We start from the raw sequence: 115,343 nt of genomic DNA on the forward strand, positions 1-115,343 counted from the left end.
CCAACCTTCCGGGGTGTTTTCCAGTTTGGGCAGGGTATGACAACTGCCGCTACTGCTTCTCAACTGCCCGTTATTATCATTGGGGCCGGTATGGCCGGCCTGACCTGTGCCTGTTACCTGCACCGCGCCGGCCGGCCCGTGCTGGTGCTGGATGCCGCTGATGCGGTGGGCGGCCGCATCCGGACCGACGTTACGCCGGAGGGCTTCCGCCTCGACCGGGGCTTTCAGGTGCTGCAAACCAAGTACCCCGAGGTGCAGCACCTCATGGACTACGGGGCCCTGCAGCTGCGCGCGTTCCGCTCCGGGGCCGTCATCCGCCTGCCCGATGGCCAGCAGACTACCCTGGTAAACCCGTTGCAACAGCCTACGGCAGCGTTTTCGGCGCTAACCTCGCGGGTGGGTACCCTGCCCGACAAGCTGCGGCTGGCCAGCCTGGTGCAGCACGTGCGCGGCTTCAGCAGCGGCCAACTCATCAGCCGCAATAGCACCAATCAGCTTGACACGCTAACCTTTCTGCGGCAGTACGGCTGGAGCGAGCAAATCATCCAGAACTTCTTCCGGCCCTTTTTTGGGGGCGTGTACCTAGACCGAGGCCTGGGCACGGCCGCCAATTTCTTCGAATTCGTGTTCAAGCAGTTCGTGGAAGGCGAGGCCGCCCTACCGGCCTTGGGCATGCAGCAAATTCCTGAGCAGCTGGCAGCCCGCCTACCCCAGGGCAGCGTCCGGCTTCAGGCACCCGTCAGCAGCATCGAAGGCACTACGGTACGCTTAGCCGATGGCACCACCCGGGTAGGGGCCGCCGTGGTAGTAGCCGTTGATGGAGAATCTGCGGGCCGCCTGCTACCGCCCGCAACCAATACGCCGGCCCTGCAGTGGCGCCGCACTACTTGCACCTACTTTGCGGCCCCCGCTTCGGCCACCCGCCCCGATAAGTTGCTGCGACTCAATGCTTCCCCCACCGGGCTGGCGCATAACGTGGCCTTCCCCTCCGACGTAGCCCCGCAGTATGCCCCGGCTGGCCAGCAGTTGGTTTCCGTGAGTACGCACGGCGAGCATGGCCTTACCGAAGCGGAGCTTACCGCACGCCTGCGCCAGGAGCTAACGGCCTGGTTCGGACCCACGGCTGCGGAGTGGACGCATTTGCGCACGTATTTTATTCCCTACGGTTTGCCGGTGTACGGGCCGGGCCAGCCGGCTCGTCAGACGCTAAAGCTCAACGAGACGCTGTACCGGTGCGGCGACCATACCGCCTACCCCTCACTGAATTCGGCTATGGCCTCGGGCCGGGAAGTAGCCGAAGCCATCCTGAGTGCCTAGTCTCTGCACCTGGGTTGCTGAACTGCCAGTGCCGCTACTCCTGTCCTCCATGAGGGTAAAGTAGCGGCGCTGGCAGCTTCGTATGCGCAGGCCTACACGTTGAGCACGAGCTGGGCCGGGCAGTGGTCGGAATGTACTACGTCGGGAAGCAGATGAGCCTCTTGGATACGGGGCTGTAACTCCCGGTCTACTAACAGGTGGTCGAGGCGCCAACCTACGTTACGGGCACGGGCCCCGGCCCGATACGTCCACCAGGAATAGTGGCCGGTAGCGTCGCCGTGGTGGTGGCGGAAGGAATCGGTGTAGCCATCGGCCAGCAAGTCCTGGAACCACTGCCGCTCTTCCGGCGTGAAGCCGGGGCTTTGCTGGTTGGCCTTGGGGTTGTGCAGGTCGATGTCGCGCTGGCAGCAGTTAAAGTCGCCGCCGATAACCAGGGGCGGTGTGCCGGCCGCCTGCAGTTCCCGCACGTAGCGCCGGAAAAAGTGCAGCCACTCTACCTTGAATGCCTGCCGCTCCGGGCCACTGGTACCCGAGGGCATGTACACGTTCAGCACGGAACACCCCGGAAAGTCGAGGCGTAGCACCCGGCCCTCGTCGTCATACAGCGCAGTGCCACAGCCTTCTACCACGGCCAGCGGCTTCTGCTTCGAGAAGGTAGCCACGCCACTATAGCCGGGCTTGCGGGCCGGATGCAGGTAGGCATGGTAGCCCAAGGCTTCCAGGCCCGACACATCAAGCGGCTCCCGCCCGGCCTTGATTTCCTGCAGGCACAGCACATCGGGGCTGGCCTCGCGCACCCACTCTACCAGCCCCTTGCTCAGGGCCGAGCGCAGGCCGTTCACGTTATAGGAAATGATGTTCATCTTATCGGATAGGCCCCCCGGCGAGGAAGCACGACGTTCCGCGCCATTACGGGTAGTTAGGTTGGATGAACAGTCAAGGCTGCTGAATTGCTCAAAGCCCGTCCAGCTTAGCCGGACGGGCTTTGAGCTACCCTGCCGCCCGTTCCTGGCTACTCATCTTCCTGGGAGTCAAAGTATTCTAGAATGTGCCACTTTAGCATCCGTTCCTGCTCCTTGAGGTTGGCAAACGGTACGGCATGCACCAGCCGGTAGTGGGGCCAGCCTTCCTCATCCACGTGGTCTAGCTCGTAGTAGCCGGAGAGGCTGAACAGGCGGCAGGTAGCAATGTGCATCAGGTCCTGCTTCTGTTCTTTGGTAAACGGGCCGGCACCCTGTCCCAGTTCCTGCACGCCAATGAGTAGCAGCAGGGCATTCAGATCGGGCTTTTTGCCGAACCGCTCCCGCAGTTGGTTCATCAGCTCCCACCAGCGCTGCTCGAACTGGGCTTCGGTTTCCTGGGGGTCCAGCATGGCTAGGCGTCGTGGGAGTGGGGCGGGGCCAGGGCAGTGGCTTCCTCTTTCAACACCTCCCAGTACTCCACGGCGCGGCGGAAATGCGGAATCACAATGCTTCCCCCAATGAGGTTGGCAATGGCGAAAACCTCATAGATTTCCTCGTCGTTGATGCCTTCTTCGTAGCACTTGCCCAGATGGTACTTGATGCAGTCGTCGCAGCGTAGCACCATGGAGCAGGCCAGGCCCAGCATCTCCTTGGTTTTTACGTTCAGGGCGCCCTCCTGGTAGGTGTTGGTATCGAGGTTGAAGAAGCGCTTAATCACCTTATTATCGGCCGCCATGATCTTCTCGTTCATGCGCTGGCGGTAGTCGTTAAATTCTGAGACGAGGCTCATAAGTAGGCAAAGGGTGAAATGAAAAATACGCCGCTCTCCCGCACGGCAGCGGGCTCTTCCCGACGCCATGCCAGCGTTGGGGGCCGGATGCATTTCGGGGATTCGCGTTTAAACCTTAAAATTAGGGAGAAGTTCGCCAGCGCCCTACCTATGGCCGGGGCGCCAGCTACCCCCTACCGCACTCTGCTATTTTTATTCCTTCTATACATGCCGCTTCCTACCCTACTCGCCGACTTTGTTGGGCTTGTGTTTCCGCAGGTTTGCCTAGCCTGCCAGGACCCGCTAAGCCGGGGCGAAGACCACCTTTGCACAGCTTGCCGGGCCCAACTACCATACACGGATTATCACCGCCTGCCCGCCAAGGACAACCCCTTGGCCCGCCGGTTCTGGGGCAAGCTTCCAGTTGAGCACGCCTTCAGCTACCTGCGTTTTCAGAAGCACGGCCGCGTGCAGCACCTGCTGCACCAGCTTAAATACCGCGGCCAGCAGGACGTTGGGCGGGTACTGGGCCGCTGGTACGGGCAGGAGCTAGCCGAGGCCGGCTTTGCTACCGCCTTCGACCTGATCCTGCCTGTTCCGCTCCACGCCCGCAAACTAGCCCAGCGCGGCTACAACCAAGCCGACAGCTTCGCCGAAGGCCTGGCCACCGGCCTGGGCCTCCCCTGGCAAGCCGACGGCCTGCGCCGCATCACCCGCACCGACTCGCAAACCCGCAAAAACCGCCTGGAACGCTGGCAAAACGTAGCCGAAGTTTTTGAGGTGGCCCAACCAGAACAGGTGGCCGGCCGACGGATTCTGGTAGTAGACGACGTGCTAACCACAGGCGCTACCCTGGAAGCCTGCGCCGCCGTACTGCTCGCCGCCGGCGCCGCTACCGTCAGCGTCGCCACCATTGCCACCGCTGATCGGTAGGGCGTCACTTCCCATGATTTGTGAGAAGCTATAAAACAGAAAAAGCCGCTTCGTACGAAGCGGCTTTTCCTTGTTTAGGCCGAGGCCAGAAATGTTACTTGTTCGAGCCAGCGTTGATCATGGCGCACCGGAAACCGATGGTAGCCGTGGCGGAATCTTCCGCCATGAAACGACGCGTACCGGGCGAGAGCCAGTAGGCTACATCGCGCCACGAACCGCCTTTGTACACGCGCACGTGGTCGTCGATGAGAGACTGGTAACCCTTTTTGTCGTACTTCTCCGAAGGGTCCAGGAAGCCGTTGCGGCGGAAGGGGTTCAGATCTTCCACGTCCTCGTAGGAAAGCGGACGGTAGATGTCCTGCACCCACTCGTTTACGTTGCCCGACATGTTGTACAGGCCGTAGTCGTTGGGCGGGTAGTTATAGATGTACTCCGTAATCATGGCGCCATCGTTGAGCGAGCCGGCAATACCGGCGTAGTCACCGCGGCCCCGCTTGAAGTTGGCCAGGAACTGACCCATGCCTTTGCCGTATGGGTTCCGCACCTGACGGCCATCCCAGGGGTAGATGCGCTTGTTTTCCTGGTTTTCGTTGCCCGTTTCCTGGGTACCGATAAGGGCCTGCGCGGCGTATTCCCACTCAGCCTCGGTGGGCAGACGGTAGTTCGGCAGGGTGTTACCGTTTTCGATGGCAATTTTGGTTTTGCCGCCGTCCTCGGAAGTGCCTTCGGCGGCGTCGCCGGCGTCACCACCTTTCTTTTTCTTACGACCGAACAACCCGCCGCCTTTGCTGCTGCCGGAGTCGCCTTCGTCGCCTTCACCCGCCAACCGCTCGTTCACTTTCGCCGTGCGCCAAGTGCAGTAGTCGTTGGCCTGCAGCCAGCTTACGCCTACTACCGGGAAGTAGCGGAAGCCGGGGTAGCGCAGGTAGTAGTCCACGTAGGGGTCGTTGAACGACAGCTCGCGGGCCCACACCGTGGTGTCGGGCAAGGCCGACTGATAGAACTCCTCAGCTGAGTCTTTGCGCACGAAGTGCAGGTATTCCAACCAGTGAATGTTGGCCACTTCGGCCTCGTCCATGTAGAAGGAAGCCAGAGTCACGGTCCGCTCGATGTTGTCGTGGGTCATGGCCACATCCTCTTCGGCGGAGCCCAACACAGTACGACCACCTTCGATGAATACCAGACCGGGACCTTCCGGGATGCCCTGGTAATCAGACACTCTCATGCCCTCCTCGGTGTTGTACTCAATGCCCGTGGTAGAGCTGTACTTACCGGGTTTGGTGGCGGTGGGAGGCCCACCTTTACAGGCGGCCAGCGCGCAGGCTCCCACTACAGCAAAGCGCAGGTACTTGGAAAAATTCATGATCAAGTTGAAACTACCTGTGAGAAAAGCGTTTAGACAAGGCAAGTCGGCTGCAATAATACAAAAAATCAAAAGGCGGGGCAAGGAATTGACGGGTAATTCCGTCGTTTCAGCCGGCGCCAAGCGGCTTCCAGCGAATCAAACTCCCGAAGGGCCAGAGAAATTTCATGGGCGCCACCTAAATCACGGCTGAACTGACTGAGGCTCACATCGTAGCTATAACCGAGCCGAAAACTTCCCACTGCTACCCCCGCTACCGCCGTCAGGACCTGCTGGGGCTTGGGTGCCCCGGGCAGCGGCACCCCGCGGTACACGGCCCCCAGAGTGAGGGGCGTCGCGGTAAAATACAGTCCAGCCTCGGCTCGCTGGGAGCCACCCTGCCGGGCATAGCTCACGGTGGGCGAGAGGCTGACTTCCTTATTTTCTCCTTTAATAGTAGTGCGCACAAAATACTGCTTGTAGCCCGCCTGCAGGTTAAGCCGCAGGGGCAGCGTCGTTTGGGTGACAAACGCCAGGTCCGGCTGGTTCAGGTGGTGAGCTGCCGCGCCCAGCCAGAACCGGTTGGTGTAGAGCAGCCCGCCCACGCTGGCAGTAACGTAGTGAACCGGCTTATAGTCTGCTACTTCCAAACTAAAATCGCGCGTTACACCTTCATCCGACAGCTGGTCGCCAAACACCAGGTTGCCGTAGCTGACCCGCTGCAACCCGTAGCTGACCGAAGCGCCGCCACTGAGGCTGAGCTGCTCATTCAGGCGCAGGTGATGGGCATACACGCCGCCGGCCTGAAATCGGGTGTAGCCGATGCCCCCGGTACGGTCGTAGTTGACCAGCAAACCGGCCGCACTCCGCTGGTTCTGGAAGCGGTAGTCGGCCGCCAGCTGGCTGCTTTGGAAGGTGCCGGCCAGGGTCGGGAACTGGTTGCGGTAGCTAAGCGTGAGGCTGTAATCATCGAGCAGGCCGGCGTAGGCCGGGTTAAGCTGCATCCGGTTGGCGTAGGGCTGGGCAAAATACAAGTCCTGGGCCTGCGCCGTGAGGCAAGCGCCGAGCACCAATCCGGTAGCCAAAGCGCACCGCCTCACCGGGGCGCGCTGCATAGTAGCCAAGTACGACGGGCGGAGCATGCTCATAAGTATGATGCCTAACGGTGAGAAACAGGCTTTTGGTACGCGTTGGGCGCTGACTACGGGCCTAAAATGGGATTTTCTTTCCTGACTTCTGGCACCAACGCGACGGACCACGGCGTTACCAAACTTAACCTCAGCGTTTTTTTAGGGCCTCTTCCCGCGGCCGGCGGGGTTTCGCACTACTTTTGCCTACTTCGTGCTGATTGGATTTTGGGGCCGCCAGCCCTTTTCGTCGCTTCTCTTTTTCCTCTACCGTTATGCGCAAATTCTTTGTCGGGCTGCTGGTATTTTTGGTGGTGCTGATAGCCGGCCTGGCCCTGGCCCCGCTCCTGTTTAAGGATAGAATAAAAGCGGCCTTCGACCAGCAGCTGGCCCAGCGGGTGAAGGCCACCGTGCTCTACGACCCGGCCAACGTGGACGTGACCCTGCTCAGCTCCTTCCCCGACCTATCGTTGCGCCTGGACCAGCTGCGCGTCATCGGCCAGGATTCCTTTGCCCGCGATACGCTGGCCTACCTGCCCCAAGTGCGGGTAGGGCTGGATTTGATGAGCGTTATCGGGGGTAGCCAGATCAAAATCAAGAACGTGACCCTGGAGCTGCCCGACCTGAGTTTGCGGGTGCTCAAGAGCGGCCGCGCCAACTGGGACGTGTACGTGTCAGACTCGGCGGCGGCCTCCAAAGGCCAGGACACGACGGCCGTAAGCCTGGCCATTCACGGTTGGCAGATCAATAACGGCCGCCTGCGCTACGAGGACCTGACGATTCCGTTCGGGATGCAGCTGCGGGGCGTGAACCACTCCGGCTCCGGCGACTTCGAGCAGAACGTGTTTGACATGGTGAGCCAGACGACGGCCGAAAGCTTCTCCATGCAGTACGACGGCACTGAGTACGTGACCAACAAAAAGCTGGACGCCGACGTGACCCTGGCCATGAACCTGGAAAAGATGCTGTTCACCTTTAAAGACAACCAGGTGAAGCTGAACGACTTTCCGGCCTCGTTCCAGGGTACCATTGGCCTGCCCAACGATACGGACATCACCTATGATTTGACCTTCAAAGCCCTCGAAACCGACTTTAAAAACATTCTGAGTTTGGTGCCCGGCGCCTACACGGCCCAGTTCAAGGACATAGAGGCCACGGGCAAGGTAGCGTTTGACGGCTACTTCAAGGGCGTGCAGAACGAGGTGAAGATGCCCGGCTACGGCCTGAACCTGCAAGTGAAAGAGGGCAGCTTCCACTACCCCCAGCTGCCCCAGCGGGCCCGCAACATCAACGTGGACATGGTGGTGGACAACCCCTCGGGCTTCACGAACAACGTGAAAGTGAACGTAAAGCAGTTTCACCTGGACCTGGGTAGCAACCCGATTGACGGCAACGTGGCCATCGACGGGCTGGAGCCCATGAAGGTGGACGGCCGCGTGAAGGCCAACGTGGACCTGGCCGAAATGATGAAGGTGTACCCGGTGCAGGACCTCTTGCTGCGGGGCAAGCTGTTTGTTGATGGTACGGCCCGCGGCATCTACTCCCAAACCCAGATGCCGGTAGTACAGGCCAAGATGAACCTGACCAACGGCTACGTCAAGAGCAAGCAGTTTCCGGCCCCCATCGAAAACCTGACCCTCACCGGCACCGTCACGAACCCCACCGGCCAGCTCAACGACACCCACGTGGACATTCCGCAGTTCCGGATGCTGCTGGACGGGGAGCCGCTGCAGGGCCGCGTGGCTACCCAAGGCGTGGACAAGCTGCGCTTTGATACCGACGTGCATGGCGTGGTGGACCTGACCAAGCTCACCAAAATCTTCCCGCTCCAGGGCATGACCGTGACGGGCCGCCTCAGCGGCAACGTGGCGGCCAAAGGCAACATGGCCGACATTGAGGCCGGCCGCTACCAGACGGTCGTGGCCTCGGGCACGGTTAACGCCCAGAACATCACCTACAAGAGCACCGACCTCCCCCAGGGCATGAAGGTAAACCGGGCCACGGCTACCTTCAACAACGACAAGATTGTGCTGCAGAACATGGCCGGCTCGGTGGGCTCCTCCGACATTGCCGCCGCGGGCACCATCAGCAACTACATGGGCTACCTGTTCGTGCCCGGCCAGCCCCTGCGCGGCAACCTGACGGTCAGCAGCAACCGCTTCAACGTGAACGAGTGGATGGTAGACGAGGTATCAGCCAAGCCCACGGTAGCGGCTACCGGCCCGGCGCCGGCCAAGGCCGAAGGCGTGCTGCAGATTCCGAAGGAGTTTGACCTGGTGCTCAACACCACCGTGCAGCAGGTAGTGTATGACAACCTCAAGCTCGACAACGTGAAAGGCATTGTAACGGTGCGCGACCAAGCGGCCATCCTCAACGGCCTGACATTTAATACCTTGGGTGGCGCCTTTGCGACCAGCGGCAGCTACAGCAGCAAGGACCTGGCCCATCCCAAGTTTAACCTGGGTCTGAACATCAAGAACCTGAACTTCCAGAACGCCTTCAAGGCCTTTAACTCGGTGAAGGCCATGGTGCCGCTGGCCAGCAGCCTGGAGGGCGTGTTTTCCACCAACTTCAACGTGAGTGGGGAAATGGGTCCCGACATGATGCCCAGGTACAGCACGCTCACGGGCAAGGGCCTGTTTGAAGTAGTGCGCGCCGCCGTGGCCAACTCCTCGGTACTGGATAAAATCAGCAGCCTGACTCAGTTTCAGGAATTGAAGAAGTTTGCGGTGGACAACAAGGACGTAGCGGCCGAAATCATCAACGGCAACTTTGTGGTAAAGCCCTTCGACCTGACCGTGGGCCAGATCAAGATGACGGTGGGCGGCTCGAACAACATCAGCAGCGGCGGCCTGGAGTACGTCACGGCCCTGAACGTGCCCACCGGCAAACTCGGCAACCAGCTCAACTCCCAGCTCACCCGCCTTACCGGCGTTTCCAACCTGCAGGGCACCGACCGGGTAACGCTGGGCCTAAATATAGGCGGCACCGTCACGAATCCGCAGGTAAAGCTAACTACGGGCAGCGTAAAGGCCCAGGCCAAAGACCTGGTTAGCAACATTGTGCAAGCCAAAGTAGACGACGCCAAGCTGAAGATGCAGGCCCAGGTCAAGGTAGCCCAGGACAGCTTGCAGCGGGAGTTGCAGCGCAAGCAGCAGGAGTTCACTCAGAAGGCCCAGCTGGAACTAGAGAAAAAGCGCCTCGAAGCCCAGGCCAAGCTCCAGGACAAAGCCAAGCAAGGCCTGAACAACATCCTTTTCGGTAAGCCCAAGCCCCAGCCGGCCAAGCCTGCCGAGCAGCCCAAACCCGCCGAACCAGTGCCGGCCGATACAGCTAAAGCCAGTGACTAAGCTGAGCCGACCACCTACCTTACCGAAGCCTGCTCCACTTGGTGGGGCAGGCTTCGGTTGTTTTAGTAGAGTATAGAAGGTCAGCCGCAAACGCCAGGCAGCGCTTACAGGGCCTTTTAGCACAAATTTCAGATTGTAGAACTTATTTTATTCGAGCAAAGGCAAAAGTTGGCTAACTTCTTGCCCGAACGCCGCCGTCAGGGCTACGTAGTAGGCTGACTTTCCTGTTTTTGTTTCCCACAACCACTCATTTATGCAACTCGCTCGTTTACTACCCCTTGCCCTGCTGGCACCCTTGGCCCTGGCCAGCTGCAGCAACGACAACGACTCTTCGGACTCCGCTAACGCGGCCAAGCTGGAAGTGCGGCTGATGGACGCCCCCGGCGACTTCCGCACCGTAGTGCTGGACGTGCAGAAAATTGAGGTTCACCTGAAGGAGGAGAAAGACCCAGCCGTATATCAGCTGCTACCCTTCAAAGCCCAGACGATTAACGTGCTGGACTACGTAAACGGGAAGTCGGCTCTGCTGGTCAGTACTGATTTCACCCCCGGCGACTTGTCGGAAATCCGGCTGCTGCTTGGCCCCGACAGCTACGTGATTGGCCGCGACGGGCAGCGCTACGACTTGAAAACGCCCAGCGGCCAGACGTCCGGGGTGAAGCTCAAGCTGGATAAAGCCTCCCTGCAGGCCCGCCAGACCTTCCAGCTCCTCTTGGATTTCGACGTGGCCAAGTCCATTGTGGAGCGCGGCAACTGGAAGCCCGGCAACGACAAAAAGGAGCGTTACCTGCTGAAGCCCGTGATTCGGGTAGTGGCTCAGGACATTGCGGGCGGCTTGCGCGGCACCGTAACGCCCGCCGCGGCCCTGCCCCAAGTACTGGCTATTCGTTCGTCCATCACCGTGCCCGATACGTTCAGCACGGCCGCCGATGCCTCCGGTGCATTTCAGCTCAGCGGCATTCCGGCGGGCACGTACCGGGTGGAGTTTTTCCCGACAACTACTGCGCCTACCGGCCAGCCAGCCTACCGCGTGATTACCCGCACGGGCATCACTGTTACCAACAACCAGGTAAGCGAGCTGGGCCAGACCACGCTCAACTAAGTTGACCTGACAGCACTACCACCCTAAAAAAGCCCTGACTGCTTAGTCAGGGCTTTTTTTAATGCGGGTCAGTGTTCACAACTTCACGCAGGCAGCCCCGTGGGAGACTCCACCCAAGCTACTTGTGGCGGAGGAAGTGACGCTGTGCCGCCGAGCTCCGGTTTTCGCCTAGATGTGCTGCTGCTCCCAGGCCGGTGCGCTAAGGCACCAAGTAAGCCTCCGGAAGCTGGAATACCAGATACACCAACCAGGTAGCTCCGCCAGATTACTCCAGCCCCTGTACCAGCTGAAGCAGCTCCTGCTGCGTGTGCTGAGTTTTATCCTTGGCGTACCAGCCGTGCAGCTTTTCGGCAAACTCCTCGTGGGTAGCGCCGGCCGCTTTCATTGTCTGAAACAGCTCCTGCGCCGCCGCCGGTCGGGGTCCCCACTGGGCCACCTCGTGCAGGGTGTCAGCCCGCAGCACAATCAGCTTGGGAATGGAGCGGCCCCCGTTGGTCAGGTACTGGTCCATGAGGTCCAGGTTTTCGTCGCGCAGCAGGTAGTGGGTAGTGATGCGGCCCTGGCTGGCCTGGGCTATCTTTTCCAGCACAGGCACAATCTGGGCCGCGTCGCCGCACCAGCCTTCGGTCAGGACCAGCCACACGTAGCGCTGCTGCAACCCCTGAATGGCGGCAAGCAGCTCGGGTTGTACTTGCGCCTGCTTGTCGAGGCGCTCCATGCGTTGGATGTTAAGCTGGGCGTACGCAGTCAGGGCCTCCGACTGGGTAGTGCCGGTGGTTTTGCCTTCCGCCATCAGCGTGGTAATCAGCTGTCGGTAAGCACTATAAGAGTAAGCGCGAGCCAGCTGTTCGGGGCTCAGCACTGGCGAAGAGGAGGCGGAAGTTGTCATGGAAACTAAGGGGTAGGAAAGCAGATAGTAGTACAACGAAAAACCCTTCCGCACGGCCAATAACCGGCTGCGGAAGGGTTTAACAAGCAGGCGCAAGAGGAAGTTACAAACTGGGCACATCGGCCGCCTGGGCCTTGGCCGACAGCTCGCGGCAGTAGGTAATGAAGTCGGTGTTAATGGGCTCCAGGCCGGCGGCGCGTAACTCCTTGGCTACTTGAGCGCGGTGATAGTTGCCGTGCACGGGCACGTGGGTCAGGATGTCGGAAACCTGGCTGGTGTAGCCTTCCCCAATGGAGTTGGTATAGGTAATGAGGCGCTGCATTTCCGCGTCATCGGCCTGAATGCCATACTGATGGAAACGTTCGGAGGTTTGCTCGTGCCAGTGGTGTAGGGTAGCCAGGTCGTGCTCCTGCCACACTTTCACGGGGCTGGGCGTGTTGGTCATGCGGCCGAGCCAGATGGCCTGGGCGTTCAGCACGTGGCTGAACAAGCGCAAGGCGCCGGCGGGAATGGTCGCGCCTTCGGCCACGAGGCCGTCGAGGTGGCGCAGCAGGGTTTCATTGGCCCACACGGTGTAGGCGCCCAGCTTTTCAATAGTGTTAATCATGGGTAAAAAAGAAGGTAATGGAGTAACGAGGTAAGGAAGTGACGAGGTTAAGAAGTCTGATGCCTGGTCACCTCACCGCTTCCTTGCCTCTTGTACTTTTAGCGGGGGTCTTGCCACACCAGCCGCTCCTCGGTTCGGTTTTTCACAAAGTCGGGACACTTGCCGTCGCCTTTGCCCGTGAGGCCGCCGTCGGGGTGGCAGAGCAGCTTTCCATCGGCGGCGTAGAGGTTGGTGAACTGGTCGCAGCAGGGGCTGCTTTCGTAGTACACCGTGGCCCCGTCGAGCTGGTAGCTGTAAATGTGAATGGGCGGATTCTGCTTTTCGGCGTTGCTGTGCTGTTGAATCCGGTCGGCCAGCCACTTCGGGCGCTTGGTGGCGTCAAACACGGCATCAGGGCGCGGCGTAGGCTCAATGGTGTTGGCGCTGGTAGGCGCGGGGGTCGATACGCTGCCGGCCAGCCCGGTTTGGGGGGCGTCGGTGGGCGTGGTGACGGCCACATTGCGCTGGCAGCCCGCACTGTGGAGCAGAACGGCCAGGGTAGGAATCAGAAGCAGGGAAGAGCGCATGAGCAAGGCAAGAGGTAGAACTTCCCCGCACCCGAGGGCTAAAGGGGCGGCAAATATGCACACAAAGCTTGGTTACGCAGGCAACCGCCAGTGGTTCTACTCCCCTTGCTTACCGGCCGAACAAGGCCCAGACCCGCGGCCCGAAAATCAACAGCCCCACGGCCAGGGCGGCCAGAGCCATAACCAGCACGGCACCGGCGGCCACGTCCTTGGCCCGGCCGGCCAGCGGGTGGTAGTCCGGCGACACTAGGTTCACCACTGCTTCAATAGCCGTATTCACCAGTTCAGCGCACCACACGGCGCCCACGGCTAGCGCCACGGCCGCCCACTCCCACCGTTCCAGCCCAAAGTACAGCCCCAGCCCAACGGTTACTACCGTGGCCACGGCGTGAAACCACAGGTGCACCTCGGTTTGCAAGGCTGCCCACACGCCCCGGAAGGCATAGCCGAAGCTGGCGGCCCGCTGGCGCACTAGGGCCGGTAAACGGCGCGGAGGCTGGGGCGTGGGCTCAACCACGGGCGTCGAACTGCTGAAACACGGTGTGACGCAATTGGTCCCACTCGGGCTTCAGAATGCTGAAGTACACAGAGTCGCGGCGAAGGCCACCCTGGGTTTTCATGTGACTGCGCAGGATGCCTTCTTCGGTAGCGCCCATGCGGCGCATGGCCTCGCGGCTTTGCCAGTTGCGGGCGTCAGTTTTTAGCTCTACCCGCTCGCAGCCCAGCTCCCCGAAAGCGTATTTCAGCAGCAAATGCTTGACGGCGCGGTTGAGACCCGTACGCTGGTAGGCGCGGCCCAGCCAGGTCCAGCCAATTTCCAGCCGACAATCATCGAGGGCAATGTTGCCGTAGCTGGTGCTACCCGCCACCCGGCCGCTCTGCCGGTCTACAATGGCGAACGGGTAGCGGCGGCCCGCCTCCCGCTCGCGCACGGCCTGGGTCAGGTAAGCGGCCAGTTCCACGCTGTTCTGGGGCATGGGCGTGGTGGTAAACTGCCACACGGCCGGGTCAAAGGCAACCTCCTTCAAGTCGTCGAAGTCGGTCAGTTCGAGGGGGCGCAGGCGGACGCGGCTATTTTCCAGGGTGATGCAGCGGGCGAAATCCATGGGCAGGTTGGCGGGGAAGAGGTACCAAAGATAAAGTACAGATTACTCTGCTGCCTTCCATCATTACGCTGATTACTACGTGGCCTTAATAGCCTAGTCCGCGCAGCAATACGTCATAGTCAGCCGCGGAAAGGTGGCCGCCGCTGGCCTGGGGGTGGCCGTGGGCGAAATTAGCCGGGGGTGTAGCGCCCACCCGGGCAAACGCGGCCCGCAGCATATTCGGAATATGCAGGTTGCCCGCAGCCCGCCCCGATATAGCTACCATGCCGTTGGGCAGGTAGCCCAGGTTGGCGCACAGCACTACCCTATCCGAGAGGCGGGTAATCCATTGCTGAGCAATGAGGGGGTGAATCTGGCAGGGCGAGTTGATAGTGACAATGGCGACAGGCGCGGCATCGGGGCCCTTGGGCGGAAACTTCGGGGGTAACTTGCGGGCCGCAGCCAGGGCGGCGGCTACTTCGGCCCGGTAGCCGGCCAGCACCTCATCCTGGGCCAGACCGCGCGGGTTATCGTCGCGCAGGAGGTAGCGCAGGGGCCGGTCCAGGTCGAACTCCCCGGCCCGGCGGGCGGCGTTGCACATGGCCACGGCCTCCTTGAGCCACTTGGCGGTGTATTGCTTTTTCACGGCCGCCAGCGGGGCCCAGGCGGCCTGGTCGCCGAGGTCGGACAGGATGCCAATGGCCGCTACCCACTGCAAGTCCGTTACATCGGCTTCGGCGGCCAGCAGCTCGTAGGCCAGCCAGGCCGAGCAGGGCACGGGGTCCAGACCGTAGCCGGTCAGTACGGTGCCACCGGCCGGGGGCTGCCCTTCCGGAATGTGGTGGTCGACGTAGAGCACGGGCACGCCGTGCGCCTCCAGCGTGCCGTGGGCGTGCACGCCCAAATCGGTAACTATCAGCGCATCCGGCTGCCGGGCCAGCAGCCGCTCGTGGGCGCCGGGCGTCAGAAAGGCGTTTTCGCCCTTGCCGGAAGGTAGTACCTCTACCTGCCACGTAGGGTTAATCCGGTTCAAACCGCGCCCGAACAGCGCCCCGGCCGCCAGCCCATCGGCATCGAAATGGCAGAACACCACCACGCGGCCACCGGCCGGAATCTGGTCCAAAAAGGCGCGAAACGGCGCCACAAACTGCGGATACGCGGGCATAAAAACGGGCAGCCCGCATAGTAGCCGGCTGCCCGTTGTTCGTAAAGCCGGCCGCTTAGGTTGTAGCGCAAAGTCAAGGCTAAGACTAGAAAACTAGCTCCCTCCTCAGATGAGGAGGGGTTGGGGGTGGTTGACCTGTCGTTGACCTGTCGTTGAACGAATACTAGTTCTAGTTTCTAACTCTAGTCTTTCAACCACCCCCAACCCCTCCTCATCTGAGGAGGGGGCTAGTTTTCTAGTCTTAATTCTTACTTCTTGATTTCGCCGACCATGTCCTCGGGCTTGAGCCACTCGTTGAACTGCTCCTCGGTGAGGTAGCCGAGTTGGAGGGCGGTTTCTTTCAGGGTTGAGCCGTTTTTGTGGGCGGTCTGGGCAATTTCGGCGGCTTTGTAGTAGCCGATGTGGGGGTTCAGGGCCGTTACCAGCATCAGGCTGCTGTCCACGTGCTTCTTAATGTTGACTTCCAGGGGCTCGATGCCGGCGGCGCACTTGTCGTTGAACGACACGCACACGTCGCCGATGAGGCGGGCCGAGTGCAGAAAGTTGTAGATCATCAGGGGCTTGAACACGTTCAGCTCGAAGTGGCCGTTCATGCCGCCGATGTTGATGGCCACGTCGTTGCCCATTACCTGCGCCGCAACCATGGTCATGGCCTCCGACTGGGTGGGGTTCACCTTGCCGGGCATGATGCTGGAGCCAGGCTCGTTGTCGGGGATGTGCAGCTCGCCGATGCCAGCGCGCGGGCCCGACGCCAGCAGACGGATGTCGTTGGCAATCTTCATCAGCGAAGCAGCCACCGTTTTCAGGGCGCCGTGGGCCTCCACGATGGCGTCGTGAGCGGCCAGGGCCTCAAACTTGTTTTCGGCCGTGATAAAAGGCAGGCCGGTGAGGTCGGCAATGTGCTTAGCTACGTTTTCGGAGTAGCCGGGAGGCGTATTGATGCCCGTGCCCACGGCGGTGCCGCCCAAAGCCAGCTCCGAGAGGTGAGCCAGGGTGTTGTTGATGGCACGCAGGCCGTGGTCGAGCTGCGAGACGTAGCCGCTGAACTCCTGCCCTACCGTGAGGGGGGTAGCATCCATGAGGTGGGTGCGGCCGATTTTCACGATGTGCATGAACTGCTCCGACTTCTGGCGCAGCGTGTCGCGCAGCTTCTCGATGCCGGGTATCGTCTTCTCTACCAGGATCTTGTAGGCCGCAATGTGCATGGCCGTCGGGAAGGTATCGTTCGAGCTCTGCGACTTGTTCACGTCGTCGTTGGGGGCCAGGAACTTCTTCTCGTCGGAAAGCTGACCGCCGTTCAGGACGTGGCCGCGGTAGGCCACTACCTCGTTCACGTTCATGTTGCTCTGGGTGCCCGAGCCGGTTTGCCACACCACTAGCGGAAACTCCTGGTCGAGCTTGCCTTCCAGTATTTCGTCGCAGACGCGGCCAATCAGCTCGGCCTTCTCGGCCGACAGAATGCCGGCGTCGCGGTTGGTGAGGGCGGCGGCTTTCTTCAGGTACGCAAAGGCACGGATGATTTCCTTGGGCATCTTGTTGATGTCCTGGGCAATCTGGAAGTTATCGATGGAGCGCTGGGTCTGGGCGCCGAAGTAGGCGTCGGCCGGCACCTGCACGGTGCCCATGGTGTCTTTCTCGGTGCGAAACTGAGTCATGCTTCTAGTGGGTGAGAAGAGAATAAGGTAACAAGAAAGCGCGCGGCAAGCCGGCACGGCGCAAAAGTACGCAACGGCGTACGGCCCCGCACCGCTACCCCAAAATTCTGCCCCAGGTTCACCCGGCTGCCCGCCCGCTGCCTACGTATAGGCTAGCTCAAGCATCTTACTAGCTACTCTACGTCATGAAAAAGACCTTTGAATCTGAATCCGACGCCCTGTCCGTACAGCCCGAAACGCCCACCACAGCCCAGCCTTCCGCGGTAACCCCACCCGCCCAGGAAAACACGTCCCCCACGCCGCCTTCCGCCCACAACGGCACCAACAGCTCCGATAACGAAACGCCCGTGCCCGTAGCCGGCAACGGTGCCCCCGACTACAGCCAGGTGGAAGTAAAAACCGAGCCCGACCTGCCCCGCGAAGTAACGCCCGGCGGCAGCGCCACCGAACCCGAAAGCGGCGGCGGCTACAGCGGGTAGCGGGGAGATAGTGAGTAGTGAAATGGTGAGTTTGCCATTCCACCACCACTAGTAGTAGCCCCAGCGGGGCGGCACCATTCGTTGAACGAGTGGTGCCGCCCCGCTGGGGCTTTATTGTTTTTCGTACTTATGAACCGCTCGGCCGGGGCTACCGTTAGGTTTGCCTGAACGGCAAACTCACTTAGGGTATGTGAACAATAAGCTCCAGGACCGTCATGCAGAGGCGCAGCCGAAGCATCTCGCTCGAATCGTTGGGTAGTACTGCTGACTTCAGCACGCGAGATGCTTCGCTGCGCTCTGCAGGACGTTCTTTCTTGCTCATTGTCCGGATCAGCTCGACCAGCTCCGTGAACTGCCAGGTGTCTGCATGACATCCTATTTTGCTTACTGCCCCCTGGAGCAGGTTGGGGAATTGTTATGCTGAGCGTACCAAAGCACAACCATTCCCCAACCCGCTCTAAATCACTCAACCGCTCATTCACCATCTCACTCAATTTTAAACGGCACGGTGATTTCAACGGTGCGGGCGGTGCGGCGGCCGTTCTGGATGGCGGGAAACCAGGCGGGGCCTTCCTGCAGCAGGCGGATGGCTTCGGCGTCGCACTCCTCGGAGAGCTTCTTGACCACTTTGATGTCTGACAGCTTCCCATCAATGCCCACCACAAAGCGCAGTTTTACGTTGCCTTCCTGCCGGGCTTCCAGGGCTTTTTCGGGGTAGTCGAGACTGTCGCGCAGGTACTTTTTGAGGCCCGCGTAGCCCCCGGCGGGCATGGCCCCTACCGACATGGGCGCGGGCGGCGCGTCGCGGCGCACAACCACTACCTCACTAAGGGCTTTGGTATCGGGGGTGAGGGCCAAGGCCAGAGTAGAATCGGTGGGACGCAGAGAGCGGGTTTGGGCCGTGTAACCGATGGAGCTAACGCTGAGCTGCTTAGTGGTAGCCGGCACTTGAAGGGAGAAGGCCCCCTCAGCGTTAGTACTGGTACCGTTCTGAGTACCAGGCACCAACACCGTAGCGCCCGGCAGTGGTACCCCAGCAGCATCCGTTACCCGGCCTTGCACGGTGCGCAGGTCTGGTGAGGGTGGAGCCGCCGCCACGGCACGGGCAGCTCTGGCCTTAGCCTTCGTTGCAACACCAACTTCTTCAGCGCCAGACCCTTTCCATGCTTGACTTACTGAGTCTGATGCTGCTGCCGTTGAAGCTGCAACCTCGCCATTGGGTGGTTCAATACCCCCGTATGCCACTGCAGGACTTTCATCACTAGGAACTGGCTCATTGGCCGCCACCTGGCGCGCCGAAGGAGAAGGATGCCTTGCCAACACCCGCAACCGATGCAACGGCGCCGCTGGCGCAGCCGGTCTGACAGCAGCCAAATCGGGTGCCGCCGGCGCGGGCGTAACGGCGGCTACTTCCGGAATAGGCCCCGCCGTAGCCGCTGACTTCGGTGTTACCAGCATGGGGGCGGAAGGGGCAATGGGAGCCGTAGCAAGCGCTTCCTGCTGGCCAACTTCCGGCCGCGAGGCCGTATTCAGGGGCGCCGGGCGCAGCAGGGCAAACCACATCACGGCGGCCCCGAGGGTGAGCAAGAGTACTGCCGCCGCCGCCAGCTGTTGCCAGGCCCAGCCCAGGGCCGGCTTGGGCTTCGATTCCGTAGCGAGTTCATGGACGCGGGCGTTTAGGCGCTGGCGCAAGTCGGTTATACTCGCATCCGTCACGGCGGCGGGCTGCAATGCCAAGCCCTCGAGTAAGTCGGCGCAACGGGGGCAAGTAAGGGTGTGCGCTTCCACGCCGTGCTGCTCGGCGGGCTCCAGCATTCCGGCCACGTAGCGGCGCAGCACTTCCAGCGGCAGGTGCCGGGAAGCGGTGAGCTCAGAAGCAGAATCAGGGAGATGCATTGGAAGCAGCGGTAGTTTCGAGGTAGCGGCGCAGGTTGCGCTTGCCGTTTTGGAGGTGGCTTTTCACCGCGTTCAAATCGAAGCCGGTGAGGTCAGCAATGTCGCGGTAGCATTTCTTTTTGAGGTAGAACAGCTCCAGGCATTGTCGTTGGCCGGGGGGCAACTCGGCCAGGGCGTGTTCCAGCTGCTGGAGTTGCTGCTCGTGAAGGTCGGCTTCGGCGGGGTCATCATCTGCCAGATGCCGGGCCACCGCCGATTCCATACCGGCGGCGTCGGGAAAGTGCACCACCAGCGCCCCGCCCGCCGCGGGTCCGGCGCGCTGCCGGGCCCGCAGCACCATCAGGCAGTGGTTGCGGGCCGTGGCGTGCAGCCAGGGCGCGAAGTTCTCCACCTCGTGCTGGCGCAGCTTACTTACCAACTGCTCAAAGAGTTGCATGACGGCATCCTTGGCGTCTTCCTCGTCGCGGAGGTAGCGCCGGCAGATGGCCAGCACCTGGGTCATGTGCCGGTCGTAGAGCGCGCCCAGGTCGTGCACGTCGCCCGCGGCGTGGTAGCGCCGGAGCAGCTCCGCATCGGAGAGCTCGGCAGCAGGCGCAGGACGGCGGGAGCGACGAAAGAACATACCAGGGCCAGGAGCAAGAACCGAAAGCTACGCTTTCGGGCCGGAAAAGCCTGGGCCGTCAGCCTAGAACCACTACCCGGAAGTCCGAAATGAAACCTCAGAAAAATATTTTGTAGCGCCCATGTGGAATCCGGGGGTGAGGTGCATCTACCAAATAAGCTACTACCCTAACGCCTCCAATTATGTCGCCTCGCCATTCTTCCCAGTAAGCGCAATGCTGGTCCTGCTGGATAGCCGGCTTGCGCAGACCCCACCTCTTACTTCCGCTAACTACGCTTCTCGAACTACCTATTCCCTCCCTCCGAAGCCGGCTTTACCTTCACTCACTGGAGGCCGGGGCAGTGCTGGTTGCAGCCTCACTACCCCGTGCATGCACCGCCGGGGCAGCTTCGGCTTTATCCTGATTCTGCGTGTTTTATTCCTACCCGCGCTATTCTTCGTGTACATAAAAAAGGCCCCACCGAACTTCGGTGGGGCCTTTGTGGGGGAATAGGTAGTTGGAGAGAGAATTAGAACGAGTAGTTCACCGACGCCTTAATCACGCGGTTCTGAGCGTCGAAATTGTTGTTTTTGTCCAGGGACGAGAGGCCGTAGTCGTAGCCGGCGCTCAGGCCCAGGCCATTCTGGAACTGGTAGCCCAGGCCGCCCGTCACGGAGAAGTCCACAGGACGGAACTGGTCTTTGATGTCAAAGTCTCTGTTAAAGGCCGAGAAGCCCAGGGCGCTGGCATTCACGCGAGCCTTGCCCGAGAGCAGCACGGAGGCCTGCGGACCGGCGTACACGTAGAACCCATCGGTGAGGTAGGCCTTGGCCAGCAGCGGAATATCGAGGTAGGCCATGCGGGCCGTGGCTTTCACCTTGGCATTCAGGAAGTCGAACTGCTCCAGCGGAATACGGCCGGTCAGGGCGGTTCCTTTCTCGGAGTAGGCCACGCCGGGCTCAATGGCAAAGCGCGGGCCCAGGGGCAGGGAAGCGTAGAGGCCGGCATGGAAGCCCGTCTTCATTTCCTTGGTCACGGCCCCGTTGGTGTACTCCGCCAGGTCCATCACGCTGCTTACCGCATCACCCGACCAGTCGGCGACGTTTACCCCGGCGCGGATACCGAATTTCACCCCATCCGTGGCCGAAGAAGTGGAGTAGGAAGGCGTAGACCGCACCGAACGGGCCTGGGCTTTGCCGGTGTAAGCGGGCACACGGTGGGGCTGAATCTGAGCTTCAGCAGCCGTCGCAAAAGCAGTAACAAAAAGGGTAGCCGCAGCCAGGCGGCCGAAAAGTCGCTTCGTATTCATGGCAGGAAGAGTTGGAAGGAAGGGCCGGCTACCGAGGGTGCGCAACAGGTGGCTGCCGGCTTCGGAAGGGTAGTATCACAAAACCGTGCCAAGTTTTCGTTTCAGCACCGAAAGGCTTTTTTCTGCACGTAAACCACGTTTTTCGATTAAGAAAAGGCACCGCTACTTCCTTTGGTAGCCACGCTATACTCCCCAGCTAGTTTTCTTTTTATCCTGTCATTCCGAGCAGCGCGAGGAATCTGGGTTGCCCTTCAGTGAGTACCCTAGGTTCCTCTCGCCGCTCAGAAGGATAGTTCCAACTTTTGCCTTATCTGCGCCCCCTTAGCGGACTTTCGGCAAGTAATTGCCTTTGGCGGTGAAGGCAGCAGGAGTGGTTCAAAAAAGAACGTCACTCCGAGCAGCGCGAGGAATCTCGCGTGCTAAAGTTGCAGTAGTAATCAGACATCAGCACGCGAGATGCTTCGCTGCGCTCTGCATGATGTTCTTTTTGGGTTGATGACCACGTAACCAGCACATTCGAGGCAGTACACTGCTGACAGACTGGGCCGCAACCGAACGTTTGTTCGTACATCTTTTCAAGTAAATAATTTGGAATTGCCACTGATGCGTTTCACCTTGCCTGCGTAAAGCACCTGATTCTCATGCTTCAGCACACCGGCCGCTTCTTTTTTAGCTACTATTTCTACTACGCCACCACGTAGTCGAGCGGCCCTCCTGTAGCTTTCCCCACCGAAATGTTCAGCGCCTCTCGACAACCTCGGGAGGCGCTTTTTTTACGCTTACGCTCCGACTTTTCATGCTTACCTCGGCTTTTCTTTACTGCGGCTACTATTACTTCTTTTTTACGAAGAAGCCGGGCCCGATTTGCCGAAGCTGACCGAAGCGCAGCCCCCACAGCAAACCAAGGCCCCGCACCCCGGAGGCCTTTTTTAGTACCCTTTCAGTTCCCATATCATGCTCCCAGCCATTGCCATTCAGGGTTTCGAAGGCAGTTTCCACCAGATAGCCGCCCGGCGCTACTTTAGCCCGGAGGTGGAGGTAGTGCCCTGCGCCACGTTTGGGGAGGTGGTGAACTCGGTAGTGCGGGGCACGGCCGGAGCGGCCATTATGGCCATTGAAAACTCCATTGCCGGCAGCATTCTGCCCAACTACACCCTGCTGCGGAAGTCGGGCCTGCGGGTAATGGGCGAAACTTACCTGCACATCCGGCAGCACCTGATGGCCCTGCCGGGGCAGCAAGTGGAGGATATTACGGAGGTACACTCCCACCCCATGGCCCTGCTGCAGTGCGCCGACTACCTGAGCCGCCACAAGCACTGGCGCCTGCTGGAAACCGAGGATACGGCCCTGAGCGCCCAGCGCATCCGGGAAGGTCTGCGGACCGGCGTGGCGGCCGTGGCGGGCAAACTGGCGGCGGAGCTGTTTGGGCTGGATATTCTGGAGGCCGACATTCACTCCGAAAAGAAAAACTACACCCGCTTTCTGGTGGTAGCCCGCCCCGAAAACGCCCAAGAGGTGGCCCACCCCAACAAGGCCTCGCTCTACTTCCACACCAACCACACCCAGGGCAGCCTGGCGCGGGTGCTGGTGCGCATTGCCGACCTGGGCATCAACCTGTCCAAGCTGCAGTCGTGCCCCAAGCCGGGCAGCACCTGGCACTACTATTTCCACGCCGACCTTGAATTCGACCACCCCGAGCAGCTGCAAGCCGCCCTCCAGGCCATTGCCCCGCTCACGGAAGGCCTGGAAGTGCTGGGCGTTTACCACAAAGGCAACACGCACTGACTTAGCCACACATCTTACACGAACGTCATGCTGAGCGAAGTCGAAGCATCTCGCTCGTTACTAAACAAATCGTACTCCCTGCGTCAGCACGCGAGATCCTTCGACTTCGCTCAGGATGACGTTCAGATCAAACCCAGCCTACCCCATGCACGTTTCCGTCGCCAGCCGCCTTCAGCACACCCAGGAGTACTACTTCTCGCAGAAGCTGCGCGAAATTGAGGGCCTGAACAAAGCCGGCAAGCAGATCATCAACCTGGGCATTGGCTCGCCCGACATGCCGCCCCACCCCCGCGTGGTAGCGGCCCTCACGCGGGCAGCCGAGCAGCCGAACACCCACGCCTACCAGAGCTACAAGGGCGTGCCGGCCCTGCGCCAAGCCATGGCCGGCTGGTACCAGCGGCAGTACGGCGTAGCGCTGGACCCGGAAGCGGAAATCCTACCCCTGCTCGGCTCCAAGGAAGGCATCATCCACGTGAGCATGACCTTTCTGGAAGCCGGCGACGAGGTGCTGATTCCGAACCCCGGCTACCCCGCCTACCGGGCCGCGGCCCACCTCAGCGGCGCTACCCCCATCGACTATGACTTAACCGCCGAAAGCCACTGGCTGCCCGACCTGGACGCCCTGGCCCGGCGCGACCTGAGCCGGGTGAAGCTCATGTGGGTTAACTACCCCCACATGCCCACCGGCACCGCCGCCGATGCTGCCTTCTTCACCAAGCTAGTAGCCTTTGCTACCGCCCACAACATCCTGCTAGTCCACGACAACCCCTACAGCTTTATCCTGAACACCGAGCCGCCCCAAAGCCTGCTGGCCGTGCCCGGAGCGCGGGAAGTGGTGCTGGAGCTGAACTCTCTGAGTAAGTCGCACAACATGGCGGGCTGGCGCGTGGGCCTGCTGGCCGGCCGGGCCGACTTGCTCCAGGAAGTGCTGCGCTTCAAGAGCAACCTCGACTCGGGTATGTTTCTGCCGGTGCAGCTGGCCGCCGTGGAGGCCCTGAACCTGGATGCTACCTGGTACCAGGAGCTAAACACTCATTACGCGGCCCGTCGGGAGTTGGTATTCGAGCTGCTCGATACCATTGGCTGCCGCTACAGCCGAAATCAGGTGGGTCTGTTCGTGTGGGCCGCCGTGCCGGCGAGCTATGCTGATGGCTACGCCCTCAGCGACGAGCTGCTGTACAACGCCAATGTGTTCATCACGCCGGGCGGCATCTTCGGCAGCAACGGCAACGGGTTTATTCGGGTGAGTTTGTGCCAGACCACGGCGGTACTCCACGCCGCGCTAGGCCGCATCCGGACATCCCGGGAAACGCCTGCTACCCTACCTGCCTAGTTGAAGAGCAAGGCTGGCCCTGGGAAAATTGAGCCATTGGCTTCAAACCGAAAACTCACCATCTCACTACCTCACCATTTACCAATGGTCGTCACAATAATAGGAATTGGCTTGATTGGCGGCTCCCTTGCCCTTAGCCTCAAGGAAACCGGCCTCGCCCACCACATCATCGGGGTCGACCGTAGCCTCGAAAATCAGCGCCAGGCAGTAGCCTTGGGCCTGGTGGATGAGGTGGAGAATGACCTGACCGCTGCCGTTACCCGCGCCGACCTGGTAGTGGTAGCCGTGCCCATGGACGCCATGCTCAGCGTGCTGCCCCAGGTGCTCGACGCGGCCACCGACCGCCAGGTGGTTATTGATGTGGGCTCGACTAAGGCTACCCTACTGGCGGCCGTGGACGGCCACCCCCACCGTGCCCGTTTTGTGGCCGTGCACCCCATGGCCGGCACTGAGTACTCGGGTCCGTCGGCCGCCGTGCCGGGTTTGTTCAAGGGCAAAACCCTGGTTATCTGCGACGCGGCCCGTAGCGCTGAGGATGCCGTGGCGAGGGTAGAGGCCGTGTTTGGCCGCTTGGCCATGCAGCTCGTGTACATGGATGGCACCGCTCACGACCTGCACACGGCTTACATTTCGCATATCTCCCACATCACCTCTTTTGCCCTCGCTCTCACGGTGTTAGAGAAAGAGAAGGAGGAACAGCAGATCTTTGCCCTGGCCAGCGGCGGCTTTGAGTCGACGGTGCGCCTGGCCAAAAGCTCCCCCGATATGTGGGTGCCCATCTTTCGCCAGAACCGCGTGAACGTGCTCGACGTGCTGGACGAGCACATCCACCAGCTGCAGCACCTGCGCGAGCTGATTCATCAGGAGGACTACTCGGCTGTGTATCAGCAAATAGAGCAGGCGAATTTGATTAAGAAGATTTTGAAGTAACGCCCGCCGACAACGAAGTAGAGACGCACTATTTTGCGTCCCGGCGGCAGGACGGGCGACCCAGTTGTCATTCCGACGCAGGAGGAATCTGGATCAAATCGCTGAATGAGGACCCAGATTCCTCCTGCGTCGGAATGACAACCTAAACAACCTCAGCTGGCGACGAGACGCAACATGTTGCGTCTCTACCTCGCTCCGGTGCTCCGGCAACTTGCAGCCTACCCTAACCCTCAGAAAACGAAACCTCACTATACTCATGGAACAGCTTCTCACCTCTCCCGCCGACGCGGCTCAACACCCAAAATTCCTGGCCAAGAAGCCGCTCATCATTTCCGGTCCGTGCTCGGCCGAGACGGAGGAACAGCTCATTGCCACCTGCACCCAACTGGCCGCTACCGGCAAGGTAGATATGCTGCGGGCCGGCATCTGGAAGCCGCGCACCAAGCCCGGCCTGTTCGAGGGCATTGGCACCAAGGGCCTGCCCTGGCTGCAGCGCGCCAAGCAGCTGACGGGCCTGCCGACCACCGTGGAAGTGGCTACCCCCAAACACGTAGAGGATGCCCTGGCTTTCGACGTGGATGTGCTCTGGATTGGGGCCCGCACCACTGTTAACCCCTTCTCGGTGCAGGCCGTGGCCGATGCCTTGCGGGGCGTGGACATTCCGGTGTTCATCAAGAACCCCGTGCACCCCGATTTGGAGCTGTGGATGGGCGCGGTGGAGCGCCTGGCCAAGGTAGGCAACCAGAAAATCGGGCTGATTCACCGGGGCTTCGCCAGCTACGGCAACACGGAGTTCCGCAACGCGCCCATGTGGCACTTGCCCATCGAGATGAAGCGCCGCCTGCCCGATTTGCCCATCATCTGCGACCCGAGCCACATCTGCGGCAACCGCACGGGCCTGGCCAGCGTGGCTCAGAAAAGCATCGACCTGGACTTCGACGGGCTGATGCTGGAGTCGCACATTGACCCCGACAACGCCTGGAGCGACGCCAAGCAGCAGGTAACGCCCCAGCGCCTCGCCGAGCTGCTCGACGGCCTGACCTGGCGCCACGAAACCACCGACCAGCAGGAGTTCCTGACTGTGCTTAGCAAGCTGCGCGAGCAAATCAACCAGCTTGATGATGAGATTCTGCACCTGCTGGGCCGCCGCATGCAGGTAGCCGAAAGCATCGGACAGTACAAGAAGGACAACGACATCACCATTCTGCAAACCAACCGCTGGAACGAGATTCTGGAGCGCGGCATCCAGAAGGGCAACCAGCTCGGCCTCACCCGTGACTTCATCCTCAAGTACTTCGACGCCGTGCACCTGGAGTCCATCAACCGCCAGAACCGCGTGATGAACCGCGAGAACCTGGAGTAGAAGGTGATGGGATAATGAGGTGATGAGGTGAAACCAGAACGTCATGTCGAGCTTGTCGAGACATCTCGCTCGAATCGTTGGGTTAGTATTGTAACATCAGCACGCGAGATGTCTCGACAAGCTCGACATGACGTTTTGGTTTTGCTGCTTTCCACACCTTATAGCACTTTATCCTGGCAAACCCTTGGCGCTACCAGCCGTCAAGGGTTTGCCGCGTTAGTGGGGGCAGCATATTGGTCAGGGCGGATAGCTTCGCCGTACTCGCCATGACGGCGGCAGGTTTACTTCGTTCTTGCTATCATTAAGAAACCAACTAAACCCGCCCTATGCCCATCCCTACCCTCGCCCGCGCCACCAGCCTACTGCTGGCCGCTACTCTGCTTATAACCAGCTGTCAGCAGAAACCCGATGCGGCTTCGGCCCCTGGCAGCACCGCCCCGGATGCTACCCCCTCGGCTTACCTGAGACCCTTCGAATCAGGAGTCCGCAATGGGGGCGTGAAGATGATTCCCATTAAGACGCCTAAGGGCACCTTTAACGTGTGGACGAAGCGGTTTGGGACGGGCAAGATTAAGGTGCTGCTGCTCCACGGTGGCCCGGCCATGACCCACGAATACTTCGAGTGCTTTGAAAGCTTCTTCCCGCAGGAAGGCATTGAGTTCTACGAGTACGACCAGCTCGGCTCCTACTACTCCGACCAACCCAAGGACGACGATTTGTGGCGCACCGAGCGGTTCGTGGACGAGGTTGAGCAGGTGCGGCAGGCCCTGGGCATTGATAAGTTTTACGTGCTGGGCCACTCCTGGGGCGGCATTCTGGCCCTGGAGTACGCCCTCAAGCACCAGGACCACTTGGCGGGCCTCGTCATTTCCAACATGGTAGCCAGCATTCCGCGCTACGACGCCTACAACAAAACCCTGCGGGCCCAGCTGCGCCCTACCCTGCTGGATTCGCTGGAGAAGTTCGAGGCCGTGAAGGACTACCACAACCCCACTTACGAAGGGCTGGTGTTCAAGAACTACTACTCCCGGCACCTGCTACGCCTGCCCGAAATGCCCGACCCGGTGGCCCGCTCCTTCAAGCACGTCAACCAGCACGTGTACGAGCTGATGCAGGGACCCAACGAGTTTAAAACCGCCGGCCGCCTCCTCACCTGGGACCGGTGGAACGACCTGGGCCAGATTACCGTGCCTACCCTCATGATTGGCGGTCAGTACGACACCATGAACCCCAAGGAAATGGAGGAAATGAGCCGCAAGGTGAAACAGGGCAACTACCTGCTGTGCCCCCAAGGCAGCCACATGAGCATGTGGGACGATCAGCAAACCTATTTCCGCGGCCTCATCCGCTTCCTGAAATCCGTAAACGACGGCACGTTTAAAGCCGGCACCACGCTGTAAATCAACCCCCTTGTTATTTCAACGCCGAAGGAATCTGGGTTAACTCAGCAGCTGAAATAATTCATTTAAACTCTTCAGGAAGTCGAAAGAACGTCATGCAGAGCCGGAGGCGAAGCATCTCGCGTGCTGAAGTTGTGGTAGTAAACCAACGATTCGGGCAAGATGCTCCGCCTCCGGCTCTGCATGACGGACGTTATCTGGTCTTTGGTTGCTTCTTTTAACAGAATCAATGAATTAACCCAGATTCCTCCGGCGCTGGAATGACAGGAAGATTACTGTGTTTTCGCGGCGGTGGCGGTTTTCATTCGCTCCTCAATTTGGCTGAGCAGGAAGGCGGCGTCCTCTTTGTGGGCATCGTCGGGAAATAGCTCCACGGCGCGGCGGGCGTGGTTGCGGGCTTTGTCGAATTCCTTGAGTTCCAGGTACACGAAGGCCAGGTTCAGGTGGGCCGTCGGGTAGTTTTTGCGCAGCTGAATGGAGCGCTCAAACGGGGCCAGGCTTTCCTTGAACTGCCCCAGGCGCTGGTAGGAGTAGCCCAGGGCGAAATACGAGAGGTAGTCGCCCTGGCCGTGGTCGTGGGCCTGCTGGTAGTGCTTGATGGTGCGCTGAAATACCTCATCCTCGCTGAGCTCCGGTTCGGCGCAGTCGCACTGCTGCACCGTGAAGTAGTAGTCGCCGAGGGCCCGGTCGAGCTTGTAGTTGTCGGGGTACTGCTGCTGCAGCTTTTCCAGCACCCGGCGCACCGGAAAGGAGTAGCGCACCGAGTCCTGGCCCAGCTGGCGCAGGCTGTCGGGCGAGAGGTCCAGCAGCTTTAAGTCGCGGAAGTTAAAGCGTTTCAGCTCGTCGGTAGCCGTGTAGTAGCGCAGGGCAACTTCCGTTTTTTGCAGGGCCACCGCGGGGTCAGTGTTCATCTGGTCCAGAAACTTGAGCAGCTTCCAGGCCGATTCGTAGCGCCGCTCCAGCACCAGCTGGTTTACCCGCTGCAGGGCCGTTGCCTGGGCCGCGGCTTCCGTGGCGGCCGTAGTTTGGCCCAGGCCCTCGTACGGAGCCAGCAAGCAGGACAGCAACAGCAATACAAACAAACGCATACGACGGCAACGGTAGAACGGGCCCCAAAGATGCCGGATTTTGCGAGGATGCGGCCGGTCCGGGCAGGCTAGGGCAGCAGTAACCCTACAACGCTGGCAGCCGCTGTTTTGGTACGGCCGGCGGAGCGGGCGCGGAGCCGAACCAGCCGTTGGGGCCACCCTGAAAAGTCTGATACCGGCTGGTTTTGGCTTGGCTTCTGCGCCCAGAATGCTCAGGTTGCTTTCGGGCGGGCCCAAGCCCAACAACTTCCGGCCCGCACTGGCAGTACACTTCCCAACCCACTCAAAACCGCTTTCTTGCGCCCATGCTCTTTTATACTGTGATGAAGCCCCTCGTGCAGGTGGCCCTGCGCGTGTTTTTCCGGAAACTAGAGGTGCGCCACCCCGAACGGCTTCGCATGCCGGGCCCCCTGCTCATCACCAGTAACCACCCCAATACCCTCATGGATCCACTGGTAGCGGCCGTAAACCGGCGGCAGCCCGTTGCTTTCCTGGCCAAGAGCACCTTTTTCAAAAACCCTATTTCGCGGGCCATCATGGAATCGGGCAACTCCATCCCGATTTACCGCCGCCAGGACTTGGACACCGGGGCCGAAACCCTGACGCCCGCCCAACTGGAGGCCCAGAACGAAAAGGCCTTCGGCCGCTGCTACGACTACTTTGACCGGGGCGGTACCATCATGATTTTCCCCGAAGGCACCAGCGTCTCGGAGCGGCGGCTGCGGCCCCTGAAAACCGGTGCCGCCCGCATAGCCCTGGGCGCCGAGGCCCGGCACGACTTCCGGCTGGGTCTGCACATCCTGCCGCTGGGTATCAACTACTTCGATCCGCAGCGCTTCCGCTCCGACGTGTTCATGGACCTGGCCGAGCCCATCCGGGTGGCCGACTACGCCGAGCACTACCGCCAGGACCCGGAAGGCGCCGCCGACGTGCTGACCGAGGAAATTCGCCGCCGCATGGAGTCCCGGCTAGTTATCACCCGCACCGATGAGGAAGATGAGCTGGTAACGCAGGTGGAGCGCACCTTCGGCCAGCACCTCATCCAGGATGACGAGGAAACCCTCTACGACAACTTCCAACTTAGCCAGACGCTGCTTAAAGCCGTGCGCTACTTCGAGGAGCTGGATGCCGGCCGCCTGGGCGACTTGCGCGAAAAGCTGCAGGCCTACCACCAGCAGCTGCGGGAGCTACGCCTCACCGACGACGCCCTGGAAACCCGCAACAACGAAAGCAGCCGCCTGCAACGCGCCATTTCGGCCGGGCTGCGGCTGGTGCTGGGCGCCCCGCTCTACCTCTACGGGGCAGTCAATAACTACCTGCCCTACATTATTCCGTCGGTTATTGCCCGGCGGGCCACCAAGGACGTGGAGTTCGTGGCGCCCATTATGCTGGTAACGGGCATGCTCACGTTCACGCTGTTCTACCTGATTCAGTGCGCGTTGGTGCACCATTTCACCCAGAGCTGGGGCTGGACGCTGCTGTACTTTATCAGCCTGCCGCTCTCCGGCTTCTACGCCCTCAGCTACTGGGGCAACTTAGAGGAAAGGCTCCGGCGCCTGCGGGTTCTGCGCCTGTTTCGGCAGAATCGGCCGGTTATTGAGAAACTGCTGCGCCAGCGCACCGAGCTGCTGCGCCTGCTGCGCGAAGCCCGCACTACCTACCTGGCCCAGCGGTGAGTTGGTGAAATGGTGAGTTGGTGAAATGGTGATTGAGTGAAGTAGACAGCGAATCAAAAGGTCGTCATGCAGAGCGCAGTGAAGCATCTCGCCCGTTGACGTTGCCATACTTTTCACACAGCTAGCCAAGCGAGATGCTTCGCCTTCGGCTCTGCATGACGACCTTTTTTGACTTAGAAGTTCTCACTGCCTACTCAGCCTAGTGAGCCTCACGTATAAACCCACATACACCAGACACTTAAACCGCCTGTCATTCGGAGCGCAGCGAAGGACCTTATTACGTCAGCACGAACCGTCACAACGACTCGTTCTAGCGTGATAAGGTCCTTCGCACTGCTCCGAATGACAGGCGGTTTGTTTAGAGCGGGAGGGGTAGCTGCGCCGGGCGGTTCGGTACTGCCGCACCCCAGTTGCTACCACTCGCCGCTGCAGGCACCCGCGTGAGCAACGGTGCGGGCGGCTAGAAGTCTACCTTCACGCCCAGGCTCAAGGTTAGGATGTCGGCGGGCGACAGGCCTTTGGTGTTCTGCACGTAGCTAATCAGATACAAGTCATTGGTTCCCAGCTCGTAGTAGCCGGACAGATTGCGCTTGCGGCCGGCGGCGGTGGGCGGCAGGGCGTAACTCAGCCGGCTGCCCAGCAAAGGACCGACGCGGGTATCCGTGGAAAACCAGTAGTAGCCGGGGCTGTATTGGTTGGGCTCCTCGTCGTTGATGGTACCGTGGGTGTAGCTGAAGTACACGCCCACTGAAAGCGGCTTCACGCTCCACTTCTCCCCTACCGGCAACGTCCAGGGCGAGTACAGCAGCTTGGCCGAAGCCAGCGAAAGGGTGGAGCCGGCGTACTTTTTAGGCACGTAACCCAGCAGAATGTCCAGGTCCAGCCGGTCGCGCAGGGAGTAGCCCACGCCGGCCGCCACCATGCCCAGCCCGCCGCCCGTTTGCACCACCGCGTGGCGGGGCCGGTACCAGGGCAGGCCGTCGGCGGAGCGGGCGGTGGTTTGGGTTAGGCCGGGAGCAGTACCCGTAGTGTCGGGGGAAGAAGCCCGGCCGTGGGAGCCCGCTAGCGCGGCCAGCGGCGCAGCCGCCAGGGCGGCCAGTAGTAGTCGCTGTACCATTAGAAAGTCACTTTTTTCAGCCGAAACTGCTTGTCGCCCCACACCGTCACAATCAGGTACTGCCGCTTCTCGAAGCCGTAGGAGTTGATGTAGGTAACGCCATCATTAAACGGCTCGCCAATGCTGAAATCGTGGCGGTGGCCGTTCATCTCGAAAGCTAGGCGCGGGTCGTTGCGCAGGGCCGTCACGTAGGCCTCACGCACGGCCGGGTCGAAGTCCTCATCCTGCGGTGGAATGTGGGAAATGATGACGTGGCGCCGCGTGGAGGTATCCCGCAACTCCTTGTTTACCCAGGACATGTCCGGAATCTTGCCGTCGAAGTTGTACTCGCGGCCGTTGGTGTCCGCGAGAATGAACTTGGTATCAGCGTACGTAAAGGAGTAGTTCAGGGGCCCGAAGATTTTCTCGTAGGCTTTGCGGCCGTTGCCCACGGAGTCGTGGTTGCCGATTACGGTGAGATAAGGCACTTTTAGCTTGTGCAGGTGGTCATCAACCCAGCGCATTTCGCGGCCAAAGCCGAAGTCGGAAATGTCGCCGGCCACTAGCATAAACTGAATGCCGGCCTGCTGATTTACGCTCTTGACCAGGTCCTCGGCCTCGTCGTAGAAGCGCTGGGAGTCGCCGGTAAACACAAAGCGCAGCGTGTCGCCAGCGGGCAGCGGGGTCTGGGCCAAACGAGCCAGGTTCTTGGCCGTGAGGTCCTGCTGATCGTCCGACGAGCGGTAATCGTTGGGGCTGAACTCCAGCAGCTCGCAGCCGCCGAGCAGCAGCGCGGCCGCAGCGGGCAGGAGCGTACGAATGGGAAAGTTTCGGAGAATTGAGCGCATACGCCTCGACACAAAAACGACAAAAAACCTGACTATCCGGCGGAATAGTCGTGGCGCTATATACAGCCGAAGCCCACGGTTGGTTAAGCCCGAAAAGGCGTTGTGCGCTACCTCACAGACCTTTTCAGGCCGGCCGTTTCCTATCCAAACCCCTACTACAGCGCTCAGGAGGCCAAAACAGATTCCAAAGGCGCTCGGAAGAAAAAAGCGAGTTTCCGGAAAAAAAGAGTTGTTCCCATTCCTAGAAATCAGGTCTACTCATCTAAATACTGGTGCACAAACTTGATGGCCATGCTGCCCTCACCCACGGCCGAAGCCACGCGGGCCATGGCGCCGGCCCGACTGTCGCCGGCGGCAAATACGCCGGGCACGCAGGTTTCCAGCAGGTAGGGCTCCCGCCGCGGATGCTTCCAGGAGGTAGCGTAGCGCGGGTCCGTTACCAGGTCGCGGCCCGTGAGCACGAAGCCTTTGCCGTCGCAGACGATGGTATGACACACCCACTCCGTGCTGGGCTTGGCCCCGATGAACACGAACAGGGCCCGGGCCGGGTGCCGCTCCAGCTGCCCCTGCCGCCGGATGACAACTTCCTCCAGATGGTCGGCCCCGCACACTTCCGCTACCTCCGTGAAGGGTAGCAGCTCAATGTTGGGGGTTTGTCCGATCTGCTCAATCAGGTAGGCCGACATGGACGCGGCCAGACTCTCGCCCCGAATCACGATGAACACACGGCGGGCGTAGGTGGCCAGGTACATGGCCGCCTGCCCCGCCGAGTTGCCGCCGCCCACAATGTACACGTCCTGCTCCTGGCAGGTGCGGGCCTCGGTGCGGGCGGCCCCGTAGTACACGCCGGCCCCGCTGAGCCGGTCCATGCCGGGCGCCGACAAGGTGCGGTAGCTGACGCCGGTAGTCAGCACCACGGCGCGGGTTTGTACCTTGCTACCGTCGCTCAGGGTCAGCACTTTGTAGCCATCCTGCACGCAAAGGTCCGTTACTTCCTGGGGGGCCAGAATCTCGGCTCCGAGGCGCACGGCCTGGCTCCAGGCGCGGTGGGCCAGCTCGCTACCACTCAGGCCGGTCGGGAAGCCCAGGTAGTTTTCGATGCGGGAGCTGGTGCCGGCCTGGCCGCCGGGGGCCTGGCGCTCAATTACCAGCGTTTTCAGCCCCTCAGAGGCCCCGTACACGCCCGCCGCCAGCCCGGCCGGCCCGGCCCCAATCACCACCACATCATACAGCTCCTGAGAAGCCTGCACCGTGAGGCCCACCCGCAGGGCTACTTCCGTGGCCGAGGGGTTGGCCAGGGCCGTGCCGTCTTCCAGCACCACCACCGGCAAATCACTGGGGCTGAATCCTTTCTGGGCTAGCAAGGCCTGAGCTTCGGAGTCGGTTTCAAAGTCGAGCCACTGGTAGCCAATGAGGTAGCCGGCCAGAAAGTCCTTGAGGTCGTGGGAGCGGGGCGACCATTGAAACCCGATGAGGCGCACGCCGCGGAAGGGGGGCCGGTAGGAGGCTTCCCACGCCCGGAGCAAGTCGTGCAGGGTGGGGTAAAGCAGCTGCTGGGGCGGGTCCCAGGGCTTCAGCAGGTAGTGGTCGAGGCGGGCCGAGTTGATGGCCCGGATGGCAGCTTCCGTATCGGCGTAGGCCGTGAGCAGCACGCGTTTGGCATCGGGGTAAAACTCCCGCGACTGGCTGAGCACCTCCACGCCCTCCAGGCCCGGCATGCGCTGGTCGGCCAGAATCAGGGCCAGCGGCTCCTCCCGGTCCTTGAGTTCCCGGATGGTGGCCAGGGCCTCTTCCCCGGAGCTGGCCCGCAGCACCCGGTAGTCGCGCCGGAACTCCTGGCGCAAGTCCCGGTCAATGGCACTCAGCACCTGCGGGTCATCGTCAATGCAGAGCAGAACAGGCTTTTTCATGAAGGCAAAGGACTAGAAAGGCAGGTAGATAACGTAGGGTGTAAGTCAGCTTCAAAGAAAGCCTAATGCTGTTCGGTAGGCGCCAGCACCGGCAGCCACGCCCCAAACTCGGTGTGGCCGGGCCTCGACTGCACTTCCAGGCGGCCGCCGTGCTGCTCCACGATGCGCAGGGCAATGTCGAGGCCGAGGCCGGTTCCTTCGCCGGCGGGCTTGGTAGTGAAGAAGGGCTCCATGATGCGGGGCAGCACTTCCGGCGGAATTCCAGGCCCATTATCGATGATGAACACCCGCACAAAGTCGCCCTCCTGGCGGGTACGCACCGTAATTTCGCCGCCCGGCGGCAGGGCGTCAATGGCGTTGTCAAGCAGATTGGTCCAGACTTGATTCAGGCTGCTGACCTGCCCCTTAATCAGGGGTAGCGCAGGCGCGTAGTCGCGCAGGAGCCGCACTTTTTCCTCGCGCAGGCAGTAGCTCAGCATGTTGATGGTGCTGTCGAGGCCGGCGTGCACGTCCAGGGGCGCAAAGTTGCCGCCGCGGTCCATGTGGCTGTACGTCTTCACGTTGGAAACCAGGGTAGTGATGCGCGTGCCGGCTTCCTGCACGTCCAGCACCAGCCGGCGGGTAGTGAGTTGACCTTCCAGCCAGCTTAGGGCGGCCGGGCGCGCGGCGGCGGGCAGGGCGGCCACTACCGGTTCCAGGGAAGTTCGGGTCAGGCCGGCATCCAGCAGGCCGCCGGCTTGTTGGTAGCCGTCGGGCACGCCCTGGGTTTCCAGCCACTCGGCCAGCTCGTCTTCTTCGTCGGCCCGGGTTAGGGCGGAGCCGGCGGGCGGAGTGGCCGAAACCGGGGCCGTGGCCAGGGCCGCCAGGGCCGCCAGCGCCTCGGGGGCGGGGCCGTGTCGGACAAACTCCAGCAGCAGGGCGGGCTTGGCTTGCAGCAGGTTGCTAAGGGTTTCGGCGGCCCGCATGATGGCCGCGGCGGGGTTGTTCAGCTCGTGGGCCAGGCCGGCCGAGAGTTTGCCCAGGGCGCGCAGCTTGTCGTCGCGCTCCTGGGTACGGGCTTCCAGCCGGGCCCGGTCGCTCATCAGGCCCACCAGCCGCTGCACCAGCTCGGGGCTCACGTGCTCCAGCTCCGGAAACAGGTTGCGGTGCAGCAGAAATAGGGTCGTTTCGCCGACAGCCACCCCGTGCCCGCTAATTACCCGCAGCCGGGAGTAAGGTAGCACCCCGCTGATCTGGCCCGCTTCAATGCGGAAAGCCGGCTCCCGACCCCCGTTGCGCACGGTGTAGAACTGCAGCCCGCCGGCCAGCACGCCCATCATGTACTCGGCCTCGTCCCCGGGCTTTATAATGGTTTCGTTAGGAGCATAGGTGCGCTGTTCGCCGTGGCTGGCCAGCCACGCCAGGGTAGCCGGCGGCAGATCGGCAAAGGCAACCAGGGGCGCAAGATCTTGGGGCAGCATACGGGAGCAGGAAAACAAACGAACAGGATAGCTACTGAAAGATAGGGGCGCTGGAACAGAAATGCGCGGCCACCACCAGGGCTGGTAAGTATATACCGGGGTCTATAAAAGATGTTTCTTGCCAAACTTTTTGGCTTCTAGCTGCATTCTTTAGTTTTCCCCTAGCTCTCACTTCAGTGGCATGGCCAAAGTCAAAACCCTATTTTTCTGTCAGAACTGCGGCGCCCAATCGGCTAAGTGGATTGGCCGCTGCCCCAGCTGCGGGGAGTGGAACACCTACGTAGAGGAGGTTATTGAGAAGACCGACACCAACCCGGCGGCCAACGCCTGGAAGGCCTCTACCTCGGTGGGTTCTACGACCAAAGCCGCCAAGCCTAAACCCCTGGGCGACATCATTTACGAGGAAGAATCGCGCCTGAACACCCACGATGCAGAGCTGAATCGCGTGCTGGGCGGGGGCCTGGTACCCGGTTCGCTGGTGCTGATCGGGGGCGAGCCAGGCATCGGCAAAAGCACCCTGATGCTCCAGATTGCCATGCAGTTGCGCAACCTGCGCATCCTCTACGTGTCGGGCGAGGAGAGCGAGCAGCAGATCAAGATGCGGGCCGAGCGCCTCGGCCAGCAGCACCCGGGCCTCTACATCCTCACCGAAACCAACACCCAGAACATCTTCCGCCAGATCGACCAGCTCCAGCCCAACGTGGTGGTAGTCGATTCCATCCAGACCCTGCACAGCACCATTGTGGAGGCGGGCCCCGGCTCGGTCAGCCAGGTGCGCGAGTGCACCACGGAGCTGTTGAAGTACGCTAAAGACACCGGCGTGCCCGTGCTGCTCATCGGCCACATTACCAAGGACGGCTCCATTGCCGGCCCCAAAATTCTGGAGCACATGGTTGATACCGTGCTGCAGTTCGAGGGCGACCGGCACCTGACCTACCGCATCCTGCGCACCATCAAAAACCGCTTCGGTTCCACGGCCGAGCTGGGCATTTACGAGATGCAGGGCGCCGGGCTGCGGCAGGTAAGCAACCCCTCCGAGATTCTGCTGAGTCAGCGCACGGAGCAGCTCAGCGGCATTGCCATCGGGGCTACGTTGGAGGGCAACCGCCCCCTGCTGGTAGAGGTGCAGGCCCTGGTGACTCCCGCTACCTACGGCACGCCCCAGCGCTCCTCCACGGGCTTCGACAGCAAGCGGTTACAGATGCTGCTGGCGGTACTGGAGAAGCGTAGCGGCCTGCGCCTGGGCCAGCACGACGTGTTCCTGAACATTGCCGGCGGTTTACGCCTCGAAGACCCCGCATTGGACTTAGCCGTGTGCGCGGCCGTGGTCAGTTCCCTGAATGATGTGCCCATTCGCAACGAAATTTGCCTGGCGGCGGAGGTAGGCCTGAGCGGCGAGATTCGGGCCGTGAGCCGGTTGGATCAGCGCCTGAGTGAATCGGAAAAACTGGGCTTCGCCGAAATGTACATTTCGCAGTTCAACGCCAAGGGCCTGGACCTGGCCCGCTATGGTATTCGGGTGCACCCGGCGGGCAGGCTGGATGAGGTGCTTACGGGCCTTTTCGGCTAGCTACTGCTCTGCCACCAGAACCCTGCTCCCTAACCTGCTCATTCTGAAGCCCGGCCACGAAAGTTGCTAAAACCATACTGCTGCGGCCGGGCTTCCCGGAGTGTGCAAAACTTTGGGGTTGGGTAGGCGGTTACGAAAAAAGTAACCGAGCGGATTGGACTTTCTCAACCTTTCCGCCGTATCTTCGGTATAGAAATTGACTTTTACCGCGAAATACCTGACACGGGAACCTGAAATCGGCTTCCGTGTTGAGCGTTTTTAGCAGTCTGTTCCTGATGTAGCCTCCTCCGATGCCCAATAGATCTACTTTCGCCGCCGCCCTGCTGTGGGCAGCCGTGCTGGCCACCCCCCTGCTAGGCCGGGCCCAAGGCACCGTGGTTCTGACCGGTAAGGTCAGCGGACGTACGGCCGACACGGTGGCCGTGTCGGTGCGCGAGAACCCGCTCGACGTGAAAGAGCAGATTACCTATGCGCGGCTCGATGACAAGGGCGAGTTCCGGCTGGCCCTGACGGTGAACGGTCCAACCCGCGCCGACCTCGTGTACGGCGACGATGTAACGGACCTGTTCCTGGAGCCCGGCAACCAGCTGGAAGTGCGCTTCAAAGGTTCGGATTTGGCCAGCACCGTGCGCTACAAGGGCCGGGGCGCGGAAGCCAATACCTTCCTGTCGGAGATGGACGAGAAGTTTGTGGAAAATGATGGTTTTCAGGTACTTCCCGACAACATCATGCTTTACGAACCTGGCTTCCTGTCCTTTCTGGACTACCGCCGCAAGGAGGAGCAAAAGTTTGTGGAAGGCGGAACAGAGGGCTTGAGCCCGGCTTTTAAGGAGTACCTCAAGGCCGAAATTGCCTACAGCTACGCCAATGACCGTCTGACCTTTCAGGACTTACGCGAGCAGGTGGTGGCTACCGAAAGTCGGCTGAAGATGTCGCCTACGTACTACGATTTTCTCAACGATAAGGCGCTGATTAACAATCCAGCGGCCGCGCAGAGCGAGCAGTACCAGGAGTTTCTGCTGAACTACGTGCATTACTTGGCTACCAGCAACGGCAAGCTCCGCTCCGACCCTGATTTCTACCAAGTGTGCTACGATTTGGCCAAGAAGCAGCTTGACGGGCCCGTTAAGCCCATCATCATGGGGCGGGTATTGAAGGAGTCCTTCCGTTTTGGGCACGTGAAACAGTCGGCAGCTATGCTGGAGGATTTCCGCTCCGTCGACGCTAAAAACCAGTACTACCCCTTGCTGCGCCAGGATTTCGATACGCATAAGGCCTTTGCCATTGGAGCCCCGGCCCCCGACTTCCGTCTGATTTCGGCTAAAGGCGACACGGTAAGCTTGAAGCAGTTTGCCGGTAAGCTGGTATACCTCAACTTTTGGCGCACTACCAGCGGCCTAGCCCTGCGCGACTTACCCTACGCGGCAGAGTTGGCTAAGAAGTTTGAAGGCAAGAACATCGTGTTCCTGAACGTAGCACTAGACGAAAACGAGGGAGCCTGGAAGCAGTTGGTAGTCAGCAAGAAGCTGCCGGGGGTACATGTGCGTACGACGGGCGGGCTGCGCTCGGCCATTGCCCGCGCCTACGCCGTGCAGGACGTGCCCAGCTACTTCCTGCTGGCCGAGGATGGTACCTTCCTCAACACCAAGCCCAAGCGCCTGAGCAGCCGCGCCGCCGTGGACGAAATCAAGGAGTCTTTCGGCAAGGCCAATACCTACAGCAGCACGCTACCGGCGGGCAAGTAAGTACCAATCTTGTAGCCAGCATACAGCAGGGCCGCCCTAATCTCATTCGGGCGGCTCTGCTGTATTACGTACGGTTACCACTAGTTAAGCAGTCCGGAAGCCCGTAGCCTGCTTGATTGTGCGCTCATTGCCAGTAGCGGGGTCGGCGTAGCTGTGCTCTCCTACTTCCACCGACACCTTTTTACCTAGTAGCTGCTTGGTGTCCAAATCCTTGCCTGCCTCGGGCTGGATGCCTACTGCGGAATACAGCGAAAGGAGAATGGGCATGGCATTGGGCGAGGTATAAAAACGCTGGGTGATGAAACCTTCCTCGTTTTCCATTCGCGCTGCAAAGAAGGGCACGTTCTGGTGCTCACTGGTGCCTTCCTGGATGTCGGTGATTTCAACCGTATGGCGGCCGTCGGGGAGGAAGCCTTTTTCCTGTCCTGCTTCAACTGGTATTTTCATGGCGAGTAGCAAAGTGATGATGCACCTTTAACGCAGGCCAATATTTTTAGGTTGTGCAACTAATTGTATTAGCAATATTCGATATTCAACCAAGCTAGCCCGACCTACCACTGAACCCGCATCCTCTGGTTTATCAGCTAGTTACTCTAGGGCATCGGCCCTAAAACTAGCCTGCACTGAGATGACATCGGCGCGAGGCTCAGGGGTACGGCGCTAACCTGGTGATGGGGCGATGGTCCACTTATTTTCGCTGCCGACAGTCAGATTTAAACCTTAGTTGTTCTGTCTCTGCTTCCGGCTCAGCCCGGAGGCTGTACCTTTACTTCTCGCATGGCTTCCCTACTCACCGACGGACTCAACTTCTTTTCCAAAGCTACCCCCGGCCGCGTCTGGAACGGGGCGCAGGTGGTAGGAGGCTATATCTTGAGCAAGCTTACGGGCAAGGCCCGGCACTGGGGGCTGCCGGTGGCCCTGAGCTTTGAGCCGACAACCAGCTGCAACCTGCGCTGCCCGGAATGCCCCAGCGGCCTGCGCTCCTTCACGCGGCCCACCGGCATGCTCCCCGACGAGCTGTTTCGCAAAACCATTGATGAGGTAGCCTCCCGGCTCTGGTACCTGATTTTCTACTTCCAGGGCGAGCCGTACCTGCATCCTAACTTCCTGGACCTGGTGCAATATGCCTCGGGCAAGGGCATTTACACCGCTACCAGCACCAACGCCCACTACCTCAACGACACCAACGCCCGCCGCACGGTAGAATCGGGGCTGGACCGGCTGATTATCTCCCTCGACGGCACCACCCAGGACGTGTACCAGCAGTACCGCGTGGGCGGCAAGCTGGATAAAGTGCTGGAAGGCACCAAGAACCTGATTAAGTGGCGGCGGGAGTTGAAGTCGCAGACGCCGCGGGTGGTATTCCAGTTTCTGGTGGTGCGCCCCAATGAGCACCAGATTGAGGAGGCCAAACAGCTGGCCCGGGAGTTGGGGGTAGATGATGTGTGGTTTAAAACTGCCCAGATCTACGACTACCACCACGGCTCCCCCCTGATTCCGACCATCGACTACTACTCGCGCTACGAGAACAACACCGCCGATGGCACCTGGAGCATCAAGAACAAGCTCGTCAACCATTGCTGGAAGATGTGGCATAGCTGCGTCATCACCTGGGATGGACTGGTAGTGCCCTGCTGCTTCGACAAAGATGCCGAGTACCGCCTCGGCGACCTGAAAAACCAGACCTTCCGCCAGCTCTGGCACGGCCCCAAGTACCAACGCTTCCGCGCCTCCCTGCTCAAAGGCCGCGACCAGATTGAGATGTGCCGCAACTGCACCGAAGGCACCAAGGTGTGGGGGTAAAAGGAGGATAAGAGGGCCGAAGGGTATGAGTTTAGCTAGGGTGATTACCTACTTCTACCAAGACCGTCATTCCGAGCTTGTCGAGGAATGACGATTCTGTCTTACTATCCGCATTCCCTGGATAGCTGTAGAAGCCTATCTTGCTGACAGCTTTTGCCCTTCTACCTTGTTCCTATGTTCTCGGCTACCCGCATTGCTACTATCCGGAAAAGTAAAGGCCTTTCGCAGGAAGTGCTGGCCGAACAGTCGGGGGTGAGTTTGCGCACGATTCAGCGGGTAGAGCAGGGCGACACCGTGCCGCGCGGCTACACGCTGCAAGCCCTGGCCACGGCCTTGGAGGTGCCGCTGGATGCCTTCCGGAAGGAGCCCGCGGAACTGGTTCTAGCCCCCGACACCACGACGCCTAACGCCGCGCTACATCTGCCCACGGAGGCTGCCGCTCCGCCAGTGCTTGTAGCTCAACCAGCGGCAAGTGTCAGCCGAAAGTTGCGGTCCGACCCCGACTTTCTACAGCTGTTAAACCTAAGTGCCCTGAGTTTTTTGGTGGTGCCGCTCCTGAATCTGGTAGTGCCCTGGTGGCTTTGGCGGACCCGGCGCCACTCGGTTGAGCATGTGGCCACAGTAGGGCGGCAAGTACTAGGCTTTCAGATTTTATGGCAGGTCGGCAGTTTCTTCGCCTTCCTGCTGGTGCTGGTAGTGCACCTGACTGTAGCTCCTCACTACCGGCCGGTGCTACCCGGCGTGTACGTGGCTATGGTAGCCATTACCTACGGCCTGAACGTGCTGATTATTGGCTACAACAGCTGGCAGCTACGCCAGGGCCACCTGGATTTGTACCGGATTCGGCTATAAAGCAACCATCATATACATTTGATTTATAGCAATTTGCAACAAATGGCGGGTAAATGACGGGTAGATGACGCACGGGCCCGGGAGGGAAAGCAGGCACCTTTGGCCCATCAACTCACCTCCACTTTGTGCGCCATGAAAATCTTCCGCAACGTCCTGCTCGCCGTACTTGCTCTGCTCCTGGTTAGTGGTATTGGGGGCTACTTCTACATGCGCCAGAAGTTTGAGCCAGCAGCCAATCAGCTTTCCGTTACGGGGCTGCCCACCACCAGTGCCTTCGTCTGGTACGCTGGCTCGGCCCGCCCTACGGTGCCCCATGCTTCGCTGCTGGTACCCGTAACGCTGCCCGGCTGCCCCCGCACGTGCTACCTTCAGTTTGATACCGGCGCGCCTACTTCCCTGCTTTACGCCAACTCCCTGACCGCGCTTCGGCGGCAGTACCCGGCCACGGCCCAACGGCTGCTACCCCAGGCCGACACCCTCCACGACGTCGAGTTTACCTTAGGCCAAGCCACCGTACAGGCACGCCACCTGCGGGCCCTGCAGTACGGTGCCACTGAGATGCCGGCCGACAGCACCGCCCCTTTTATTATTGGTACGCTGGGGGCTGATGTGCTCGAGGGCCGGGTGATGGTCCTGGATTACGCCCGGCAGCGCTTTAGCCTCAGCACGGAAGCGCCCGACAGCCTCCTGCCCCGCACCGAGTTTGTGCCCCTGGATTATGCCAGCCGCCGCGTGCTCCTGACGGCTCAGGTGCAAGGCAAAACCGAGAAGTTGCTCTTTGATTCCGGCAGCAGCGCCTTTGCCTTACTGACCAGCCAGTCCATCTGGCAGCAACTGGCCCGTCCGCAGGCGCCCGTCCAGACGGCCGCGTCCAACTCCATGGGCCGGCAGTTGACTACCTACACAACCGCTACGGCAGCCGAGGTGCAGCTGAGCAAGGCCGCCATTCCCCTGGGCACGGTAACCTACGTGGAAGGTACCAGCCTGATGCAAAACCTGCTAATGCGCTTTTCCGGCATGGGCGGCATGCTGGGCAACGAGCCTTTCAGCCAGCAGACAATCATCCTCGACGTACCAGGCGGCCGCTTTGGGGTAGTACGGCAGTAGGTGAACGATTTAAGAAAACCATTCCACAAGATTCTTGTAGCCAGCCATATACACCTACTCAAGCGGTGCTACTAGGTTTGGTTTCTGACAGCACTGCATGAATGGTTGCACGTAGCAAAGCAACTTTGTCGTGACTGGGCTGGGTAGCGGCTGATAAGCTGGAAGCTGCTTAGTAGTTCCAGGGGTAGAGGTCGGGGGGCGTGTGCTCGTTTTGGGGGGTGGGTAGCGGGTGCAGGGCCTGGGTTTGGTCCAGAAACAGAAAGGCGTCGTAGCGGTCCGGGATGATGGAGGGCACGTAGTTGCCAAACCGCTCAAACTCCGGCCGGTACACCACCCCAATGGCCCGGTGGCCGATGGACTTCTGCAGGGCCTCGTGGCCGCGCAGCTCCTGGGACAGTAACAGGGCATTTTCTCCTTGTAACTGCTGATGACGCAGGTTTTCCCAGGAGCCGCGGGTGCCTTCCGGTACAGTCATCCGCTCGGGGGTAGCGCCCCACTTCTTGCCCGCAATAACGGAGCCCTGGTAGGAGCCAAAACCCACGGCAAACACTTGGTCGCGGCCGTACGCCTGGCGGGCAAGCTGGCCGACGTTTACCATATCCTCGCGGCGCATATCGGTGTAGCGCGCGTCGCCGATGTGGGTGTTATGCTCCCAGATAATGGCTTTGCTGTCAGGCCCGTGCAGGTCGAGCAGGCGCGTCAGGGTTTCCATCATGTGGGTGTCACGCACGTTCCAGGAAGCAGAGCCGCCCTCAATCATGGCCCGGTAGTACCGTTCGGCATTCACGGCCACCAGGGCGTTTTGCTCGGCGTTGAACTGCTGTTCCCGCGCCAGCAGGCCGTCGGGCTGCTGGGCTGCCACCTGCTTGCGCAGGGCCCGCAGCATTTCCGTTACCTCATCCTGGCAATCATCAGAAACGAAGGCCACGGCGTGGGCATACTCCTGGGGGTCGTCGCCGTAGGGCTCAAAGCACCGGAAGGCCTGGTGGGCAGCATGCACGGCCCCGTCGCCCTGCTTTTCCACGTAGCGCAGAATTTCCTGCAAGGAGTCCCAGAGGCTGTACACATCCAGGCCGTAAAAGCCGACGCGCTGCGCTAGCGGCCGCTGGCGGTTGTGCTGGTGCAGCCACTCCACGAGAGCCGCAATTTCCCAGTTTCCCCACATCCAGGTAGGCCAGCGGTTGAAGGTGCTCAGCAGTTGGGCGGCGCTGCCATAGGTAGGCTGGTCCTGCTTAATGGCTGCGTTTACCGCAAAGCAGTCGGGCCAGTCGCCTTCCACGGCTATAAACTGAAAGTCCTTTTCCTGAATCAGCCGCTTGGAGAGGGCCGTGCGCCAGGTGTAATATTCGGAAGTGCCGTGCGAGGCCTCGCCCAGCAACACAATGCGCGCGTCGCCGATGGCGTCCAGCAACGGGTCCAGGTCAGGAGCGGAACGGAGCGGGTGGGTAGGCAGCGGAGTTTTCATAGCGTCGAGATTGGGTAGGGCAGAAACAGAAGAGTGCGCCGCAACTACAGTTGCGGCGCACTCCGGAAAAGTACAGGCAGGGCGAAAAAGCTTACTTAAAGCGTTTGCTCAGGTTTTTACCCAGGTCTTCTACTTGCTTAAGAAACTCCAGGGCATCGGAGTCGCCGTAGGTGCCGTAGGCGGAGGAAATCGTACCGCGCACACCGTCGGCCGTTTCCAGGGCGTAGAGAATAGACATATCATCGGGGTTGCTTTCCCCTTCGAAGCGGTAGAAATCCACAATCGTTACGTCTTCCGGGCCGTAGGTTTTCTTTTCGTCGCTCATGGCGTACAGGCGGCCATTTTGCACGCCGAAATCAGCTTTAAAGCCTTCCTCGTTGAGTTTTCTTTCTACGTTAACCAGCGAGCGTTCTTCTTCTTTGTCTTGCATAATGAGGGGCGTTTGTAAGCGGGGAAGGGAATGGTTCCGGGGGTAGGCAGGCAGGGCCAGCAACGGAAAGCCCCCGTGCCGGCTATACGTAGCCAGCACGGGGGCAGGTTATATTCCGTCGCAAGAATATCGAGCGGCTAGCGCCCGGTGCCTTCGCGGGCCGCGGCCAGCTCAATGGTGCGCTGCAGCCGGTCGACGTCAAGTACGGAGCAAGCTCCGCCGCAGCCCTTGGCGCAGCCCGCCTGGTCCTTAGCAAAGAAAGCCCGCCAGAAAATGCGCCCGACGTAGAAGACGGCGCCGGCAAAAAGCAAGGCAATGATGAGATACTGTATCCACATGATGGTCACAAAACTACGACGCGCCGGGAAAAGTTTGCGGCTGGTTCATTAGTTCCACTTTCACGCTTGTCATCCTTCGCTCCGCTCAAGATGACAGAAGACTCTCTATTTCCAGGTTTCTCGGATGGTGGCCTGCATTTCCTCGTGGACGTGGCCGTTGCTGGCTACTACCTGGCGGCCGAACAGCGGGTCGCCTTCCTCCAGGAAAGCCGTGACGCGGCCGCCGGCCTCGCGCACCAGCAGGATGCCGGCGGCTACATCGTAGGAGTTAAGGTTGAACTCGAAGAAGCCCTCGAAGCGGCCAGCGGCTACGTAGGCCAGGTCGGCGGCGGCGGAACCTACCCGGCGCACGCCGTGGGAGCGTTGGATAAAGGCGCTGAGCAGCTGCAGGTACTCGTTGAGCTGGGAGAAATCGGTGTAGGGGAAACCCGTGGCAATGAGGGAGTTGTTCAGGTCCGGCACATCCGAAACGTGGATGGGCTCCTCGTTGCAGAAAGCACCGGCCCCTTTGGCAGCCCGGAAGCATTCGTCGCGCACTACCTCGTACACCACGCCCGCCACCAACTCGCCATGATGAATCAGGCCCACGCTCACGCAGTATACTGGCAGGCCGTGCACGAAGTTGGTAGTGCCGTCCAGGGGGTCGATAATCCAGTTGTATTCCTCGGCGCGGTGGGCACCCTCGGTGCCTTCCTCCGTAATGAAGCCGGCCTCAGGCAGCACCTCGCGCAGCCCGGCCACCAGCAGCTTCTCGGTTTCCTTATCCACGTACGACACCAGGTCGTGCACGCCTTTGCTTTCAATGTGGCTGCGGTTGAAGGTCAGGGCCTCCTGGCGAATAAACTGGCCCGCGTGGCGCGTAACGGCCGCAAGCTGAAAGCTGAGTTGATTGTAATCCATGGGGTGAAGGTAGTATCCTCAGAAAAAACTGTCATCCGGAGCCTACGCAAAAGACCTCCACCACGGGCTGACTTTGGGAAGTAGCACGGCGGTAGAGGTCCCTCGCGTAGGCTCTGGATGACAGACGGTATTAAGTGATCAATTGTTTTCGGGCCTGCACCGCCCGCACCATTGTCAGCACCAGGAGCAGCACGGCCAGCACCTGGCAGGTAGGGCCAATCAGCTCACCATGACGGACGTAGAAGGTTTGCTCAGTGTTCAGGTGCACGGTGGCGCGGCTCACGGCCTGCTCCCACCAGCCGGTGCGCTGCGTAATTTCGCCTTTCTGATTGATGAAGGCCGAAATACCAGTGTTGGCCGAGCGGGCAATGTCGCGGCGGGTTTCAATGGCCCGCAGGGTAGCGTACTGCAGGTGCTGGTTGTGGCCCGGCGAGTCACTCCACCAACCGTCGTTGGTAATGATGCCGATCAGGGAAGCGCCCTGCCGCACGTAGTCGCCCACAAAATCACCGTACACTGATTCATAGCAGATTACGGGCGCCACGCTCAGGCCCGGCGTAGCGGTGCGGTACACGGTGCGCTCAGGCTGGGAGCCCAGGCCGCCGGCCGTGCCGCCCAAATCAATCACGAAGGCCGACAGCCACGGCGGCACCCCTTCTACCCCCGGCACCAGCCGGCTCTTGTGGTAGAACTCGGCGGGGGCGGTAGCGCTGCCCAGGTGCAGGGACGCGTTGAAGATGTCATAGTAACCCAGGTCTTCGCGGAAGCGGGCGGTAGGGCTGGCGTTTTCCTTCCGGGGGCCGTACTGGCCCACGGTGGTCAGGCCGGTTATCAGTTCCACGCCGGGGTGCTGGCTTAGCCACTGACGCAGGCGCTGGATTTTGGGGTAGGTTTCAATGGTGGCCTCGAAGTAGGTTTCGTCGAGGGAGGTTTCGGGCCAGAGCACGAGCTTGGTTTGCGGGGTCAGGTTTTGCTCAGTGAGGGTGAGCAGGCGCTGCAGTTGCAAATCGTGCGGAATGAAGTTGGCCCCGCCCTCGAATTTCTCATTGAACGGGTCCACGTTGGGCTGAATCACCAGCACCTCAGCCGTGGAGCCTTTTTCCTGGTACTGGCTGGCTATAAGGTAGGAAAGCCCGACAGGAACCAACACGGCTATAACTGCCCAACTCCATCTTACTAATCCGGGGTCCTTTTCAGCCGCTAGTGGCCATGTGGAACTCTTAAAACCGAAAGCGGCACCAAACACCAGCAGATTCACGAGCCACACCCACACAGAGCCGCCCAGAAAGCCGGTGTACTCGTACCACTGCACCCACTGGTTGGCCTGAGCAAAGCCGTTGCCCAGCGTCAGCCAGGGCCAGGTCAGGAACCAGTGCAGGTGCAGCTGCTCGAAGGCAATCCAGTAGATGGGTAGCGAGAGGTAGCCCAGCGTCGGGCCGAAGCGTTTTTTGGTGTGGTAGAACGCCGTGAGCGGCAAACTCATCAGCAGGGCGTTGCAGATAACGGCCGTGATGCCGCCGCCCAACGTGCTGTAGCTCACCCAATACGTCGTGAACAAGTTCCAGAGCACCAGCAGCAGGTAGCTGTAGCGCCACACCTTCCAGCCGCTGGCGCCGCGCGCCGTCAGTAGCTGCTCCAGATACAGGTACGGCACCCAGGCTACCAATAGTACCAGGGCCAGCGGAGCCGGGTGCACGGGCCAGCCCAGCCACAGCAAGGCCGCGCCCAGCAAGGCCAGCAGGCTCGGGAGCCAGTAGCTCAGCCCCGCAGCGGGTAGGGCAGCCGCCGTGCCAGGCGTGCCGCCAGCCACAGGATTCGATGATTTCGTCAGCACTACGTTCTTATTCTTCGGTATAACGGTCTTCTCTGGTGCGCTCTTCCTTGTGGCCCTGCACCACCAGCACAATTTCGCCCTTAATAGCCGCGCGGGCCGCGAAGGTGGCCGCCAGCTCCGCGAGCGGGGCCGTGACGGTTTCCTCGAACAGCTTGGTCAGCTCCCGGCTAACGGAAGCCAGGCGCGCCGGACCCAGCACTTCGGCCAGCTGCTCCAGCGTTTTTACAATGCGGTGGGGCGACTCATAAAAAATCATGGTCCGGGTTTCCTGGGCCAGCTCCTTGAGGCGGGTTTGGCGGCCTTTCTTCACCGGCAGAAAGCCTTCAAAAGTGAACCGCTCGGCCCCAAACCCCGACTTCAGCAGGGCCGGTACCAGGGCCGTAGCCCCGGGCAGACACTCCACTTTCAGCCCCCGGGCCAGGCACTCGCGCACCAACAAAAAGCCGGGGTCGGAAATTCCGGGCGTGCCGGCATCTGATACCAGGGCCATCGTCTCACCCTTTTCCAGGCGCTCCAGCAAGCGCTGTACCTGCTGATGCTCGTTGTGCAGGTGGTAGCTGAGCATAGACTTTTTCAGGCCCAGATGCTGCAGCAGGCGGCCACTGGTGCGGGTGTCTTCGGCCAGTACCACGTCTACCTCGCCCAGCACCCGAATGGCCCGCAGGGTAATATCCTCCAGGTTGCCGATGGGCGTGGGCACGAGGTACAGAAGCGTGGGGGCAGGAGCAGCAGTTGTCATAAGCAGCAAAGGTAGAAGTTGCTGGCAGTGTTGATAGTTGTTGGCTTTTAAGTGGTAGTGGTTGGTTAGCCATTGTTATAGGTATAACAAGTAAACGGTAACAACCTACGGTGTACACAAGGTCGTCATGCAGAGCGCAGCCGAAGCACCTCTCCTGCTTTATTGCGCGAATACTGCAATGTCAGCCCGCGAGATGCTTCGCCTCCGGCTCTGCATGACGTTCATTCTATATCACTTATTGTCCACTTTCTAGTTGCTGACCTCACGTCAAGATTTCATACTTGAATCTGACAATCAGCAACTACCAACTGACAACTAGAAACCAGCAGCTGATAACTACCTGCACCTCATGCGCCGCCGTACTCGGCGGCTAGCTGGTCGATGGCGGCGGCCAGGGTGCGGTCCTTGTCCGTGACCGTGTTGCCGGCGTCGTGGGTGCGCAGGCGGAAGCTGACGACGTTGTACTCGTTGCTCCACCAGGGATGATGGCCTTGGTACTCGGCTTCCTCGGCCACGTCGCTCATAAAGCTGAAGGCCATTTTAAAATCCTGGAAGCGGAAGGTGCGGGAAAGGGCGTTGTCTTGTTCAGTCCACATGAGCGAGGCAAGTAAAGGCGGTAGCGCAAGGTAGCCCTCACCCACCGCAAATTGTTATTCAACGATTGGCTGGCGCAAACTAGCCAGGCCGCCAGGCGGCTCCGGCCTTTGTCCGTTACCTTTGAGCCGCTGGGGGTAGTGAGCCGGCCTACGTGGCGGCCCGATAAATCTTTTCGGCTTCTCACTGGTTTAGAGCCCCAACCACTTCTGAAACTTCGAATTCCTCTGGAAGGCCGCCCGGGTTCGGCGGCCTGTCCTACCTATTTGCATGAGTAAGCAACGCTATTTTTTCCTGATTCTGATTCTGGGCACCTTGTCGGCCCTGGGTCCTTTTTCCATCGACATGTACCTGCCGGGCTTTCCGGCCATTGCCCAGGACTTGCACACTACCGTCGCCGAAGTATCCTTGTCGTTGTCGAGCTTCTTTATTGGAGTTTCGGCGGGGCAGCTGCTTTACGGGCCGCTGCTGGACCGCTTCGGCCGGAAAAAACCTTTGTACGTGGGGCTGCTGCTGTACGTGCTGGCTTCGGTGGGTTGCTACCTGGCCCCGAGCATCGACAGCCTGATTGCCCTGCGCTTTGTGCAGGCCTTGGGCAGCTGCGCCGCTACCGTGGCAGCCGTGGCCATGGTCCGCGACTTGTTTCCGGTGCAGGACGCGCCCAAGGTGTTTTCCTTGCTTACCCTGGTTATCAGCGTTTCGCCCATGCTAGCCCCTACCATGGGCAGCTACATGATAGCGGCTTACGGCTGGCAGTCGGTGTTTCTGGTCTTGTTCGCCATGGGGGCCCTGATGCTGCTGGCCAGCGTTTTCTGGCTGCCGGAAAGCTACCAGCCCGACCCGACGTACTCCCTGCACCCGCGACCCATTCTTACCACGTTCTGGTCGGTACTCCGGAATCCTCAGTTCTTTACCTACGCCCTTACCGGCGCCATGACGTTTGGCGGGCTGCTGGCTTACGTTTCGGGCTCCCCGCTGGTGTTCATGGATATCTTTGGGGCCAGTGAAAAGGTGTACGGCTGGATTTTCGCACTGCTCTCCGTAGGCTTTATCGGCTCCAGCCAGGTGAATAGCTGGGTCCTGCGCTACTACCGCAGCGCGCAGATTGTGCTGGTGGCTATGATCTGCCAATCCGTTATCGGGCTGGTTTTCTTGCTGGGCACCAGCCTGGGTTGGTTTGGGCTGGAAGCCACCGTCCTGATGCTGTTCCTGTTTTTGTGCTGCCTGGGCTTCGCTAACCCAAATGCGGCGGCCCTGTCCATTGCGCCTTTCTCCAAGAATGCCGGCAGTGCCGCGGCTCTGATGGGAGCCACTCAAATGGCCGTGGGCGCCTTGGCATCCTTCGGGGTTAGCGTGTTCAACACCCGCACGGCCGTTCCCATGGTGGCGATTATGGCGGCTTCGGCTCTGCTGGCCCTGCTGATTCAGCTGGTGGGCCGCCGGATTATTGGGCAGCCCGTGGCCGCCTCGGAAGACGCGGGCGTACTGGTTCACTAGAGCACCCTACCCTTCTACAAACGACAACTCCCCCGCTACTTTGGCAGCGGGGGAGTTGTCGTTTGTAGCTGTTACCAGCCTGGCAGTCAGAAACTAGTAGCGGTATTTGTGCTTCTTTTTCTTATCCCGCGTCAGGATAAGGATGCTACCTACCGTCACCACCGCAATAGTTGTCATTTTCGCTACGAAAGCCGTACGGTTGTGCTTCCACTCGGTCGCGTAGCCTTTCTCCGCGAAGATGTTGGGCACCTTGCCGTGGCCCAGATCCTCCACGATGCCTTCCACCACGTTTACGCGGTCGGCCAGCAGTAGGGGTAGCCAGTGCAAGTAGCTGTTTTCGCTGTACTTGAAGGCGAAGCGCCGGATGACGCCGCTCAGGCCGCTAGGGGGCACCGAGGTACCAAACACAGCCGTGACGTTGGGCCGCTCAATCGAGTGTAGTACCTCAATGTTGATGGGCTGCTGGGTAGGGCGCTCCCAGCTGTAACCTTTGTGGTCATCCGGGGTGCGCGTGCGCATCGGATACGTGGGGTCGTTTTCAGGGTCGTTGTCGATGTTCCAGCCCGGGAGCTGCGACGGATTTTGAGTGATGGGTTCCATGATAGCAGCGCGTTACATGCCGGCGGTAGACGGGATGAGGACAGTTTTAATGCAGTTATTGAGCTTGGCCGAGAACATCCGGTAGCCATCCGCTACGTCTTCCAGCGCCAGGCGGTGGGTAATGAGGCCTTTAGGGTTGAGCACGCCGTTTTGCACGTGCTCGATGAGGCGCGGCAGGTGGCGCTTCACGGCCGTCTGGTTGGCCCGGATGGTGATGCCCTTGTTCAGCACGTTGCCGATCGGCACGAGGTTGTCAGTGGGGCCATACACGCCCACAATGGACACCACACCGCCTTTGCGCACCGAGTTGATAGCCCAGTGCACGGCCGTAGCCGAGCCGGCCTGCAGCAGCGTCTTGCGGCCCGTAATGGTTTGCAGGGCATTGCCAGCCGCTTCGGCGCCTACGGCGTCGATGCAGACGTCGGCGCCTATCCAGTCGGTTTGCTTTTTGATGAAGAGCACCGGGTCGCCGATTTCCTCGAAGTTGTAGGCTTCGCACTTGGAATAATTGCGGGCAAACTCCAGCCGGTACTCTTCCTTGTCGATGATGATAACGCGGCCGGCACCAAACAACCAGGCGCAACGCGCGGCCATGATGCCCACGGGGCCCGCGCCGAATACCACCACTGTGTCGCCGGTCTGGATGCCGCCCATTTCGGCGGCCTGGTAGCCGGTGGGCACCACATCGGTGAGCAGCACGGCATCTTCGATGTCCATGCCGGGCGGAATGACGGTGGGGCTTACGTTGGCGTAGGGCACGCGCACGTACTCTGCCTGCCCGCCGTCGTAACCACCCGTGATGTGCGAATAGCCGAAGAAGCCGCCGGCCGCCGTGGCCTGTGGGCTGCCCTCGTGGCAGTTACCAAACAGGCCCTGCTTGCAGAAGATGCACTTGCCGCAAGCAATGTTGAACGGCACGAGCACATTATCGCCTACTTTCAGCTTGGTTACTTCGGAGCCGATTTCCTCGACTACGCCCGTAAACTCGTGCCCGAAAGTCTGACCCACACGCGTGTCGGGCACATTGCCGTTATAGAGGTGCAGGTCGGAGCCGCAGATGCAAGACCGCGTTACCCGCACAATCGCATCCTCAGGATGCAGGATTTCGGGCATTGGTTTTTGGGTGACCCGAATGCGCTTGGGGCCCCGGTATTCCATTGCTAGCATGGCGTGTGTGGTTAAGGTGGAATATGTAGGCCACTACCCTACGCTTTTCCAGAACAGAGCTTTTCCAGAACAGAGGTAGGCTGGAAAGACGCAGGGTAGCGGCCTCAAGTAGTACTGACCTGTATGGCCAAGGTTGTCGCCCCGGAGTAAATACAATGTAAACCCGTATTTATACCACAATAATATGAGGGTAAATACGGATAAAGCAAGAGCAGGACTGGTGTTGAAGCCGCCGGGCTGTCTAACAAGAGTTGGAAGAAGACAGATGCGGAGCCAGCTTACGCAGGTAAGGGGAGAGTAGGGATTTTGCCCGGCCTGCTACCTAAACCCAAACGCCGAAACCGTAGTACAATGGCTTATACTCTCTGCCAACCTGATACCTACCCTTGCCATGGCAATTGACCCGAACGACCGCCCCATCCGCGTCATTAACGACGATACAACTGAACAAGAACTGGCTGCCGGCCATATCATTCCGGGGGCTAATCCGCCCAAGAACGAGGAAGCCCGCGGCGGCTTTGGCGACCGGATGGGTGGCCCCCAGGGCTACGGCACGGACAGCAGTGGCGGCATCACGGCCGTTTCTGTAAACGAAAATGCCGATGACAACCAGCGCATTGGCCAGGAAACCTTCCTGAGCAATGAAGAGGGCCGCCAGGATTTGCCCAACCAAGACATGCCCCAGGACCGGGACCCGGACCTGCAGCCCCGCCGCCCCGTAGATGAGCTGGATGCGGACGACGACCGCCCCGGCCGCGACGAAATGCGCAACCCCAACTCCCGGGTGGGCATGGGCCAGATGGAACAGCGCCAGCCTAACAATGATGAACTGGCCCGCCAAGGCACTAACGCCGATCTTACCGACCCCAACGCCTCCGATACTGCCATTGTGCAGTAGCGCTGGCCCGGGCCCCAGCCCGGCTCTCGAATGTTCCGCTCTATCTTTTTGAAAGCAAACTTGAACCTCGAACGCCATGCCCTACAAAAGCAATAATACCAACCAGCAGTCGAAACGCCCCTCGGGTAGCCCTACCCAAACCGAGCAGCCCAAAGGCGCTGGCAATCTGCCTGTTAACGACCGGGACGAACAGATAGAAGATCAACTGGAGCAGGAGGCGCAGGACGCCCCCCAGCGCCATCCCAACCGCAACCTGGAAAAACCCGACCTGGGCAAGGCGCCTTACGCGTAGCTAGGCCTAGCTTTCTGAAGAAAAAGCACCTGCCGCGGGTAGGTGCTTTTTCTTTGTCTATCAATCAGTTGCCTACCTCATTGCTATGGCCCGCTACGTTACCACCGATGTGCACGGCTGCCTGCTGTCGTTGCGTCATTTAGTAGAAGAGAAGCTCAAGCTCCGCCCCCAGGATGAGCTGTACGTGCTGGGCGACTACGTGAACAAGGGCCCCGACAGCCGGGGTGTTTTGGAATACCTGATGCAGCTACCGGAGCGGGGCTACCGCGTGGTGTGCCTGCGCGGCAACCACGACCAGGACCTGCTGCACGCCGCCCAGGGCCAGCTAACCCTAACCTGGGGCTCCGTAGCCGACCGGGAACTGACGGTGCACAGCTTCGGGGTGGAGCGGCCCGAGGATATTCCGGAGCGCTACCTGCGCTGGATCAATGACTTACCCTACCAGTTTGAAATTCCGGGCTTTATTCTGGTTCACGCTGGCTTTAACTTCCGGCTGCCGCCCGCCCAGATGCGCCAAGACTGGCACACCATGCTTAACACCAAGGAGTTTGTATTTGACGCCTCCCGCACCGGTGGCCGCCGCATTGTGCACGGGCACGTTCCCACCCCTACCACTGAGGTAGAGCACCAGGTTCAGCAGCAAGCCGGCGCCATCGGCCTCGATACTGGCTGCGTGTACCGCCACAACCCCGAGCTGCGCCACTTGGCAGCCCTCGACCTGGACGCCAACAAGCTGCACCTTCAGCCCAACATCGAGCCCGACTACCCGATCGGGGTGAGGTGAAGTGGTGAATGGGCGAGTTGGCGAGCTTAAACACCACCGTTATCCTGAACAGCACGAAGGACCTTAGCCCGTTAAAACAGCAGTCGAACGAACGACTTGTTTCGATGGGCTAAGGTCCTTCGTGCTGCTCAGGATGAGGGGTTTCCTATGTCAGTACTCTAGCCGGAGGTTCGATTCACTTACCGGCTTACTCCTGGGGTAGCGCGTTGGAGCGCAGCAGCTGGCGGGCGGCATCCTGGTAGGGGTTGCGGGCATCATTGGCTACGGAGCGCAGGGTGTTACGGGCGGCCGTTATTTGTTGGTTGCGCCAGTAAGCCATGCCCAAGTGGTAGCGGGCCCGGCCGGCCAATTGGGACCCAGACTGCATGGCAACCCGCCGTAGGAAGGGCTGAGCTGCCCGAATTTCTTCTGCTCCTTCCTTGCTAAGCAGCATAATACCGCTGTAGTAGAGCAAAGTATCCTGGCCGAGGCTGCTGGTAGGCACCCGGCGCAGGGCGTGCAGAGCATCCGTATAATGCCCGTCGCGGTACTGGCGCATGGCCTCGGCCAGCAGGGGCCGGCGGCTCTCATTTACTACGTCATCGGGTAGGCCGGCCTCGGGTACGTAGTAGCGGGCCCAGGAGGCCTCGACCGAAGGGGTACTCGGCCGGAGCACCAGCCAGAGGGCCAGTACCGCCACCACGCCCATCACCACAACTGCCCCCCACTGCTGCTGGGTTTTGCGCTGGCGCCGCCGGATGCGGGTGAGGGCATCCTGGCGCTGGTCCAGGCGACGGTCGAGGGCCAGTAGGCGCTGGTGCAGGGTTTCGTGGCCCGCTACCCAGCGTAGGTCGGCGGCTAGCTGCTCGTAGGCTTGGTAGGCCCGGTACAGGTCGGGGTCCTGCTCGAGGCGCCCTTCAAAGGCAGCCTGTTCAGGGGGCGTCATCTGGCCATCGGCGAAGCGTTCCAGCTCTTCCAGGTAAGGGCGCAGGTCGAAGGCAGGCGGCGTCATGAGAAAGTAAAACCAGGAAACAAACGCACTAGAGGCAACTGCCGGCGCGTAAGCAGAAAAAGAAAGGAGGCAAATCAGGGGCTAAGCTACGCAGAAGCGGGCAGCCCGCAGCTAGGCGCTGGCCGCGTCGGCCCGCACCCGCAGCTCGTAGAGCTTGCGCAGGCAGGCGGCTTTCTGCAGGCGGGCCACGTTGGCGTTGGCAAAGCCCATCTTGCCGGCCACCTTCTCGAAATTGTAGCCCCGGAAGTAGAAGTACATCAGCATTTTCTGGCAATCGAGGCCGAGCTGCTGAAACAGCCCCAGCAGCTGCTGGCGCCGGCTAGCCTCGTTTTTGGGCAGAATTTCGGTGGTGTGGGCCGAGCGGATTTTCTCGTCGGCCAGTCCGTACACGTAGGCCCGCACGTCGGGGGGGAGCTTGGTCAGGCGCCCATCCGACACCTGGTCGTAGAAGGTAACCAGCACGGCACGCAGCAGCTCGTGAGCCGCGGTGGGTACCAACTGGTGCTGGCGCCGGGCCCAGCGGGCGAATAAGTCGCGGTTCTGCTCATAGAAGGTAATCAGGTAGGACTGATTGCCAATACGCAGACTGGTCAGGACTTCAGCAAGCTGTTGGGGCGAGTTCATTCAGCAAGTAACACGTAAGTAGCCACACGGCGCAAGCAATACGACAAAATGACCGGTACGGCTCAGCTCTGCCGGGGCTAGTTGGCAGGCCTGATTTTGCCGGAGCACGCCCCCGGCAGCGTACAACACTGCGCTGGCTGCTACTAGTGGCGTTGCCAGCAGGTTCCCCTTCCCCAAAAAAACAGCAGGCTACCCCCCACGGGGTAGCCTGCTGTGCTACAGCGCAACGCCCCCTTACTTGGCGAAGCGGTGGGTAATCGTCTGCTGGTCTTTGGTGCGCACAACCAGCAGGTACATGCCTGCCCGCAGGGTGCTTACCTCGGCCGTTCCTTCATCGAAGGCGCCGGTGGCAATGGTGCGGCCCTGCATATCCACAATGCGGTATTGGCTGCCGGCCAGGTTCAGATTGCCACCACTCAAGCGCAGCCGGTTTACGACGGGGTTGGGGTAGAGCTGCGTACCGGCCGTGGCGGCTTCGGGCGCCGCCGCGGTTATGGCGGCGGGACGGGCCGCCGTGGCCCGCGTGATCCGCACCCAGTTGATGTTCCAGCCGCCGGTCTGGGCAAACACACCGAAGTTGTGGGTGCCCGCATTGATGGTCACGGTCCGGGATACGGTCGTCCAGTTCTGCCAGCCGCCGGTGGCCGGAATGGTTGTGTTGCCCAGCTGCGTGGTGCCGGCGTTCAAATCAGAGGACACGGTGCCGCCGCTGGGGCTGGCCACGCGGTACTCAATGGTATAGGTGCCGGTAGTAGGGAAGTTGATGCCATTGAACACCAGGTAGTCGCCGGCGTCCACGAAGCCCATGTTCTGCCCCCCGCCAGTATCGGTCGTGGTTTCCGCCGTCATGCCACTGTTTACGTTGGCGGCCTCGGCCTGCAGCAGCACGCTGAAGCCGGCGGAGGTAGCGGCCCGCACCCGCAAGGAGGTCGTCTTGTCGTTCCAGTTGCTGGTGCCCAGGGGGTTGTTTACCAGGCAGCCGTTGCCGGCGCTGCCCACCGTGAGGGTGCCGCCCGTAAAGTTGTCGTTTTCGTAAAGTACTACCTCGTAGCCAGCGTTCACCCGCAAGGAAGACACGTCGTCGTTCAGAATGCCCCGGCTCTGCAACGCGGCCAGGTTGTAGTCGCCGGCGGCTAGGGTCACGGTCGTACCGGTGTAGTTGCAGTCTTTATACAGGGTAGCCACGCCGGTAGCGGGCGGCGGGGTGGTGGTGGTGCCGGCGTACCCGCCGAAGGTGGCTACCACCCGGGTAGGCTGGGGCGTGTGCAGGGTGGCCGACTGGTCGTTCACGTCGTCGTAGGCAAAGCCGTAGCTGAGGTTGTCCACGCTGATGCCGGGCAGGTGCCAGAAGCGGGCGTAGTAGTTGGCCGGCGCGGCCTGGTAGTATTTGCTGGCATCGTACCAGTTCTGCTGGCCGGGGGTGGCGGTAGTCACGTCCACCACGTGGCGGTTAATGGCGGCCGTCATCTGGGCCTGCACCACCAGGTCACAGTCTCCGTCGCCCACGCGGTTGTCGAGCAGGCCCTTGCCTTCAAAGGCCATTTGGGTGGTAGGGCGGCCGTTGATGATACCCGTGCGGCCGGCATACGCCCCCGACTGCCCCACTACCACCAGCCGGTCGTTGGCATCGACGCGGCCTTTGAATACTCCCGCGTTGCCGGCGTAGAAAATCAGGTCCGTGGTCTTGTACTTGTTCCAGATGGCGTCGATGTAGCTCTTGAAGTAGTTGCCGTAGGGGCCGGGGGTAGTGCCATTGGTACCATCGGCAAAGGCGGCGGTTTTGGCCGGGAAGGTGATTTCGCCGGTGGCATTGTTTACCGTGCCCTGAAATTCGGCGGGTACGTTGGCTTTGTAGGCGGCCACAATGTCGGCGGCCGTTTTTAGCTCCCCAGTGCGCTTCTGGTAGCCGCCCGCCCCGAACAGCTCCAGGCCCATGGGGTAGCGGAAGGCATCCACGCGGGTAGTATTCCCAAAGAACCCGTACTGGTTATTGGTCAGCTCCACAAACTCGTACATGATGTCCCGGTTCGGGTCGTTCGGGTTCAGGGAGTTCGGGGCCGCGTAGCCGGAGGGCGCGCCGGAAGCCCCGAAGAAGTACAGGTAGAGCTGCTGCCCCTTGGAAATGAACACCCGGCACCCCGCAATGTAGGGCAGGGTAAAGGTTTTGTTCGGAATGCTGCTGAGCCGGGTAAAGCAGGCCGCGTACTTGGAGTTGCTGCCGGGCCCGGTGTTGCCGTTGTAAGTCGGGCCCGTCACGGTGTTGTAGGAGGAGCTCATGGGTAGCACCTGACTATTGGCGGCATTGATCCAGACGTGGTTACCGGCCCCGTCAATGCCCACGATGGCCACGTACAGGTCCGAGTCGGGGAAGGGCGAATTGTTGGCAATGGTAAACGGAATACTGCCTTGGGCCCAGGCCCCGTAGGGAAGCAAGGCGCTCAACCAGAGCAGCAACAGAGAGTAGAGGGTACGCTTTTTCATAGATGAAATGGTTGTGGTGGGAAGAAGGGAACAATGCACACCAGCCCCGCCTATCCTTGGGAAAGGGCAGGCAGCAAGCGGGTGTGTAAGAGCAGAATAGGAGCGGCAAGGCCCGGGCGCGGGGCGCCGCTAACCGGCGCAGACAAGCCCCCGAAGCAGTAGGACAATGGCAATGTAAATGGGTTTTGCAGGGAAGAAAAAGATCCTTATTTCCCTCTGGCCGGACCCGCAACGCTTACTGCGCAACCCCACCAGAAGCTAAGGCACATCACCGGCCCCCTTTGCCTGCGCCGCGGACGGGTAGCAAAGCCGAAAGCTGCAGTTAGTGCACACGTTCTGAGCCTACTACCTCACCACCGCATGCCCAAATTTTGTACCTGCTGGCTGGCTGTTTCACTCCGGTTGGCCCGGGCAACGGCTACCCTATCCGGCAACCTCATTACCTCATCAGCTTTTACGCTTACCTTTGAAGCCATGGAAACGCAAGCCCCCACCCTCGCCCTCGATACCGCCGTCTTCGACCTGATTCAGAAGGAGAAAGAGCGCCAAACCCACGGTCTAGAACTCATTGCCTCCGAGAACTACGTGTCGGAGCAAGTAATGCGGGCCCAGGGCTCCATCCTCACCAACAAGTACGCCGAAGGCCTGCCCGGCAAGCGCTACTACGGCGGCTGCGAAATCGTGGACCAGATTGAGCAGCTGGCCATCGACCGGGCCAAGGAGCTGTTCGGGGTAGAGTGGGTGAATGTGCAGCCCCACTCGGGCGCCCAGGCCAACGCCGCCGTGATGCTGGCCGTGCTGAACCCCGGCGACAAAATTCTGGGCTTCGACCTAAGCCACGGCGGCCACCTTACCCACGGCTCGCCGGTTAACTTTTCGGGCAAGCTTTACCAGCCTACCTTTTATGGGGTAGAGCGCGAAACCGGCCTTATCGACTGGGACAAGGTAAAGGAAACCGCCCGCCGGGAGCAGCCCAAGCTCATCATCTGCGGAGCCTCAGCCTACTCCCGCGACTGGAACTACCAGGCCCTGCGCGAAGCTGCCGACGAGGTAGGCGCCCTGCTGCTAGCCGATATTTCGCACCCTTCCGGCCTCATTGCCAAGGGCTTGCTGAATAACCCCTTCGATTACTGCCACATCGTCACGACTACTACCCACAAAACCCTGCGCGGCCCCCGCGGCGGCCTGATTTTGCTGGGTAAGGACTTCGAGAACCCCTTCGGGCTGAAAACGCCCAAGGGCGAAATCCGGATGATGAGCAGCCTGCTCGACTCGGCCGTATTCCCCGGCACCCAGGGCGGCCCCCTGGAGCACGTTATTGGGGCCAAGGCCGTAGCCTTCGGGGAGGCCCTGAGCGACACTTACACCGACTACACCCACCAGGTAATTAAGAATGCTCAGGCCCTGGCCGGGGCTTTCGTGGAGCGCGGCTACCAGATTATTTCCGGCGGCACCGATAACCACCTGATGCTCATTGACCTGCGCAGCAAAGGCCTGACCGGCAAGCTGGCCGAAAACACCCTCATCAAGGCCGAAATTACCATTAACAAGAACATGGTGCCCTTCGATGACAAGTCGCCCTTCGTAACCAGCGGCATGCGCATCGGCTCGGCTGCCGTAACCACCCGCGGCCTAAAGGAAACCGACATGGCCCGCATCGTGGGGTTCATTGACGAGGTGCTGACCCACAACGCCGACGACGCCCGCCTGGCCCGGGTGCGCGGCGAAATCAATGAGTGGATGCAGCAGTACCCGCTTTTTGCCTAACTTCTGGGAGGCCTGAGTAGTTAGGCGGTTACTGAAATGAAAACCGGTCCGACAGCATCCTGTTCGGGCTGGTTTTCGTTTGTCTTTTACTCCACCACCTATTCTCTCATTCGTTCATTCCCTCATTCACTCGTTCTGTGGATCCAACTCAACCCGCGCTGGGCGACCAGCAGGAAATGTCTTTTATCGACCACCTGGAGGCCCTGCGCTGGCACATCATCCGGGCGGCTATTGCGGTGGTGCTGTTTGCTTTGGTGGCGTTCTTCTCCAAAGACTTTCTGTTTCACGACCTGATTTTGGGGCCTTCCCGCGCCGATTTCTGGACCTACCGGATGTTTTGCCGGGCTGGCGAGTGGCTGCATGCGCCCAGCCTGTGCATCGATAAAATCGGCTTCGTGATTCAGAACCGCGAAATGAGCGGGCAGCTGACCATGCACATCAGCACCTCCTTTATTGTGGGGCTGGTGCTGGGTTTTCCCTACCTGTTCTGGGAGCTGTGGCGTTTTATCAAGCCGGGCCTGTATCCGCACGAGCGGCAAAATTCCCAGGGCGCGGTGTTTTTCGTGTCGTTGCTGTTTGCCATCGGGCTGCTGTTTGGCTACTACATTGCCGCGCCCATGAGCATTCAGTTTCTGGCCAACTACGTGGTAGACCCAACCATTGAAAACCAGATGGATATGCAGAGCTACATCAGCACGCTCACGACCATGTCCCTGTCCTGCGCTTTCGTGTTTGAGTTGCCCATGATTGTGTTCTTCCTGGCCAAGGCTGGGCTGATTACGCCCGAAATCATGCGGGTGTACCGCAAGCATGCCATTGTGGTTATCCTGGTAATTGCGGCCGTCATTACGCCCCCGGACGTGTCGGCCCAGATTATCGTAACCATTCCCATCATTCTGCTCTACGAGTTGAGCATCAACATTGCCCGGATTGTAAGCCGCGGCCGGACGGCAGCTCTGAACGCCCAGTTGGCCGAAAACCACGGGGTAGCTTGAGTATGAGCTGATCCTGTAAATGAGCTGCTGAGGCTACTTCTTGATGAGTATGATATACTGGTGAGCAACTGCAAGCCACATGAATGAAGATGTTGCCACACCAGAAATCAACATTAAATCAGCAAGTCATCAGCCTCCTACCTCACCGGCAATCAGCACGTTAACCTACCAGCACAGTAAAAAATCAGTCTATGAAACTTGCCATCGGCTCCGACCATGCTGGCTTCGAGCAGAAGCAAATGCTGCTACAGTGGCTGCGCGACAACGGCTACGAGGTCCAGGACTTCGGCACCCATTCCGCCGACTCCGTTGACTACCCCGATTATGTGCACCCGCTGGCCTCGGCCGTAGAGCAGGGCGAGTTTGAGCGGGGCATTTTGCTCTGCGGCTCCGCTAATGGGGTCTGCATCACGGCCAACAAGCACCAGGGCATCCGGGCCGGTTTGGCCTGGGAGCCGGAGGTAGCCAGCCTTATCCGCCAGCACAACAATGCCAACGTGCTGTGCGTCCCGGCCCGCTTCGTCGATGAAGAAACCGCCCGCGCCATCGTCAGCCAGTTTCTGAACACTGCCTTCGAAGGCGGCCGCCACCAAACCCGCGTTGACAAAATCAGTCTGTAACGTGGTGAAGCGGTGAGTTTGTGAACTTGTGTCCTGGCGAGGAAGCACGACGCGGCCATCCTTCCTGACCAATGTGCTACCTCTCCTAATGTGATAAGCCCTTACCGTCCATGCTGACAGTAGGGGCTTATGATGTTATGAGGCTGGTCACAGAAGAGAGGACGAGTGGCGGCGCGCTGCTCGCCAGGACGATTCGCTCACTACCTCACTACCTCCCCATCTCACCAGTTCACCGTTGCAGGCGGTAAACACCGGGCGTGTTGGTAGGGTGGTAGTGGCTGAAGATGCCAGGCACTTTGTACTGCAGCTCCGGCAGCAGCCCGGCCTGGTCGATGAGGTATTGGGGCGGGGCGGCGTGGAAGTTGTGGGCCAGCCGGAACACGGCGTCGTACTCGCGCAGGTGGCCGAAATCAACCTGGGCCAGCCCCCAGTCGAGGTAGGGAGTAGCGAGGCGGTTGTGCAGGTAGGGGCGCTGGTCGGGGCCGAGCACGAGCAGGCGCTGGCCCCGCAGAAAGTCGTAGCGCGGATTGGGCTGCACGGCGTAGCGGCTCTCGGCCGGAATCTGCACAATTTGCTCCAGGTGCAGCACGGCCCGGTAGCGCACCACTACCACCGCCCCAATCACGAGCAGCAGCAGCACCTCCGGCACCCAGCGCCGCTGGGCTTTCTGCCAGAGAAACAAACTGAAGTAGGTGAGTGGCGGCAGCAGGAGCACCAGCGTGCCCGTGGCCATGCCCCGGCCTACTGCCGCAATGGCCACCGCTACCACCAGCCACACCAGCATCAGCTGCAGGAATTTTACCTGAAACACCAACCCCAGGGAGGTAGTAAAGCTGCGCCCGATGCCCAACAGCACCAGCAGCCCGGGCAGAACGAGCAGGCGCAACAGCACCCAGAGCGGCAGCCCGTCGGTTTCGTGCACCCGCCCCTGCAGGGTAGGCTGCAAGTGGAACTGGGCAAAATCGGGCAGGGACTCCGTATACAGGAAGAACGTGGTAGCTACCGCGTACGGAAACAGGAAGCCGCAGACCAGCAGCAGAAAGCTGCGGAAGGAGTTGGCCGCAAACACGATAACGGCAAATAAACCCACGAGTAGAAACAGCGCCAGCGGCAAATAGCACAGGGCCCCCACTCCTACCAGAAAACCGGCCCGGAACAGGCGACGGTTGTCGTAGCCTTCCCGGGAGGTAGGCAGCAGGGCGCTCAGGGCGGCAATCAGAAAGGAGTGGCCCAGCAGCAGCGGCGACAGGGTGTCCAGGTCAGTTGTCAGGCTGCCGATGAGCAGGTAGGTCAGGGCCCCCACGTAGCCGCGCTCCGGGTGCACGTCGGCCCGGTTCAGCACGAAGTTGAAGCGCAGGGCCTGAAACGCCAGCAGCAGCAAAGCCAGAATGCGGTACAGCCACACCGGGCGGCTCCCAATAAAATCCAGCGCCCCAAACAACGCCGCCGACAAGGGCGCGGTACTATCGTATAAGTCGCGGTAGAGCAGGGCGCCCTCGTGCAGCCGCTCGCCCACCAGCAGGGCCCGCAGCTCCACGGGGGTGAGGGCAATACCCAGCCAGAGCAACGGCAGCCGGAGCGCCAGCAGCAGCAGCAGCAAAGCAAACAGGCGGGTAGGCAGGGAGCTTTTAAAGAATTGCAGCAAGGAAGTAAGGCCTGAGACGTACGCAGAGAGAAACGAAGCGAAAAGTAAAAGTACGGCATCCGGCGTCCTGCTACGCACGGGTCCGGCCCCGCTTCTGCGCTGCGGCCCCTACCCGCCCTAACCCCGCCGTACTGCCGCAGCGCTACCCCGGCCAACTATTTTCGGCTGCTTCCGCCCTCATCACCAATTACCTACTGACTTAATCACCCTCAACCGGTATCTTTGCCGATTCTTATGGAAAGTAAACGACAGCAAAAAGTAGCCAGCCTGCTCCAACAGGAGTTAGCCGCCGTATTTCAGCGCGACCTGCCGCACCTGTTTCCGGGCTTGCCGCCGGGCATCAATCTGGTGCGCGTATCACCCGACCTGGGGGTAGCCCGTGTGTACTTGAGCTTACTCATTGCCTCTAATACTGCCAGCGCGGAGCAGCAGCAGGCCCTGGTGGAGGATAACGTGAAAGTTATTCGGCAGGCCCTAGCCAAGCGCGTACGCCAGCAGCTACGCATTGTGCCCGACCTAGTGTTCTTCGTCGACGACTCAGCTTCCTATGCTGCCCACATGGACAAGGTATTCGGCGACCTGCACATTCCGCCGGCTCCCGCCGACAACGAAACGCCTGGCCCCGACGCGGAAGGCAGCAGCCCCAAGCGCCCCAAACTCTTCGCCGACGAAGACGAACTGTGAGCTGGTGAGCTGGTGAATTAGTGAGTTTTCGTGCTGACTCCTACACCATCAGAACATCCAACTCACCATTTCACCATTTCACTATTTCATTCCTTGTACTACGACCCGATTAAGAAGTCGCTTGGCGAAGTCTTCAACCGTACGCCGCTGCTGCGCCGCCTCTTCTATCACCTGCTCGATTTGCTGCTGCTGCGCACCTGGCACGTGCACCGGGAACTGCGCCAGTGGTCCAAGGGCCGCACCGATGAGGCCCTGAACATCCTAGATGCTGGCTCCGGCTACGGGCAGTATACCTACTGGATGTCGGGTTTAAGCCGCAAGTGGCAGATTCTGGCCGTAGATGTAAAGGATGAGCAGGTAGCCGACTCCAACCAGTTTTTCCGCCAGATTGGGCGTACCAACGCCCAGTTTGCCGTGCAGGATTTGGTGCTGTATCAGCAGCCCAATTCCTTTGACCTGGCCCTGTCGGTGGACGTAATGGAGCACATTCTGGAAGACGTGGAGGTGTTTCGTAACATCCACGCTTCCCTCAAGGATGGCGGCATGCTGCTGATTTCCACTCCCTCGGACCAGGGTGGCTCCGATGTACACGCCGACGGTGAAACCTCCTTTATTGAGGAGCACGTGCGCGACGGCTATAACATCCACGAAATTCAGCAGAAGCTGCGCACGGCCGGTTTTGAGCGGATTGAAGCCCGTTACAGCTACGGCGAGCCAGGCCAGGTATCATGGCGCCTAAGCATGAAATACCCCATTCTGATGCTGGGCAAATCCAAGCTGTTCTTTCTGCTGCTGCCATTTTACTACCTGGTCACCTTCCCGTTCTGCCTGATTCTGAACTGGTTCGATGCCAACGGCAAACATGATTCCGGCACGGGCCTGATTGTCAAAGCCTGGAAATAGACCTTTTCCGCCCCGTGGCGTATCTTGGCTCCTGAACTGTACAGTTACTTTCTACTCTGCTTTTCCACCAGTTTCGCCCCTCCGCGCCCCGCACGTGAACGTACCCTTGCTCATTGCCCGGCGTTATTTTCTCTCGAAGAAGAAGCGCAACATTATCAGCATCATCTCCAATATCTCCATGGTAGGCGTGGCGGTAGGCACGATGGCGCTGATCATTGTGCTGTCCGTGTTTAACGGCCTGGAGGAAGTGGCCCGCAGCCTCTACGGCAAATCTGACCCCGACCTGGTCATTACTGCCGTGCAAGGCAAATCCTTTGCGGTAGGCCCGCCGCTCATCAAGCGCATCCAGGGGCTGCCTGGCGTGGCCCTGGTCACGGAGGTTATTGAGGACAACGCCTTGCTGCAGTACCGCGACCGGCAGATGGTAGTGAAGATGAAGGGTGTTTCGGATAACTATTATCAGCAAAGTAACATCGACTCAGCCGTGGTAGAAGGCAGCTCCAAGCTCCACCGCGACGGCATGGACTACGCCCTGCTCGGGGCCGGCGTGCAGCACGAGCTCAGCATTGCCCTCGATAACCGTTTCTCGCCCATGCGCCTGCTTTACCCGCGCAACACGGGCAAGAAAACGCTTTCCATGAACCCGGAAACGGCTTTCAACGAGCAGAACATTCTGGCCGGGGGCGTTTTCCTGATTGAGCAGCACGTAGACGACAGCTATATCTTCGTGCCCCTGGAGTTTGCCCGTAACTTGCTGCACTACGAAAACCGCCGCACAGCCCTGGAAGTCAAGGTAAAAGACCGCCAGGATATTGGGCAGGTAAAGGACGACCTGAAGCGGGCGCTCGGCAGCGGCTTCAAAATCCTGGATTCGGATGAGCAGCACCTGAGCTTGCTGAAGGCCATTAAGGTGGAGAAGATGTTCGTGTTCATCACCTTCGCCTTTATCCTGCTTATTGCCAGCATCAACATCTTCTTCTCGCTTTCGATGCTTGTCATCGACAAGCACAAGGACATTGCCGTGCTGATGGCCATGGGCGCCAGTACCCGCACCATCCGTAACGTGTTCCTGCTGGTAGGCGCCATTGTAGCCCAGGTAGGCGCCCTAACGGGCTTGGTACTAGGCGTGGGCATCTGCTGGCTCCAGCAAACCTTCCATCTGGTAGGCATGGGCATGGCTACCAGCGTCGTGGACTCTTACCCGGTGAAGATGCAGTTCTCCGACATTGCCCTGACTGGTTTGGCCATCATCCTGATTACCATTGCCGTATCTATCAGGCCGGCCCTGAACGCCGCCAGCCTTGATTTGCGCGAGAACCTATAGCCAGCTTATCGGGCAGTTATCTGAGTATGCAGTAGCCGGAGGCGAAATATCTCGCTTGGTTGCCGGTACCATTCTACCTCATCACCAGTCGTGCCAGCTGTTTCTGCACTTCTCGTATGGGCGGAGTTTTTAAAGGGAATTTGGCCGCATCAGGTACCACGTGAAGCTTAGGTAGCCCTTAGGCTACCTACTTCATCCTGTAAAAGCGCTTTAGCAAGGCAGTTTCCACACGGAAGCTGCCTTTTGTGTTGTGCATAAGCCAGAATTTATAATTCTAAGAGGAGAAGACTGTTACCTTCGTAGACTGTAAAGCCCAGTTGGATGCCTATTTTGCCTAAGTTCATCTTTATAATATTACTATTCTTTGATTAAGTTTTACTTTTTGGTAAAAAAACTGGTATTTAGCATTTGTTACTACTTTCAACGCTGCATTATCGTCGTCGACTATGAAGGTTTCCACTTCACAGCCTTTTCAAATCGTTTATTCACTGCTCGAACACGAGTACCTGGGATACCTTTTTGAATCGTACGTGGTGCAGCGGAATCAGCGGGGCCAGCTCACGCTTCAGCACCAAACCGTATCGGCCAAAAATGCCCCGGAGTTTGCTGATGGCCTGGATGAAACGGATTTCGAACTGATTGCCCTTACTGACCAGATTCAGCAGGACGCGGTGATTAAGGAGTTCTGGGCCAAGAAAACCACCCCGGCCGATTTCTTCCTAAAGATTTACGATGCCGACAAGGGCGACAAAGGCCTGCAGGAAACCATCTGCTACTACGTGCAGGAGCGCATGGGCCAGATCCTGGACCGCCTCCAGGGCAAGCAGGTTTTTATTATGGGCAAGGACGGCGAGCCGACGTGGCGCGAAATCAGCGTGGCCCCGGAGCGGGCCTCCGTGCTGTTTCACTTCCGCCGCAACGAAGACAGCACCCATTATTTCCCTACTCTGCAGTACCAGGGCCAGAAGCTGGACTTCCAGTACAAGAACGCCGTAATCGTTTGCGAGCAGCCCGCCTGGCTGCTGCTCGACGACGTGCTCCACAACTTCCACAACGATGTGGACGGCAAGAAAATCAAGCCCTTCCTGAACAAGAAGTTCATTGTGATACCCCGGCAGGTGGAGGACAGCTACTTCCAGCGGTTCGTGGCCCCCTTGGTGGAATCGTTTGATGTGCACGCCCGCGGCTTTGATATTCGCTCGGAGCGCTACGTGGCCCGGCCCCAGCTGACCTTCTCGGATGCGCCCGGCGCTACCGTGGTAACTGCGCCCGTAACCCGCGCCGCTGCCTCGGCCCGGCGGGGCAGCGCGGCCGCTACCCAAATTACGGCGGAGGCCACGGTTTCAGAGCACATTCACTTTGATTTGAGCTTCCGCTACGGCGACCATACGGTGCACACGGCCCACAACAAGCGCGTGTGCGTGAAGCTGGAAAAGCAGGAAGACAACTACATCTTTCACCGCCTTATCCGCAACCTCGATCGGGAGCAGGAAATCATCAGTGAGCTGCGCGACCGGGCCTTGGAAGTGCGCAACGGCCGGGCCGTGCTGGAAAAAGCCACGGCCTTCCGCTGGCTTCACCACCACGCCGATGAGCTGGCCCGCCTGGGCTTTACGGTGCAGCAGGGCCCTACCTCGGGCAAAGACTACTTCATTGGAGCCGTGACGGTGCAGGTGGGTATCACCGAATCCAACGACTGGTTTGATGTGCACGGTGTGGTGCACTTCGGCGAGTTTGCCGTGCCCTTTATCAAGCTGCGGCCCTACATCCTGAACAAGCGCCACGAGTACCGTCTGCCCAACGGCCAGATTGCCATTATCCCGGAGGAGTGGTTTACCCAGTATCTGGAGCTGTTTGCCTTCGTGGAGGAGCACCACCAGATGCTAACGTTGCGCAAGCACCACTTGGCGTTGGTGTCTGATTTGCAGAATGGCAACCTGGCTACCGTGGTCATGTCGCGGAAGCTGGAAAAGCTACGCGAGTTTGAAGCCGTGGAGGACCGCCCCCTGCCGGCCGGGTTCCGGGGCGAGTTGCGGCCCTACCAGAAAGCGGGCTACAACTGGCTCCACTTCGTGCAGGACTACCACTTCGGGGGCTGCCTGGCCGACGATATGGGCCTGGGCAAAACCGTGCAGACCCTGGCCATGCTGCTGCAGCGCAAGGAAAGCGGCGCGGCCAAGGGCGCGGCTTCCCTGCTGGTAATGCCGACTTCGCTGGTATACAACTGGATGACGGAGGCCTTTAAGTTCACACCTACCCTGCGCCTGCTCATCTATACCGGCACGTACCGCGACAAAAATGTGGAGCAGTTTGCTGATTATGACGTGGTGTTGACATCGTACGGGATTGTGCGCCTGGATGCGGAGCTGCTCAAAACCTACAAGTTCGACTACGTGATTCTGGACGAGTCGCAGGCCATTAAAAATCCGGGCTCCACCACCTCCCAGGCCGTGCGCGGCCTGCACTCCCGTCACCGCCTGATTCTGACGGGCACCCCGGTGGAAAACAGCACCATGGACCTGTGGTCCCAGATGTCGTTTATCAACCCCGGCCTGCTGGGCTCCCAGGCCTTCTTCCGCAAGGAGTTTTTGAAGCCCATTGAGAAGGGGAAGGACGAAGCCAAGACCCGCCGCCTGCACACGCTTATCAAGCCCTTTATCCTGCGGCGGCACAAGGCCCAGGTGGCCCGGGAGCTACCCGATAAGATTGAAAACCTGAGCTACTGCCCCATGACCGAGGAGCAGCAGCACTGCTACGAGGAAACCAAGAGCTACTACCGCAACAAGATTCTGCAAAGCATTGAGGAGCACGGCACGGCCAGCACCCAGTTTATGCTCCTGCAGGGCCTGACCAAGCTGCGCCAGATTGCCAACCACCCCCGCATGGCCGACGCGGAGTATGCCCACGAGTCGGGCAAGCTGCGCGAGGTAGTGCGCATGGTGAAGAGCGTGGTTTCGGAAGGCCACAAGGTACTTATCTTCAGCCAGTTCGTGAAGCACCTGGATATTGTCCGGGCCTCCCTGGACGAGCGGCAGATTGAGTACGCCTACCTCGATGGCAACACCCGTGACCGGCACAAGGAGGTAGCCCGCTTCCAGGAAAACGACGAGCTGCGCGTGTTCCTCATCAGCCTGAAAGCGGGCGGCGTGGGCCTGAACCTGACGGCCGCCGACTACGTGTTCATCCTCGACCCCTGGTGGAACCCCGCCGTGGAAGCCCAGGCCGTCGACCGGGCCCACCGCATCGGGCAGCAGCGCACGGTGTTCACCTATAAGTTCATCACCCAGAACTCGGTGGAGGAGAAAATCCTGGCCCTGCAGAACAAGAAGATTCAGCTGGTTACGGACCTGATTACCACCGACGAGGCCATCATCAAGAGCCTGACCAAGGAGGATATTGAGGAGCTGCTGGGATAAGAATATGGCCGTTTTGATTTGAGCTACTTGTTTGTATGAGGCTATACCTTCTTATGCTAAGTACTGTTCTGCTTTCGAGCTGTGCTAATTCTTATAAACCGCTCAAAGGATGGAATTTTCCACTTAGTGCCGGTTCACCAGTAATTCATTGTTACAGTCGGTTAATGGCTTCAGAAGCCGAGATACGCTATGCACTACACTTACTTTGGGAACGGTATCCAGAGAATCGAATTACGGCGGCAGATATACGAGAAATGAGTTTATTCTATAATGCTAACGGCTATCATTATGACACTATCAATAGTCAGACGGGTAAGCCTATTACCGAAGAGTCAGTTTTCGAAAGCCAGCTCAAAGGCAACTACAAGAAACCGCGGTATGGTTGGGTGTTGAAAACGGCTAATAATAAGGCCATTTGCTATACGGAAGTTGCGAATGCGAATGACCTGTGCCTCAGTTCTGTGACGCTACTGCCTATTTCAAAACCTGGCGGTAATTGGGAGTTGACACGTGAGGAGAGGGCGCGGGCACAAACTTGGGTTGAGGAGGATATTTTGGTAAAATTGAAAGCATTGATTCTGGAAACACGAAAAAGAAGTCGTGTCTAATACAGCAATACAGGCATAAGCATCGGAATATTTCCTTTACAAGATGAGTTTATTCGACGCACCAAAGCCCGTGCGGGTAGAAATAAAGGGCCATGAGCTGCACTGCGTTATCTGCCGGCACAACGGCTTCCACCGTCACCAGGCCAAGCTGGAACGCGCCGGGCTGTTCACCTCCGACTGGATGGACCCCAGGGCCATTTGCTACGAGTGCGACCACTGCGGCTACCTGCACTGGTTTATGCCGCAGTAGCAGGTAGTTCACTATCTTAAGTGCCGATATCTTCTTTTTGCATTATACGCTTCTATGCCCTTCTCTACTTCTCAGCGGCTCGTGGCTGCGACCTTCTTTTTGGCCGTAGCCTATGGCCCTACTGCCCACGCCCAGGACCTAGATTCTCAAGCCGCCCGTCGGTTCACGCTGCAGGTCCACTATGGGGCCAATGGTAATTTTTTCACTTCCACCCAGGTAACGGAAGGGCCCCGTGAGTTTGTACGCACCCACTTCCTGGGCACGGCCGGCGGGGGCGCCGTGGCTTACCGCCTCACGCCGGCTAGCGCCCTAAGCCTGGAGTACACCCGAAGCGTGAACTCACGGCCCGTACGCTTTGTGCAACTGGTAGGCCCAACGAATACGCCCATCGTCAGCGACCTGCGCATTCGCTACCTCAACAACGCATTTCAGGCCGTGTACGAGCGGAGTTTAAGTCGGAGCGGCCACTGGAAGGCCCACGCCGGCCTGCTCTACCTCACGACGGCCTCCCAATCGGTTCAGTTAGGGAGCCCAGTGGTAGTAAGCGAGATTAACCGCCGCAATAGTTATTCCGAGGAGGCAGGGGTAGTAGCCGGCCTGGAGTACTCGCGCCCGATTGATACGCGGCTACGCCTGGGCCTGAAGGTGCGCGGCTACTATCTGGCAACGGTTTCCACCTTCGAGATGCTGACCCTGACGCCAACCTTATCGTATCAGCTGTAAAGCTTTTGCTGCGGTAGCGGCCGGTAGCAAGTTGCCCCGGACCAGTACGCAACCGCCGGAATATCAAGGGCAGCCAGACGCAGTTGGGCGGCTTCGGCTGCGCCCCAACACGGCTGCCTCCATTGGCTGCTTAGTAAGCAGCTGTCAGTTACCTATAGCATAAGCCTTGACCTTGACTACACGCTTGCAGTTAAAACTATGTCATGCGCATAAATTATAATAATTTTAATTATTAATATAAATATTTACTTGCTATCTTACTTGCAGTTCACACGGTTTAGCCCACCTACCTATGACTGCAAGCATTCCCCTTTGGCTGCGCCTTGGCGCTTTAGCGGCTGGTCTGGCTTTACCCGCCGGAGTACAGGCTCAAACCTGGCAGTGGGCCGCGGCGCACGCGCTGGGCAGTACCGGCAGCTCCGTTATTTATGCGGCGGCGGTAGATGCGGCGGGCAACACCGTGGTAGCGGGTCTGTTTTCGGGCACTACCACCTTGGGTACCACTACCCTGACCAGCGCCGGTGGTACCGACGTATTCGTGGGGCGGCTTAACGCGGCGGGAGCCTGGACTCAGGCAGTCCGGGCGGGCGGGCCGGGCGACGATGTGGCGCTGGCCCTGGCCGTTGATGGAGCAGGCGCTGCGGTGGTAGCCGGATCTTTCAAAGGAGCCACCGCTGCTTTCGGCGCTACTACCCTCACCAATGCCGATAATACCGGCAACACCACCGACGGTTTCGTGGCGCGCCTGAGCAGTGCCGGCACCTGGAGCCAGGCCGCGCGCATGGGCGGCCCTGATAATGACGGGGCTACCGGCCTGGCCCTGGATGCCAGCGCTGCGGCCGTAGTGGCCGGCAACTTCTCCAGCAACACCGCTGCCTTCGGGGGCACTACCCTCACCAACGGCAATACTGACCGGAGCAACGACGTGTTTGTGGCGCGCCTGAGTAGCGCCGGCGACTGGAGCCAGGCGGTACGGGGCGGTGGGTCCGGCGACGATTTCGTGCAGGCCGTAGCCCTCGACGCCAGTGGTAATGCCGTCATTGCCGGTCACTTCGCCCGCGCTACCGTTACGTTTGGTACCATAGTCCTTACCAACGCCAACCCTGGGCAGTACAGCAGTGACCTGTACGTGGCCCGGCTCAGCAGCGCGGGCACCTGGACCCAGGCCCTGCAAGCCGGTGGTCCGGGCAACGACTACGCCCGGGGCGTGGGCCTGGATGGCAACGGCAACACCTACGTGGCGGGCAATTTCGCCAGCCCGGCCGTCAGCTTTGGCCCTACCTCGCTTACCAATGCCGACAACAGCGGCAATACCTCCGACATCTTTGTGGCCCGCCTCAGCAGCGCCAATGCCTGGACCCTGGCTGCCCGCGCCGGGGGGCCCGATAACGACTATGCCAATGCCCTAGCCGTGGATGGCAACGGCAGCGCCAGCGTGGGCGGCTTGTTCCGCGGGGCTACCTCAGCGTTCGGCAGCATTGCCCTGGCCAACGCCGACCCCACCGGAGCAACCTTTGATATTCTGGTGGGCCGCCTGAGCAGCGCGGGCGCCTGGAATCTGGCCTTGCGCGCCGGCGGCATCGGCGACGACTACACCAATGCCCTTACCCTCGATGGCAGCGGCAACGCCGTGGTAGGCGGCAACCTGAACAGCTCCCCGGCTACTTTCGGCGCCCTTAGCCTGAACAGCGCCGGCTCGGCCTTCATTGCCAAGCTGATGGGACTGACCACGGCTACCTCCTCGGCGCGGGCAGCGGCTTCCCTGGCGTTGGTTCCCAACCCGGCCCGCCACCAGGTACGCCTGACCTGGGCCGAAGCCCAGCCCCAGGCGCAGCCGCTGATAGTGCTGGACGGGCTGGGCCGCGTGGTACGTCGGCAGTTGCTTCCGGCCCGCGCCACCCAGGCCACCGTAAGCCTGCACGGCTTGGTGGCCGGGGTGTATATTATTCGAATGGGCGAAACAGCTCAGCGGCTGGTGGTGGAGTAAGCTTGCGTTCCCTCTTCCCTACCCCGCAGTGGCCCGGCTACTGCGGGGTAGTGTTGTTTAGGGCCGGTAGGGTAGCCGGCGGCTACTTGATGAGTGTGTTTCCGTCACAGTTCTCCGGGCACTTCTCGTAGCTTTGAGCCAGCAGGTAATTGACCACCAGTTGTTTACCGGGTAGCAGATCGTCGCCGTTCAGGTCTACTCCTACCAGCACAATACCATATCCGTGGTTGTCATTGCGGGCATCCAAGACGCGGTAAATCCGCAACCCGACGCATTCCTTGGGCTCCAATATCTTCTGAATAATAGGCTTGTTGCAGTAGTTAGAGATAGTATTTTTCTCCTTCTTATGCTTATATGCCTTGGCGAACTCCCGGGCTTCGTCTTCCTCTATTGGCTTACCGGCCCCAGGCTTAAACGACTTTTTCCGGCGCTTGCCCCGGTCGGCGTCGCCTCGCCCCGACTTGGTCAGTAAATACACTACCCCGGCCACCAGACCAGCCAGAGAAAGGGTTACGGTTGATTTTTTCATGGAACGCGGGATATAAGTGAGAAAGAAATGCGCCGTGGATAGGTACTACCCTTCACCACATATAATATAATTAATCCATTTATTTTTTGCATATATTTATATTATTTCATTTCAGAATATTAGGTGGAGCGGAGCTAAAGGAGCTCTGCCACCTCGCTGCACCCAGCATAACTAGGTAGAGCGATTGCAACTCCGCTGTGCATGACGCACGTTCTGCGTGGCTCCCGTTCTGCCTGGCCCGGTTGCAACCACGTGCGGCTACCAAACAAAGCCCGCTAGCTGGTGGTATGATGCAATGCGCTTCTATCTCCGTACCCCCGTTGCCACGCCCCCGAAGCAGGTCTGGCAAGGTTTCAGCCGGAAGCTGTTTCTGGACCTAGCCCCGCCGTTTCCGCCGTTCCGGCTGCGGCGCTTCGATGGCTGCCAGCGCGGCGACGAAGTACACATCGAGCTAGGAACCAACCGCCTGCACTACCCCTGGACGGCCCTGATTACCGACCACGGCGTGTTGCCCGACGGCACCTACTACTTCGTGGACGAGGGCCAGCGGCTGCCGCCGCCGCTCCGGTTCTGGCGGCACCGCCACCTGCTCCAGCCCGCTCCCGGCGGGGGCACTTACATAGTCGAGGATCTGGAATATCGCACCGGTGGGCGGCTGCTCGATGCGCTGCTCTACCCCCTGGTGTGGGCGCAGTTTGCCTGGCGCCGGCCCGTTTATCGCCGCTGGTTTGGGGCGGCTGGCCGGGGGTAGGCTCCGCTGCTGGGCTAGTTTGCGCCCGGGCAGGCAGCGCCGGGCCGGCTGCTTGCGTATAGGGTGGCAGCAAGCCCTGTATCTTGCTGCTTCTCGCTTGTTCTGCCCATGCCCGCTGTTTCTACCCGCCCAGGCCGCCGCGCGCGGCTTGCTGTCCACGTATCTATCCTTCTGGTTGCCCTGGGGCTCACGGCCGGCTGCCGCAGTAGCCACTCGGCCTACCAGTTCCGGCCGGCGCCGGCGGTAGCGCACGGCCGCGCCCCCCTGCCCGACTCCGGGGCGGTTGCCGCGCCGCTAGCGCCGGGCACGGAGCAGGCGGTACCCGCCCGGGTAGCCAGCCGCCGGGCCGCCTCCCGCCCCAGGCCGGTGGCCCGAAAGCTACGGCTGCAGATGCCGCGGGCCGTAGCGGCTTCCGTTGGCCGCGCCAGGCAAGCAGTTGCCCACGTGCGGCCCGGGGCGCAGGCGGCGCGGCACAGTGCTGCCCCCCGCCGCGTTACCGAAGTGGGCCTCGGGACTACCGTACTGGGCGTGCTGGGGCTGGTGGTGCTGCCGGTGGCTTTGCTGGGCCTGCTCATCTGGGGTGGGCCGGTGTGGGCCATTCTCGCGGGGCTGGCGGCCCTGGCAGTGCTCGTTGCTTACCTCGACCCGTTTGCCTAGGCTAACAGGCCGGCGGGGCATGTACCTGGTGAGATTGGCTAAGACAAGAAAGGTGTTTCCGGCACGACAACGCTATTCTGCTTCGTTGCGGTAGGCCACCCGCGTATCCTCGGTGGGTTGGGTTACCTTTGCAGTCCATTTCTTGATTCTGCTTCTATGAACTCCGCCGCCGTCACGCTCAAGCCCGGTAAAGACCACTCCCTCCGCCGCCGGCACCCCTGGGTATTTTCCGGGGCCATTGGCCGGATGCAGGGCGAAGTAGTGGAAGGGGAAGTGGTGGCGGTGCACGCCTCGAACGGCGAGCTGCTGGGTGTGGGCCACTACGCCCCCGGCTCCATTGCCGTGCGCATGCTCGCCTTCGGTCCTGACGCCCAACTGCCCGATGCCGCTTTCTGGGAAGACAAGCTGCGCAACGCCTACCAGCTGCGGCAGGGCCTGGGCCTGACGGGTCAGGGCACAACCAACGTCTACCGCCTGGCCCACGCCGAGGGCGACGGATTGCCCGGCCTCATCATTGACGTGTACGGCGACGTAGCCGTGGTGCAAGCCCACAGCGCCGGCATGTACAAGGCCCGGCCGCTTATTGCCCAGGCCTTGCAGGCCGTGATTCCCGGCCTACGGGCCATCTACGACAAGAGTGCCGAAACCGTGCCCACCAAGGCCGCCCCGGAGGCTCAGAATGGGTACCTGTTCGGGGCTAGCAGCGGCGCCGAGCACGTGGTGCAGGAAAACGGCCACCCGTTTGCCGTGGATTGGGAGACGGGCCAGAAAACGGGCTTTTTCATCGACCAGCGCGACAACCGCAGTCTGCTGGCCCGCTACGCCCCGGGCCGGCGGGTACTCAACACCTTCTGCTACACTGGCGGCTTCAGTTCCTACGCCCTCATGGCCGGGGCTGAGCTGGTGCACTCCGTCGATTCCAGCAAAAAAGCCATTGAGCTAACCGAGCGTAACGCCTCCCTCACGGGCCACCAGGACCGGCACGAAGCCTACGCCCAGGACGTGTTCAGCTTCCTGAAAGACCGCCACAACCAGTACGACCTGATTGTGCTGGACCCGCCCGCTTTTGCCAAGCACCTCTCCGCCCGCCACAACGCCCTGATGGGCTACAAGCGCCTGAACGCGGCCGGCATCCGGCAGATTGCCCCGGGTGGGCTGCTCTTTACCTTTAGCTGCTCGCAGGTAGTGAGCATGGAGCTGTTCGAGGGAGCCGTGCTGGCCGCCGCCATTGAAGCCGGCCGGCCGGCCCGCATCCTGCACCGCCTCACCCAGCCCGCCGACCATCCGGTAAGCCTCTTCCACCCCGAAGGCGAGTACCTAAAAGGCTTAGTGCTGGCAGTAGAATAGCCGGAAACTTCCTCTAACAACACTGGCCCGCCCGGCCTAGCGCTTGCCCCGTTATGAGGTAAGCACTAGGCCAGGCGGGCCAGGGTATTTTCGGCCGCTATAAATCCAAAGGCCGGCCTGCACCCCTAACAGGCAGACCGGCCCCGGAAGTACCGATTTGGTCAACAAGAGCCAAATCAGGTAAGACGGATTAGTTATCGTGCCCGGCACAAGGCCCGGCAACTCACGCATTCCGGTTTCCGGGGGTGGCGGCGCTCAGAAAACCACAACTGAGCACCACCCCCACCCGGGCCAGCGGGAACGTTTCCCGGAAGCCGGGCCACACCTGGTTCGTTTCCCACCCCCAGAGGCTGGCCGCGGCGCTGGCTTATTTCTACTTATACTGGAAGTAGCGCACATAATCCACCTGCATCTGCTGGGGAAAAGTGGTAGTTCCGTCCGGGTTGCCATCAAATTTGCCTCCTACGGCCACGTTCAGAATCAGGAAGAAAGGGTTGTTGAAGGGAAAAGGGCTGGCGTCAGTGCTGCTGTAAGTGTAGTAAGGCGTCACGTTGCCATCTAGGTAGAAGCGCGTCATGTTTTTGCTGCGCACTACGCTGTAAATATGGTAATCGGCCGAGAGGTCTTCGGTTAGGTTCTGGGTTATGCCTTTATACTCGTGCACACCCATGCTGTTGGCGTAGTGCATGGTAGAAATTAACTCCATGGGCCGGCTGCCACGCAACTCCATGATGTCGATTTCTCCGCATCTCGGCCAGTTATTCTGGTCAATGTCAGCCCCGAGCATCCAGATGGCAGGCCATACGCCTTTGCCTTTGGGTATCTTGGCGCGCACATCAATACGGCCGTATTGGAAGTTCTGCTTGCCTTTGGTTATCAGGCGAGCCGACGAGTAGGCGTTATTACCCGACTGCTGCTTGATGGCCTGAATAACCAGGTTGCCGTTGCGCAGAAAGGCATTATCAATGGAGTTGGTGTAGTTCTGCAGCTCGTCATTACCCCAGCCGCCGCCGCCCAACTCAGCCACCCATTTGCTTTGGTCTAACGCACCCCCATTGAACTCATCGTTCCACTTCATCTCCGTGTACTGATCGTAGGCCTTGGCCTCCTCATTTACTACCGGAGTAGAGGGGGTAGGAGGCGTAGGAGCCGGGATATTCTTGGTTTTGGTTTCGGTGCAGGAAAGCAAACCCAGGGCTAGCAGCAAGCCAGTTGCAAAGCGGTGCTTCTGCTGTCCGAGTAGGGGTAGATTTTTCATGAACTACAAGTGCTTACAAATAAGAAAGATGAGCTGTTCAGCCAACAGACATCTTACGAATGACCCTTGTTCCAGCAGCGCTAAGCATTCGGCTTGCTGACTTAGGTGGAACAAGGTAAAATAGGTACTACCGACAGCCTTGTTAGCGGCTAGTAGTTCCTAACTGGGTTTCTGTGCAGCAAAGACAGTTGAGTTCCAGACCATTTCCTTGCGCACATGCACTGCGTGACAACCGTTGAAGCGTACCTGGCCTAAGCTCTGGCTTAACATAGAGCCCTAAGCTACCTGAAAGAGGAGTGATACGAACACTTACTTTCCGGAAGGAAGCCGAACTCACTAGCCAGCACCTTGATGGGCTTTGAGTCCGGCTTCTTGTCACGGCAAGCAAAACCTGGGTAACGCAAGGCTACTTGGCAATCATTTTGATATCGAATACCGTTCCGCCTGACTGGCCACTACCCGCCCGCAGAACCATGCGCGTATTGTCGATGGAGATGATGCGGTACACGCGCTCCGTGGGCGAGGCATCGGTAGCGGCAACAAAGGCGCCGGTCTGCGTGAGGGTAAACTGAGCCAGCCCAGCTCCGGCCGAAGGACCAAACACGAAAGCTGAGGTACCCGAACGAGGTGCCGAGCAGCTCCCTGGGTTACCGGCTACAAACGTCTCCGCAAAGGCGTTATACGTGAAGGTGTTCGTCATTGAGAAGGTGTACTCATCATCGGCTTGGCAGCCGGGCAGCGAATTAGGAGCCCCCCCGGCGTAGTACTGCTTGGGGTTAGCCTCCGTGCCTACGGTAATAACGGCGTCGGCCGCATTGTCCAGTATCCAAGTCTTCGACGAGCCCCCCGTGAGCAACCGCTTGACAGGCGCGGTGGCGTCGAAAGGCATCAGGGTGACGATGGTACGAGTGCCATCGGGGTTGGTGCCCCGCAGGCGAAGCTTGGTATCAGTAGCCTCCAGAATGTCGTAGGTCTTGTTAGCTACTGAGTCGGGTAGGCCAATAAAGGCGCCTTTGCCTTTCAGCACAATCTGCCCTAGCCCCCCGGTCGTCGGACGATACACAAAGCTACCGCCGCGGTTCAGTGAGGTACCGCAAGCTCCGTTCTGAAAGGTCTGGCCTGCGCTTTCGTAGTTAACAGTGTAATTGTTGCTAAACGTAAACTGATCGTCGAGCTGGCAGTTGTTAAGCGTGGTAGAGCTTGAAAGCTGAGTGCCCGTAGCCGACTCACGCACAATGGCGCCAGGGTCAGTCGAGAACGACCACACTCGTGTGCCGCTGCCCGCGCAGTCAACTAGGCGGCTAAAGGCGGAGTTCGTGCACACATCCGGAATAACCACGGCTTGAGTAGCCGAAATGCCGGTACCACCGCGGCCGGCCGTAATCAGCTCTACTTGATAAGTACCCGGCCGGGTGTAAGTGTGCGTAACGGTATTGCCCGAGGCGCGGGTGTTGTCGCCGAAGTTCCACTGGTAGAGAAACCCATCCTGGCTGGTGCTAGTGAAGGTTACCGTGACAGGGTATTCGGTGGTATTTACTTGGTAGGTAAAGGTGGACTGGGGCACGGCACCCTCTAATTCATAGTCTTTGGCGTCCTTTTCACAGGAAGCCAGCAACAGGGGGGCGGCCAGAAGGCTTAAGGCTGCCAAGCGAGTAAACATATTCATGGGAATTGCGGAGAAGAGGATGAAGGTTCATTTACCTGCGCATACTTCCCCCAGCGCCGTACGGCACCGGGGGAAGGCGCTAGGGCCGTCTGGGCCGCGAAGGCTTAGTAACCAGGATTCTGACGCAGGCCGGGGTTTACGTCCAGCTCCGACTGCGGAATGGGCAGTACCACGTTGAAGGGCTTAACGCCTTTGGCCAACAGGTGGGGTGAAGTAAGTAGCTCACCAGTGCGCTTCATGTCAAACCAGCGGTCCATTTCAAAGGCCAGCTCATACTTCCGCTCCCGCCACACAGCCCGTTTGAAGGCGTCGGCGCTCAGGCCGGGGGTTAGGTCTTTGGCGCTGGCCGTGGCAATAGGCAGGCCGAAGGCGCGGCGCCGCACTTTATTGATGGCCTCGTACCCCTCAGTCGTAGGCCCCACAGCCTCGGCCAGAATCAGGTACACTTCCGCCAAGCGCATTACCGGAATGTTCAGCTCCGAGTCCCAAATGTTGGTATTTACCTTACCTACAAACCACTTTTTGCAACCGTACCCATTGGGCGAACCGGGTAGGGAAGAAGGTTGCTTGCGGCCATCGGGATATGTGTCGCCGGGCATCCAGATGGTAGCGTCACGGCGCAGGTCGCCGGCTTCGTAGCCCGCCACAAAATCAGCCTCAGGAATATTGAAGCCGTAGCCGCCCTGGGGCACGGCGCCCTGGCCGCGGGGGCCGAAGAACTCGTTGCCGCTGAAACCCGGACCGTTCTGGTCCCAGGTGTTGCGGCCCGAGAGGAACTGGGCCTCAAACAACGACTCTTTGCCGTTCTCGTTGGCTACCTTGAAGTTATCGGCGTAGTTGTCCCACATCATCTTGCCGCTGCCATTGATAACCTCGCGGGCGCGGGTAGCTGCCTCGGGCAGCTTGTTGAGGGTGAGCTGTACTTTAGCCAGCAAACCGGTAGCAGCCCACTTAGTGGCCCGACCCAGGTCCTCGCCGCTGTAGGAGGCTGGTAGGTTGCCGATGGCATCGGTCAGATCCTTCTCAATCTGAGCATACACCTGCGCGGCCGGGGTGCGCGGGATGTTCACGTCGGCCAGCGTGGCGGGCGGGGCCGTGAGCAGGGGCACGTCGCCGTAAGCCCGCACCAGGTCAAAGTAGTACTTGGCCCGCAGGAACTGCGCTTCGCCGATGCTGCGCTTTTGAATGGCTGGGTCAATGCTCATGGCCGGCACTTTCTGCAGCACAATGTTGGCGCGCCCAATGCCCACGTAGCAGCTGCCCCACAGGCGGTTCGTGACCAGGTTGGTGCTCGGAATATTAAAGAAGTCGAGCTGCTGGTACTCAATTCCGTCGCCACCACCACCACCACCGGTGGTAGAAATATCGGAGGCAATGTCGCCGAGGCCCCAGAGGGCGGCGTTGTACTGGCCGGCCGTAATCAGCTCGCCATAAATGGCATTGGTAGCCTGAATAGCATCGGTAGTGGTCCGATAGAAGTTAGCGTCGGTTACCTGGTCGTTCGGAGACTCTTCCAGGAACTTTTCGCCGCACCCGCTGATTAGGCCCAGCGTCAGGAGCCAAGCGCCGCAGGTAACTTTATACGTATGTAGGGGTCGCATTTTTTGAAACGGTTGGGGTGGGAATTAAAAACCGATGTTGAGGCCAAGCAAGAACACACGCGGCTGCGGATAAACTCCCAAGTCAACCCCGCGGGAACCAACTTCAGGGTCATAACCTGAATATTTGGTCAAAGTCAGCAGGTTCTGGGCGCTGGCGTACACGCGCACTTGCTTGGCGGCAATGCGGTCCATTACAATCTGGGGCAGGGAGTAACCGAGCGTAAGGGTTTTGATGCGCAGGTAGGAGCCGTCCTCGATAAAGTAAGTAGAAACGCGCAGGTTCTGGTTGGGGTCAGCGTTGTCTCCGCCCACGGCCCGGGGCACGTCGTTGCTGGTTCCGGGGCCCGTCCAGCGGCCCAGCACGCGGGTGCTGCCGCTGCTGGTACCGTAGAGGGGACTTTCCAGAATGTAGCGGTTCTGGTTATAGATGTCGTTACCCTGGGAGCCTTGCAGGAACACGTTCAGATCGAAGCCACCCCAGGTCAGGGTGTTGTTCAGGCCGTAAGTGAAGTCGGGATTAGGGTTACCAATGAAGGTGCGGTCCTCAGCATTGATAACCTTGTCGCCATTCAAATCCTTGAAGCGGATGTCGCCGGGAGCAGCCCCGTTCTGGGTGGCGTGCGCGCGCACATCCTCGGGCGTTTGAAACAGGCCATCGGCCACGTAACCGTAGAAGGAGCCGAAGGGCTCGCCTTCATCGTAGCGCACTATCACGCCACTCAGGGCGCTCAGGCCGTTGTAGGGTTGTCCTACTCCCAACGATTCCAACTCCGATTTGTAAGCCGACACATTAAGTGTAGTCGTCCAGTTCAGGCTGCGGCCCGTGCCCTGCACGTTGTGCGAGGTAAAGGAGAAGTCAATACCACGGTTATAGGCCGAAGCTGCGTTGCGGTTTACCGTCTCGTAGGTACCCGACACCAGGGACGGCGGCACTGGCGCAATCAGGTTAGGCGAGCTACGGTTGTACAGGTCAATGGTAGCCTCAAAGCGGTTATCCAGGAAGCCCAGGTCGATACCGATGTTGGTTTGGTTATTGGTTTCCCAACGCAAATCGGGGTTAGCCTGGCGAGTAGGTGCGGCGCCAGTCTGCAAGGTACCTCCGTTCGGACCAAACGGGTAGCGGATGCCCGAGTTAACGGCGTAGAGGTAGGCGAAGCGGCCGGCGTTGTTGGGGTTGCCCACTTTGCCGTAGCCCACGCGCAGCTTCAGGTTGCTGATGACGCGGTTGCCCTTCAGGAAGTCTTCCTCCGAAATGCGCCAGCCCGCCGAAACGCCGGGGAAGAAACCGAACTTCTCACCGGGTGGGAAGCTGCCTGAGCCGTCGTAGCGCGCAATGGCTTGGAACAGGTACTTGCCTGCAAACTCGTAGTTAACGCGACCAAAGTAGCTAGCCAAGCGGGAAGGCCGGTTAATGGTACCCGCGTTACCAATCTGGGTGTTGATGGGGCCGGAGTTGATTACCTGCAAATCGTTGCGCAGGTATCCCGTGCGGTAGGCCTCCACGTTGCTGTAGTTGAACTGCTGCGCCGACTGCCCCAGCAGCACCGTTACCTGGTGCCGGTCGGCAATCAGGCGGTCAAACGTAGCGGTGTTTTCAATCAGGTAGCTCGGTGCGTACGAGGACGTAGCTGTAGCACCCGCCGTAGCCTGGGTGTAGCGAGTAGTATAGTTCTGGCCCCCGTCCTGCAGCTCCGGTACCCCGGGGCGGAAGGCATTGAAGTTGTCGAAGATAAAGTCGGCGCCTACGTTGGTGCGGAAGTGCAGGCCTTTCACCGGCTCCAACTCCGCGAACAGGGTAGTTAGGGCACGGTTGCGGTTAAAGCGCTGGTTAGTGATGGTGGCCGAAGCCAGCGGGTTTTCCTCAATAAAGTTGTCCTGCGCTCCGCGCGGCTCATAGTAGTAGCCATCGGGCCGGTACACCGGGATAATAGCCGGAATGCGCAGCGTCTGCTGCACCGTACCGTACTCCCCGCTGTTGGAGGTAATCTGCCGGTCGCTGAGGTGGGTAAGCGAGATGCTGCTGCCCAGCTTCAGAATCTTGTTTGCTTGCACGTCGCCGTTGGCACGCACCGTAAAACGCTCAAAGTCGGAGCCAATGATGGTTCCATCCTGCTGAAAGTAGCTGCCCGATATGGAGAAGCGAGCCTTGTCGCTACCCCCCGTCGCCGCCAGCGAGTAGTTCTGAATGGCGGCCCGGCGGAATACTTCGTCCTGCCAGTCAGTGCCCTCACCCAGGGCCTGGGGGTTGCGCAGGCGGTCCACCACAATGGGGGCGCCCCCAGCCAAACGGCTTTCGTTGTTGATGACTGCGTACTCCTCGGCGTTGAGCAGATCAAGCTTGCGCCACACCTGCTGTACCCCGCGGTAGGCGTCGAGGTTAATAGTAGAAACTCCTGCCTTACCCCGTTTGGTGGTGATAATGACTACCCCGTTGGCGGCCCGCACCCCGTAGATGGCCGTCGCCGAAGCGTCTTTCAGAATGTCTATGCTCTCAATGTCGTTCGGGCTGATAGCGTTCAGCTGGTTTTCGCCACCATCCGGCAATGGAAAGCCATCCACTACAAATAAGGGGTTGTTGTTACCGGCCGACGTAAGCCCGCGGATGCGGATAGAAGTGCCAGCAGCTCCACCGGGGGCACCCCCGTTAGAAGTAATTGTAACGCCCGCGGCCCGGCCTTGCAGGGCCTGAGTAGCATCGGCCACCGGCTGGGTAGCAATTTCTCGCGACGATACCGACGACACGGCGCCCGTTACGCTGCCGCGCTCCTGGGTGCCGTAACCTACTACGACCACCTCACTCAAGGCGCGAGTATCCTCGGCCAGGGTTACGTTAACGGAGGATGAGGCGCCCGTAATGGGCACTTCTTGCCGAGCAAATCCTACGTAGCTGATGACCAGGGTAGAGTTTTCGGGGGCGTTCAGGGAGAAGCGGCCGTCGGCATCGGTGGTAGCCCCAATGGTGGTACCCTTCACGATAACCGTCACGCCCGGCAACGGGTCGCCGTTGCTCTGCGTGATACGGCCAGACACCGGCACATCGGCCAGCAGGTTCCGGCTGGTAACGGGGGCCGGAAGCCCATCGGGAGAGGCGGGAGCCGCCGCCAGGGTGGGAAGGGCAGGCAGGCCGCAAGCCGTGAGCCACAAAGCCCGGCGCAGCAGCGCCTGAGGGTAGAGGTGTTGGTTCATTGATGTGTGGGAATTGAGGGAAGTAAGGACAGGGTAGTGGTCAGCTACATTGCCGGGCCTTGGGGAGGAACGGCTACCTGGAAATGGTTACTCAGAAAGTGATTTTTTGCACTTGGATTGGTAGTCCGGGAAAGGTGCTTCCGAATTGAGGCAAGGTCAGCCGGCGTACTAGTACCGAACAGGGGCCCGGGAAATCAAATAAGGAAGAGGCGACTCAAAACAGAGGAGCCAACTCGAAGCAGCGCTGGAATAAGCCACACTAGAGCCCCCAATCAGGCTGTAACCACCGTCAGGGAGTAAGCGGAATGCCCAAATATATCCGACCGTGTTTCGGAAAAGCAATACCAAAACCCCCTCCAAATGCTGCGAAAAGGCGTTTTCACCTTAGCACACAATTATATTATACACTTACAACACACGCTGACAAGGGCACTTTATGCCCTGTAGCAACCAGCAAAGACTTTTATTCAGGGAGCTGCGCCACGTAAAAAACAATCAAAAAATCCGGCCTTTTGATCAACTTTTTTCGCGTTTACCGGCCGGTGAGTGTTCACTTACGAACTCACGGGCACAGTCTTAAAAACGGACTATATACTACAGTTGCTAGATTACATTGGATGATACTGTGCTGCAGCTACCCTCACTAACGGGCCACTTACTCAGGTACTGCCTGCTAAAAGCACGGAGCCTGGGAGCCGTTGCCTGGTACAGACCAGCCATCAGCTCCCAGGCTCCGTGGTAATGTAGGCGCTAAGCCCGGGCAGATGAGGCTTCTTCCCCTACCCCAAGAACTGAGTCCTCCGTTTCGGCCCCCGTGGCATCGAGCAGCACATGGGTCCAGCCTTCGTTTTCATCAAAGTCGGGGGCCTGCCGGCGACGACGCATGGCTTCCAGCACCTTCTGGCTGAAGCTCCAGCAGGTTCCCTGACGTAGGTCCAGCACCCGGGAAAGCTCCTGCGACGAGTAGTTGCCCTTGTGGGTGTAAATCAGGAACACTGCGTAGAAGGCCTTAATAATAGAGAACTTACACTTCTGCAGTAGGGTGTAGGCCGTGGCCGACTCCACGTAGCGGCACTTGGTACAACGGCGGGAGTGGGGCTCCCGGCCGTCGCAGTATTTCTCGTGGCCGCACTTGCGGCACTGGTAGCCCTCAGCCCACTTGAGGTTGGCCAGGTACACCAGGCAGGCATCCTTATCGGGGTAAATCTGGCTGAACTCACCGAAGTTCACCTCCTTGGAAAGCACCCGAGCCGTTTTGGCTTCCTGCAGGTCGCGCTGTAAGTCGGCGTTCAGCTTCTCAATGGCCGCCGACTGCAGGGCCAGCAAGCCGTTGGCCTGCAGCAACTCCCGGTTTTGGGCCGCAATGGTGTCGCTCTGCTGGCGCAGCTCATCAGTACGCTGGGCTACCAAGCTTTCCAGCTCAGAGTTTAGCTGGTCCTTAAGGTCCTGGTTGTACTGCAGCTGCTCCACCAGTTGCTCCTGCACCTCGTGCTTTTTGCGCAGCTGCTTTACCAACTTGCCCTGGGCCCGGATGGTGGCATCCTTGATGCTCTTGATTTTTTCGCCGAGAGCGTACGACAACACCACGACCTCAATGACGAAGGCCACGTTCATGCTGTACACCGTGGCTGTGGTTGTAAAGGTGTTGATACCCAGCTTGCGCAGAATCAGGAAGCCCACGCTGATGGCAACCAAGGCATGAGCCAGCAGGAAAAAGCGCGCCGTGCGCTGCCCCCGCTGCCACACGCGGTAGGCCGCGTAGTAAATCATGCAGTAGGGTAGCAGGTAAAACCAGAAGCCCCACCCCGAATTCAGCCACACGGCGTCAATCAGCAGGCCCAACACACTTAGCAGCACGATGGCCCGAACCCAGGGGTCGTAGGTGGGCAAGCGTTGGGGGGTATCGAGGAACTGGCGGGCGTAGTAGCTGAAGGTGAGCAGCAGCAGAATGGGAGAACCAGCAATAATCAGCTCATTCAGAGCCGGGTAGCTGGGCCAAATGTACTGGAAGCCCAGCCCGTCCTCGGAAAGAAACACCAAGCTACAGCTAAGCACGTACAGCACGTAGCGCAGGTAGGTTTGCTCCCCGATAAAGAGGTAGAGGCAAAGGTTGTAAACCACCATAATCAGCAGCACCCCATAGAAGGCGCCCAGCAGGCCATACTCGGTCTGGAAGTGTACGGCCAGGGGCTGCTCCGTGCGCAGGCGGCTGAGGAAGGTAGTCTTGGAGCTGGAAGTTAGCCGCAGGTAGTATGTCTGAACCTGATCGGGCTGTAGGGGGAGGCGAAACAGGAAGTTCTTATATGGAAACTTGCGGGTTGCCAGTGGATAATCGGAGCCGGTGAGGGTAGGGGCGCTGCCATCGGCCGGAAAGAACTGCACTCCATTCAGGTGAGAATCAAATAGTTCCAGGTACCAGTGCTGGCTTAGCGCACCGCGGGCCTGCACCACCAGCCGCAGCCAGTAAGCCGAGCCGGGGTGGTCCATGGTGGTGGGAATGGTGTTGCCGGGCCGGAATTGGCGCGTCCATGCCGGCTGCTGCACATCCGTGAGGGTCAGCTTGCCAGAGGGGTCTTCCAGCACACTGTACAAGGAAGGATCAACGAACAGCTCCTCCAAACCGGCGCGCACCCGGAGCGTATCGGCGGGGCGCGCGCTGGCCGGGGAGCTGACCAGGGAAAGGCATAGGAGCAGGAGGATGCTCAGCGTCAGGAAAGAAAACCAGATAGCCCGACGCGGTGGGAGGTGGGATTTCACGAGCTTCATGGTGGCTTCAAGGTACGAAACCTGAGGGGCTTTGCCTACTGGCCGCTAGCGCTGCCGCCGGCTTTCACCGGAGCAAAGCGCAGCCAGCCCAGCTGCTCCACGGGTTCTTCTACAACAAGGCGGAGAATGTGCTGCCCGGCCGGCAGGGCGGGCGTGGTAAGGGCCACCGTGGCCCATTGTTGCCCGGGCGCTACGGTGGCGGTGCCCAGAGGCTGGTCATTAAGGCGCAGACTGAGGCGGCCAGGCGTGGTGCCGGGCTGCAGGCGCAGCTCGGCCGTGTAAGTGCCAGGCGTGGCCACGGTTACGGTGTACGTCAGCCACTCACCGGGAGCTAACTTACTCACTGCAAAGCCACTAGCCACTTCCTTGCTCGTCCTGATATCCACGCCGTCGTTGCGGTAGGCGCCGCCGTGGTTGGTGGGCGTCAGGTCGCGGTAGTCAGTGCGGGCCGAGAAGTCATCGTGGTAAGCCACGCCGTCGCGGCCCAGGTCGTAGTCGGTGGCGGCAATGGTGCCGGGAATGGTCAGGGCCACGAAAGGGGCCCGGAAGTCGCTGGGCTTGGTTAGGGCCGTGGCTACGTCGCGGTTTACCTGGCAATTAGCAAACTGTACGTTGCGCAGCAGGGCGGCCCGGCCTTCCGGGGTTAGAATGCTGCCGTAGGGCTTCACCCGCAGCAGGCCGGCCCCGGAATCCACGCGCTTGATATTCCAGTGGCACCACCCGATGTTCTGGGCGTTGAGACCCTGCACGGCGGCGGCAAACCATTCGTTGGAGTTCTCACCTGTTTCGCCTACCCACACCGGCACTTGCCACCGGTCGCGGAAGGCGGCCAGGTTACGCAACAGATTGATTTGATTGGGGTTGGGGTCGGCGGCATCTGGGGTATTAGGGCACCAGTAGCGGTGGGCATTGTACACTAGGTTGCTTTTGTCGCGGATGGCCAGCTTATCGGGGGTGAGGTTGGTGTACTCGTTGCCGTAGCCGTTACCTTCCAGCATAATCAGGTGCTGGTCGTTTTGGGCTCGTACGGCGTTGATCAGGCGGGCGTAGAAGGCGCTCAGCTCCTGATTATCAGCCGACAACCCATTGGCCGCGTTGAGATTATGCGGCTCATTAATCAGGTCATACATGGCGATGCGGGCGTCGTGGCGGTAGCGAGCAGCCAGCTTTTCCCACAGGCGCACCGTTATATCCTGGTAAATCAGGCGGCCCTTAGCGTCCCGGCGCTTCCACAGGTCCAGGGGCTGGAAGTTGTCGTTGATGTTGCGGTCGGTGCCCTGGCCGCCGGGCGCCGCGTGCAGGTCCAGAACGACGTACATGTTATTGGCCGCGCACCAGCGTACCACCTCATCAATAAACCGGATGCCTTCCAGCTTTTGGGGCTCCGCAAAGAGTTGACCTTGGTCGTACCAGCGGCTGAGCTGCTCCACGTAAGCCGTGAGTTTCTGCGGGTTTTTCGGGTCACGAATTACCTGCGTGCGGGCCTGGCGCTGCGCCGGGGTCAGAAACAAATCATAATGAAACGGCAGGCGCACGCAGTTAAAGCCCTGCTTGGCCAAAAAGTCAATGTCGGCTTTGGTAATGAAGTTCTGGCGGTACTGGCGGTAGAAGTCCTCCATCTGCGCCTCCGACATACCCCGGAGCAGGCCCTGCTTGATGCGCCACTGGCTGTTAAGCGTATCAGTTTGCAGAATGTAGCTTTCCTGGAGCAGCCAGCCGCCCACATTGTAGCCCCGCAGCACTACTTCGCGGCCCTGGGCGTCCACGGTTTTCGGCCCGTCGGCACGCAGCATTGGTAGGTTTTGGCCGGTGCTGGAGCCTACCGAGGAACCCAGCAGAACCAGCAGCAGCCCCAAATGGAAACCACGGCGGCTACCTTGGCCGTTGCCCCAGCGGCGCGGCAGCATAAATCGGCAGTTCATGTGCATAAAAGATGTAGAGAAGGATGGTCGGCAGGCTAACAGAGAAAAAAACAGGGCGGAGATTCCCCGCCCCGTTTCCGCTTTTTCTCACTCACTTGTCTTAACTCGTTGATAATACGCTGACGATGAGCACACAATCAACTACCGTAGGGCATCGTAAGCAAAGGTCAGGGCATTTTCGGTAGATGAACACTAGCATGACCAACGAGGCCCAATCAGGCCGGCATAGTGGCCCAACTGAGTACTACTCAGGTGTAGTTGCTCACCGAATGATGCAGAAATCGAGGATTCAGGCGGTTTACTTGGGGCCCCTGAAAGCCCTACCCTGGTAACAGGCCCTGGTACACAGGCGGCCTTGTTGCGCCAGCTGCTAGTGCCGCAGCCGTTCCGTCGGGAACCTGACCGGGTAGCAGGGGCGCCGGGGCATTGGGCGTGGTGGCCCCGACGAGTTTAGTCGCCGAGCTATCAGCCCAGAGAGGAGTAGCGTGTTAGCATGAGTGGGGTGGGGTTTTGGGGTAGGATGGGCACGGAGAGCCGGCGGTTGCTGGGAAGAAGCGGCGGCGAATAGAAAAGCCCGGCGGGGCGCTGACTTGGCAACCGCCCAAGCATAAGCCGGGCCGAGGACAAGCGCTAGCGCGCCAGGGCCATGACCAAATATATCAGCATCCGTTTTAGAATACCAAGCGTTAAAACCTTGATTACGACCCTAAAAAGCTACTTTTCTCTTATCACACACGCGTGCCTATACGCTTACCACACACGTAAAAAAGCTACTGTTACCTTCCTGGGATGCAGCCTGATTAAGCACCAGCGCGGCTACGCAACAATGAAAAAAGCCCTGTTCTGGGGAAATATTTTCTCAATTTCCTGGCTTCCCGGTCCGGCAGTCATTCGCCCTAAACATTTCTCTGCCGTACCTTGTGTTGACACGCGGGCCCGCCTGTTCTTACCGCCACGGTGGCCCGGCTGGCCTCTTCTGCTTCGGGTGCTGCGCGCCTTCCTTTACCTTTTGCCTGTGCCGCTTTCCAAAACTGCCGCTCCCAAACCAGCTGCTGCCATCATTGGGGCGGGCATTGGTGGCATCGCCACGGCCGTGCGCCTAGCCGCCCAGGGGCACCGCGTAACGGTGTTCGAAGCCCAGGAATCGTTCGGGGGGAAGATGCACCAGCTGGAGCTACCCGGCGGCTACCGCTTCGATGGGGGCCCGTCCTTGTTTACCCTGCCTCAACTGGTCGATGAGCTGTTTGAGCTGGTTGGGCGCAATCCTCAGGACTACTTTCGCTACCAGCGCCTCGACCCCATTACTCAGTACTTTTTCGCCGATGGTACCCGCCTCACGGCCTGGGCCGACGAAAACCGGTTTGCGCAGGAAGTTGAGCAAAAGCTAGGCGTGCCAGCCAAAGACGTAGTCCAGTTTCTGCGCCGGAGCGGACAAGCCTACGAGGCCACCGCCGGCACCTTCCTGCAAAAGTCCCTGCACAAAGCTGCTACCTACCTCAGCCCCGAGGTCCTAAAAGCCCTATCGGCCCTCCCCCAACTGGGCCTGACCAGTACTATGCACCAGCGCCACGCGGCTGCTTTCTCGGACCCGCGCCTGGTGCAGCTCTTCGACCGGTTTGCCACCTACAACGGCTCTGACCCCTACCAGGCCCCGGCCACCCTCAGCCTGATTCCGCACCTGGAGCATGGGTTGGGTGCTTACTACCCCGAGGGCGGCATTTATGCCATTGCCCAAAGCCTGGTGCGGCTGGCCGAGGAGCTGGGCGTGCAGTTCCGCTACCAGGAGCCAGTGCTGGAAATTCTGACGGCGGCGGGGCGGGTAACCGGGGTGCGCACTTCCCAGGATGTCTACGATTTTGGGCTGGTAGTCAGCAACATGGATGTGGTGCCCACCTACCGCCACCTACTGCCCCGGCAGCCGGCTCCGGAACGTACGCTCAGCCAGCCCCGGTCCTCTTCGGCCCTGATTTTCTACTGGGGCATTGCGCGGCGTTTTCCGGAGCTGGGCGTGCACAACATCTTTTTCTCCCAAGACTACCGGCGCGAGTTCGAAGCCATCTTCCGGGAGAAAACCATTGCCGACGACCCCACGGTCTACGTCAATATCACTTCCGGCCACACCCCTACCGATGCGCCCCCCGGCCACGAAAACTGGTTTGTGATGGTAAACGTACCCCACGACCAGGGCCAGGACTGGGCCGCACTGGTGCAGCGCACCCGCCAGGCCGTGCTGCACCGGGTAAGTCAGGCGCTGGGCACCGAGGTAGGCGCCCTGATCCGGGCGGAGCACATCTGGGACCCGCCGGGCATTGCCGCCCGAACTTCCTCCTTCGGGGGCGCTTTATACGGTAGCTCCAGCAACAACTCCCTGGCGGCGTTTTTGCGGCACCCCAACTTCTCGGGGCAACTGGAAGGCCTGTACTTTTGCGGCGGCTCGGTGCATCCGGGCGGCGGCATCCCGCTGTGTTTACTTTCAGCCCGTATTGTCTCTGACCTAATCAAAAAGTAAAAACGATGAAGCCGGAACTGACGTGCTGCTCGCAGCCAACAACTGACAGCGCGGTTCAGAGCCCTCCGTTCTACTTCTTAATGGTTGATTTCTCTTCTCCTCATGACTGACCCCACGCAACAACTTCCCGCCGCAACCCTGGTTACTGCCGATGCGCACCGGCGGCGCCTGCGCTGGGCCCAGGGCGTGTTGCTGCTGTTCCACGTCACCGGATTTGTCGGGCTGGCTTTTTCCCAAGACCCCAGCTTCTACCTGCAGTTCGTACCCCTGAACCTGCTGCTCACGGTGGGGCTGCTGCTGGCCTTTCAGCCCCGCCGCACGCCCGCCTTCTGGAGCTTTTGCGTGGTAACCATGCTAGTGGGCTTCTTCGTGGAGGTAGCCGGCGTGCGCACGGGCTTGCTGTTCGGGCAGTATACCTACGGGGCTACCCTGGGGCTGAAGTGGCTAAACGTGCCGCTGATGATAGGGGTTAATTGGCTGATGCTCACGTACTCGGCTGGCATTCTGGCCCGCTACCTGCCCATCCCCGATTTTTTGCGGGCGGTGGTGGCGGCCCTGTTGCTGGTGGGCCTGGATGTGTGCCTGGAGCCGGTAGCCGTGCGGTTCGATTTCTGGCGCTGGCAGTACGACGTTATTCCGCTGCTTAACTTCAAGGGCTGGTTTGCCGTCAGCCTGATTCTACAGGTGTACTTCAACCGGGTCGATTTTATTAAGCGTAACCCGCTGGTTCCCTTTGTGTACCTGCTGCAGCTGTTGTTTTTTTTCGGCCTGAGCATGTTACTTTAGGCCCTTGCCGCGTTGGAGGGCCGCTGGGCAGTGCGGATAGAATTCATCCCTTATTTTCTTGTCCTTCAAATGGAGGAAATTGTACTCGCTAAGCTTCTCGAACGCGCCAATGCGCTGTTTCACGAGGTAGGGGTAGGTATTTTGCACGAGGAACAGCTTGCTGCGGCCCTTGATGTCGGCCCCGCTACCTTCCGGGAGTTGTTTGGTTCCAAAACCGGGCTGCTGTGCCAGGCCATTCAGCACAACTTTGCCCGGCAGCGGGCAGAGCATGAGCAGTTGCTGGCCAACTTGGCTACCCCCGTTGAGCGCCTCCTGGCCTTGCTGCACCACAGCCTCCAGGAAATGCGCCGCTCCCCCCACTACGACTACCATGTGCTGCGTGAGGAGTACCCCGAGGCGTGGGCCCTTATGCAGAGTTACCTGACGGAGTACGTCTCGCCCCTGCTCGTGCAATTGCTGCAGGCGGGCATTCAGGAGGGACAGTTTCGGGCCGAGCTGGACGCCCGCCTGATTACCCATCTGCTGCTGGCTCAGTTCAACCTCCTGGTCAACGAACAGTTCTTCCCCCCCGACTATACCAACCTGGCCGAGGTGTATCGCAACCTCTTTTTCCCCTACGTGCGCGGTCTGTGCACCGATGCCGGCGCCCGCCTGGTCCGCCACCAATTCGCCCGGGTATAGGCGTTGAGGTGGCAATTCGGTGATTAAGAGGGTTGTTCTGGCAAGGAGGCCCGACGACGCCCTCCTTCCTGACAACGCACTACCCCTGAAACAAGATAAGCCCTTACCTCCGGGTGGGAAGTAAGGGCTTGTCCTGTTTCAGAGGTGCTTGGCGAAAGAGTAGAAAAGGTAGTTCCCTTTCCGCCCTGACAGCTCATTTCATCACTGAACTACTGAATCACGCTTAGCTGATAGACACGCGCACTTTGGCGGTGTATTCGCGCAGGGCGGTTTTAAAGTCGGTGCTGTGGTCTTGCATGTGGTTGAGAATGAAGATGGCGGCAAACACGTGGGTAAGCTGCTCGCCTTCATCCTCACCTTCTACCTCGAAGGCGGGGGTTTGCTCCTCTAGCAGAGCTTCTTCGGCCGCTACTAGACTTTGCAGCGTCTGGGTTTCTACCAGGCGCTTGATAACGGGCATTTTCATAACGCAGCTAAACCTAGTTGAGGCGGGAAATCAGGCTGGCAACGGCCTCTTCCTTGCTGGCGGCTACGGTTTCCAGCAGCTCTCCATTGCGGAAAACGGCGAAAAAAGGCAAGTTGGTAACGCTGGCCAGCTTGCGGGCTTCGGGGCTGGTTTCGGCGTTTACGTCCAGGAAGGCAATGTCCTGGTTTTGCTCGGCCTCCGAGAGGCGCTTGAACTTGGGCGAAAACAGGCGGCAGTTACCGCACCAGTCGGCGTAGTATTTCACCACTACTTTCTCGTTGTCCTGCAGTAGTTGTTGGAAATCAGCGTCGGTGGCTTTCGTTACGGGCATTATCGGAAATATTGGTTGACAAAACGGAATCGGCAGATAAGAACGATTCTTATCTGCCGACAAAGGTAAAGCCCGAATTCGATAAAAAGGTTTAACACCTGCTACCTCCAGCCCGCCGGCGCTTCTTTCCTCGCCCCATGCGCTTAGGCGCGCAGGAGCTTTCCCCCGCGGCAAAGCGCCGGCAGGCAGCCCCCGACGTACCAGGAAGCAGTCAAGGCCCTGGCCCGGCGGTTGCCCCTGGCCCGCAACAGAACTGAGGTCTGACTTACTGGGCGTTTCCACCGCATCGTACGTAGGTAGCTGCGGCGGTAGCGCCCAGAGAATAAAGGTTGCCGCAGACTGCTCAGCTGGTACGCCAGGGCTAGGCTACCCCGAACCAAGGCCCCGCAACTTTGTTAGGAACCTACTCCTATTTGTTCTTTTCTGCCTTCGTATGCAGTCCATCATCTTCTTTGGCGACTCGCTCACGGCCGGTTACCAGCTCCGCGCCAGCGAGTCGTTTCCCTCCCGCATTCAGGAAAAAATTGACGCATTGCATCTGCCTTACAAAGCCTATAACTACGGCGTCAGCGGCGAAACCACGGCCGGGGGCCGGCAGCGCATCAGCTCGGTACTGAGCCGCTTCGAGAAAATCGACGTGTTCGTGCTGGAGCTCGGCGCCAACGACGGCCTGCGCGGGATTCCCGTCCGCGAAACCACCCAGAACTTGCAGTACATTCTCGACGAAGTAAAACGAAAGCACCCCGAGGCCCGCGTGGTGCTGGTGGGCCTGGAGTTTCCCTTCGACCTGGGGCCGCTGGCAACGTTGGGCGGCGGACGCATGGGGCATTACGCGCAGGAGTTCAAGGCCCTGTTCCGCCAGCTGGCCGAAAAAAATGAGGTCGACTTCGTGCCCTTCCTGCTCCACGGTGTCATTGGCCAGCGCCACCTCAACCTCCCCGACGGCGTACACCCCAACGCCGAGGGCCAGAAGATTCTGGCCAGTAATGTGTGGGCCGTGTTAGAAAGCGTGATTCGACCGTAAAACAGCCCTAACCCTGGCGGCAGACCTCTCGCTTAAGGCGAGAAGGCCCACCGCCATCCTTCCTGGCTAATGTGCTACCTCCCTGGAACGGGACAAGCCCTTCCCTCCGTGCTGGAAGGAAGGGCTTGTCTGGTTATCAGGCCTCTGGCAAATAAGACGAAGGATGGTTTCGGCTCCGCCTCGCCAAGACAACACCTCACTTCATCACTAACTCACCAAATCACTACTTCACCTTATACATCCGCTCGTAGTATTCGGTGGCCATGCGGTGCGACTCGAACTCGGGCTCTACCTCGCGCATACCGGTTTTTACCACTTCCAGGAATTTCTCCGGCTGACTGTAGTAAAGCGGGATGATTTCGTTTTCCAGCACGTCCAGCACGTTGGTCGCCTCGATGTCGTCCTTCACGTGGTCGGGCTGGCTGATGTCGGTGTGCTCGATGAGGAAGCCGTTTTCGCCGTGGCGCACGAACTCCGGAATCCAGCCGTCGGCAATGCTCAGGGAGGCCGAGGCGTTCATGGCGGCCGTCATGCCCGAGGTACCGGAGGCCTCGCGGGGGTAGCGGGGGGTGTTCAGCCAGATATCGGAACCCTTTTTCAGGGCCGCCGACAACCCTAGCTCGTAGCCCGTGAGCACGGCGCAGGTTTTCAGGTTTTTGGTTTTGGCGATGATGTCGTTAAACAAGCCGATTGCGCCGAAGTCCTTGGGGTAGGGTTTGCCCGCCCAAATAACCTGCACTGGCCGGTCCTGGCTGTTTACGATGTCCAGGAACCGCTCAAAGTGACGCAGAATCAGGTCGGCGCGCTTGTAGCCGGCAAAGCGCCGGGCCCATACCACGGTCAGCACCTCGGGGTCAAGCAGGGTCCCGGTTTGGTCGGCCACGATGTCGAACAGTTGCTTTTTCAGCTCCCGCTTCCGGGCTTTCAGGGCCTGGTCGTCACCGGCTTCGAGGGCGGCGTGCAGGGCCTGGTCGCGCCAGTAGGTGCCGTTCTGGGAGTTGGTGATGGCAATGATAGGACTGATGCCCTGATAGCCTCCCCACATGTCGTTGGCTACCTCGCCGTGCACCTTGGAAACGCCGTTGGAAATGCGCGCGAAACGCAGGGCCGTGAGCGTATAGTTCAGACTCTCATTTTCCACCAGCCCAAGGCGATACACTTCCTCCAGGGGCACATTGCCGAAGAACGACATCTTGTGCAGCAGCTTTACGGGGTGCTCCTCGTTGCCGGCCAGCTCAGGGGTGTGGGTCGTGAAAACCAGGCGCTTGCGCACCTCGTCCTGGCTGCGGCCGTGCTTGTCGTAGAGGTAGAAGGCCAGGGGTAGGCCGTGGCCTTCGTTGAGGTGGTACACCTCCGTCTGGCGACCCAGCAGATCGAGCAGCTTGCCGCCGCCGACGCCCAGCAGAATGCTCTGGGCCACGCGGGCGGCCGTGTCGGCGTCGTAGAGGTGGTGGGAGATGGTGCGCGAGAGGTAGTCGTTCTCCGGAATGTCGGTGGTCAGGAAGAACATGGGGGCCGTCCCGAACGTGTCGGGGGCCAGGTACAGGGCCTTTACCAGCACCTGCGCGTTGTGAATCTCGATGGGGAACACTAGGCCGGTATCCTGCAGGAAGCTGTAGTGCTTGAGGCGGAAGTCGGCGCGCATGCTCTGGTCTTCGTTGCGGCCCTGGTCGTAGTAACCAAACGACCATAGTATGCTGATACCCACCAGGTTTTGCTTGAGCTCATACACGGAGCGCATGTGGGAGCCAGCCAGGAAGCCCAGGCCACCGGAGTAGGTTTTGAGCGCCTGGTCGAGCGCAAATTCCATGGAAAAATACGCGGCCGGCGTGCTGAACTCGGGGGCCGGGGTGTACATCTGAAAGTCAAATGCCATAAAGCAAGAGGGGCTGAATGAGAGAACGGGCGGTAGGTCCGCCCGTGCGAGTAAGCGTACGAATTCGCACCCAAAAAAAGCGGAAAAGTGTGGACTCTACGGTCCGGATGGAGGCTATAGGGGCAAAATGCAAATCAGCCATTAGTAATAAGCAAAAAAGCATCATTGGCCTTGCACTGCCAGGATAGGGTTACTCTAAATCTAACCGATCGGCTATTGCTTGACAGACTGAATACAATTTTGGCGTAAGGCTTTCTGTTTCTGCTGCTTTTGTAACAATTACATAATATTAGACAGCCGAGCTGTGGGTTACCGTCGCGGTAGCTTTGTGGCTCGGACATCAGTTCCTTTCCATCTTTCACAACCCACACCTCTTTTATGCGCTACCCCCTGCGCTGGCTGGCAGCCTCCCTGCTGAGCCTTTCTGTTCTGTCCTGCGCCCAGCAGGAAAACCTGCCGGCTCCACTTTCCACCACCAGCATCAGCGCCGATGTAAGTAGCGCGGGCTTCCCCGAAGGCTTCGAAACCGGCACGAAAACCGCTTACACCACTGGCTCCGTGACCCTGGGTTCCGGCTCCTGGACCCTGAATGACGCCCTGCTGGGTAATACCACCGCCGACCCCAAAACAGGCGCGCAATCAGTGCGTATCCGCAACGTGGGCTCCCTCACGATGAACTTTAACGCTACCACCGGCGCGGGGGTAGTAACCGTGCAGCACGCCGTGTACGGCACCGACGCCAGCTCGCAGTGGGAGCTGTGGGTAAGCCAGAACAGCGGCTCCTCCTATACCAAAGTCGGTAGCACCGTTACCACCAGCAGCTCAACGCTTAGCACCGCCTCGTTCACGGTAAACCTGAGCGGCAACATCCGGCTGCAAATCCGCAAGACCTCAGGCGGTACCAACCGCATCAACATTGATAACGTGACGATGGAGCAGTACGGCTCCGGCACTACCACTCCGCCGCCCACCACTGGCGCCAAGAAGTTTCTGTTCGATGCCTCGCACGGAGAGTTGGCGGGCAACGCCGACTGGGTATTGGATGTGGACGGCGGCCTGACTCCGCGCTACCCTTCGCCGGCCCAGAGCGGTATCACCAGCACCACCGCCGAAACCTACTGGACGGGTGCCGTTTCGGCCTGGGGCGTGGCCCTGGTGAAGCTGGGCCACTCGGTAGAGCAGCTGCCTACGGGCACGGCCATTAGCTACGGCAACGCCAGTAACCCCCAGGATTTGAGCAACTACAGCGTGTTCGTGGTAGATGAGCCCAACATCGTATTCACGGCGGCTGAGAAAACGGCTATTCTGCAGTTCGTGCAGAACGGCGGCGGCTTGTTCATGATTTCGGACCACGACATTTCAGACCGCAACAACGACGGCTGGGACTCGCCCGACATCTGGAACGACCTGATGCAGAACAACTCCGTGAAAGCCAACCCCTTTGGTTTCAGCGTGAACCTGGATAACATCGTGGAAAACAGCACCAACACGCTGGCCTCCACGACCAACCCCATCATGAACGGCTCCCAGGGTCGGGTGTCGCAGCTGTCCTTCCACAACGGCGCTACCATGACCCTCTCGCCCACGGCCAACAGCACAGTGCAGGGCTTGGTGTGGCGCACCTCGGCTACTCAAGGCAACAGCTTGGCCATGGCCGCCAGCAGCACCTTTGGCACGGGCCGCGTGGTCATCATCGGCGACTCCTCGCCGGCCGATGACGGTACCGGTTCGCCCGGCAACACCGTCTACGACGGCTGGAATGAGAACGTAAGCCACGCCCGCCTGCACCTGAACGCCTCGCTGTGGCTGGCCAAGCTGCAGTAAACTGCCCGCGGGTGCTTACTGATTGCTAAGCGCCTGTTACCTGAAAAGCCCCGCTGCTGGCAGTTGCCAACGGTGGGGCTTTTTTGGCTTCTTGCTTTCATCGGAGTCAGGCATGTACAACCCTATTGCTACCCTGAAACCTGGGCTCAACCTAAATCCATCAATACGGCACCGCAAATCAGTCAATACGTCACCATTTCGGGGAACTTCAGCAGTAGCGTCTGGGCTTGGTGGTGCGTACCTTGCCTGTTCCGTTTCCTGTTCCCACTCGCGTATGATTTCTGCCCGATTTCTGCCCCTGCTAGCTGGCACCTTGCTAGCCACCACCGCGCCGGCCCTGGCCAGCGCGCCCGCCGCCCCCGTTGCTACCCCCGCCCCAGCCGCCAAGGCCGCCGGCATTCAGCGCATCGACCCGACCTTCTGGTGGGTAGGCATGAAAAACCCTAAGCTGCAGCTGCTAGTGCACGGCCCCGGCATTGCCAGCAGCGCCGCCACCCTTAAGGCCTACGAGGGCGTAACCCTGGATGGGGTGCAGAAGCTGGAAAGCCCGAACTACCTGCTGCTTAACCTCACCATCAGCCCCGCGGCCAAGCCCGGCAAGCTACAGCTGGAGTTCAAGGGTGATAAAAAACAGACTTACAGCTACGAGCTGCGCCAGCGCACTACCCCCGGCAACCAACAGAAAGTGCAGGGCCTGACGCAGCAGGACTTCATTTACTTCCTGATGCCGGACCGCTTCTCGAACGGCGACCCGAAGAACGACTACATCAAGGGGATGCGCGCCCCCAAAGTTGCCCGCGACTCGATGTACGCCCGCCACGGCGGCGACCTGAAGGGCATCGAAAACCACTTCGACTACCTCAAGAGTCTGGGCGCCACGGCTATCTGGATGACGCCGGTGACGGAAAACGACATGCCCAAGGCCAGCTACCACGGCTACGCCCTCACCGACTACTACAACACGGACCGCCGCTACGGCACCCTGGAGGAGTACAAGCAGTTTGTGGACCGCGCCCACCAGAACGGGCTGAAAGTGGTGCACGACGTGGTGCTCAACCACATGGGTAGCAAAAACTACCTGTTCCTGGATCAGCCCGCCAAGGACTGGTTTAACCAGTGGCCCAAGTTCACGCGCAGCAACTACAACTCCTCAGCCCTCAACGACCCGTATGGCTCGGAGCTGGACCGCAGCCTCTACAACCGCGGCTGGTTTGACACGACCATGCCCGACGTAAACCAGAGCAACCCGCTGGTGGCTACCTACCTGATTCAGAACTTCCTGTGGTGGGTGGAGTACACCGGTCTTGATGCCTACCGCATCGACACCTACCCCTACTCCGACCCTAAGTTTCTGATGCAGTGGGGCCAGGCTCTGAATGACGAGTTTCCCAACCTGTTCAAGTTTGGCGAGGCCTGGGTGGGTAGCACGGCCCAGCAGGCCTTCTTCGCCCGCAACATCTTCCAGCCCGTGGACGGGTTTAAGTCCAACCTGGAGTCGGTGTTTGACTTTCAGTCGCAGGGAGCCATTCACGACGCGCTGCGGGGCGACAATGGCAACATGAACCGCCTGTACGAAGCCTTACAGGGCGACTGGATGTACGAGGATGCCACCCGCAACGTAACCTTCCTCGACAACCACGACATGAGCCGCTTCTACTCCGTGATAGGGGAGGACTTTGCCAAGTACAAAATGGGCGTGGCCTGGCTGCTGACGACCCGCGGCATTCCGCAGCTCTACTACGGCACCGAGGTGCTGATGAAGAACTTCTCGAACCCCGACGGGCTGGTGCGCGAGGACTTCCCCGGCGGCTTTGCCGGCGACCAGAAAAACTACTTCACGGCCGCCGGCCGCACGGGCCAGGCCGGTGAGGCGTTCACCTACCTGAGCACGCTGGCCAACTACCGCAAAACGCACCCGGTAGTGGCCACCGGCAAGCTCATGCAGTTCATTCCGCAGGACGGCGTGTACACCTACTTCCGCTACAACGACCAGGGCCAGGCCGTGATGGTGATGCTCAACGGCAGCAAAGACGAGAAGACGGTGGATGGCGCCCGGTTTGCCGAACGCACCAACGGCTTTAGCTCCGGCACCGAAATTACCACGGGCGCTACCCTAAGCAGCCTCGCCAGCTTCAAAATTCCGGCCCGCACGGCGTGGGTAGTGGAGCTGAAAAAGTAGGATTCGGGAGGGGCCCCGGGAACCACCGGGGCCCCTCGCTACTTATGCAGTACTACCTGGTACTATTTTCAGCTTAAACTTGACTCATACTATGACCGACCTAACCAATCAAGTAGCCATAGTAACCGGTGCCAGTCGGGGTATTGGCCGCGCCATTGCGCTGCTGCTGGCCTTGCAGGGCGCGAAAGTGGTGGCCGTGGCCCGCAGCGCCGACGAGCTGGAGGAGCTTAACGCCAAAACCCAGGGCCTGGCCATTCCGGCCGACGTAGCCGACGAGGCCGACGCCGACCACATTGTAACCGAGACGCTGAGCCGCTTCGGCCGCCTCGATATTCTGGTCTGCAATGCTGGCGTGGGCTCGTTTAACCTGCTGGAAAATTTCGAGTCGGCGGAATGGGACCGAATCTTTGATGTAAACGTGAAAGGCACCTTCCTGATGTGCAAGGCCGTGGTGCCCCACTTCAAAGCCCAGGGCCACGGCCACGTGGTAGCCATTGCCTCCGATGTAGCCCGGCGCACCTTTGAGCACGGCACCGTATACGGGGCCAGCAAATACGCCCAGGATGCCCTACTCGGCTCCCTACGTAAGGAAGTACGGCCCCACGGCGTGAAAGTCAGCACCATTTATCCCGGCCTCGTCGACACGTACTTTAATGAGTCGAAGCCCGGCGGCGTGGAAGCCGAGAAAACCCACCTCAAGCCCTCCGATGTGGCTCAGGCCGTGCGCTACGTGCTGGAGGCGCCAGCCCACGTGGTGGTCGATGAGTTGATGCTGCACCCCGTAACCCAGGAATGGTAAGCTGGTGAGATGGTGAACTAGTGAGTTTGCTGTTCCGCCAGCCTATCTGCGCGGTTTGCACAGGTAGAACAGCAAACTCACCAGTTCACCATCTCACTAGTTCACCATTTCCTACCTTGCTTTGTATGAAACTACTGCTACTTCCCGTAGCGGCCCTTTCCGTAGGGCTGGCTCTTCTTTCGCCTTCTTTCTCGACTGCGCCTACCCCTGTGCCCGTGGCTGACCTTCTTCCTTCTTCGGACCCCAATACCACTGATGAGCAGCCCCAGGACCATAAGCTGGTGATTTACCAGTTGATGACGCGCCTGTTCGGCAACAAAACCACCGTGAACAAGCCCTACGGTACGCTCCAGGAAAACGGGGTGGGCAAGTTCAACGACATCAACAACACGGCCCTGCAGGCCATCCGGAAGATGGGGGCCTCGCACGTGTGGTTTACCGGCGTGCTGGAGCACGCCACCATGACCGACTACACCAAGCACGGCATTGCCCTCGACGACGCCGACGTAGTGAAAGGCCGCGCCGGCTCGCCCTACGCCATCAAGGACTACTACGACGTGGACCCCGACCTGGCCGTGAACGTGAAGAACCGCATGCAGGAGTTCGAGGCCCTGGTCAAGCGCACCCACGACAACAACCTCAAAGTCATTATCGACTTCATTCCCAACCACGTAGCCCGCACCTACAAGTCGGATGCCCGGCCCAAGGGCGTGGTTGATTTGGGCGAGAAGGACGAGAAGACGAAGGCCTTTTTACCCAACAACAACTTTTACTACCTGCCCGGCAAGTCGTTTGTGGTGCCGGCTGGCTACAACCCCTTGGGCCCGCTAACCGGTCCGCGCGAGGACAAGAAGTTTCAGGAAGTGCCCGCCAAGGCCACCGGCAACGACGTATTTTCGGAGGCGCCTAAGGTGGACGACTGGTTTGAAACCATCAAGCTCAACTACGGCGTCGATTACCAGAACGGCCGCGCCAAGCACTTCACGCCGACCCCCGATACCTGGCTGAAAATGCGCGACATCCTTATCTTCTGGACCAGGAAGAACGTGGATGGCTTCCGTTGCGACATGGCCGAGATGGTACCCGTGGAGTTTTGGGCCTGGGTTATTCCGGAGCTGAAAAAGGTGAATCCCAACCTGATTTTCATCGGGGAAGCCTACGATGCCAAAACCTACCGGATGTACATCGAGCAGGGCCACTTTGACTACCTCTATGACAAGGTGGGCCTCTACGACGGGCTGCGCCGCTTGATGCGCGGCGAGGGCACCACCGACGACATTACCAACGTGTGGCGCGAGGAAAGCCGCGGCTTCTCGGGCCACATGCTGCGCTTTCTGGAAAACCACGACGAACAGCGCATTGCCTCCAAGGATTTTGCCGGCAACCCCCGCGCCGCCATTCCGGCCATGACGGTGTCGGCTACCCTGGCTACGGGCCCCGTAATGCTTTACTTCGGGCAGGATGTGGGCGAGCCAGCTCACGGCTCGGAAGGCTTCTCGGGCGAGGATGGCCGCACCACCATCTTCGACTACTGGGGCGTACCGGAGCATCAGAAATGGATGAACGGCGGCAAGTTCGACGGGGGCAAGCTCAGCACCGAGCAAAAGCAGCTGCAGGATTTTTACGTCCGCCTACTAACGCTTAGTAGCCAGAGCGAGGCTATCCGCCGGGGCCGCTTCTACGAGTTGCAGGAGGCCAACAACCTGGATGCCCAGTACAACCAGCGCCAGCTCTACACCTACCTGCGCTTCACTGACAAGCAGCGCCTGCTCATCGTGGCCAACTTCAGCCCCGACAAAATCTACCGGCCCACCATCCGCCTGCCCAAGGAAGCCCTGCAGCTAATGGGCCTCGATGCCTCGCAGTTCTACACCTACACCGAGCTGCTCAACCAGGCCCCGCCCGTGGAAACGCTCAACCTGACCCTGGCCCCGCAAAGCGCCTACATCTTCGAAATCAAGCCCAAAAAATAGAACTCAGAACGTAGCTTGTAGGGCTTAGAAATATTCCGGACATTCTAGGCCTTAACTTCTGATTTCTAAGCCCTTACTCCTTCTCCTAACCTCCCACCATATGGCTACCAGCGTAGCGGCCGCTCCCACCGGCACCCACGAAAAACCCCGCCTGAGCTTCTGGCAAATCTGGAACATGAGCTTCGGCTTTCTGGGCATCCAGTTTGGCTTTGCCCTCCAGAACGCCAACGTCAGCCGCATTTTTGAAACGCTGGGCGGCACCGAAATAGCCTTGTACTGGCTGGCCGCCCCCCTGACGGGTATGCTGGTTCAGCCCATCATCGGCTACATGTCGGACCGCACCTGGAGCCCGCGCTGGGGCCGGCGGCGGCCGTTCTTTCTGATCGGGGCTATTCTAGCTTCCCTGGCCCTGTTTGTGATGCCCAACGTGTCGGCGCTGTGGATGGCAGTGGGCATGCTCTGGATTATGGACTCCAGCATCAACATCAGCATGGAGCCCTTCCGGGCCCTGGTGGGCGACTTGCTGCCTGGCGACCAGCGTACGACGGGCTTTGCGGCGCAAACATTTTTCATTGGGGTAGGAGCCGTAGTAGCCTCGTCGCTACCCTGGATGTTCACCAACTGGTTTGGCATTGCCAACACGGCTCCCGCCGGCCAAATCCCGCCTTCCGTGAAATACTCCTTTTACATTGGGGGGGTAGCCTTTTTCTCGGCGGTGCTCTGGACGGTGCTTACCACCAAGGAGTACCCCCCGGCTGACCTGGCCGAGTTTGAAGCGGAAAAGCGCCGCACGGCAGGCATTGCAAACGGCTTTCGGGAGTCGTTTGCCGGCATCTTCCACATGCCCAAAACAATGGCCCAACTGGCTATTGTGCAGTTCTTTTCCTGGCTGGCGCTGTTCTCGATGTGGATTTACACCACGCCGGCCGTTACCAGCCACATTTACCACACCACTGATGCCACCTCGAAGGTCTACAACGAAGGCGCTGACTGGGTAGGAGTTTGCTTTGCAGTATACAACGGCATATCGGCGGTGGCGGCCCTGCTGCTCCCCGTTATTGCCCGCGCTACCAGCCGCCGGGTTACCCACTTGCTGTGCCTTGTGGCGGGCGGTTTGGGCCTGATTTCCATCTACTTTATTCAGGACCCCACCATGCTGCTGTTGTCTATGGTGGGCGTTGGTTTTGCCTGGGCTTCCATTTTGAGCGTGCCGTACGCCATGCTGGCCGGGGCCCTACCCGCCAACAAAATGGGCTACTACATGGGCGTGTTCAACTTCTTCATTGTTATTCCACAGGTAGTAGCGGGGCTCATTTTGGGCTTCTTCACCAAGAATATTTTTGGCGGAGAATCAGTGTATACGCTTATCGTAGGGGGCGTTTCAATGATTATTGCGGGGCTGCTGACGCTGATTGTGCACGACTCCGACGAAGTACGCCTGCCGGCGGCCGACGCCGCTGACTTACGAGCTGCTTCGCCCGCCTACGATGCACCAGTAGAAACCGACCCGCGGGTGTAACCTTACCTTGCTCGTTTCTTACTAGCAGCCTCTGCCCCTACAAGCAGATGCTGCTGCCGTTTAACGGCTTTCGATTTTCCTGCCGGAGCCTCCGTATTTGTACGCAATAGGTGCCGTGCAAAAATCCGCATTAAACCGGCAACGGCCACCCAGCCTCTTGTCGTACTTCTTAGTCGCGCCACGTTTCTGCTCTCCTCTTTGTAAACACCGTGGCTTGCATTGTCCTTTTCGCTGCGTATGGTGTTTCCAGTAATATTTTTCGGCCTGTTTTTCGGGATTTACTTATTGCTACTGGCATTCCTGGCGTGGCCGCGCCGCAGGCTGGTGCCCCCTGCCGACCGTCCGCGCGTAAGCATTCTTATTGCGGCCCGCAACGAAGAAGCCACCATCATCCGCTGCCTTACGGCCCTAACCAAGCTGAACTACCCGGCCGAGCAGCTGGAAATTCTTATCGGCGACGATGCTTCGACGGACAATACGGCCGCCATTGTGGAGGCATTCATTGCCGACAAGCCCCAGTTCCGGCTCCTTTCCGTTCGGCACCGCCTGGGTCTGGCCCGGGGCAAAAGCAACGCCCTGGCTCACCTCTGCCGCGCCGCCACCACCGACTACCTCCTGTTCACCGACGCCGACATGGCCCTGCACCCCGATTGGGTCCTGACCATGCTGGCTGCCGCGCCGGCCGGCGTGGGCATCGTTACGGGTATTACCACCGCCGAGGGCAACCTTTTTGGCCGCTTGCAGGGCCTCGACTGGCTGTTTGGGCTGAGCTTGATTCGGGTGCTGACGGACATGGGGCTCCCCATTACGGCCGTGGGCAACAACATGCTCGTGACCCGGGCCGCCTACGAGTCGATTGGGGGGTACGAGGCGCTGGCTTTTAGCATCACCGAAGACCTGCAGCTGTTTGAAAAGGTAGTGGCCCAGGGCTGGGGCTACCGCAACATTATAACGCCCAGCGCCTTGGGTATTTCGGTGGCCCAGCCCACTTTGCACTGCCTGCTGCACCAGCGCAAACGCTGGATGAAGGGCGCCGTGCGCTTACCCTGGCAGCTCACCCTGCTGTTTAGCTCCTATAGCCTGTTCTATACGGTACTGGGGTGGCCGGGCCTTCTGCCGCTGGGCGCTGTGGGGGCGCTGTACGCGGGCAAAGTTGCGTGCCAGACGCTTTTCCTGGCCGTTACGCTGCGCCAGGCCGGGCACCGCGAAAACTTGGCCGTGCTGCTGCTCTACGATGTGTACCTGCTGGTTATGTCGCTGGCGGTGCTGGTGTATACCTGGTGGCCGTCGGGCATTCAGTGGAAGGAACGGCGCTACCGCTGGGCCGAAGGGTAGGGGCTACTGACCGGACTGCAGCCACTGCTGGGCCGGCATCTCCTCCGTGAACACCTGCACCTGGGCATTGGCCTCGCCCCCCCGGGCCAGCTCCGTAAGGCGCGGCCGCAGAATATCGGCGTGGAAAGGGGTAGTCAGGTAGGCCAGCCGCCGCGTGGTAGCGGGCAGGGTACTGCGCATTTCGGCCCGGAAATCTTCCAGAACCCACTGCAAATCTGCCAGTTCCGCCAGCCCCCGGCTGCGTAGGTCAATTAGCCAGTGGCCGGCCTGATGCTCCTGCGCCAGCCCCAGCGCGGCCTGATATCCTGCTCGGTGTTCAACGGAGGTAGCGGCCCGCGTCCAGCGCATAATCAGCAGGTGCAAGTCCGCGCGGTAAGACAGGCGGAGGTAATCGGTTTCGGTCGGCAGCATAGTGAGGGGAAGAGAAACGAAGGTACTACCGCCGGTGCAAACCGGTACTTTACGCCGCCAATTTTATAGGCGAACGTATACCGTTCTGCCCCATTGACCCGCCCGCACCACGTGGTCAGCGCCTTCACTGGGTTTGCCGGCAACCCAACCGAGGCCGGGCGTACGTTGAGTGGCTTTACCGGTAGTCTTTTAGCGCTGCTACCCGTTCACTAGTCGTCCGTTGGTGCTCAGCGTACCCTTGGTATCAGGCCTGAAAACGGTGCAGCAGTAGCGCCACAACCGGCCCTGGCGCAGCCTTTACCTGGTTGACTGGCCCGAAAAGTTGGAAAATGAAGTGGTTTCGATAATAAGGCAGCTCAAGCAGCACCTGATTTTTTCGTGCATCCTGCCCGCACTGAAATTGTCTTTCGGCGCGTAACTTACGGTTCGCATTCATCTCACTCCTTTTTCCTTCTTAATGACTCGCAACCAGTTGTTGCTGCTTGGCCTGGGGGCCTCGCTGGCGTTCCAGTCGGCTCAGGCGCAGCAGAAGCCTGCCACCAAGCCCGCTACCGTTACCAAAGCTCCGGCAGCCACCGCTGGCGGCGCCCGTCTCGTGGAGAAAGTAACCCGCAAGGGCTCCGAGGTAGTAATTCCCTACGAGAAGTACGTGTTGCCCAACGGCCTGACGGTTATCGTGACCGAGGACCACTCTGACCCGCTGGTGCACGTGGACGTGACCTACCACGTGGGCTCGGCCCGGGAGCAGATCGGCAAGTCGGGCTTTGCCCACTTCTTTGAGCACATGATGTTCCAGGGCTCCGACCACGTAGCCGACGAGCAGCACTTCAAAACGGTAACGGCCGCCGGTGGTACCCTCAACGGCTCCACCAACCGCGACCGGACCAACTACTACGAAACCGTACCGAGCAACCAGCTGGAAACGGCCCTGTGGCTCGAAGCCGACCGCATGGGCTTCCTGCTGGATGCCGTGACCCAGCCGAAGTTCGAAAACCAGCGCTCCACGGTGAAAAACGAGCGGGGCCAGAACTACGACAACCGCCCCTACGGCCTGGCCTCGGAAAACGTGTCCCGCACGCTCTACCCTTATGGTCACCCGTATTCCTGGATGACCATCGGCTACCTTGAAGACCTGGACCGCTCCAACGTCGACGACCTGAAGAACTTCTTCCTGCGCTGGTACGGCCCCAACAACGCGACCCTCACCGTGGGCGGCGACGTGAAGCCCCAGGACGTGGTGCGCCTGGCCGAGAAGTACTTCGGCCCCATCAGCAAGGGCCCGGCCGTAGCGGCTCAGAAGCTGCCCGCCCCCAAGCTGACCCAGGACCGCTACGTAAGCTACACCGACAACGTGCGCTTCCCGATGCTACAGATGGTGTTCCCAACGGTGCCCAACGGCCACCCCGATGAGTACGCCCTCACGGCTCTGGCGGAAATCATTGGGCAGGGCAAGAACTCCCTGCTCTACAAAAACCTGATCAAGCCCCAGCAGGCCCTGCAGGCCCAGGCCTACAACAACTCCTCGGAGCTTTCCGGCGAGTTTACGATGGTGACGCTGCCCTTCCCCGGCAAAGGCCTCGACAGCCTCGAAAACCAGGTGCGCCGCACCCTGGCCGAGTTTGAGCGCACGGGTGCCACCGCCGAGCAGGTAGCCCGCTTCAAGGCCAGCACCGAAGCACAGGTAGTCAACAGCCTGGCCAGCGTAAGCGGCAAGGTAAGCCAGCTGGCCGCCAACCAAACCTACTTCGGTAACCCCAACCGCCTGCCCGAGGAGCTCAAGCGCCTACGTGCCGTGACGCCCGCCGAGGTGAACCGCGTGTACAACCAGTACATCAAGGGCAAGAAAGCCGTTATCCTGAGCGTGCTGCCCAAAACCGGCGGCGCCCCGGCCAAGCCCGACAACTACACGGTATCGAAAGAAGGCTATCAGGCGCCCGACTACGGCTACAACGGCCTGACCTACGTGAAGCCGACCGACACCTTCGACCGGAGCAAGCAGCCCAAGGCCGGCACCAACCCCGTGGTGCAGGTACCGCAAGTGTGGCAGGCCTCCTTGGATAACGGCCTGCGCCTGATGGGCACGCGCAACACCGAAATTCCGACGGTGACCATGCTGCTGACCATCCGCGGCGGCCACCGCCTGGAGCAAACCGACCCCAACAAAGCCGGTATTTCGGCCCTGACGGCCGCCATGCTAAACGAAGGCACCCAGAAGTACACCTCGGAGCAGTTTAGCTCTGAGCTGGACAAGTTGGGCAGCAGCATCCGCGTGTCGGCCGGGGAAGACAACACGACTATCTACGTGCAGAGCCTGACCAAGAACCTGCCCGCTACCATGAAGCTGCTGGAAGAGCGCCTGCTCCGTCCGCGCTTTGATGCCGCTGACTTTGCCCGCCTCAAAAAGCAGACCCTGGAGGGCATTGCCAACCAGAGCACCCAGCCGGTAGTTATTGCCAACAAAACCTTCGACCGGCTGGTGTACGGCCCCGCCAACATCATGAGCGTGCCCACCAGCGGCACCACGGCCACCGTTACCAGCCTCACGCTCGACGACGTAAAGCAGTTCTACCAGCAGAACTACGCCCCCAACGTGAGCTACCTCGTGGCCGTGGGCGACGTGGACCAGGCTACCCTTACGGGCCAGACGGCCTTCCTGAAAACCTGGCAGAAAAAGGACGTGCGCCTGCCGGCCAGCGCCCAGTCTACCCAGCCCGACAAGACCCGCATCTACTTTGTGAACAAGGAAGGGGCGGCGCAGTCGGAAATCCGGGTGGGCTACCTGACCCCGCTCACTTATGATGCTACCGGCGACTATTACCGCGCCTACCTCTCCAACTACATCCTGGGTGGGGCCTTTAACTCGCGCATCAACCTGAACCTGCGCGAGGACAAGGGCTACACCTACGGCGCCCGCTCAGGCTTCCAGGGCACGCGCTACGTAGGTCCGTACACGGCCAGCGCCGGCGTGCGCGCCGATGCTACGGCGGCTTCGGTAAAGGAGTTCATGAAGGAAATCCAGAACTACCGCAACGGCATCACCGACGAGGAGCTGCAGTTCCTGCAGGCTTCCGTGGGCCAGAACGACGCCCTGCGCTACGAAACCGGCCAGCAGAAAGCCGCCTTCCTCTCGCGTCTGCTCGAGTACGACCTGTCGAAAGACTACGTGCAGCAGCAAAGCACTATTCTTAAAAACCTGAAGAAGGAAGATGTGCAGGGCATTGCCCAGAAGTACCTGCCCGCCGACAACATGTACATCGTGGTGGTAGGCGACCGGTCCAAGTCCTTCCCCGGCCTCTCGGAGCTGGGCTATGAGGTAGTGGAACTAGATGCGGAGGGCAACCGCGTGGCGGCTCCTGCCGCTGCTACTCCGGCGGCTCCGGCCGTAAGCGTAACGCCTCCGGCTGAAAATGAGAAGATGAAAATCAAGACCAAAGACGCCGACGGCAAAAAGGAAAAGCGCAAAGCCAAGAAGGATAAGGAGGACGCCAAGTAATCCTGGCGCTGCCCGCTTATTCAAAAGCCCGAATCCAGTGGATTCGGGCTTTTTCGTGCCCGCTCACGTCTGCCTGGGTCTGCTTCGGCGCAGTCCTCTCAAGGTGAGTTGATAGCGGAACCAGGGAGCAGGGCCGTGAAAGGCGGCTGCAAGCGCGCAGCCCTTCGTGTTTGCGGAACCTCTACTTGGTTCCGTGTGTAGGTACATGCAGCCGCCGGGCGAAATACGTATCTTTCCCAAGCCCATATGAGGCGGCAAACCTATGGTAGTGGAGAAAGACCGTGCAACGACTCGGGCCCTGGACGATGTACTGGCCCGCCTCGATGCTTTCAAGCGTAAGTTTTACCTGAGCCTACTGGTTCGCGGGGCCTTCGTGGCCGGTGGCCTGTTGCTCAGCTTATTCCTCATTTTCAACCTACTCGAATACTTCCTGTACCTGCCTACTTGGGTGAGGGCGGGGCTGTTGTTCGGGTTTGTAGCGGGCATGCTCTACGCGCTGGGCCGCTGGATCTGGCAGCCGCTGGCCGCTCTTACCAACCTGCGCCGCATGCTGAGCGATGAGCAGGCGGCCCGCCGGGTAGGGGAGCTGTTTCCGGAAGTGCAGGACAAGCTCCTGAACGCCCTGCAGCTGCGCGGGCAGGCCCAGGAAAACGCCCTGCTGGCCGCCAGCCTGGAGCAACGCGCCGGGCAGCTGCGCGGCGTCGAGTTTACCCAAGGAATCAACATTCAGGCCCAGACCAAGCCCCTGTGGAAGTACGTGGCCATTCCGGCCGCCGTGGTGGTGCTGGTGCTGCTGCTTTACCCCAGCCTGTTTGTGCAGGGTACCGAGCGGATTCTCAACTACGACCGGAAATACAGCCCGCCCGCGCCCTTCCGGTTCGTGGTGGAAAACAAGAACCTCACGGCCTTCAAGGGCGAAGACTACACGCTGAACGTAACGGTAGAAGGCGAAGCCCTGCCCAACGAAATCAGCATCGTATATGGCGGCCGGGAGCGGCACCTGATTCGCGAATCGGGTAACCGCTTCCGCTACGAGTTTCGGCAGCTGCGCGAAAATGTGGAGTTTCAGCTGGCGGCCGCCGGTTTTACCTCTTCGGAGTATGACCTGACGGTGAAGGCCCGGCCCAATTTGCGCGACTTTGCCGTGCGCGTTTCCTACCCGGCCTACCTCGGCAAGCCCGCCGAAACCATCCGTAACACCGGCAACCTCACCGTGCCCGAAGGCTCGGACCTGCGCTGGGAGTTTGCCACCGAAGCTACCGACCAACTCCAGCTACGCTTCCGCAGCCCCGACGAGGTAGTAACCGCTGCCCCCAACGACGAGCAGTTCCGGCTTTCCCGCCGCGCGATGCGCAGCCAGCAGTATTCGGTGCACCTGCGCAACGCCAACAGCCCCAACCGGGACCCCATTGAATACCAGCTTACCGTCATTCCGGACCAGGCGCCCGATGTGACGCTCGAAGCGTTTCAGGACACTACTTCCCTGCGCTACCTGGCCCTGGGCGGCAACGTGCGGGACGATTACGGCCTCTCGCGACTGCAGCTGCACTACCGGGTGCTGAGCAAGGCCCGCCCGAATGCTACCTACCAAACCCGCGCCCTACCCCTGGGCCGCGGCCCGAGCCAGAGCTACGCCTACCAGTGGGACGTGCGCCCCTTAAGCCTGCGTCCCGGCGACCGGCTGGAGTATTTCGTACAGGTGTGGGACAACGACGAGGTACACGGCCCAAAGTCGGCGCGCAGCCGCACCGCGGAGTTCCGCTTGCCCTCGCGCATGGAACTGCGCCAGCAGCTGGCTTCGCAGAGCCAGGCCGTGCAAAATCAGCTTAGCCAAGCTGCCCAGCAAAGCAAGAAGATGGAGCGGGAGCTAGCCAAGGCCGATGACAAGCTGAAGGTAAAGCGCGACCTGAACTTCCAGGACCGCAAGCAGCTGCGCGACATGCTGGACCAGAAGCAGCAGATGGACCAGGCCCTGGATGAGCTGAAGCGGCAGTTTGAGCAATTGCAGGAGCAGCAAAACCAGCTCGATCCGCAGAAAAACGAGGAGCTGGCCCAGAAAGCCGAGGAGCTGAAAAAGCTCATGGAAACCCTGCTCGACCCCGAAACCAAGAAGCTCTACGAGGAGCTGCAGAAGCTGCTGGAACAGCAGCAGGACCAAAACCAGCCTGACATGCAGAAGCTGCTCCAGCAGCTAGAAAACAAGGAGAACACCTTGCAGAAAGAGCTGGAGCGGGCCCTGGAAATGTTCAAGCAGCTGCAGTTTGAGCAGAAGCAGGACCAGGCCCTGGAAAAGCTGCAGCAGCTGGCCCAGGAGCAGCAGAAGCTGGCCGACGAAACCCAGAAGAACGACAAAAACTCGCCCCAGGCCCCGCAGGACAAAGACCAGCAGCAGCAAAAGCAGCAGGACCTGAAGCAGCAGCAAAGCGAACAGCAACAGAAGTTTGACGAGCTCAAGCAGGACCTCAAGGACATGAAGGAGCTGGACCAGCAGCTCGACGGCGAAAACGGCGCCGACGAGATGAAGCAGGAGCAGGAGCAGGTAGACGAGCAGCAGCAGGAAAGCCAGGAGCAGCTCGGCAAAAACCAAAACCAGAAAGCCAGCCAGAGCCAGAAGCAAGCCGCCCAGAAGATGCAGCAGATGGCCCAAAAGATGCAGCAGCAGATGAACGAGGAGGAGCAGGACCAGCAGCAGGAAAACATTGACGACCTGCGCGACATCTTGGAAAACCTGCTCAAGCTGAGCTTCGACGAGGAAAACCTGATGAAACAATTCCGCACCGTGGACCAGTCGGATCCGCGCTTTGTGCAGCTGGGCCAAACCCAGCGCAAGCTCAAAGACGACGCCCGCGTGGTGCAGGACTCACTGTATGCCCTGGCCAAGCGTGTGTTTCAGATCAAGTCCTTCGTGACCCGGGAGGTAGGCGAGATGAACGGGCGCATGGACGAGAGCCTCGACCAGATCCGGCAGCGCAACATCGGGCGGGCCACCAGCTCCCAGCAACTGGCCATGACCAGCATGAACAACCTGGCCCTGATGCTCAACGACGCCCTGCAGCAAATGCAGGAGCAGCAGCGCCAAAGCCAGAGCCAGCAGCAGCAGGGTGGGGGCAAGTCGGGCCGCAAAAAGAAGAAGGGCAGCTCGGCCGGGGAAGGCCAACTGGGCCGCATGCAGCAGCAGCTCAACCAGCAGATTCAGCAGCTCCAGCAGAGCGGCAAGCAGGGCCGTGCGCTGTCCGAGGAGCTGGCCAAGCTAGCCGGACAGCAGCAGATGCTCCGCCAGGCCATGCAGGAATTGGAGCGTATGCAGCAGAAAAACGGCGGCAAACCCGGAAACAACAAGGATGGCAAAGGCCAGGACGGGGCCGGCGGCCTCGGCGACGTGAAAAAAATGATGGAACAAACCGAAACCGACCTCGTAAACAAGCGGCTGACGGAGCAGACCATTATGCGCCAGCGCCAAATCCTGACTCGCTTGCTGGAGGCCGAGAAATCGGCCCGGGAGCGGGACCAGGACGAGAAGCGGGAAGCGCAGACCGCTCAGAACCGTCCGCCTGTGTTTCCGCCGGCGTTTCAGCAGTATAAGCGCCAGCAAAACCGGCAGACGGAGCTCCTCCGCACCGTGCCGCCGGCCCTCACGCCTTATTACCAGCGCGAGGTGAGTGAATATTTTCAGAAAATGAAGTAGCGTTCAGCTACTTTTACCGCCCCTACGCCGCCTTCCCCTTTCCATTCCTATGAAGCAGGTTAAAATTCAGATTCCTTCCCTGGTCGAGAACATCCGCGTGGTGGAGAGCTTTATCGACAACTCGAAGGATACATTTCACATCGAGGACGATATCTACGGCAACATCATGGTGGCCGTCACGGAGGCGGTAAACAACGCTATTCGCCACGGCAACAAGTTCGATAAAGACAAGAATGTATTTCTGTCTTTGTTCGTTGACCAAGACCGGGTAAAGTTTGAAATCGAGGACGAAGGCACTGGCTTTGACTACACCAACCTCATCGACCCAACGGCGCCCGAGAACCTGGAAAACCCCGGTGGCCGTGGCATCTTCCTGATCCGGCACCTGGCCGATGACGTGGAGTTCACCAAGGATGGCCGTAACGTGCAGCTAACCTTCATGCTGCCTACCCCTTCGGCCCCCGAGTCGGGTGCTACTATTAACGGCGCCGAAACCGCAATTCACTAGCCCGCTATTGCCCCTATGAGCGACCTGCCCACCGAGCAGCACGACGATCAGGAAGAGGATGACTTTGGCCGCGACGAGGGCCCGGGCATTGAGTTTCTGGTGGAAGATGTGGACTTTGAGCTGGCTGATGCCCAGGACCTTACCTCCTGGATTGAGCGCGTGGCTGAGGTGCACGAGCACGAAATCGTGCAGCTGACTTACATCTTCTGCTCCGATGAATACCTGCACAAGGTCAATCTAGAGTACCTGGAGCACGACACCTATACCGACGTCATCACCTTCGACAATGCCGACGACGCCGACATCATTGAGGGCGACATCTTTATTTCGGTGGAGCGGGTGCGGGAAAACGCCGTGCAGCTGGGCGTGCCATTCCGCGACGAGCTGCACCGGGTCATGATTCATGGCGTGTTGCACCTGCTGGGCTATGCTGATAAAGACTTGCTCAGTCAGACTGCTATGCGCAAGAAGGAAGATGACTGCCTGCTTCTGCGCACCTTCTAAAGAGGTAGCGTATACTGATTTACTGAAAACGCCCGCTGCACATGCGGGCGTTTTTGTGTGCCCCCGCCCGACGGGCGGGC

General features: G+C 60.0%; 93 protein-coding genes. 48 read left to right on the top strand and 45 right to left on the bottom strand.

Translation table 11 applies throughout. From position 1 onward, the window contains the following. Window positions 1-36 precede the first annotated feature (36 nt). Entirely contained in the window at window positions 37-1,317 is a 1,281-nt protein-coding gene (locus IEW18_RS07135) for a protoporphyrinogen/coproporphyrinogen oxidase (RefSeq protein ID WP_188557144.1), read from the top strand. Between the two features lie 92 nt (window positions 1,318-1,409). Here the strand turns inward: IEW18_RS07135 and IEW18_RS07140 are convergent, their stop codons facing one another. The 3 genes from IEW18_RS07140 to IEW18_RS07150 form a co-directional block, all read right to left on the bottom strand. Next, a complete protein-coding gene (locus IEW18_RS07140; protein ID WP_188557145.1) occupies window positions 1,410-2,180 on the bottom strand; it encodes an exodeoxyribonuclease III in 771 nt (256 codons plus the stop codon). 149 nt (window positions 2,181-2,329) lie between these two features. Next, window positions 2,330-2,689: a hypothetical protein gene (locus IEW18_RS07145; RefSeq protein ID WP_188557146.1), complete on the bottom strand. Its 360-nt coding sequence runs from the start codon at window positions 2,687-2,689 to the stop codon at window positions 2,330-2,332. A 2-nt stretch (window positions 2,690-2,691) separates the two neighbouring features. Then, entirely contained in the window at window positions 2,692-3,069 is a 378-nt protein-coding gene (locus IEW18_RS07150; RefSeq protein ID WP_188557147.1) for a carboxymuconolactone decarboxylase family protein, read from the bottom strand. Window positions 3,070-3,276: 207 nt separating this feature from the next. On the opposite strand from IEW18_RS07150, the gene IEW18_RS07155 reads away from it, so the two are divergent. Continuing rightward, the gene (locus tag IEW18_RS07155) at window positions 3,277-3,981 is read left to right on the top strand and encodes a ComF family protein (protein ID WP_188557148.1); all 705 of its coding nucleotides are present in this window, start codon (window positions 3,277-3,279) and stop codon (window positions 3,979-3,981) included. A gap of 94 nt (window positions 3,982-4,075) precedes the next feature. Here IEW18_RS07155 and IEW18_RS07160 read toward each other — a convergent pair whose 3' ends face one another. Continuing rightward, window positions 4,076-5,344, bottom strand: a complete 1,269-nt coding sequence (locus tag IEW18_RS07160; protein WP_188557149.1) for an SUMF1/EgtB/PvdO family nonheme iron enzyme — start codon at window positions 5,342-5,344, stop codon at window positions 4,076-4,078. Between the two features lie 68 nt (window positions 5,345-5,412). Next, window positions 5,413-6,471: a PorP/SprF family type IX secretion system membrane protein gene (locus IEW18_RS07165; protein ID WP_188557150.1), complete on the bottom strand. Its 1,059-nt coding sequence runs from the start codon at window positions 6,469-6,471 to the stop codon at window positions 5,413-5,415. A gap of 254 nt (window positions 6,472-6,725) precedes the next feature. On the opposite strand from IEW18_RS07165, the gene IEW18_RS07170 reads away from it, so the two are divergent. Further along, window positions 6,726-9,800, top strand: a complete 3,075-nt coding sequence (locus IEW18_RS07170) for an AsmA-like C-terminal region-containing protein (protein ID WP_188557151.1) — start codon at window positions 6,726-6,728, stop codon at window positions 9,798-9,800. A 253-nt stretch (window positions 9,801-10,053) separates the two neighbouring features. Further along, entirely contained in the window at window positions 10,054-10,902 is an 849-nt protein-coding gene (locus IEW18_RS07175; RefSeq protein WP_188557152.1) for a DUF4382 domain-containing protein, read from the top strand. Window positions 10,903-11,167: 265 nt separating this feature from the next. Here IEW18_RS07175 and IEW18_RS07180 read toward each other — a convergent pair whose 3' ends face one another. The 7 genes from IEW18_RS07180 to fumC form a co-directional block, all read right to left on the bottom strand. Beyond that, window positions 11,168-11,791: a thioredoxin family protein gene (locus IEW18_RS07180; protein ID WP_188557153.1), complete on the bottom strand. Its 624-nt coding sequence runs from the start codon at window positions 11,789-11,791 to the stop codon at window positions 11,168-11,170. Window positions 11,792-11,894: 103 nt separating this feature from the next. Continuing rightward, the gene (locus IEW18_RS07185) at window positions 11,895-12,398 is read right to left on the bottom strand and encodes a DinB family protein (RefSeq protein ID WP_188557154.1); all 504 of its coding nucleotides are present in this window, start codon (window positions 12,396-12,398) and stop codon (window positions 11,895-11,897) included. Window positions 12,399-12,496: 98 nt separating this feature from the next. Next, window positions 12,497-12,964: a DUF6970 domain-containing protein gene (locus tag IEW18_RS07190; protein WP_188557155.1), complete on the bottom strand. Its 468-nt coding sequence runs from the start codon at window positions 12,962-12,964 to the stop codon at window positions 12,497-12,499. A gap of 109 nt (window positions 12,965-13,073) precedes the next feature. Then, window positions 13,074-13,481 carry a diacylglycerol kinase family protein gene (locus tag IEW18_RS07195; protein ID WP_188557156.1) on the bottom strand — a complete coding sequence of 136 codons (408 nt, stop codon included), beginning with the start codon at window positions 13,479-13,481 and terminating at the stop codon, window positions 13,074-13,076. Further along, window positions 13,474-14,070, bottom strand: a complete 597-nt coding sequence (locus IEW18_RS07200) for a GNAT family N-acetyltransferase (protein WP_188557157.1) — start codon at window positions 14,068-14,070, stop codon at window positions 13,474-13,476. The genes IEW18_RS07195 and IEW18_RS07200 overlap by 8 nt, the downstream gene beginning before the upstream one ends. 85 nt (window positions 14,071-14,155) lie before the next feature. Continuing rightward, a complete protein-coding gene (locus IEW18_RS07205; protein WP_188557158.1) occupies window positions 14,156-15,214 on the bottom strand; it encodes a DHH family phosphoesterase in 1,059 nt (352 codons plus the stop codon). 248 nt (window positions 15,215-15,462) lie between these two features. Then, window positions 15,463-16,869 (bottom strand): class II fumarate hydratase, encoded by a 1,407-nt coding sequence (gene fumC, locus IEW18_RS07210; RefSeq protein ID WP_188557159.1) that lies wholly within the window; start codon window positions 16,867-16,869, stop codon window positions 15,463-15,465. Between the two features lie 185 nt (window positions 16,870-17,054). Here fumC and IEW18_RS07215 point away from each other — a divergent pair, with 185 nt between their 5' ends. Further along, a complete protein-coding gene (locus tag IEW18_RS07215; protein ID WP_188557160.1) occupies window positions 17,055-17,348 on the top strand; it encodes a hypothetical protein in 294 nt (97 codons plus the stop codon). A 486-nt stretch (window positions 17,349-17,834) separates the two neighbouring features. Here the strand turns inward: IEW18_RS07215 and IEW18_RS07220 are convergent, their stop codons facing one another. The 3 genes from IEW18_RS07220 to IEW18_RS07230 all read right to left on the bottom strand — a co-directional run bounded on the left by IEW18_RS07220 (window position 17,835) and on the right by IEW18_RS07230 (window position 21,155). Next, window positions 17,835-19,244, bottom strand: coding sequence for a TonB family protein (locus IEW18_RS07220; RefSeq protein ID WP_188557161.1), 1,410 nt, complete (start codon window positions 19,242-19,244; stop codon window positions 17,835-17,837). Further along, window positions 19,231-19,866 (bottom strand): RNA polymerase sigma factor, encoded by a 636-nt coding sequence (locus tag IEW18_RS07225; RefSeq protein ID WP_188557162.1) that lies wholly within the window; start codon window positions 19,864-19,866, stop codon window positions 19,231-19,233. The genes IEW18_RS07220 and IEW18_RS07225 overlap by 14 nt, the downstream gene beginning before the upstream one ends. Before the next feature lie 509 nt (window positions 19,867-20,375). Then, the gene (locus IEW18_RS07230; RefSeq protein ID WP_188557163.1) at window positions 20,376-21,155 is read right to left on the bottom strand and encodes a porin family protein; all 780 of its coding nucleotides are present in this window, start codon (window positions 21,153-21,155) and stop codon (window positions 20,376-20,378) included. A gap of 954 nt (window positions 21,156-22,109) precedes the next feature. Here IEW18_RS07230 and IEW18_RS07235 point away from each other — a divergent pair. The 5 genes from IEW18_RS07235 (at window position 22,110) to IEW18_RS07255 (ending at window position 27,966) form a co-directional block, all read left to right on the top strand. Then, window positions 22,110-22,940: a prephenate dehydratase gene (locus IEW18_RS07235; protein ID WP_188557164.1), complete on the top strand. Its 831-nt coding sequence runs from the start codon at window positions 22,110-22,112 to the stop codon at window positions 22,938-22,940. A gap of 145 nt (window positions 22,941-23,085) precedes the next feature. Further along, complete coding sequence (locus IEW18_RS07240; RefSeq protein ID WP_188557165.1) at window positions 23,086-24,273, top strand: pyridoxal phosphate-dependent aminotransferase; 1,188 nt, start codon at window positions 23,086-23,088, stop codon at window positions 24,271-24,273. A gap of 84 nt (window positions 24,274-24,357) precedes the next feature. Continuing rightward, window positions 24,358-25,203: a prephenate dehydrogenase gene (locus IEW18_RS07245; protein ID WP_188557166.1), complete on the top strand. Its 846-nt coding sequence runs from the start codon at window positions 24,358-24,360 to the stop codon at window positions 25,201-25,203. 256 nt (window positions 25,204-25,459) lie between these two features. Continuing rightward, window positions 25,460-26,566, top strand: coding sequence for a chorismate mutase (locus IEW18_RS07250; RefSeq protein ID WP_188557167.1), 1,107 nt, complete (start codon window positions 25,460-25,462; stop codon window positions 26,564-26,566). 326 nt (window positions 26,567-26,892) lie between these two features. Beyond that, window positions 26,893-27,966, top strand: a complete 1,074-nt coding sequence (locus IEW18_RS07255) for a proline iminopeptidase-family hydrolase (RefSeq protein WP_188557168.1) — start codon at window positions 26,893-26,895, stop codon at window positions 27,964-27,966. 272 nt (window positions 27,967-28,238) lie between these two features. Here IEW18_RS07255 and IEW18_RS07260 read toward each other — a convergent pair whose 3' ends face one another. Further along, entirely contained in the window at window positions 28,239-29,054 is an 816-nt protein-coding gene (locus IEW18_RS07260) for a tetratricopeptide repeat protein (RefSeq protein WP_188557169.1), read from the bottom strand. Window positions 29,055-29,359: 305 nt separating this feature from the next. Between IEW18_RS07260 and IEW18_RS07265 the strand changes: the two genes are divergently transcribed. After that, entirely contained in the window at window positions 29,360-30,730 is a 1,371-nt protein-coding gene (locus IEW18_RS07265) for a lysophospholipid acyltransferase family protein (RefSeq protein WP_188557170.1), read from the top strand. 460 nt (window positions 30,731-31,190) lie between these two features. Here IEW18_RS07265 and IEW18_RS07270 read toward each other — a convergent pair whose 3' ends face one another. From IEW18_RS07270 to IEW18_RS07285, 4 genes are all read right to left on the bottom strand, one after another. Beyond that, window positions 31,191-31,847: a hypothetical protein gene (locus tag IEW18_RS07270; RefSeq protein ID WP_188557171.1), complete on the bottom strand. Its 657-nt coding sequence runs from the start codon at window positions 31,845-31,847 to the stop codon at window positions 31,191-31,193. Beyond that, window positions 31,847-32,674, bottom strand: a complete 828-nt coding sequence (locus tag IEW18_RS07275) for a metallophosphoesterase family protein (protein WP_188557172.1) — start codon at window positions 32,672-32,674, stop codon at window positions 31,847-31,849. Before IEW18_RS07275 ends, IEW18_RS07270 begins: the two co-directional genes overlap by 1 nt. A gap of 254 nt (window positions 32,675-32,928) precedes the next feature. After that, window positions 32,929-34,584 carry an FAD-dependent oxidoreductase gene (locus IEW18_RS07280; RefSeq protein ID WP_188557173.1) on the bottom strand — a complete coding sequence of 552 codons (1,656 nt, stop codon included), beginning with the start codon at window positions 34,582-34,584 and terminating at the stop codon, window positions 32,929-32,931. A 62-nt stretch (window positions 34,585-34,646) separates the two neighbouring features. Next, window positions 34,647-36,044: a sensor histidine kinase gene (locus IEW18_RS07285; protein ID WP_188557174.1), complete on the bottom strand. Its 1,398-nt coding sequence runs from the start codon at window positions 36,042-36,044 to the stop codon at window positions 34,647-34,649. A gap of 181 nt (window positions 36,045-36,225) precedes the next feature. Here IEW18_RS07285 and radA point away from each other — a divergent pair, with 181 nt between their 5' ends. Then, complete coding sequence (gene radA, locus IEW18_RS07290) at window positions 36,226-37,614, top strand: DNA repair protein RadA (protein WP_188557175.1); 1,389 nt, start codon at window positions 36,226-36,228, stop codon at window positions 37,612-37,614. Between the two features lie 290 nt (window positions 37,615-37,904). After that, on the top strand, window positions 37,905-39,359 hold the full coding sequence (locus IEW18_RS07295; protein WP_188557176.1) for a TlpA family protein disulfide reductase: 1,455 nt from the start codon (window positions 37,905-37,907) through the stop codon (window positions 39,357-39,359). Window positions 39,360-39,443: 84 nt separating this feature from the next. Here IEW18_RS07295 and IEW18_RS07300 read toward each other — a convergent pair whose 3' ends face one another. Further along, entirely contained in the window at window positions 39,444-39,806 is a 363-nt protein-coding gene (locus IEW18_RS07300) for a hypothetical protein (RefSeq protein ID WP_188557177.1), read from the bottom strand. A 330-nt stretch (window positions 39,807-40,136) separates the two neighbouring features. Here IEW18_RS07300 and IEW18_RS07305 point away from each other — a divergent pair, with 330 nt between their 5' ends. The 3 genes from IEW18_RS07305 to IEW18_RS07315 all read left to right on the top strand — a co-directional run bounded on the left by IEW18_RS07305 (window position 40,137) and on the right by IEW18_RS07315 (window position 43,121). Continuing rightward, the gene (locus IEW18_RS07305; protein ID WP_188557178.1) at window positions 40,137-41,162 is read left to right on the top strand and encodes an SPASM domain-containing protein; all 1,026 of its coding nucleotides are present in this window, start codon (window positions 40,137-40,139) and stop codon (window positions 41,160-41,162) included. Between the two features lie 174 nt (window positions 41,163-41,336). Beyond that, the gene (locus IEW18_RS07310; RefSeq protein WP_188557179.1) at window positions 41,337-42,014 is read left to right on the top strand and encodes a helix-turn-helix domain-containing protein; all 678 of its coding nucleotides are present in this window, start codon (window positions 41,337-41,339) and stop codon (window positions 42,012-42,014) included. 132 nt (window positions 42,015-42,146) lie between these two features. Then, the gene (locus tag IEW18_RS07315; RefSeq protein WP_188557180.1) at window positions 42,147-43,121 is read left to right on the top strand and encodes a hypothetical protein; all 975 of its coding nucleotides are present in this window, start codon (window positions 42,147-42,149) and stop codon (window positions 43,119-43,121) included. 169 nt (window positions 43,122-43,290) lie between these two features. Here the strand turns inward: IEW18_RS07315 and IEW18_RS07320 are convergent, their stop codons facing one another. The 7 genes from IEW18_RS07320 to IEW18_RS07350 form a co-directional block, all read right to left on the bottom strand. Then, a complete protein-coding gene (locus IEW18_RS07320; protein WP_188557181.1) occupies window positions 43,291-44,586 on the bottom strand; it encodes an erythromycin esterase family protein in 1,296 nt (431 codons plus the stop codon). A 91-nt stretch (window positions 44,587-44,677) separates the two neighbouring features. After that, entirely contained in the window at window positions 44,678-45,016 is a 339-nt protein-coding gene (locus IEW18_RS07325; protein WP_188557182.1) for a hypothetical protein, read from the bottom strand. Between the two features lie 137 nt (window positions 45,017-45,153). Continuing rightward, the gene (locus IEW18_RS21655; protein WP_229728631.1) at window positions 45,154-45,354 is read right to left on the bottom strand and encodes a FeoB-associated Cys-rich membrane protein; all 201 of its coding nucleotides are present in this window, start codon (window positions 45,352-45,354) and stop codon (window positions 45,154-45,156) included. A 105-nt stretch (window positions 45,355-45,459) separates the two neighbouring features. Next, entirely contained in the window at window positions 45,460-46,254 is a 795-nt protein-coding gene (locus IEW18_RS07335; RefSeq protein WP_188557183.1) for an inositol monophosphatase family protein, read from the bottom strand. Between the two features lie 130 nt (window positions 46,255-46,384). Beyond that, window positions 46,385-48,088, bottom strand: coding sequence for an apolipoprotein N-acyltransferase (gene lnt / locus IEW18_RS07340; protein ID WP_229728632.1), 1,704 nt, complete (start codon window positions 48,086-48,088; stop codon window positions 46,385-46,387). Between the two features lie 7 nt (window positions 48,089-48,095). Continuing rightward, on the bottom strand, window positions 48,096-48,827 hold the full coding sequence (gene rsmI / locus IEW18_RS07345; RefSeq protein ID WP_188557185.1) for a 16S rRNA (cytidine(1402)-2'-O)-methyltransferase: 732 nt from the start codon (window positions 48,825-48,827) through the stop codon (window positions 48,096-48,098). 347 nt (window positions 48,828-49,174) lie between these two features. After that, window positions 49,175-49,423: a 4a-hydroxytetrahydrobiopterin dehydratase gene (locus IEW18_RS07350; RefSeq protein ID WP_188557186.1), complete on the bottom strand. Its 249-nt coding sequence runs from the start codon at window positions 49,421-49,423 to the stop codon at window positions 49,175-49,177. A 268-nt stretch (window positions 49,424-49,691) separates the two neighbouring features. Between IEW18_RS07350 and IEW18_RS07355 the strand changes: the two genes are divergently transcribed. Beyond that, window positions 49,692-50,918 carry a multidrug effflux MFS transporter gene (locus IEW18_RS07355; protein ID WP_188557187.1) on the top strand — a complete coding sequence of 409 codons (1,227 nt, stop codon included), beginning with the start codon at window positions 49,692-49,694 and terminating at the stop codon, window positions 50,916-50,918. Between the two features lie 93 nt (window positions 50,919-51,011). Here the strand turns inward: IEW18_RS07355 and IEW18_RS07360 are convergent, their stop codons facing one another. Next, window positions 51,012-51,518: a hypothetical protein gene (locus tag IEW18_RS07360; protein WP_188557188.1), complete on the bottom strand. Its 507-nt coding sequence runs from the start codon at window positions 51,516-51,518 to the stop codon at window positions 51,012-51,014. Window positions 51,519-51,530: 12 nt separating this feature from the next. Continuing rightward, window positions 51,531-52,685, bottom strand: a complete 1,155-nt coding sequence (locus IEW18_RS07365) for a zinc-dependent alcohol dehydrogenase (protein ID WP_188557189.1) — start codon at window positions 52,683-52,685, stop codon at window positions 51,531-51,533. Between the two features lie 391 nt (window positions 52,686-53,076). Here IEW18_RS07365 and IEW18_RS07370 point away from each other — a divergent pair, with 391 nt between their 5' ends. The 3 genes from IEW18_RS07370 to IEW18_RS07380 all read left to right on the top strand — a co-directional run bounded on the left by IEW18_RS07370 (window position 53,077) and on the right by IEW18_RS07380 (window position 54,659). Beyond that, window positions 53,077-53,583, top strand: coding sequence for a hypothetical protein (locus IEW18_RS07370; protein WP_188557190.1), 507 nt, complete (start codon window positions 53,077-53,079; stop codon window positions 53,581-53,583). Window positions 53,584-53,659: 76 nt separating this feature from the next. Then, the gene (locus tag IEW18_RS07375) at window positions 53,660-53,875 is read left to right on the top strand and encodes a hypothetical protein (protein WP_188557191.1); all 216 of its coding nucleotides are present in this window, start codon (window positions 53,660-53,662) and stop codon (window positions 53,873-53,875) included. An 85-nt stretch (window positions 53,876-53,960) separates the two neighbouring features. After that, window positions 53,961-54,659: a metallophosphoesterase family protein gene (locus IEW18_RS07380; protein WP_188557192.1), complete on the top strand. Its 699-nt coding sequence runs from the start codon at window positions 53,961-53,963 to the stop codon at window positions 54,657-54,659. A gap of 187 nt (window positions 54,660-54,846) precedes the next feature. Here IEW18_RS07380 and IEW18_RS07385 read toward each other — a convergent pair whose 3' ends face one another. The 3 genes from IEW18_RS07385 to IEW18_RS07395 form a co-directional block, all read right to left on the bottom strand. Then, entirely contained in the window at window positions 54,847-55,650 is an 804-nt protein-coding gene (locus IEW18_RS07385) for a hypothetical protein (RefSeq protein WP_188557193.1), read from the bottom strand. A 111-nt stretch (window positions 55,651-55,761) separates the two neighbouring features. Continuing rightward, complete coding sequence (locus IEW18_RS07390; protein ID WP_188557194.1) at window positions 55,762-56,274, bottom strand: hypothetical protein; 513 nt, start codon at window positions 56,272-56,274, stop codon at window positions 55,762-55,764. Window positions 56,275-56,508: 234 nt separating this feature from the next. Continuing rightward, a complete protein-coding gene (locus tag IEW18_RS07395; protein ID WP_188557195.1) occupies window positions 56,509-58,755 on the bottom strand; it encodes a beta-1,3-glucanase family protein in 2,247 nt (748 codons plus the stop codon). A gap of 474 nt (window positions 58,756-59,229) precedes the next feature. Here IEW18_RS07395 and glyA point away from each other — a divergent pair, with 474 nt between their 5' ends. The 3 genes from glyA (at window position 59,230) to rpiB (ending at window position 62,137) form a co-directional block, all read left to right on the top strand. Beyond that, complete coding sequence (gene glyA / locus IEW18_RS07400) at window positions 59,230-60,522, top strand: serine hydroxymethyltransferase (protein ID WP_188557309.1); 1,293 nt, start codon at window positions 59,230-59,232, stop codon at window positions 60,520-60,522. Window positions 60,523-60,659: 137 nt separating this feature from the next. Then, window positions 60,660-61,517 (top strand): twin-arginine translocase subunit TatC, encoded by an 858-nt coding sequence (tatC, locus tag IEW18_RS07405; RefSeq protein ID WP_308428042.1) that lies wholly within the window; start codon window positions 60,660-60,662, stop codon window positions 61,515-61,517. Window positions 61,518-61,708: 191 nt separating this feature from the next. Continuing rightward, entirely contained in the window at window positions 61,709-62,137 is a 429-nt protein-coding gene (gene rpiB / locus IEW18_RS07410; protein ID WP_188557196.1) for a ribose 5-phosphate isomerase B, read from the top strand. Window positions 62,138-62,366: 229 nt separating this feature from the next. Here the strand turns inward: rpiB and IEW18_RS07415 are convergent, their stop codons facing one another. Further along, on the bottom strand, window positions 62,367-63,782 hold the full coding sequence (locus IEW18_RS07415; RefSeq protein ID WP_188557197.1) for a hypothetical protein: 1,416 nt from the start codon (window positions 63,780-63,782) through the stop codon (window positions 62,367-62,369). Window positions 63,783-64,016: 234 nt separating this feature from the next. Between IEW18_RS07415 and IEW18_RS07420 the strand changes: the two genes are divergently transcribed. The 8 genes from IEW18_RS07420 (at window position 64,017) to IEW18_RS07455 (ending at window position 73,677) form a co-directional block, all read left to right on the top strand. Continuing rightward, complete coding sequence (locus tag IEW18_RS07420; protein ID WP_188557198.1) at window positions 64,017-64,466, top strand: ribosome-binding factor A; 450 nt, start codon at window positions 64,017-64,019, stop codon at window positions 64,464-64,466. A 93-nt stretch (window positions 64,467-64,559) separates the two neighbouring features. Beyond that, the gene (locus IEW18_RS07425) at window positions 64,560-65,369 is read left to right on the top strand and encodes a class I SAM-dependent methyltransferase (RefSeq protein ID WP_188557199.1); all 810 of its coding nucleotides are present in this window, start codon (window positions 64,560-64,562) and stop codon (window positions 65,367-65,369) included. 94 nt (window positions 65,370-65,463) lie between these two features. Continuing rightward, complete coding sequence (locus IEW18_RS07430) at window positions 65,464-66,693, top strand: FtsX-like permease family protein (protein ID WP_188557200.1); 1,230 nt, start codon at window positions 65,464-65,466, stop codon at window positions 66,691-66,693. A 530-nt stretch (window positions 66,694-67,223) separates the two neighbouring features. Next, window positions 67,224-70,109 (top strand): DEAD/DEAH box helicase, encoded by a 2,886-nt coding sequence (locus tag IEW18_RS07435; protein WP_308428043.1) that lies wholly within the window; start codon window positions 67,224-67,226, stop codon window positions 70,107-70,109. A gap of 53 nt (window positions 70,110-70,162) precedes the next feature. Beyond that, window positions 70,163-70,717, top strand: coding sequence for a hypothetical protein (locus tag IEW18_RS07440; RefSeq protein WP_188557202.1), 555 nt, complete (start codon window positions 70,163-70,165; stop codon window positions 70,715-70,717). A gap of 43 nt (window positions 70,718-70,760) precedes the next feature. After that, entirely contained in the window at window positions 70,761-70,967 is a 207-nt protein-coding gene (locus IEW18_RS07445; RefSeq protein WP_188557203.1) for a hypothetical protein, read from the top strand. A gap of 54 nt (window positions 70,968-71,021) precedes the next feature. Further along, window positions 71,022-71,690 (top strand): hypothetical protein, encoded by a 669-nt coding sequence (locus IEW18_RS07450; protein WP_188557204.1) that lies wholly within the window; start codon window positions 71,022-71,024, stop codon window positions 71,688-71,690. A gap of 292 nt (window positions 71,691-71,982) precedes the next feature. After that, window positions 71,983-73,677, top strand: a complete 1,695-nt coding sequence (locus tag IEW18_RS07455; protein WP_188557205.1) for an SBBP repeat-containing protein — start codon at window positions 71,983-71,985, stop codon at window positions 73,675-73,677. 82 nt (window positions 73,678-73,759) lie between these two features. On the opposite strand, the gene IEW18_RS07460 is transcribed toward IEW18_RS07455, so the two are convergent. Continuing rightward, complete coding sequence (locus IEW18_RS07460; protein ID WP_188557206.1) at window positions 73,760-74,206, bottom strand: hypothetical protein; 447 nt, start codon at window positions 74,204-74,206, stop codon at window positions 73,760-73,762. Window positions 74,207-74,501: 295 nt separating this feature from the next. Between IEW18_RS07460 and IEW18_RS07465 the strand changes: the two genes are divergently transcribed. The 3 genes from IEW18_RS07465 (at window position 74,502) to IEW18_RS07475 (ending at window position 76,961) form a co-directional block, all read left to right on the top strand. Next, complete coding sequence (locus tag IEW18_RS07465) at window positions 74,502-74,957, top strand: SRPBCC family protein (protein ID WP_188557207.1); 456 nt, start codon at window positions 74,502-74,504, stop codon at window positions 74,955-74,957. 108 nt (window positions 74,958-75,065) lie between these two features. Then, window positions 75,066-75,614, top strand: a complete 549-nt coding sequence (locus tag IEW18_RS07470; RefSeq protein ID WP_188557208.1) for a hypothetical protein — start codon at window positions 75,066-75,068, stop codon at window positions 75,612-75,614. A gap of 156 nt (window positions 75,615-75,770) precedes the next feature. Continuing rightward, a complete protein-coding gene (locus IEW18_RS07475; protein WP_188557209.1) occupies window positions 75,771-76,961 on the top strand; it encodes a class I SAM-dependent rRNA methyltransferase in 1,191 nt (396 codons plus the stop codon). Between the two features lie 373 nt (window positions 76,962-77,334). Here IEW18_RS07475 and IEW18_RS07480 read toward each other — a convergent pair whose 3' ends face one another. From IEW18_RS07480 to IEW18_RS07505, 6 genes are all read right to left on the bottom strand, one after another. Next, window positions 77,335-78,219, bottom strand: coding sequence for a glycoside hydrolase family 16 protein (locus IEW18_RS07480; protein ID WP_188557210.1), 885 nt, complete (start codon window positions 78,217-78,219; stop codon window positions 77,335-77,337). A 406-nt stretch (window positions 78,220-78,625) separates the two neighbouring features. Next, window positions 78,626-79,885 carry a PKD domain-containing protein gene (locus IEW18_RS07485; RefSeq protein WP_188557211.1) on the bottom strand — a complete coding sequence of 420 codons (1,260 nt, stop codon included), beginning with the start codon at window positions 79,883-79,885 and terminating at the stop codon, window positions 78,626-78,628. Window positions 79,886-79,989: 104 nt separating this feature from the next. Further along, a complete protein-coding gene (locus IEW18_RS07490; protein WP_188557212.1) occupies window positions 79,990-81,486 on the bottom strand; it encodes a RagB/SusD family nutrient uptake outer membrane protein in 1,497 nt (498 codons plus the stop codon). A 24-nt stretch (window positions 81,487-81,510) separates the two neighbouring features. Then, the gene (locus IEW18_RS07495; protein ID WP_188557213.1) at window positions 81,511-84,672 is read right to left on the bottom strand and encodes a SusC/RagA family TonB-linked outer membrane protein; all 3,162 of its coding nucleotides are present in this window, start codon (window positions 84,670-84,672) and stop codon (window positions 81,511-81,513) included. Between the two features lie 750 nt (window positions 84,673-85,422). Next, on the bottom strand, window positions 85,423-87,438 hold the full coding sequence (locus tag IEW18_RS07500) for a 7TM diverse intracellular signaling domain-containing protein (RefSeq protein WP_188557214.1): 2,016 nt from the start codon (window positions 87,436-87,438) through the stop codon (window positions 85,423-85,425). A gap of 35 nt (window positions 87,439-87,473) precedes the next feature. Next, on the bottom strand, window positions 87,474-89,360 hold the full coding sequence (locus tag IEW18_RS07505) for a cellulase family glycosylhydrolase (protein ID WP_188557215.1): 1,887 nt from the start codon (window positions 89,358-89,360) through the stop codon (window positions 87,474-87,476). Between the two features lie 1,015 nt (window positions 89,361-90,375). On the opposite strand from IEW18_RS07505, the gene crtD reads away from it, so the two are divergent. From crtD to IEW18_RS07520, 3 genes are all read left to right on the top strand, one after another. Beyond that, on the top strand, window positions 90,376-91,869 hold the full coding sequence (crtD, locus tag IEW18_RS07510) for a 1-hydroxycarotenoid 3,4-desaturase CrtD (RefSeq protein WP_188557216.1): 1,494 nt from the start codon (window positions 90,376-90,378) through the stop codon (window positions 91,867-91,869). A gap of 102 nt (window positions 91,870-91,971) precedes the next feature. Then, a complete protein-coding gene (locus tag IEW18_RS07515; RefSeq protein WP_188557217.1) occupies window positions 91,972-92,655 on the top strand; it encodes a carotenoid biosynthesis protein in 684 nt (227 codons plus the stop codon). A gap of 69 nt (window positions 92,656-92,724) precedes the next feature. Further along, the gene (locus IEW18_RS07520; protein ID WP_188557218.1) at window positions 92,725-93,336 is read left to right on the top strand and encodes a TetR/AcrR family transcriptional regulator; all 612 of its coding nucleotides are present in this window, start codon (window positions 92,725-92,727) and stop codon (window positions 93,334-93,336) included. A 223-nt stretch (window positions 93,337-93,559) separates the two neighbouring features. Here IEW18_RS07520 and IEW18_RS07525 read toward each other — a convergent pair whose 3' ends face one another. Beyond that, window positions 93,560-93,802 (bottom strand): DUF6952 family protein, encoded by a 243-nt coding sequence (locus tag IEW18_RS07525; RefSeq protein WP_188557219.1) that lies wholly within the window; start codon window positions 93,800-93,802, stop codon window positions 93,560-93,562. A gap of 13 nt (window positions 93,803-93,815) precedes the next feature. After that, entirely contained in the window at window positions 93,816-94,133 is a 318-nt protein-coding gene (locus IEW18_RS07530; protein WP_188557220.1) for a thioredoxin family protein, read from the bottom strand. Between the two features lie 433 nt (window positions 94,134-94,566). Between IEW18_RS07530 and IEW18_RS07535 the strand changes: the two genes are divergently transcribed. After that, a complete protein-coding gene (locus IEW18_RS07535; protein ID WP_188557221.1) occupies window positions 94,567-95,157 on the top strand; it encodes an arylesterase in 591 nt (196 codons plus the stop codon). 223 nt (window positions 95,158-95,380) lie between these two features. Here IEW18_RS07535 and glgP read toward each other — a convergent pair whose 3' ends face one another. Next, complete coding sequence (gene glgP / locus IEW18_RS07540) at window positions 95,381-97,033, bottom strand: alpha-glucan family phosphorylase (RefSeq protein WP_188557222.1); 1,653 nt, start codon at window positions 97,031-97,033, stop codon at window positions 95,381-95,383. Window positions 97,034-97,411: 378 nt separating this feature from the next. On the opposite strand from glgP, the gene IEW18_RS07545 reads away from it, so the two are divergent. The 6 genes from IEW18_RS07545 to IEW18_RS07570 all read left to right on the top strand — a co-directional run bounded on the left by IEW18_RS07545 (window position 97,412) and on the right by IEW18_RS07570 (window position 106,662). Beyond that, entirely contained in the window at window positions 97,412-98,857 is a 1,446-nt protein-coding gene (locus IEW18_RS07545) for a hydrolase (RefSeq protein ID WP_188557223.1), read from the top strand. Window positions 98,858-99,131: 274 nt separating this feature from the next. After that, a complete protein-coding gene (locus IEW18_RS07550) occupies window positions 99,132-101,036 on the top strand; it encodes a glycoside hydrolase family 13 protein (RefSeq protein WP_188557224.1) in 1,905 nt (634 codons plus the stop codon). Window positions 101,037-101,127: 91 nt separating this feature from the next. Next, on the top strand, window positions 101,128-101,835 hold the full coding sequence (locus IEW18_RS07555) for an SDR family oxidoreductase (RefSeq protein ID WP_188557225.1): 708 nt from the start codon (window positions 101,128-101,130) through the stop codon (window positions 101,833-101,835). Window positions 101,836-101,960: 125 nt separating this feature from the next. Then, window positions 101,961-103,808, top strand: a complete 1,848-nt coding sequence (locus IEW18_RS07560; protein WP_188557226.1) for an alpha-amylase family glycosyl hydrolase — start codon at window positions 101,961-101,963, stop codon at window positions 103,806-103,808. Window positions 103,809-103,908: 100 nt separating this feature from the next. Next, window positions 103,909-105,327 (top strand): MFS transporter, encoded by a 1,419-nt coding sequence (locus tag IEW18_RS07565; RefSeq protein WP_229728633.1) that lies wholly within the window; start codon window positions 103,909-103,911, stop codon window positions 105,325-105,327. 237 nt (window positions 105,328-105,564) lie between these two features. Then, complete coding sequence (locus IEW18_RS07570) at window positions 105,565-106,662, top strand: glycosyltransferase (RefSeq protein WP_188557227.1); 1,098 nt, start codon at window positions 105,565-105,567, stop codon at window positions 106,660-106,662. 3 nt (window positions 106,663-106,665) lie between these two features. Here IEW18_RS07570 and IEW18_RS07575 read toward each other — a convergent pair whose 3' ends face one another. Continuing rightward, entirely contained in the window at window positions 106,666-107,073 is a 408-nt protein-coding gene (locus IEW18_RS07575; protein ID WP_188557228.1) for a hypothetical protein, read from the bottom strand. A gap of 457 nt (window positions 107,074-107,530) precedes the next feature. On the opposite strand from IEW18_RS07575, the gene IEW18_RS07580 reads away from it, so the two are divergent. The 4 genes from IEW18_RS07580 to ybeY all read left to right on the top strand — a co-directional run bounded on the left by IEW18_RS07580 (window position 107,531) and on the right by ybeY (window position 115,263). Beyond that, window positions 107,531-110,566, top strand: a complete 3,036-nt coding sequence (locus tag IEW18_RS07580; RefSeq protein ID WP_188557229.1) for a M16 family metallopeptidase — start codon at window positions 107,531-107,533, stop codon at window positions 110,564-110,566. Window positions 110,567-110,828: 262 nt separating this feature from the next. Next, entirely contained in the window at window positions 110,829-114,251 is a 3,423-nt protein-coding gene (locus tag IEW18_RS07585) for a DUF4175 family protein (RefSeq protein WP_188557230.1), read from the top strand. A 49-nt stretch (window positions 114,252-114,300) separates the two neighbouring features. Beyond that, entirely contained in the window at window positions 114,301-114,759 is a 459-nt protein-coding gene (locus tag IEW18_RS07590; protein ID WP_188557231.1) for an ATP-binding protein, read from the top strand. Between the two features lie 15 nt (window positions 114,760-114,774). After that, entirely contained in the window at window positions 114,775-115,263 is a 489-nt protein-coding gene (ybeY, locus tag IEW18_RS07595) for an rRNA maturation RNase YbeY (protein ID WP_188557232.1), read from the top strand. Window positions 115,264-115,343 lie beyond the last annotated feature (80 nt).

Origin of the sequence: Hymenobacter glacieicola (assembly GCF_014640315.1) — a bacterium.
In the GTDB taxonomy this organism is placed as follows: domain Bacteria; phylum Bacteroidota; class Bacteroidia; order Cytophagales; family Hymenobacteraceae; genus Hymenobacter; species Hymenobacter glacieicola.

What these genes read in the sequence shown, in the direction of transcription:
- IEW18_RS07135 (WP_188557144.1), top strand. Translation starts at nt 37, where the DNA reads ATGACAACTGCCGCTACTGCTTCTCAACTGCCCGTTATTATCATTGGG.
- IEW18_RS07140 (WP_188557145.1), bottom strand. Translation starts at nt 2,180, where the DNA reads ATGAACATCATTTCCTATAACGTGAACGGCCTGCGCTCGGCCCTGAGC.
- IEW18_RS07145 (WP_188557146.1), bottom strand. Translation starts at nt 2,689, where the DNA reads ATGCTGGACCCCCAGGAAACCGAAGCCCAGTTCGAGCAGCGCTGGTGG.
- IEW18_RS07150 (WP_188557147.1), bottom strand. Translation starts at nt 3,069, where the DNA reads ATGAGCCTCGTCTCAGAATTTAACGACTACCGCCAGCGCATGAACGAG.
- IEW18_RS07155 (WP_188557148.1), top strand. Translation starts at nt 3,277, where the DNA reads ATGCCGCTTCCTACCCTACTCGCCGACTTTGTTGGGCTTGTGTTTCCG.
- IEW18_RS07160 (WP_188557149.1), bottom strand. Translation starts at nt 5,344, where the DNA reads ATGAATTTTTCCAAGTACCTGCGCTTTGCTGTAGTGGGAGCCTGCGCG.
- IEW18_RS07165 (WP_188557150.1), bottom strand. Translation starts at nt 6,471, where the DNA reads ATGAGCATGCTCCGCCCGTCGTACTTGGCTACTATGCAGCGCGCCCCG.
- IEW18_RS07170 (WP_188557151.1), top strand. Translation starts at nt 6,726, where the DNA reads ATGCGCAAATTCTTTGTCGGGCTGCTGGTATTTTTGGTGGTGCTGATA.
- IEW18_RS07175 (WP_188557152.1), top strand. Translation starts at nt 10,054, where the DNA reads ATGCAACTCGCTCGTTTACTACCCCTTGCCCTGCTGGCACCCTTGGCC.
- IEW18_RS07180 (WP_188557153.1), bottom strand. Translation starts at nt 11,791, where the DNA reads ATGACAACTTCCGCCTCCTCTTCGCCAGTGCTGAGCCCCGAACAGCTG.
- IEW18_RS07185 (WP_188557154.1), bottom strand. Translation starts at nt 12,398, where the DNA reads ATGATTAACACTATTGAAAAGCTGGGCGCCTACACCGTGTGGGCCAAT.
- IEW18_RS07190 (WP_188557155.1), bottom strand. Translation starts at nt 12,964, where the DNA reads ATGCGCTCTTCCCTGCTTCTGATTCCTACCCTGGCCGTTCTGCTCCAC.
- IEW18_RS07200 (WP_188557157.1), bottom strand. Translation starts at nt 14,070, where the DNA reads ATGGATTTCGCCCGCTGCATCACCCTGGAAAATAGCCGCGTCCGCCTG.
- IEW18_RS07205 (WP_188557158.1), bottom strand. Translation starts at nt 15,214, where the DNA reads ATGCCCGCGTATCCGCAGTTTGTGGCGCCGTTTCGCGCCTTTTTGGAC.
- fumC (WP_188557159.1), bottom strand. Translation starts at nt 16,869, where the DNA reads ATGACTCAGTTTCGCACCGAGAAAGACACCATGGGCACCGTGCAGGTG.
- IEW18_RS07215 (WP_188557160.1), top strand. Translation starts at nt 17,055, where the DNA reads ATGAAAAAGACCTTTGAATCTGAATCCGACGCCCTGTCCGTACAGCCC.
- IEW18_RS07220 (WP_188557161.1), bottom strand. Translation starts at nt 19,244, where the DNA reads ATGCATCTCCCTGATTCTGCTTCTGAGCTCACCGCTTCCCGGCACCTG.
- IEW18_RS07225 (WP_188557162.1), bottom strand. Translation starts at nt 19,866, where the DNA reads ATGTTCTTTCGTCGCTCCCGCCGTCCTGCGCCTGCTGCCGAGCTCTCC.
- IEW18_RS07230 (WP_188557163.1), bottom strand. Translation starts at nt 21,155, where the DNA reads ATGAATACGAAGCGACTTTTCGGCCGCCTGGCTGCGGCTACCCTTTTT.
- IEW18_RS07235 (WP_188557164.1), top strand. Translation starts at nt 22,110, where the DNA reads ATGCTCCCAGCCATTGCCATTCAGGGTTTCGAAGGCAGTTTCCACCAG.
- IEW18_RS07240 (WP_188557165.1), top strand. Translation starts at nt 23,086, where the DNA reads ATGCACGTTTCCGTCGCCAGCCGCCTTCAGCACACCCAGGAGTACTAC.
- IEW18_RS07245 (WP_188557166.1), top strand. Translation starts at nt 24,358, where the DNA reads ATGGTCGTCACAATAATAGGAATTGGCTTGATTGGCGGCTCCCTTGCC.
- IEW18_RS07250 (WP_188557167.1), top strand. Translation starts at nt 25,460, where the DNA reads ATGGAACAGCTTCTCACCTCTCCCGCCGACGCGGCTCAACACCCAAAA.
- IEW18_RS07255 (WP_188557168.1), top strand. Translation starts at nt 26,893, where the DNA reads ATGCCCATCCCTACCCTCGCCCGCGCCACCAGCCTACTGCTGGCCGCT.
- IEW18_RS07260 (WP_188557169.1), bottom strand. Translation starts at nt 29,054, where the DNA reads ATGCGTTTGTTTGTATTGCTGTTGCTGTCCTGCTTGCTGGCTCCGTAC.
- IEW18_RS07265 (WP_188557170.1), top strand. Translation starts at nt 29,360, where the DNA reads ATGCTCTTTTATACTGTGATGAAGCCCCTCGTGCAGGTGGCCCTGCGC.
- IEW18_RS07270 (WP_188557171.1), bottom strand. Translation starts at nt 31,847, where the DNA reads ATGGTACAGCGACTACTACTGGCCGCCCTGGCGGCTGCGCCGCTGGCC.
- IEW18_RS07275 (WP_188557172.1), bottom strand. Translation starts at nt 32,674, where the DNA reads ATGCGCTCAATTCTCCGAAACTTTCCCATTCGTACGCTCCTGCCCGCT.
- IEW18_RS07280 (WP_188557173.1), bottom strand. Translation starts at nt 34,584, where the DNA reads ATGAAAAAGCCTGTTCTGCTCTGCATTGACGATGACCCGCAGGTGCTG.
- IEW18_RS07285 (WP_188557174.1), bottom strand. Translation starts at nt 36,044, where the DNA reads ATGCTGCCCCAAGATCTTGCGCCCCTGGTTGCCTTTGCCGATCTGCCG.
- radA (WP_188557175.1), top strand. Translation starts at nt 36,226, where the DNA reads ATGGCCAAAGTCAAAACCCTATTTTTCTGTCAGAACTGCGGCGCCCAA.
- IEW18_RS07295 (WP_188557176.1), top strand. Translation starts at nt 37,905, where the DNA reads ATGCCCAATAGATCTACTTTCGCCGCCGCCCTGCTGTGGGCAGCCGTG.
- IEW18_RS07300 (WP_188557177.1), bottom strand. Translation starts at nt 39,806, where the DNA reads ATGAAAATACCAGTTGAAGCAGGACAGGAAAAAGGCTTCCTCCCCGAC.
- IEW18_RS07305 (WP_188557178.1), top strand. Translation starts at nt 40,137, where the DNA reads ATGGCTTCCCTACTCACCGACGGACTCAACTTCTTTTCCAAAGCTACC.
- IEW18_RS07310 (WP_188557179.1), top strand. Translation starts at nt 41,337, where the DNA reads ATGTTCTCGGCTACCCGCATTGCTACTATCCGGAAAAGTAAAGGCCTT.
- IEW18_RS07315 (WP_188557180.1), top strand. Translation starts at nt 42,147, where the DNA reads ATGAAAATCTTCCGCAACGTCCTGCTCGCCGTACTTGCTCTGCTCCTG.
- IEW18_RS07320 (WP_188557181.1), bottom strand. Translation starts at nt 44,586, where the DNA reads ATGAAAACTCCGCTGCCTACCCACCCGCTCCGTTCCGCTCCTGACCTG.
- IEW18_RS07325 (WP_188557182.1), bottom strand. Translation starts at nt 45,016, where the DNA reads ATGCAAGACAAAGAAGAAGAACGCTCGCTGGTTAACGTAGAAAGAAAA.
- IEW18_RS21655 (WP_229728631.1), bottom strand. Translation starts at nt 45,354, where the DNA reads ATGTGGATACAGTATCTCATCATTGCCTTGCTTTTTGCCGGCGCCGTC.
- IEW18_RS07335 (WP_188557183.1), bottom strand. Translation starts at nt 46,254, where the DNA reads ATGGATTACAATCAACTCAGCTTTCAGCTTGCGGCCGTTACGCGCCAC.
- rsmI (WP_188557185.1), bottom strand. Translation starts at nt 48,827, where the DNA reads ATGACAACTGCTGCTCCTGCCCCCACGCTTCTGTACCTCGTGCCCACG.
- IEW18_RS07350 (WP_188557186.1), bottom strand. Translation starts at nt 49,423, where the DNA reads ATGTGGACTGAACAAGACAACGCCCTTTCCCGCACCTTCCGCTTCCAG.
- IEW18_RS07355 (WP_188557187.1), top strand. Translation starts at nt 49,692, where the DNA reads ATGAGTAAGCAACGCTATTTTTTCCTGATTCTGATTCTGGGCACCTTG.
- IEW18_RS07360 (WP_188557188.1), bottom strand. Translation starts at nt 51,518, where the DNA reads ATGGAACCCATCACTCAAAATCCGTCGCAGCTCCCGGGCTGGAACATC.
- IEW18_RS07365 (WP_188557189.1), bottom strand. Translation starts at nt 52,685, where the DNA reads ATGCTAGCAATGGAATACCGGGGCCCCAAGCGCATTCGGGTCACCCAA.
- IEW18_RS07370 (WP_188557190.1), top strand. Translation starts at nt 53,077, where the DNA reads ATGGCAATTGACCCGAACGACCGCCCCATCCGCGTCATTAACGACGAT.
- IEW18_RS07375 (WP_188557191.1), top strand. Translation starts at nt 53,660, where the DNA reads ATGCCCTACAAAAGCAATAATACCAACCAGCAGTCGAAACGCCCCTCG.
- IEW18_RS07380 (WP_188557192.1), top strand. Translation starts at nt 53,961, where the DNA reads ATGGCCCGCTACGTTACCACCGATGTGCACGGCTGCCTGCTGTCGTTG.
- IEW18_RS07385 (WP_188557193.1), bottom strand. Translation starts at nt 55,650, where the DNA reads ATGACGCCGCCTGCCTTCGACCTGCGCCCTTACCTGGAAGAGCTGGAA.
- IEW18_RS07390 (WP_188557194.1), bottom strand. Translation starts at nt 56,274, where the DNA reads ATGAACTCGCCCCAACAGCTTGCTGAAGTCCTGACCAGTCTGCGTATT.
- IEW18_RS07395 (WP_188557195.1), bottom strand. Translation starts at nt 58,755, where the DNA reads ATGAAAAAGCGTACCCTCTACTCTCTGTTGCTGCTCTGGTTGAGCGCC.
- glyA (WP_188557309.1), top strand. Translation starts at nt 59,230, where the DNA reads ATGGAAACGCAAGCCCCCACCCTCGCCCTCGATACCGCCGTCTTCGAC.
- rpiB (WP_188557196.1), top strand. Translation starts at nt 61,709, where the DNA reads ATGAAACTTGCCATCGGCTCCGACCATGCTGGCTTCGAGCAGAAGCAA.
- IEW18_RS07420 (WP_188557198.1), top strand. Translation starts at nt 64,017, where the DNA reads ATGGAAAGTAAACGACAGCAAAAAGTAGCCAGCCTGCTCCAACAGGAG.
- IEW18_RS07440 (WP_188557202.1), top strand. Translation starts at nt 70,163, where the DNA reads ATGCTAAGTACTGTTCTGCTTTCGAGCTGTGCTAATTCTTATAAACCG.
- IEW18_RS07445 (WP_188557203.1), top strand. Translation starts at nt 70,761, where the DNA reads ATGAGTTTATTCGACGCACCAAAGCCCGTGCGGGTAGAAATAAAGGGC.
- IEW18_RS07450 (WP_188557204.1), top strand. Translation starts at nt 71,022, where the DNA reads ATGCCCTTCTCTACTTCTCAGCGGCTCGTGGCTGCGACCTTCTTTTTG.
- IEW18_RS07455 (WP_188557205.1), top strand. Translation starts at nt 71,983, where the DNA reads ATGACTGCAAGCATTCCCCTTTGGCTGCGCCTTGGCGCTTTAGCGGCT.
- IEW18_RS07460 (WP_188557206.1), bottom strand. Translation starts at nt 74,206, where the DNA reads ATGAAAAAATCAACCGTAACCCTTTCTCTGGCTGGTCTGGTGGCCGGG.
- IEW18_RS07465 (WP_188557207.1), top strand. Translation starts at nt 74,502, where the DNA reads ATGCGCTTCTATCTCCGTACCCCCGTTGCCACGCCCCCGAAGCAGGTC.
- IEW18_RS07470 (WP_188557208.1), top strand. Translation starts at nt 75,066, where the DNA reads ATGCCCGCTGTTTCTACCCGCCCAGGCCGCCGCGCGCGGCTTGCTGTC.
- IEW18_RS07475 (WP_188557209.1), top strand. Translation starts at nt 75,771, where the DNA reads ATGAACTCCGCCGCCGTCACGCTCAAGCCCGGTAAAGACCACTCCCTC.
- IEW18_RS07480 (WP_188557210.1), bottom strand. Translation starts at nt 78,219, where the DNA reads ATGAAAAATCTACCCCTACTCGGACAGCAGAAGCACCGCTTTGCAACT.
- IEW18_RS07485 (WP_188557211.1), bottom strand. Translation starts at nt 79,885, where the DNA reads ATGAATATGTTTACTCGCTTGGCAGCCTTAAGCCTTCTGGCCGCCCCC.
- IEW18_RS07490 (WP_188557212.1), bottom strand. Translation starts at nt 81,486, where the DNA reads ATGCGACCCCTACATACGTATAAAGTTACCTGCGGCGCTTGGCTCCTG.
- IEW18_RS07495 (WP_188557213.1), bottom strand. Translation starts at nt 84,672, where the DNA reads ATGAACCAACACCTCTACCCTCAGGCGCTGCTGCGCCGGGCTTTGTGG.
- IEW18_RS07500 (WP_188557214.1), bottom strand. Translation starts at nt 87,438, where the DNA reads ATGAAGCTCGTGAAATCCCACCTCCCACCGCGTCGGGCTATCTGGTTT.
- IEW18_RS07505 (WP_188557215.1), bottom strand. Translation starts at nt 89,360, where the DNA reads ATGAACTGCCGATTTATGCTGCCGCGCCGCTGGGGCAACGGCCAAGGT.
- IEW18_RS07515 (WP_188557217.1), top strand. Translation starts at nt 91,972, where the DNA reads ATGACTGACCCCACGCAACAACTTCCCGCCGCAACCCTGGTTACTGCC.
- IEW18_RS07520 (WP_188557218.1), top strand. Translation starts at nt 92,725, where the DNA reads ATGGAGGAAATTGTACTCGCTAAGCTTCTCGAACGCGCCAATGCGCTG.
- IEW18_RS07525 (WP_188557219.1), bottom strand. Translation starts at nt 93,802, where the DNA reads ATGAAAATGCCCGTTATCAAGCGCCTGGTAGAAACCCAGACGCTGCAA.
- IEW18_RS07530 (WP_188557220.1), bottom strand. Translation starts at nt 94,133, where the DNA reads ATGCCCGTAACGAAAGCCACCGACGCTGATTTCCAACAACTACTGCAG.
- IEW18_RS07535 (WP_188557221.1), top strand. Translation starts at nt 94,567, where the DNA reads ATGCAGTCCATCATCTTCTTTGGCGACTCGCTCACGGCCGGTTACCAG.
- glgP (WP_188557222.1), bottom strand. Translation starts at nt 97,033, where the DNA reads ATGGCATTTGACTTTCAGATGTACACCCCGGCCCCCGAGTTCAGCACG.
- IEW18_RS07545 (WP_188557223.1), top strand. Translation starts at nt 97,412, where the DNA reads ATGCGCTACCCCCTGCGCTGGCTGGCAGCCTCCCTGCTGAGCCTTTCT.
- IEW18_RS07550 (WP_188557224.1), top strand. Translation starts at nt 99,132, where the DNA reads ATGATTTCTGCCCGATTTCTGCCCCTGCTAGCTGGCACCTTGCTAGCC.
- IEW18_RS07555 (WP_188557225.1), top strand. Translation starts at nt 101,128, where the DNA reads ATGACCGACCTAACCAATCAAGTAGCCATAGTAACCGGTGCCAGTCGG.
- IEW18_RS07560 (WP_188557226.1), top strand. Translation starts at nt 101,961, where the DNA reads ATGAAACTACTGCTACTTCCCGTAGCGGCCCTTTCCGTAGGGCTGGCT.
- IEW18_RS07565 (WP_229728633.1), top strand. Translation starts at nt 103,909, where the DNA reads ATGGCTACCAGCGTAGCGGCCGCTCCCACCGGCACCCACGAAAAACCC.
- IEW18_RS07570 (WP_188557227.1), top strand. Translation starts at nt 105,565, where the DNA reads ATGGTGTTTCCAGTAATATTTTTCGGCCTGTTTTTCGGGATTTACTTA.
- IEW18_RS07575 (WP_188557228.1), bottom strand. Translation starts at nt 107,073, where the DNA reads ATGCTGCCGACCGAAACCGATTACCTCCGCCTGTCTTACCGCGCGGAC.
- IEW18_RS07580 (WP_188557229.1), top strand. Translation starts at nt 107,531, where the DNA reads ATGACTCGCAACCAGTTGTTGCTGCTTGGCCTGGGGGCCTCGCTGGCG.
- IEW18_RS07585 (WP_188557230.1), top strand. Translation starts at nt 110,829, where the DNA reads ATGGTAGTGGAGAAAGACCGTGCAACGACTCGGGCCCTGGACGATGTA.
- IEW18_RS07590 (WP_188557231.1), top strand. Translation starts at nt 114,301, where the DNA reads ATGAAGCAGGTTAAAATTCAGATTCCTTCCCTGGTCGAGAACATCCGC.
- ybeY (WP_188557232.1), top strand. Translation starts at nt 114,775, where the DNA reads ATGAGCGACCTGCCCACCGAGCAGCACGACGATCAGGAAGAGGATGAC.